The organism is Methanosarcina mazei S-6, assembly GCF_000970205.1.
Taxonomy (GTDB): domain Archaea; phylum Halobacteriota; class Methanosarcinia; order Methanosarcinales; family Methanosarcinaceae; genus Methanosarcina; species Methanosarcina mazei.
Genome location: NZ_CP009512.1, coordinates 4,034,539 through 4,142,816, shown reverse-complemented (window position 1 = coordinate 4,142,816; position 108,278 = coordinate 4,034,539). Strand labels below are relative to the sequence as shown.

77 protein-coding genes, 1 tRNA gene and 3 pseudogenes are annotated in these 108,278 nt (G+C 40.9%); 40 read left to right on the top strand and 41 right to left on the bottom strand.

The features are described from left to right. Positions 1–966 precede the first annotated feature (966 nt). From putP to MSMAS_RS17770, 4 genes and pseudogenes are all read left to right on the top strand, one after another. Positions 967–2,472: pseudogene (gene putP, locus MSMAS_RS17785) on the top strand (sodium/proline symporter PutP). 1,120 nt (positions 2,473–3,592) lie between these two features. Beyond that, positions 3,593–4,789: a tyrosine decarboxylase MfnA gene (mfnA, locus tag MSMAS_RS17780; RefSeq protein ID WP_011033263.1), complete on the top strand. Its 1,197-nt coding sequence runs from the start codon at positions 3,593–3,595 to the stop codon at positions 4,787–4,789. Positions 4,790–5,547: 758 nt separating this feature from the next. Next, positions 5,548–6,642 carry a CBS domain-containing protein gene (locus MSMAS_RS17775; RefSeq protein WP_011033264.1) on the top strand — a complete coding sequence of 365 codons (1,095 nt, stop codon included), beginning with the start codon at positions 5,548–5,550 and terminating at the stop codon, positions 6,640–6,642. 615 nt (positions 6,643–7,257) lie between these two features. Further along, positions 7,258–8,796, top strand: coding sequence for a TraB/GumN family protein (locus MSMAS_RS17770; protein WP_015411736.1), 1,539 nt, complete (start codon positions 7,258–7,260; stop codon positions 8,794–8,796). A gap of 291 nt (positions 8,797–9,087) precedes the next feature. Here MSMAS_RS17770 and MSMAS_RS17765 read toward each other — a convergent pair whose 3' ends face one another. The 8 genes from MSMAS_RS17765 to MSMAS_RS17730 all read right to left on the bottom strand — a co-directional run bounded on the left by MSMAS_RS17765 (position 9,088) and on the right by MSMAS_RS17730 (position 17,957). Continuing rightward, on the bottom strand, positions 9,088–9,414 hold the full coding sequence (locus MSMAS_RS17765) for a DUF4405 domain-containing protein (RefSeq protein ID WP_080503105.1): 327 nt from the start codon (positions 9,412–9,414) through the stop codon (positions 9,088–9,090). 247 nt (positions 9,415–9,661) lie between these two features. After that, positions 9,662–10,555: a formylmethanofuran--tetrahydromethanopterin N-formyltransferase gene (gene fhcD, locus MSMAS_RS17760; RefSeq protein ID WP_011033267.1), complete on the bottom strand. Its 894-nt coding sequence runs from the start codon at positions 10,553–10,555 to the stop codon at positions 9,662–9,664. A 780-nt stretch (positions 10,556–11,335) separates the two neighbouring features. Next, complete coding sequence (locus MSMAS_RS17755) at positions 11,336–11,815, bottom strand: chemotaxis protein CheD (protein WP_048046888.1); 480 nt, start codon at positions 11,813–11,815, stop codon at positions 11,336–11,338. Positions 11,816–12,107: 292 nt separating this feature from the next. Continuing rightward, positions 12,108–12,746 carry a chemotaxis protein CheC gene (locus tag MSMAS_RS17750; RefSeq protein ID WP_011033269.1) on the bottom strand — a complete coding sequence of 213 codons (639 nt, stop codon included), beginning with the start codon at positions 12,744–12,746 and terminating at the stop codon, positions 12,108–12,110. Between the two features lie 214 nt (positions 12,747–12,960). Beyond that, positions 12,961–13,863: a CheR family methyltransferase gene (locus MSMAS_RS17745; protein ID WP_011033270.1), complete on the bottom strand. Its 903-nt coding sequence runs from the start codon at positions 13,861–13,863 to the stop codon at positions 12,961–12,963. Between the two features lie 49 nt (positions 13,864–13,912). After that, positions 13,913–15,928 (bottom strand): chemotaxis protein CheA, encoded by a 2,016-nt coding sequence (locus MSMAS_RS17740; RefSeq protein WP_011033271.1) that lies wholly within the window; start codon positions 15,926–15,928, stop codon positions 13,913–13,915. Positions 15,929–16,339: 411 nt separating this feature from the next. Beyond that, positions 16,340–17,410 carry a protein-glutamate methylesterase/protein-glutamine glutaminase gene (locus tag MSMAS_RS17735; RefSeq protein WP_048037751.1) on the bottom strand — a complete coding sequence of 357 codons (1,071 nt, stop codon included), beginning with the start codon at positions 17,408–17,410 and terminating at the stop codon, positions 16,340–16,342. A gap of 181 nt (positions 17,411–17,591) precedes the next feature. After that, positions 17,592–17,957: a response regulator gene (locus MSMAS_RS17730; protein ID WP_015411741.1), complete on the bottom strand. Its 366-nt coding sequence runs from the start codon at positions 17,955–17,957 to the stop codon at positions 17,592–17,594. A 1,426-nt stretch (positions 17,958–19,383) separates the two neighbouring features. Between MSMAS_RS17730 and MSMAS_RS17725 the strand changes: the two genes are divergently transcribed. From MSMAS_RS17725 to MSMAS_RS17680, 9 genes are all read left to right on the top strand, one after another. After that, positions 19,384–19,764 (top strand): response regulator, encoded by a 381-nt coding sequence (locus MSMAS_RS17725; protein ID WP_048046886.1) that lies wholly within the window; start codon positions 19,384–19,386, stop codon positions 19,762–19,764. A gap of 274 nt (positions 19,765–20,038) precedes the next feature. Continuing rightward, positions 20,039–22,108, top strand: coding sequence for a methyl-accepting chemotaxis protein (locus tag MSMAS_RS17720; protein WP_048046883.1), 2,070 nt, complete (start codon positions 20,039–20,041; stop codon positions 22,106–22,108). A gap of 185 nt (positions 22,109–22,293) precedes the next feature. Beyond that, entirely contained in the window at positions 22,294–22,923 is a 630-nt protein-coding gene (locus MSMAS_RS17715; protein ID WP_015411743.1) for a chemotaxis protein CheW, read from the top strand. A gap of 72 nt (positions 22,924–22,995) precedes the next feature. After that, positions 22,996–24,336 carry a GntP family permease gene (locus MSMAS_RS17710; protein WP_226987709.1) on the top strand — a complete coding sequence of 447 codons (1,341 nt, stop codon included), beginning with the start codon at positions 22,996–22,998 and terminating at the stop codon, positions 24,334–24,336. Positions 24,337–24,636: 300 nt separating this feature from the next. After that, on the top strand, positions 24,637–25,086 hold the full coding sequence (locus tag MSMAS_RS17705; RefSeq protein WP_011033278.1) for a metal-dependent transcriptional regulator: 450 nt from the start codon (positions 24,637–24,639) through the stop codon (positions 25,084–25,086). A gap of 199 nt (positions 25,087–25,285) precedes the next feature. Continuing rightward, the gene (locus MSMAS_RS17700) at positions 25,286–26,272 is read left to right on the top strand and encodes a metal ABC transporter solute-binding protein, Zn/Mn family (protein WP_011033279.1); all 987 of its coding nucleotides are present in this window, start codon (positions 25,286–25,288) and stop codon (positions 26,270–26,272) included. 117 nt (positions 26,273–26,389) lie between these two features. Next, entirely contained in the window at positions 26,390–27,154 is a 765-nt protein-coding gene (locus tag MSMAS_RS17695; protein ID WP_011033280.1) for a metal ABC transporter ATP-binding protein, read from the top strand. Positions 27,155–27,202: 48 nt separating this feature from the next. Next, positions 27,203–28,027, top strand: coding sequence for a metal ABC transporter permease (locus MSMAS_RS17690; protein WP_011033281.1), 825 nt, complete (start codon positions 27,203–27,205; stop codon positions 28,025–28,027). 634 nt (positions 28,028–28,661) lie between these two features. Next, positions 28,662–29,117, top strand: coding sequence for a hypothetical protein (locus MSMAS_RS17680; RefSeq protein ID WP_011033282.1), 456 nt, complete (start codon positions 28,662–28,664; stop codon positions 29,115–29,117). Between the two features lie 962 nt (positions 29,118–30,079). Here MSMAS_RS17680 and MSMAS_RS17675 read toward each other — a convergent pair. From MSMAS_RS17675 to MSMAS_RS17645, 7 genes are all read right to left on the bottom strand, one after another. Continuing rightward, positions 30,080–30,817, bottom strand: coding sequence for a DUF7507 domain-containing protein (locus tag MSMAS_RS17675; protein ID WP_048046881.1), 738 nt, complete (start codon positions 30,815–30,817; stop codon positions 30,080–30,082). Between the two features lie 282 nt (positions 30,818–31,099). Continuing rightward, on the bottom strand, positions 31,100–31,990 hold the full coding sequence (gene porB, locus MSMAS_RS17670; RefSeq protein ID WP_011033285.1) for a pyruvate synthase subunit PorB: 891 nt from the start codon (positions 31,988–31,990) through the stop codon (positions 31,100–31,102). After that, positions 31,987–33,195: a pyruvate synthase subunit PorA gene (gene porA / locus MSMAS_RS17665; RefSeq protein WP_011033286.1), complete on the bottom strand. Its 1,209-nt coding sequence runs from the start codon at positions 33,193–33,195 to the stop codon at positions 31,987–31,989. Before porA ends, porB begins: the two co-directional genes overlap by 4 nt. After that, a complete protein-coding gene (gene porD, locus MSMAS_RS17660; protein WP_011033287.1) occupies positions 33,195–33,527 on the bottom strand; it encodes a pyruvate synthase subunit PorD in 333 nt (110 codons plus the stop codon). Before porD ends, porA begins: the two co-directional genes overlap by 1 nt. Beyond that, positions 33,524–34,072: a pyruvate ferredoxin oxidoreductase subunit gamma gene (locus MSMAS_RS17655; RefSeq protein WP_011033288.1), complete on the bottom strand. Its 549-nt coding sequence runs from the start codon at positions 34,070–34,072 to the stop codon at positions 33,524–33,526. Before MSMAS_RS17655 ends, porD begins: the two co-directional genes overlap by 4 nt. A gap of 570 nt (positions 34,073–34,642) precedes the next feature. Beyond that, positions 34,643–35,614 (bottom strand): tRNA dihydrouridine synthase DusB, encoded by a 972-nt coding sequence (gene dusB, locus MSMAS_RS17650; RefSeq protein ID WP_011033289.1) that lies wholly within the window; start codon positions 35,612–35,614, stop codon positions 34,643–34,645. Positions 35,615–35,974: 360 nt separating this feature from the next. Then, entirely contained in the window at positions 35,975–36,532 is a 558-nt protein-coding gene (locus MSMAS_RS17645; RefSeq protein WP_011033290.1) for a S26 family signal peptidase, read from the bottom strand. A 1,273-nt stretch (positions 36,533–37,805) separates the two neighbouring features. Between MSMAS_RS17645 and MSMAS_RS17640 the strand changes: the two genes are divergently transcribed. The 5 genes from MSMAS_RS17640 (at position 37,806) to MSMAS_RS17620 (ending at position 45,901) form a co-directional block, all read left to right on the top strand. Further along, positions 37,806–39,749 (top strand): DNA-directed DNA polymerase II small subunit, encoded by a 1,944-nt coding sequence (locus MSMAS_RS17640; RefSeq protein WP_011033291.1) that lies wholly within the window; start codon positions 37,806–37,808, stop codon positions 39,747–39,749. Positions 39,750–39,885: 136 nt separating this feature from the next. Next, on the top strand, positions 39,886–40,911 hold the full coding sequence (twy1, locus tag MSMAS_RS17635) for a 4-demethylwyosine synthase TYW1 (RefSeq protein WP_048041259.1): 1,026 nt from the start codon (positions 39,886–39,888) through the stop codon (positions 40,909–40,911). Between the two features lie 841 nt (positions 40,912–41,752). Continuing rightward, complete coding sequence (gene prf1, locus MSMAS_RS17630) at positions 41,753–43,000, top strand: peptide chain release factor aRF-1 (protein ID WP_011033293.1); 1,248 nt, start codon at positions 41,753–41,755, stop codon at positions 42,998–43,000. A 261-nt stretch (positions 43,001–43,261) separates the two neighbouring features. Continuing rightward, positions 43,262–44,971, top strand: a complete 1,710-nt coding sequence (gene argS / locus MSMAS_RS17625; RefSeq protein WP_011033294.1) for an arginine--tRNA ligase — start codon at positions 43,262–43,264, stop codon at positions 44,969–44,971. 519 nt (positions 44,972–45,490) lie between these two features. Beyond that, a complete protein-coding gene (locus MSMAS_RS17620; protein WP_011033295.1) occupies positions 45,491–45,901 on the top strand; it encodes a hypothetical protein in 411 nt (136 codons plus the stop codon). 61 nt (positions 45,902–45,962) lie between these two features. Here MSMAS_RS17620 and MSMAS_RS17615 read toward each other — a convergent pair. Next, a pseudogene (locus tag MSMAS_RS17615) lies at positions 45,963–47,395 on the bottom strand (IS66-like element ISMma14 family transposase). A gap of 541 nt (positions 47,396–47,936) precedes the next feature. Continuing rightward, positions 47,937–49,673: an asparagine synthase-related protein gene (locus tag MSMAS_RS17600; RefSeq protein WP_011033297.1), complete on the bottom strand. Its 1,737-nt coding sequence runs from the start codon at positions 49,671–49,673 to the stop codon at positions 47,937–47,939. Positions 49,674–49,987: 314 nt separating this feature from the next. Between MSMAS_RS17600 and MSMAS_RS17595 the strand changes: the two genes are divergently transcribed. Beyond that, positions 49,988–51,028 (top strand): methionine synthase, encoded by a 1,041-nt coding sequence (locus tag MSMAS_RS17595; RefSeq protein ID WP_011033298.1) that lies wholly within the window; start codon positions 49,988–49,990, stop codon positions 51,026–51,028. 240 nt (positions 51,029–51,268) lie between these two features. Next, a complete protein-coding gene (locus tag MSMAS_RS17590; RefSeq protein WP_011033299.1) occupies positions 51,269–52,303 on the top strand; it encodes a methionine synthase in 1,035 nt (344 codons plus the stop codon). Between the two features lie 261 nt (positions 52,304–52,564). On the opposite strand, the gene MSMAS_RS17585 is transcribed toward MSMAS_RS17590, so the two are convergent. Then, complete coding sequence (locus MSMAS_RS17585) at positions 52,565–52,735, bottom strand: ribbon-helix-helix domain-containing protein (RefSeq protein WP_011033300.1); 171 nt, start codon at positions 52,733–52,735, stop codon at positions 52,565–52,567. Positions 52,736–53,018: 283 nt separating this feature from the next. Further along, positions 53,019–53,092 (bottom strand) — tRNA-Lys (locus MSMAS_RS17580). 550 nt (positions 53,093–53,642) lie between these two features. Here MSMAS_RS17580 and MSMAS_RS17575 point away from each other — a divergent pair. The 5 genes from MSMAS_RS17575 (at position 53,643) to MSMAS_RS17555 (ending at position 55,436) form a co-directional block, all read left to right on the top strand. Next, positions 53,643–53,849 (top strand): TRAM domain-containing protein, encoded by a 207-nt coding sequence (locus tag MSMAS_RS17575; RefSeq protein ID WP_011033301.1) that lies wholly within the window; start codon positions 53,643–53,645, stop codon positions 53,847–53,849. A gap of 66 nt (positions 53,850–53,915) precedes the next feature. Then, positions 53,916–54,122 (top strand): TRAM domain-containing protein, encoded by a 207-nt coding sequence (locus MSMAS_RS17570; protein WP_011033302.1) that lies wholly within the window; start codon positions 53,916–53,918, stop codon positions 54,120–54,122. Between the two features lie 64 nt (positions 54,123–54,186). Further along, the gene (locus tag MSMAS_RS17565; protein WP_011033303.1) at positions 54,187–54,393 is read left to right on the top strand and encodes a TRAM domain-containing protein; all 207 of its coding nucleotides are present in this window, start codon (positions 54,187–54,189) and stop codon (positions 54,391–54,393) included. Positions 54,394–54,454: 61 nt separating this feature from the next. Beyond that, entirely contained in the window at positions 54,455–54,661 is a 207-nt protein-coding gene (locus MSMAS_RS17560) for a TRAM domain-containing protein (protein WP_011033304.1), read from the top strand. Between the two features lie 346 nt (positions 54,662–55,007). Further along, positions 55,008–55,436: a bactofilin family protein gene (locus MSMAS_RS17555; protein WP_011033305.1), complete on the top strand. Its 429-nt coding sequence runs from the start codon at positions 55,008–55,010 to the stop codon at positions 55,434–55,436. Between the two features lie 43 nt (positions 55,437–55,479). Here MSMAS_RS17555 and MSMAS_RS17550 read toward each other — a convergent pair whose 3' ends face one another. From MSMAS_RS17550 to MSMAS_RS17540, 3 genes are all read right to left on the bottom strand, one after another. Continuing rightward, positions 55,480–56,271, bottom strand: coding sequence for an ABC transporter ATP-binding protein (locus MSMAS_RS17550; RefSeq protein ID WP_011033306.1), 792 nt, complete (start codon positions 56,269–56,271; stop codon positions 55,480–55,482). After that, entirely contained in the window at positions 56,247–57,035 is a 789-nt protein-coding gene (locus tag MSMAS_RS17545) for an ABC transporter permease (protein ID WP_048046879.1), read from the bottom strand. The genes MSMAS_RS17550 and MSMAS_RS17545 overlap by 25 nt, the downstream gene beginning before the upstream one ends. Positions 57,036–57,200: 165 nt before the next feature. Next, positions 57,201–58,190, bottom strand: coding sequence for an ABC transporter substrate-binding protein (locus MSMAS_RS17540; RefSeq protein ID WP_011033308.1), 990 nt, complete (start codon positions 58,188–58,190; stop codon positions 57,201–57,203). Positions 58,191–58,574: 384 nt separating this feature from the next. On the opposite strand from MSMAS_RS17540, the gene MSMAS_RS17535 reads away from it, so the two are divergent. Beyond that, positions 58,575–59,096 (top strand): helix-turn-helix domain-containing protein, encoded by a 522-nt coding sequence (locus MSMAS_RS17535; RefSeq protein ID WP_048037712.1) that lies wholly within the window; start codon positions 58,575–58,577, stop codon positions 59,094–59,096. 112 nt (positions 59,097–59,208) lie between these two features. On the opposite strand, the gene MSMAS_RS17530 is transcribed toward MSMAS_RS17535, so the two are convergent. The 5 genes from MSMAS_RS17530 to MSMAS_RS17510 form a co-directional block, all read right to left on the bottom strand. Further along, positions 59,209–62,703, bottom strand: coding sequence for an S-layer protein domain-containing protein (locus tag MSMAS_RS17530; protein WP_048046877.1), 3,495 nt, complete (start codon positions 62,701–62,703; stop codon positions 59,209–59,211). Between the two features lie 173 nt (positions 62,704–62,876). After that, on the bottom strand, positions 62,877–63,890 hold the full coding sequence (gene thiL, locus MSMAS_RS17525; protein WP_048047041.1) for a thiamine-phosphate kinase: 1,014 nt from the start codon (positions 63,888–63,890) through the stop codon (positions 62,877–62,879). Between the two features lie 805 nt (positions 63,891–64,695). Next, a complete protein-coding gene (locus tag MSMAS_RS17520; RefSeq protein ID WP_230633314.1) occupies positions 64,696–65,475 on the bottom strand; it encodes an anaerobic ribonucleoside-triphosphate reductase activating protein in 780 nt (259 codons plus the stop codon). A gap of 55 nt (positions 65,476–65,530) precedes the next feature. Continuing rightward, entirely contained in the window at positions 65,531–67,915 is a 2,385-nt protein-coding gene (gene nrdD / locus MSMAS_RS17515) for an anaerobic ribonucleoside-triphosphate reductase (RefSeq protein WP_011033313.1), read from the bottom strand. Between the two features lie 79 nt (positions 67,916–67,994). Next, on the bottom strand, positions 67,995–68,249 hold the full coding sequence (locus tag MSMAS_RS17510; RefSeq protein ID WP_011033314.1) for a glutaredoxin family protein: 255 nt from the start codon (positions 68,247–68,249) through the stop codon (positions 67,995–67,997). A 650-nt stretch (positions 68,250–68,899) separates the two neighbouring features. Here MSMAS_RS17510 and radB point away from each other — a divergent pair. Next, entirely contained in the window at positions 68,900–69,667 is a 768-nt protein-coding gene (radB, locus tag MSMAS_RS17505; RefSeq protein ID WP_264357985.1) for a DNA repair and recombination protein RadB, read from the top strand. 105 nt (positions 69,668–69,772) lie between these two features. Here the strand turns inward: radB and MSMAS_RS17500 are convergent, their stop codons facing one another. Beyond that, positions 69,773–70,873 carry an inositol-3-phosphate synthase gene (locus MSMAS_RS17500; protein WP_011033316.1) on the bottom strand — a complete coding sequence of 367 codons (1,101 nt, stop codon included), beginning with the start codon at positions 70,871–70,873 and terminating at the stop codon, positions 69,773–69,775. A gap of 548 nt (positions 70,874–71,421) precedes the next feature. On the opposite strand from MSMAS_RS17500, the gene MSMAS_RS17495 reads away from it, so the two are divergent. The 6 genes from MSMAS_RS17495 to MSMAS_RS17470 all read left to right on the top strand — a co-directional run bounded on the left by MSMAS_RS17495 (position 71,422) and on the right by MSMAS_RS17470 (position 81,031). Then, positions 71,422–72,441, top strand: coding sequence for an S-methyl-5-thioribose-1-phosphate isomerase (locus tag MSMAS_RS17495; protein ID WP_048038240.1), 1,020 nt, complete (start codon positions 71,422–71,424; stop codon positions 72,439–72,441). Between the two features lie 396 nt (positions 72,442–72,837). Then, a complete protein-coding gene (locus MSMAS_RS17490) occupies positions 72,838–73,005 on the top strand; it encodes a preprotein translocase subunit Sec61beta (RefSeq protein WP_011033318.1) in 168 nt (55 codons plus the stop codon). A gap of 24 nt (positions 73,006–73,029) precedes the next feature. Next, complete coding sequence (locus MSMAS_RS17485) at positions 73,030–74,010, top strand: alpha/beta hydrolase family protein (RefSeq protein WP_226987711.1); 981 nt, start codon at positions 73,030–73,032, stop codon at positions 74,008–74,010. 59 nt (positions 74,011–74,069) lie between these two features. After that, positions 74,070–76,193 carry an endonuclease MutS2 gene (locus MSMAS_RS17480; RefSeq protein ID WP_015411773.1) on the top strand — a complete coding sequence of 708 codons (2,124 nt, stop codon included), beginning with the start codon at positions 74,070–74,072 and terminating at the stop codon, positions 76,191–76,193. A gap of 677 nt (positions 76,194–76,870) precedes the next feature. Then, positions 76,871–79,057 carry a polyphosphate kinase 1 gene (gene ppk1, locus MSMAS_RS17475; RefSeq protein WP_011033321.1) on the top strand — a complete coding sequence of 729 codons (2,187 nt, stop codon included), beginning with the start codon at positions 76,871–76,873 and terminating at the stop codon, positions 79,055–79,057. Positions 79,058–79,399: 342 nt separating this feature from the next. Next, a complete protein-coding gene (locus tag MSMAS_RS17470) occupies positions 79,400–81,031 on the top strand; it encodes a Ppx/GppA phosphatase family protein (RefSeq protein WP_011033322.1) in 1,632 nt (543 codons plus the stop codon). A gap of 111 nt (positions 81,032–81,142) precedes the next feature. Here the strand turns inward: MSMAS_RS17470 and MSMAS_RS17465 are convergent, their stop codons facing one another. Next, a complete protein-coding gene (locus MSMAS_RS17465) occupies positions 81,143–83,731 on the bottom strand; it encodes a CYTH and CHAD domain-containing protein (RefSeq protein WP_048046875.1) in 2,589 nt (862 codons plus the stop codon). A gap of 759 nt (positions 83,732–84,490) precedes the next feature. On the opposite strand from MSMAS_RS17465, the gene MSMAS_RS17460 reads away from it, so the two are divergent. After that, positions 84,491–85,612, top strand: coding sequence for an ORC1-type DNA replication protein (locus tag MSMAS_RS17460; RefSeq protein ID WP_048046874.1), 1,122 nt, complete (start codon positions 84,491–84,493; stop codon positions 85,610–85,612). Between the two features lie 165 nt (positions 85,613–85,777). Here the strand turns inward: MSMAS_RS17460 and thsB are convergent, their stop codons facing one another. Continuing rightward, positions 85,778–87,433 carry a thermosome subunit beta gene (gene thsB, locus MSMAS_RS17455; protein ID WP_048046872.1) on the bottom strand — a complete coding sequence of 552 codons (1,656 nt, stop codon included), beginning with the start codon at positions 87,431–87,433 and terminating at the stop codon, positions 85,778–85,780. A 915-nt stretch (positions 87,434–88,348) separates the two neighbouring features. Here thsB and dnaK point away from each other — a divergent pair. Both dnaK and MSMAS_RS17445 read left to right on the top strand, forming a co-directional pair. After that, positions 88,349–89,872, top strand: coding sequence for a molecular chaperone DnaK (gene dnaK, locus MSMAS_RS17450; protein ID WP_329957003.1), 1,524 nt, complete (start codon positions 88,349–88,351; stop codon positions 89,870–89,872). A gap of 161 nt (positions 89,873–90,033) precedes the next feature. Continuing rightward, entirely contained in the window at positions 90,034–90,750 is a 717-nt protein-coding gene (locus MSMAS_RS17445; protein ID WP_230633313.1) for a J domain-containing protein, read from the top strand. A gap of 52 nt (positions 90,751–90,802) precedes the next feature. On the opposite strand, the gene MSMAS_RS17440 is transcribed toward MSMAS_RS17445, so the two are convergent. From MSMAS_RS17440 to MSMAS_RS17425, 4 genes are all read right to left on the bottom strand, one after another. Then, positions 90,803–91,534 carry a DUF169 domain-containing protein gene (locus tag MSMAS_RS17440; protein WP_048046868.1) on the bottom strand — a complete coding sequence of 244 codons (732 nt, stop codon included), beginning with the start codon at positions 91,532–91,534 and terminating at the stop codon, positions 90,803–90,805. A 45-nt stretch (positions 91,535–91,579) separates the two neighbouring features. Further along, positions 91,580–93,199, bottom strand: coding sequence for an O-phosphoserine--tRNA ligase (gene sepS, locus MSMAS_RS17435; RefSeq protein ID WP_048046866.1), 1,620 nt, complete (start codon positions 93,197–93,199; stop codon positions 91,580–91,582). 363 nt (positions 93,200–93,562) lie between these two features. Continuing rightward, positions 93,563–94,195, bottom strand: a complete 633-nt coding sequence (locus MSMAS_RS17430; protein ID WP_048037453.1) for a translin family protein — start codon at positions 94,193–94,195, stop codon at positions 93,563–93,565. Between the two features lie 685 nt (positions 94,196–94,880). After that, positions 94,881–95,153 carry a UPF0147 family protein gene (locus MSMAS_RS17425; protein WP_048037451.1) on the bottom strand — a complete coding sequence of 91 codons (273 nt, stop codon included), beginning with the start codon at positions 95,151–95,153 and terminating at the stop codon, positions 94,881–94,883. Positions 95,154–95,398: 245 nt separating this feature from the next. Here MSMAS_RS17425 and MSMAS_RS17420 point away from each other — a divergent pair, with 245 nt between their 5' ends. Beyond that, entirely contained in the window at positions 95,399–96,013 is a 615-nt protein-coding gene (locus MSMAS_RS17420) for an Sjogren's syndrome/scleroderma autoantigen 1 family protein (protein ID WP_048046864.1), read from the top strand. 92 nt (positions 96,014–96,105) lie between these two features. Here MSMAS_RS17420 and MSMAS_RS17415 read toward each other — a convergent pair whose 3' ends face one another. The 4 genes from MSMAS_RS17415 to MSMAS_RS19840 all read right to left on the bottom strand — a co-directional run bounded on the left by MSMAS_RS17415 (position 96,106) and on the right by MSMAS_RS19840 (position 102,339). Beyond that, complete coding sequence (locus MSMAS_RS17415; protein ID WP_048046862.1) at positions 96,106–98,700, bottom strand: DEAD/DEAH box helicase; 2,595 nt, start codon at positions 98,698–98,700, stop codon at positions 96,106–96,108. Positions 98,701–98,868: 168 nt separating this feature from the next. Then, complete coding sequence (gene glyS / locus MSMAS_RS17410) at positions 98,869–100,737, bottom strand: glycine--tRNA ligase (RefSeq protein ID WP_015411788.1); 1,869 nt, start codon at positions 100,735–100,737, stop codon at positions 98,869–98,871. 384 nt (positions 100,738–101,121) lie between these two features. Further along, positions 101,122–101,946 carry a CPBP family intramembrane glutamic endopeptidase gene (locus tag MSMAS_RS17405; protein ID WP_011033335.1) on the bottom strand — a complete coding sequence of 275 codons (825 nt, stop codon included), beginning with the start codon at positions 101,944–101,946 and terminating at the stop codon, positions 101,122–101,124. 267 nt (positions 101,947–102,213) lie between these two features. Beyond that, entirely contained in the window at positions 102,214–102,339 is a 126-nt protein-coding gene (locus MSMAS_RS19840; protein WP_264357981.1) for a hypothetical protein, read from the bottom strand. 266 nt (positions 102,340–102,605) lie between these two features. Between MSMAS_RS19840 and MSMAS_RS17400 the strand changes: the two genes are divergently transcribed. After that, entirely contained in the window at positions 102,606–102,788 is a 183-nt protein-coding gene (locus MSMAS_RS17400) for a hypothetical protein (RefSeq protein WP_015411791.1), read from the top strand. A gap of 496 nt (positions 102,789–103,284) precedes the next feature. Here the strand turns inward: MSMAS_RS17400 and MSMAS_RS17395 are convergent, their stop codons facing one another. After that, positions 103,285–103,875 (bottom strand): acetate uptake transporter, encoded by a 591-nt coding sequence (locus MSMAS_RS17395; RefSeq protein ID WP_011033336.1) that lies wholly within the window; start codon positions 103,873–103,875, stop codon positions 103,285–103,287. Between the two features lie 341 nt (positions 103,876–104,216). Here MSMAS_RS17395 and surE point away from each other — a divergent pair, with 341 nt between their 5' ends. Continuing rightward, complete coding sequence (surE, locus tag MSMAS_RS17390) at positions 104,217–105,020, top strand: 5'/3'-nucleotidase SurE (protein ID WP_011033337.1); 804 nt, start codon at positions 104,217–104,219, stop codon at positions 105,018–105,020. Positions 105,021–105,225: 205 nt separating this feature from the next. Here surE and MSMAS_RS19325 read toward each other — a convergent pair whose 3' ends face one another. Then, positions 105,226–105,387, bottom strand: coding sequence for a hypothetical protein (locus MSMAS_RS19325; RefSeq protein ID WP_011033338.1), 162 nt, complete (start codon positions 105,385–105,387; stop codon positions 105,226–105,228). A 177-nt stretch (positions 105,388–105,564) separates the two neighbouring features. Between MSMAS_RS19325 and MSMAS_RS17380 the strand changes: the two are divergent. Beyond that, positions 105,565–106,998, top strand: a pseudogene (locus MSMAS_RS17380) (IS66-like element ISMma13 family transposase). Here MSMAS_RS17380 and moaA read toward each other — a convergent pair. Continuing rightward, complete coding sequence (moaA, locus tag MSMAS_RS17375) at positions 106,984–108,003, bottom strand: GTP 3',8-cyclase MoaA (RefSeq protein ID WP_048046860.1); 1,020 nt, start codon at positions 108,001–108,003, stop codon at positions 106,984–106,986. The pseudogene MSMAS_RS17380 and the gene moaA overlap by 15 nt on opposite strands. Positions 108,004–108,278: the final 275 nt, after the last annotated feature.

The window sequence follows — 108,278 nt, the reverse complement described above, 5'->3', positions numbered from 1 at the left end:
TTATACAAAAAATCAATATCAATAGAGCATGTGAAAATAAAATAAAAAATCAAAAATTTTGTAATTTTTGAAGTCAAGATTTAAATCCTCTTTTTCGCGTGGAGGAAGATAAAGGGTTTTCAAACCCCTTTATTTCCATTGAATGATAAAAAATATTTATAAATAAATAATAATTGAAGTAAACAGGTTCCTGAATCGAAACGAAAGTGGTTGTATTAAAAATGAAAACAGTCTTGATACGAATAACAATTAAGAAAAGAAAAAAATTAATAATAAATAAAAAACAGTTAGGAAGAAAAAAGCAATATAACCTGAAACTAAACATATATAAAAAGTATAAATAATCAAAAAAATTTATATGTATACGTATTAACTTATTAATTTTTATTTAAGACACTCTATTTTCAAGTATTTATTTTCCAAATATTTATTCTAAAAATAGATTTTTGAAGTTATTAACTCAGTAATTTGAAGTTAATAATTCAGTAATTTTTACTGTAGTCTTTAATGTTATATTTCATCAGAGAAATTATTCAAAAGAATGAATTGAATAATAATCTTAAAATAACTTATTTAATTTCCGAAGTAAAACGAACTGCTTTTAATCCCTGATGACAAGACAGTATTATAAAACTGTAGAGATACTGATCTACAGCTATAGTATAAATGTGCATGAAGATGCAATACATGAGAAGCGATACACGAGAAGCGATAAATGAAAAGCGATAAATGAGAAGCGATACACGAGAAGCGATAAATGAGAAGCGATAAATGAGAATGTGACTCATAAAACGCAATTTATGAAACGCAATTCATAAGACATAATGTTTGATTGAAAACGAGTTTAATTAAAAATATGTTTGATTGAAAACGAGTTTAATTAAAAATATGTTTGGTTAAGAACGAGTTTAATTAAAAACGAAATTGATTAAAAAATAGGCTTTTGCTAAAAAATGGAGTTAAATCATGGTACCGGATAACATTAATATCGTAGTTATTTTTGCAGCATATCTGCTCTTTATGATATCTATTGGAGTTCTGTATTATAAGAAAACAGAAAATCTTTCAGATTACATTTTAGGAGGTAGAAAGTTAAACAGCTGGGTTACTGCGCTGAGTGCCCAGGCATCGGATATGAGCGGCTGGCTATTGCTGGGGCTACCATGATATGCTTACCTTTCAGGGATGGAATCCGTGTGGCTGGGTATAGGGCTGGCTGCAGGAACATATCTGAACTGGAAATTTGTCGCGAAAAAATTACGTCAATATACTCAGGTTGCAGGGGATTCAATTACAATACCTGTGTACTTTGAAAACAGGTTCAGGGATAAAAGCCACAGTTTAAGAATTATCTCATCTATCCTGATTCTGGTCTTTTTCTTGCTTTACACTTCCTCAGGCCTTGTTGCGGGAGGAAAGCTTTTCAACACTGTTTTTGAAATTCCTTATCAGCAAGCTCTTCTAATCGGTGCATTAGTAATTATCACCTATACTTTCCTCGGAGGCTTTATGGCCGTCTGCTGGACTGATTTTTTCCAGGGAACGCTGATGGTCTGTGCCATTGCTCTTGTGCCGCTTGCAGCTATGAAAGGAATAGGTGGTTATGACTCGACAGTGAGTATTATTGAAAGTATAGATCCGCAGCTGCTCAATCCCTGGACTGCCCTTGCCGGAGGTGCAATTCCTCTGATCTCCAATCTTGCCTGGGGTCTGGGATACTTCGGGATGCCACATATACTGGTCCGTTTTATGGCTATAGAATCACCTGAAAAAATAAAGCAGGCCAGGATTATTGCAATGGTCTGGGTCATTATTTCCCTGATTTTTGCTGTAGTAGTTGGAATTGTCGGAAGAGCCTACCTCTATCCCGAGTTTCTGGGAGAAGCAGGCAGTGAGACTATCTTTATGGTAATGATAAATAATATGTTCACACCCATTATCGCTGGAATACTGCTTGCAGCTATCCTTGCGGCTATCATGAGTACTGCTGATTCCCAGCTCCTTGTAGCTGCATCTGCCTTCACTGAAGATATTTACAGGATAATCATGAGGAAAAACGCAGGTGAAAAAGAACTTGTCTGGATGGGCAGGTTTGCAGTTATCATAATTTCAGCAATTGCGTACCTGATAGCTAGAGATCCGAACAATTCAGTAATGGGCCTGGTATCATATGCGTGGGCAGGATTTGGAGCTGCCTTTGGACCTGTTATCCTGTTCTCCCTTTTCTGGAGGAATACAACCAGAAATGGAGCGCTGGGAGGAATGATTGTGGGCGGATTAACAGTTATTATCTGGAAACAACTCTCAGGAGGGATTTTTGATCTATACGAGATAGTTCCTGGATTCCTGCTCTCATGTATCACAATCTATGCAATCAGTATTCTGGATAAAGAAGGCCCTGCAGAAGAAATCCTTAGAGAATTCGACCATTTAAAACAGATAACTCTCGGAGGAAAAAATACTCATAAATAAAATATGGGATCTTCAGAAACCTGACCCGAGCAAATTTTCTGCAAAATATTTTTTGGGCACTGAAAGGAACCGAGAAGAACCTAAAGGAACCGAGAAGGAACTGAAAAGAACTGGAAATTCCTTTCCAGGTAAGAAAAGTAAACAGTGCTCATTCTTTCTATTTTTTTATATTAATAAACAGGTATTCCCTGACAAGGTGGCATTTTAAAGAGCTTATCCTAATTATATAGATAACTTCTGGAAGAATTAGACTAAAAAAAGCCGTGAATTGAACTAAAGATAGCTGTAAATTAAACAAAAGATATTATGAGTTATGTTCTGGAAGGATTAAATTAAAGATAACTCTGAATTAAACGAGAGATATTATGAATTTGTCACAACCCCCCTTTATTTCCACTGGAAAGCTTAAATAACCCGGGGACCCCATGATTTCGCTTGAAAGGTTTCGGGAGGGTTGAGGAACAAAATAAAAATTGATTTTATTTTGTATTGGAACAAAATAATAGTGTTGTGTTATAACGTTTATTCTATATATATGTTGTTATTAATCTGAAGGAAATTTCTAGAAATATTGATAAAAATATAAGTAATTTTAGATTTTGACTTAAATAATATTTGTTTTATATTTTTATTTTTTTTATTGAACACCAATCCTTTACTCCAACTACCATAACTTCTTTCCAGTAGAAACAAAGGGGTCTCCCTCAAATAAAATAAACATTCTGATTACTATATAATTTGATATTTTAAAATTAGTATTTTTTAATTATCAAAATGTTCTTGAAATTTATCTTAATGATACGTATAAACTGTGTTTAAATTTTAGGATTCTTATGAATTTAGTAGAACTTCTGGCTCTTTTTTCTTTTATTCTTTTTCCTTCTTTTTATATTGCAATGCTTTTTCTCTTGCTTTTGATTTTTCAAATTATTCCACTTTTTCTATTTTCTTCCAATCACAGTTCTTTTTATCTAATCTTTATTCTAATTTATCTTCGAGAAATGGATAATTAACGCTATTCTGGTCTGTTATGATCCCGAAGAAGTCAGTTTTTCTAGAGTCAGTTTTTCTAGTTTGATTCCATAAGTCTTTTAAATAAAACTGGTTTTACTTTACCTATATGAATGAGCAGGGTCTTTCGGAAAGAGAGATATTTTCCTATCTGGAAAATGCAAAGTCAGAAGATACGGATTATTATCGGGTTTTTAGTTCAATGTGTACCCGCCCTCATAAGATCGCAATCGAGGCTAACAGGCTCTTTATTGAAGCTAACCTGGGCGATCTGGGGCTTTTTGCCGGAGCCCACAAACTAGAGCAGGAGGTTGTCAGAATGCTTGGCAACCTTCTTCACGCCTCTTCAATTGACGTTCCTTCAGGCGGTTTATGTCAGAGCTCTGTTTGCGGTTACCTGACCACAGGAGGTACGGAATCCAACATTCAGGCTGTAAGAGGAATGAAAAACCTGGTAACAGCAGGAAAAAAAGAATTTAAGGGAACTCCAAACATTGTAATTCCCGCATCGGCTCATTTTTCTTTTGATAAAGTTGCCGACATGATGGGCATAGAAGTCAGAAGGGCTTCTCTTGATTCGGAGTTCAGGGTGGATATGGCTTCAGTTGAAAAACTCATAAATGAAAACACGATAGGTCTCGTAGGAATTGCAGGGAATACTGAATTTGGCCAGATAGATCCGATCGATAAACTCTCGGAAGTAGCTCTTGAAAATGAGCTTTTCCTGCACGTTGATGCGGCTTTCGGAGGTTTTGTTATTCCTTTCCTGGAAAAGCCCCAGCCTTTTGACTTCAAAGTGCCGGGAGTGACTTCAATTGCCATAGACCCCCATAAGATGGGTCTTTCCACAATTCCTTCAGGCGCTTTACTTTTCAGGTCCCCTTCTTTCCTGGATTCTCTCAAAGTAAGTACCCCATATCTTACAACAAAATCCCAGTTCACACTTACAGGCACCCGGAGTGGAGCCTCAGCTGCTGCTACCTGCGCAGTCATGAAGTATCTCGGATATGAAGGTTACAGAAAAAATGTGCAGTACTGCATGGAGCTTACTTCAAAAATTGTAGAAGAAGCAAGAAAACTTGGTTTCGAGCCATTGATTGAGCCGGTCATGAACGTCGTTGCTCTTAAAGTCCCGAATCCTGACCTTGTCAGAGAACGGCTTCTTAAAAAATTCGGCTGGAATGTCTCAATTACCCGCACTCCAAGGGCTCTCCGTCTTGTCCTTATGCCTCATAACAGTCCCGAAGATATCGAACTATTTTTAGAAGACCTTAAGAAAGTGACAGCAGAAATTAAAAGCCCCTAATTATATTTTTTAATTTCAGGCTTTAATTTCAGATTTTTAATTTCAAACTTCTATTGCAGGGTTCTAACTTAAACCCCCAGTTCAAATCTTCTCATTCAAATATTTCAATTTGAAACTCCAATTCAGAAATTTCCATTCAAATATTTTAACTTAAAACTCCAGTTTAAAGCTTCCAATCTAAAGCTTCTAACTTAAAGCTTTAATTCAAAGCTTCTAACTTAAAGCTCCAATTCAAAGCTTCTCTATCAGATTAGTTATCTTCTTTATCAGATCAGCTATTTTCCTTTATCCATTTTTATCCATTTTATATAACAGCTTGATCCTTACCTGGATGTTTATAGGCATTAATAGAAATTAGGATTATATTTTAAATCAAGATTATAAAACAAATATTGTAGAATAATTCTTGTGAAATAGATTTGTTAAATGGCTTTGTAAAGTGATCAACCCGAGATACTCGGCGTAGAACAATCATTGTCGAAGAAGGATCGTTGTCGAAGAAAGATCCTTATCGAAGAAAGATCATTATCGACTTGTCTTGATGGAGTAGTCAATTAAATACATTAGACTAAATACATTAGCTGGTAGGGTTTATAAAAATATCATTCATTTACTGAGATTTAATGCAAAAATAATTATGCTATTTAAAATAATATAATATATGTTCTAACTTTTATGATTCCTGGCTCTTAAGTAGATTAATTGGTATAGTTATCAAGTATTTATATTTACGAAAACTAAAAGGGGGTAATTACTTCTTGAAATCTTCACTGAAAATCGGAAGCGTTCTGGGCATACCTATCAAGCTGCATATCACTTTTCTTTTAATCCTTCCTGTTTTTGCATATATATTTGCAATTAATCCATACCCTTATGGCTTTCAGGAAGTTGAGCCTGCTTCGACAAAATACATGCTTTCATCCCTGACTGCAATTTTACTTTTCGCCTCAATCCTTTTACACGAGCTTGCACACTCATACCTTGCAAAACAATACGGGGTTAATATTGAGAGTATTACGCTCTTCCTTTTTGGAGGAGTATCTTCAATGGAAGAGATACCAAGAGACCCCGGACAGGAAGCAAAGATGGCTTTTGCAGGACCTTTTACGAGCCTGGTAATAGGTTCTATCTGTCTTCTGTTATACAGGTATATAATTCTGTCAAATCCTGCGCTATCTGAAAATCCTGTTTATCTGACAATCTGGATTCTCGGGGCAATGAACCTGGTGCTTGGAATCTTCAATCTGCTGCCTGCATTTCCAATGGATGGAGGGAGAGTACTGCGTTCTTTCTATGCTAGGAGGATGTCCTATGTCAAAGCTACCAAGAGCGCAGCTGCCGTAGGAAAATTTTTCGCCATTCTGATGGCTATTTTTGGAATCCTTATTGGAAACCTCTGGTTCCCACTTATTGCTCTCTTCATTTACGCTGGCGCTTCCGAGGAAGAGCGTTCTACTCAAGCATCCGTAAGTCTGGAAAATATTCTGGTAAAAGACATAATGACAAAAGAAGTAGTTTCAGTTCCCCCTTCCATGAATGTTGAAGATCTAATTCAGTTTATGTTTGAGAAAAAACATATGGGCTATCCTGTGGTAGAAAGCGGCAACCTGAAAGGAATCGTAACTTTTACAGATATCCAGCGCGTTCCCACCATTGACCGCCCTGTGATGCGGGTCTCAGATATCATGACAAGAGATATAATATCTGTTCCTTCTGATGCACAGGCAAGTGATGTCCTCAAACTGGTTACATCCAAAAATATCGGAAGGGTTCTGGTAATTGATAATGGATCTCTTGTAGGGGTGCTCTCCAGAACAGATCTGGTCAGGATACTCAAACTCAGATCAGAATAACAAACATAATAAAATTAAAATTTAGATCTGAATAATGAATCTGATGGAATTAAAATTCAGATTAGAATAGTAATCTGATAGAATAGTGAATCGGATCGAATAGTGAACTCGAAAGAGTGATAAATCAAAAGATTTTTTCTGGAAATATAATTTTCCAGAAATACAAATTCTTTGGAAAATATAAATTTTCCAGAAATACAAATTCTTTGGAATATATAAATTTTCCAGAAATATAAATTTAATTCTATCCGGATTTACCATTGCAAACTGGCATCTGAGGGTCAATTATTTAACATATATAACTTATTTAACATGTATAGTTTAATTATGTATAGCTTAATTTACCATGCATTAAATTACTTATACGCTAAACCATTCACCTGATAACTTCAAATTCGCTGCAATAAATGTTTAAATCCGGAAGCATAACGCTAATGTAGAACATTCTGGCAATGAAATGAAAGCGGAATAACGCACACCGAACAAGAAGTACACAGCAATACAAATGAGATGCTATATTAATACATATTTATCCAATACATGTTTATCCAATACATATTTATCTAATACATATTTATCCGGCACTGCTAATCTGCTGTAACAAAGAGACTGATTATGAATAAATATGAAATCACAGATTCTCAGGAAATGGATCCTGAACGAAATTCTTACAGTTCATCTCAGGAGTCAATACACTCTATGGACAAACCTATAGAATCTAAGGAAGGCAATGTTTCTGTTGGGAAGTTTAAACTTTCTGACTCTTCAATCAACAATCCAGAAGAAATCATTTCTGTGCCGTCATCTACAACAGAAATCGAAAAGGTCGAAATGAAGCCCGGTAGGGGGGAAGGACTTAACCCCGAGCTTCTTCCTGCTTCAGTTTCGGAACTGTTAATTCCTTCTCCTTTCCAGCCTCAAATCCCGGACGGAAACAATTCATCTGTTGAGTTTCACCCTTCAAAAGTTGTGCTTATAGGCACGGCACACGTTTCCGAAAAGAGTGTGAATGAGGTAAGAAGCGCAATCAGAAATCTTAAACCCGATATCGTAGCTGTTGAGCTTTGCAGGGCACGTTACGATTCTCTTAAAGGAAATGTTCCGGAAACAAATCAGGTTCCAATAAAGGAAATTCTCACCGAAGGAAAAGTGTATTACTACCTTGTCCACTGGCTGCTTGCTTATGTGCAGAAAAAGATCGGTGAAGACATGGGTGTAAAGCCCGGTTCCGAGATGATTTCCGCAATTGAAGAAGCAGAAGCCTCAGGAGCTAAAATAGCTCTAATTGACAGGGATATTCAGGTGACTCTCCAGCGTTTCTGGGGCCGCATGAAATTTACTGAGAAAATAAAGATGCTGGGTTCTCTTATAGGCGGCCTGATAGGAATAGGAAAAGGAGCAGAAATCGACATAGACCAGATAACTCAACAGGATGTTGTCACAGCCCTCGTTAGCGAGCTCAGAGAATTTGCCCCAACTGCAGCTGAAACTCTCATAGATGAAAGGGACGCATACCTTGCAGGGAGCATTCTCAGGACGGCTGCTGGTGGAAACAAAACCATTGTTGCGGTAATCGGAGCAGGACATAAACCAGGTGTAATTAACTACCTGGAGAACCCAAAGAGCCTTCCTCCTCTTAATTCTCTTATGCAGATTCCGAAGAAACGATTTGGAATTGGCAAAATTATCGGTTTTGCCTTTGTAGGTCTTATTATCGGGTTTTTTTTGCTGCTCCTGCTTTCGGGCGTTCCACTGAAACTCCTTTTGATAGCTTTCGGATGGTGGTTCATTATCACAGGAACCCTGAGTGCAATCGGCACTCTGCTCGCAGGCGGCCATCCTTACTCAGTCCTGACCGCCTTTTCGGTTGCCTGGCTGACCACTCTTCACCCTTTAATTGCTGCGGGCTGGTTTGCTGGAATTGTAGAAGCAAGACAGCGAAACCCTACCGCCGCAGATATAAAAGCCCTTGCAGGGATAGAAACTTTCAGGGAAATGTTCAAAAACAGGTTTATGCGAGTCCTCCTTGTCGCTAGCTTTGCTAACATAGGGAGTATGACAGGTACTTTCCTCGGAGCCTATGTTATGATACGGGTTACCGGCCTTGATCCAAGAGATATTCTACTTTCCGGGTTCAACGCTCTAGGACTCTAAAATAGGACTCTAAAATAATCCTATGGATAAAAGCAGATCTGAGAGTCAGATTTTCTGCTTTCATAACTTTTATCCTTTTGCAATTTTGAAGCGATTTTTAACTTCTTAAGTTTTTTATATCTTTTTATAATTTTTTATATCTTTTTATAATTTTTTATATCTTTTTATAATTTTTTATATCTTTTTATAATTTTTTATATCTTTTTATAATTTTTTATATCTTTTTATAATTTTTTATATCTTTTTATAATATCTGTGTTTTTTATAATTTTTCTACTTTTTAATCCTTTTTTAATATTTTTCTATTTTGTCTTCTATTTTTTTGTCTTCATTCTCTTCCAATTCGCCTTTTTCTTTTCCGAAGAAATTTCTGGTAGTACGTACAATCCAGTTCCAGTGCAGGATAAGATGAATGATTACAAGAATTATTATCAGGATTCCAGCTCTATTATGTAGCCAGATCCACGTGGCTTTCGTTAGCCCCATGTATACAACGTATCTGCCTCTCTGGATTCCCGAAGGGATGAAAAAATACATGAAAAAACCCGTAAATGCGACTACGAAAAATAGGGCGGTCAGGACAAGATCCACCAGATAATTGATTCTTTGTTTATTCACGTTTTCATACCTCACTTTTCTCTGAAAAGTAATTAGGTCTGGAAAATAAAAAGGTGTTTGCGAGGTATAGGAAAAGCTTTCTCGTTAAAATTAAATTACAGGTAAAACAGAGAATAATAATTATTTAAAAAATAACAAATGACTAAAAAAATATTAATTATGTAAAAAATAATAATTATTTAATAAAAATAGTATGTGACTAAAAAAGAGAATTTTGAGCTCATCAGAGCTCATAGAACCTGAATTCTTAGAAGAGTTCGTGAAGTTTGAATTGATACTTACCAAGTTTGCCGCCGTAGTTCCCTGCGGAAATCTTTTTGATTCCGGGGACAGTTACCGCAGCTTCTATTCCGGCTTTCATTGCTGCTTTTATACTTGCTTCATCGAGCCCGTTGATAACGATTTCATAAACAGCATTGACATCGGCAGGAATTTCAGTGTTCTCTACTTTATCCTTTATGGAGGGGCAGAACTTTTCGTTTGCAGTAGCTTTCAGGAATTTATACTTGTTTGCTCCGGACTTGGACCCACTTGCAACAATGCCGCCAGGGAAGGGGGTAATTGTGCCTTCAAGTTCTGCAATTGCATCTACAGCGGCTTCGGCTGCAGTCAGGGCACTCATCTGGGAGTCTCCGAAGATAAAGAAGTTTCCGCCTGCAATTCCGGCTATAGCTCCGATGTTGTCTTCAGTCACGAAGTCTCCTTCCATGATCGGGACCTTGAATACTTTGCGCCCGGCAATCTGAGCTTCGGACTCCATACCGTCTCCAAAGAATTTGAGTTTAAAGCCGACATTGAACTGTTTCTCAGAATCGGGCAGGCCGTTAAAGACTGCAGTTGTAGGAGCAGTAAGTACGCACTGTCCAATCCTCTCGAGCAGCTGTTCTTCAAGGGCTTCATATTTGAAAGTACAGATCTGAATATAAGCTCCAGGTCTCCCGTCAGGAGTCTCGCTGGGGCTTGCGAACCTTTCAATTCCAGCTTCTGCAGGGCACATTATAACTGATGTCCCGAAGCCGGTAGCTTCAGTAGCTGCTACCTGAGCCCAGCGCTTTGTTACTGCTGTTATGAGCACTCGTGCAATCTTGATCGGAAACGCTTCTGCATATGTGTCTTCAATTTCTACTCCGTTGATTTCCATGAAATTCCCCTAGTTTACTTTTCGTTATTTAATTAATAAGCTACAGGTTTGATGTCTGCTATAACAGCATTTTTTAGTCAGTTTAGCGTGCTTAGGTATGTTTCAACAATTGTTACTTTACAATTATTGTTACTTTACAATTGCACATCCATTCTAATGTTTCATTTCAGCATGTTTCGGTGCAGTACATTCAATCCTTTATTTTTGATTCAGCCTTTTTAGATATCCTTGAACTATTTATATTGTTTTAAATTTATGCTGTTTTTAATTGGTCGTCCCATGCTGATCGCCAATGCTCTGCTCTATTTCTTATGCCGTATAGAAAAAGTCACATAATTCGGCGTACTTAATCCCAGGCATACACTTAGAGTTTTATGGTATTTTATTTTCTCTGTTAATCAATCGATTTTAAGCATAGCTTTTCTGCCTGCAATCGATTAGATAATGAATGTCTATTATAATATTTATATCAAATATATAATTTTTTAAAGAAAAGAAATTCAAAATACTCTGGAGCGAATAAACGAATAATACCCTGGATCGAATAACGGATAAAAAATCGACAATAAAGGGCAAACTGGATAATAAAACACAAAATGGATGATAAGATGCAAATGAGCAAACTGATGTTTAACAATAAAAACCGATGGTAAAAATAAATACTGATTGTAAAATAAAAACTGGATAACAAGATAAGAAACTGAAATATGGTATAAAATGGGTAATTAAATGCAATTAAGTACAAAACTAGATATTAATATTAAACTAGATAATAAATTCTTAAATTAATTTATCCCCTTTTAGAATTGTCTTTATAAGAAGATCTCCAGTAAGAGTATCGAATATTACTGTACGTCCGTAGTTTTTCCCCACGTCCTCAGCTATAATAGACACTTCCAGTTTTTTCATTGTTTCTCTGGCACTTTTAATGTTTCTCTCACCTATATTCAGGCGTGAATTTTCAAACATTCCCGCTCCCCCTACAACTTTTGCTTCAAGTTTATCTATGGAACCTCCTCTTCTGATCATCTCGTCTACAAGATACTCTATTCCCGCATCTGTAAATTTGGCAGGATTATCTTTTAGTTTTGCATCTTTTATGTTTGGAAGCATGGTATGGAGAAGGCCACCTATCTTTTTCTGTCTATCATAGAGGGTTATTCCAAGGCAGGAACCCAGTCCGGAGGTTTTAATTTTCATGGGGCTTCTAGCTATTGCACAATCTCCTATCCCCACCGTGATTATGTCCGAATTGACCAATCTGTAAAACCTCCTTATAAGTCTATTTTCATAACACCGGTTAGTTCAAAATTCACCTGTTTGAATTTTTATCGGTTTAAGTTATTGATTTTAAGTTATTGGTTTGAATTTTTATCGGTTTAAGTTATTGATTTTAAGTTATTGGTTTGAATTTTTATTGGTTTAAGTCATCGGTTTAAGTTATTGGTTTAAAGTTATCGGTTTGATATTTACTGGTTTGAAAACTGATTATTATTTTGTGATTATCTGTTCCTTTTATATGGTTTCTGTCCTGTTAATTTTAATGTAATAATCAAGCATTTTGATTAATCATCGAATTGATTCTTTCCAGCAAACAGCTAAGAGATTTCGGATCAAGTAAAGTCAGTACGTTCCCTTTAATCCTCTTTTCTTTTATCAGAAATTCTGCATCAAGTACGAAAGCAAAATCTGCTATATAGCCCATTTCTGTAATCACCGAATTAAAAATTGAGTCAGACATATCATATGTTGCATAAGGTATTGAAATTGAAAGATTAAGTTTCAAAAACTTCGCGAGAGAAGTTACATAGGTTCCTGCCAGGATATGGCTAACTTCCTCAATTAAAGATATTTTTAAAGACCTTTTTACCGGATCTGTAAGATTTTTTTCGATTTCCTCGCCTGAAAGGCTTATATAGAGGCTCTCTGCACTTGTTTCTGGGAAAAAAACAAGGATATATCCATTGAGGTCCTCTTTTATACGTATCAATGTGCCCATAACCGGGGATTCTGAAAAACCTGCTATTTTCGGTATGTCTTCGATTAATCCCAATTCCGTATCTATAACCTTTGTACATACAAGACTGTTTACGAGCCTCGAAAGAGAAACTGCCGAATTTCCTATACCTATATTTCCTATTTCTTTCAGCGCTCCATACTCGAATTCGCTTAAACTTGTTATCTCTTCCATAAAATTCCCCATAGTTTTCTTCGGTTTTTCAGATCTCTTTCATACGTATTTCTTTCGTTATGAATTTCTTTCGTTATGTACTTCTTCCATTATGGATTTCTTTCGTTATGTACTTCTTCCATTATGGATTTTTTTCGTTATGGATTTCTTTCAATCTGGTTCCTTCCAATATGGATTTCTATTGATCTCTTCTATATGGATTTCTTTCCACATTTTAGTTTTCTTTTAAGTACAGGCGCTCTCTCGCATTGTAAGGCTTAAAGCGATTTGAAGCTGTTCCCAGCAGTGTTTCGGCTTTTCCTATCACAAAGAAACCTTTTTTATTTAATGCCCTGTGAAAGTTAAGCTGCAATTGTTCTTGAATTTCCTTTTTAAAGTATATCATAACGTTTCGGCAGATTATGAGGTCAAAATGGTCTATACAGGATTCTGATATCATATCATGCCGTTTAAAACGAATAATACTCCTTAAATTGTCGAGAACCTGATAGGTCTCACCTTTTTTCACAAAATATTTTTCTCTTGTACTGGCGTCTATATTTTTAAGTACATTTTCAGGGTAAATTCCTTTTCGGGCTTTTTCAAGGCTTATAGTGTCAATGTCAGTGCCTATAATGCTTATTCTATACTTATCCAGGTCTTTTCCAAGAGCTCTATGGAACAAAATAGCAAGAGAATAGACCTCTTCTCCTGTTGCACAGCCTGCGCTCCAGATACGGATCGATTTTACAAGCGAGTCTGATCTGGACTTTATTAAAAAAGGAACAACTTCTTTTTCAATTACCTCAAAGGTTTCCGGATTTCGGAAAAATTCGCTGACGTTTATCGTAAGGGCTTTAATAAGATATTCATGCTCAATTGAACTCTTTCTCAGCAACCTGAGATATTCTTCATAACTTTCTGACCCGGTAGCCCTGACCCGGACATTAACTCTGCGCCTGAAATGGGCTTCCTTATACTGCTCACAGTTAAATCCGGTACTTTCCGTAATCACTCTTTTTAATAATTCAAATCCCGAGTCTTCCTCAAAATCTCTTTCTGTTTTTATTTTCTCTCGTTCTCTTTCTGTTTTTATTTTCTCTGCGTCTGTCTCCAGTCTATATTTATCCGGTTTCATTCACTTTCGTTTCACCTGCATGCGTTCATTTTTCTCTTCAGTCGAGATTTCAGGTTATAGAGTTAATATCAAGGATTAAAATAACACTCCCGTCTCCCATGACGGTTGCTCCCGCAAATCCCCGGGTTTTTTCCAGCAACCTGCTTTTGAAGGTTTTTATAATTATTTCCTGTTTTCCAAGCAGTGAGTCCACCACAAGCCCTATGTACTGTCCGGCTTTTTCGACTATAACTATATCCAGGTTTTCTTCATTCTCTATCGCAGGCAATTGGAACAACTTACGTAATCTCAACAGTGGAAGTGTTTTTTCATTTATCAAAATAACTTCTTCGCTCCTTATATGCCGGACGTCCTTTTTCCTGACTGAAATGCTTTTTATTATATTGGTAAAAGGTATTGCGTACCTTTCCATTCCCACTTTTACAAGCATAGACTGGCAAAGAGCAATAGTTATTGGTAACCTCAATTCGAACCTTGAACCGGTTCCAGGTTTTGAGTCCACCTTTATGGAACCTCCAAGGTGTTCAATTCGGTTTTTTACAATATCCATCCCGACTCCTCTGCCTGAAAGGTCCGTAACCTCGCTGGCAGTACTGAGTCCTGGTGTGAAAATTAGCTGTATTAATTCTCTTTCAGAAAGCTGTTCGGCTTCGTCTCTAGAAATAAGTCTTCTTTGAAATGCGATTTTTCGGATTTCTTCTGCATCTATGCCTTTCCCATCATCCTCTATCCTGATAAGGACATAGTTTTGCTGTCTTGAAGCTGTAATTATTATCTTGCCAGTTTCCTCTTTCCCGAGTTCCACACGCTTTTCAGGAGTTTCTATTCCGTGGTCCACTGCATTTCTTAGCAGGTGCACAAGAGGATCCCCGATTTCTTCTATAATAGCTCTATCTATTTTGATTTCTTTTCCCCTTATTATGAAATCAATTTTTTTATTTTGTCCCCTCGCAAGATCTCTTATCATTCTGGGGAAAATATTGGTTATGTGGTCCAGAGGTATCATCCTTATCTCTAACACTTCTTCTTGAAGCTCCCTGGTTAGCTTCTGGTAGTCAGAAAGTGCAAAGTCCAGATCTTTTGATTTTAATTTCCCTGTGAGCTCTTTTACCCTGCTTCTGTTTATTACTAGCTCACCGACAAGGTTCATCAGCTTATCTAACTTCTCAGTACTGACCCTTGAACTATGTATTTTTGGGCTCTGGGTTTTTACTTCCTTACCACTTTGCCTTTCTTTTTCGTTTTTTTCTCTCCCTTCTGTTTCTTCTTCTTTTTCTTTCTCTACCGCTTTTTCCTTTTCCTCTTTTTCTGCATTTTTTCTTTCTCTTTCCTCATCTTCTTCTGTTTTTTCTCCTTTTTCTCTCTCTTCTATTTTTTCTCCTTTTTCTCTCTCTTCTATTTTTTCTCCTTTTTCTCTCTCTTCTATTTTTTCTCCCTCTTTTGTTTTTTGTGTTTCTTCTTTTTCTCTTCCTTCTGTTTTTTCTGTTTCTTCTTCTTTTTCTCCTTTTTCTTTCTCTTCCGCTTTCTCTTCCGTTTTCTCTCCTGTTTTTTCCTTTACTTCTTGTCTTTTCCCTTTTTCCTCTATTCCTTTATCTAAAGAAAAAGTACAAAATTCATTTTTTTGAAGAATGTATTCCTCTGAGGGATTATTTATCGTCCTCAGAGTTTCTAAAATCTTTTCTGCATCTGGGCCGGAGTTACTACCTTCGCTTCTATCGCCTTCTCTCCCGACGATTTTGTTTTCCATGCCTGCACAGACTTCCTCAACAAGCCTCTCCAGAGTATCCAGGCATTCGAAAAGGATATCGATTAAATAAGAATCAAGGGTTAGCTTTCCTGTACGGGATCTATCAATCAGGCTTTCCATCTCATGTGTCAGTTCAACAATCTGTTTGAACCCCATGGTTGCAGCCATGCCCTTAAAAGTATGAGCTGAACGAAATAATATATTCATCTGCTCCGCATTTTCAGGATTCTGTTCAAGTGCTAGCAGGGAGTCGCTCATCTCCTGAATGTTTTTTTCAGATTCGGACCTGAAAATGCCTATATACTTCGACATGTCCATGATTTTGCCTGCCTTCTGTAAACATTTTATAATCCTGAAAGCTACCGGAATTTTCTATAAGTAAAAATTATTAATTATGTTACTTTTAAGAATTATGTTATTTTAAAAGAATATGTTACTTAAAGAATATGTTACTTTAAAGAATATGTTACTTTAAAGAATATGTTACTTTAAAATTCGTCTAACCCTTTGACCTAACCAGCTGAGCCAACAATTAATCTGAGTAATTAATCTTACAGACTGATCTAAGCAATTAATCTGAGTAATTAATCTTACAGGCTGATCTAAGCAATCAATCTGAGTAACCAATCTGAGTAACCAATCTGAGTAACCAATCTGGCAATCAATCTGAACAATTAATTTAACCAGATTTGATCTAAAAAATTAATTTAATAATTGATCTACCCAGGGTCATCTGACTATTTTGACAATTTCATCAGCCATTTTATCCAGAGGAAGCACAAAGTCTGCCAGGTTTCGCCTTACAATCTCTCCAGGCATTCCGTATATCACACATGAGCTTTGGTCTTCTGCGATCACTTTACCGCCCATTTTTTTAATCTCTTCAGCTCCATCCGCTCCATCGCAGTTCATTCCTGTAAGTACAAGGGAAATAACTCTGGGACCGTAAATCCTGGCAACTGATCTGAACAGGACATTTACTGAGGGCCTGGACCCCAGCTCTTTAGGTCCGCAGGATAGATGCACTGTATCTTCTCCAAAGCCGTTTACTTTATTCCGTACAATTTCCATATGATAATCTCCAGGGGCTATAAACACAGTTCCTTCTTCCATTATGTCTCCTTCCTGTGCTTCTTTTACCCTGAGGGCTGATTTTGCATCAAGCCTTTTAGAGAGGGATGCTGTAAAACCCGGAGGCATGTGCTGTACTATAAGAACCGCAGCTGGAATTTCAGCGGGAAACGAGCCTATAAGTTTTTCCAGAGCTCTTGGCCCTCCTGTAGATGCGCCTATAGCCAGCACATTTCTAACAGAGGTTTTCTCCCGGAGGCTATTCTTTTTTTTCCTGTGGTTTTCAGGTATCTGGTGTTCTAAATCCCGGATGCACCCAAGGTTATTAAGATCGGCTTTTGAAACTGCTCTGACTTTTGCACAAATTTCTTCTGCCATCTCGTGCATACTTTGACTGAGAATACCCGAAGGCTTTTCGATTACGTCCACTGCTCCATACTCCAGAGCTGTGAGGGTAATCTCCTCAGCCTTTTCCCCCAGAGCTGACACTATAACCACAGGAGTCGGAAATTCTTCCATGATATGGGAAAGAGTCTTAAGCCCATCAAGAACAGGCATTATATTATCAAGAAGAACTACATCGGGCTTAAGTTTTCTGACTTTTTCAAGGCCGTCCTCTCCATTGATTGCAGTTCCGATAACAGCGATTTTAGGATCCTGATTAAGAATATCGGAAAGGACTTTGCGAATCAAAGCAGAATCATCCACTATGAGCGCACGAATAACCATTTCAAGCACTTTCTTCGGATGTTGGTTTGACAAAATTATCTGGTTTAGAAGGTAGATCTGGTTAGACCTGATTAATCCTGTCTGGCAAAATTATCTTATCTGGTAAAGTTATTTTATTTGGCAGGGTAAATCTGGTTTTTCAATGTAACCTGGTTCTGCAAGGTTAAGTTAGTCTGGCAGGTTAATTTGGTTCGGCTATTTTTCTAATTACATCAAGCATGCTTTCCGGCTCAAAAGGTTTCACTATAAAACCCATAGCTCCTATTTTCATAGATTCGGTTATCAGAGCCTGCTGCCCAAGAGAAGAACACATTACCACTTTTGCGGCAGGATCTATTAAAAGAAGTTTTTGTAGCGCTTCCTTGCCATCCATATCAGGCATTATTATGTCCATTAACACAAGATCAGGTTTTACTTCCAGATACGTCTGAACTGCTTCTTCTCCATCACTTACCTCGGCAACCACCTCGTGTCCGTGCTTCAGGAGGATATCTCTAATTACCATTCGCATAAATTCGGCATCGTCCACGATCATTACCCTTGCCATTCTAAACCTTCCTATTTTTGCTAAGTAAGTGACAGTTTTTGTGTGCGTATTACTTTTCACTTCTATGTTAAATATTATTTTTTATTTAAATCCAGTGATTTTTGAAGTTCCCTGACCGTATTTCATTTTAAAAATACTTTCGAATTCAGTATAAACATGCCGATTTATAATCGCGTTTTTATTTTTCAAACCTGTTATTAACAGAGAACGATCTCGAAAATAACAATTTAGAATTTCAGTAACTTGGAATTTAATAGTTCAGAATTTAAATAGTTCAGAATTTAAATAGTTCAGAATTAAATGCTTAGAATTTCAACAACTTGGAATCTTTATTAACGTTGAATCTCTAAGATGATTACTGAAAATTTGTGTTAAACAGTAACTGAAAGTTTTTAGCTGGAATGAAATCAGAGAATTTTTAAGAAGATGCATACATGCTAACATATACAGTTAACACAAGTTTTTCTGATTATCAATTCTTTTTTCTTAATATGAAAAAGTATATACGAAAACAGCTATATTAAACTTTTTTAATTATCTTCGTCAATTTTTTTTGTTTTTGTCTGCTTCTATTCTGGCTTTTTGTGTGTTAATAAATTTTAGTAAAATTTTATTATTCTTTGTCTATATTTATTCAAAGCCGTCTGTCTCGGTTGCATAGAACCGGTGGAAGATTTGAAAGAGCTCTTTTTATAAAATATAGAGCTGGCTCTGCCTTAGCATATATGTGAATAAGAATCATGTAAGTAAGGATTATCTAAATCTAAGTAAAGATTGTTAAAATCTAAGTAAGGATTACCTAAATAAAATTATCTAAAATCTAAGTAAGGATTGCCTAAATAAAAATTATCTAACCAAGCATCAACTATCCTATTTTCAATCTTTATATTAAAATAATGTTATATATCTTAATAAATAACTTTATATTCTACGGGGATTTATATTGTTTTTATAAGTTGGGGAATTGACTCTCACGTAATATTTCCATACAAAGAATCAACATTATTTCCATACAAAGAATCACACTGGAACTAAATGACTTGTTTTTGCACTGAATTCCTTTACTTAGTGTTAAAATTTAGTTGCAGGTGTTTGTACTTAGGCTTTTAAATCCCAACCCATTTACATTTAAATCTTAAAATTTATGCTTAAAATTTATGCTTAAATTTTATATCCAGAAGGGTAGTACGGAACACATCCGCTTTCCATAGAAAGCTGTAAGAATATTTAATGGAATTTTATCAGATTAATCGGATATTTATTCCCTATAGTTAAGAAGTTAGATAATTGAGAAGTTTATCCCCTACTAATTGCGAAACTAGATTCAGAAAAATACCCTCTTTAGAATAAAAATTTCTTTAAAATAAGTACCTCTGTATGAAGGACCCAATCAGAGAATTCTTCAAGCAGATACAGGAGTGATTAAATGCCTGAAATCCTGATTGTTGAGGATAACTTGCTTAATCTTGTTGTTGAATCCGACCTTCTGAAGTCCTGCGGATATGACCCGATAAAGGCAAAAAACGGCTTTGAAGCACTGGAAGTCCTCAGCAAGGTTAAAGTTGATCTCATACTGATGGATATGGAACTCCCAAAAATGCATGGACTTGAATTGCTTCAGCGGATAAAATGCAATCCTGATACAGAAAGTATAAAGGTGGTCGCTGTCACAGGGAATTGTGATCCTGAAAGTAGGCAGGAATTTCTTAAAGCCGGATGTCATGCAGTTCTTTCCAAACCTATTAATTTTGATAGATTTGGATCGCAGGTCAAGGAGTTTCTTACAGTAATGAATTCTCCCCATTAAGTTATCCTGAGTATACTTCAGAAGTAACACTTCTGATGAAACTGGTTATTCGGTTCCCCCATTATTTGAGGTTTTTACCCTTTAAGTTTCTTACTCTTTTAAAGGATCATAATATTTATGAATTCTTAAATACTCTATATTGAGCAGTTGTTGGGAAATCTGGATAAAAGCCTTCTGAAGATGTGTGTCTCTGTCTTTTACAGGTATTATCTGTATCCGGTTTTAGGCAGATAGACTACAGAAGTTAAGATGCTGGAAGCACGGGTGAAAAAAGATGTATAAAAGTACAAAAATAGGGCATGTAGTGATAGGGTTTGCCCTACTCCTGATTTTGATCTTTTTTGTAGGTTATACAGGTTATCAGGGCATGAACGAAGTTGATAAGAAGAGCCGGGCTATCCAGAATATGACTTTTATCATGAATAATATGCAGGACGCCCTGCAAGCTGAAGAAAGCTATGTTATTCACGGCGATCCTGCCTACAAAAAAGAAGTTTATCATTATCTCAGTTTTGTGCCCACACAGGCAGAGATATCCAAAGTGATATACATAGGCTACCTTGACCCTGAGAACCGTGACAGAATGGATCTTGTCCTTGAAGCTTCCAGGGAATTCAATGAAACTTTTAACAGATATGTTGAAGCAGAAGACGAACAGGCTAAGGTAAGGAGTAAACTTGTTAATGATAGTGAAATTCTAATCATAAACGCAGATAAGCTTTCTAAAAATCAGATGGTCCAGTACAGAGAGGAATTTGAGGCCGGGTACTCAAATGAGACCCTCGAGAAAAAATTTTCCAATGCCGAGAGCGCTCAAAGGATAATTGTACTGACAATGAAAGCTCAAAATGAGTATCAAAATTATGCTATGAGCCCCGACCAGCAATATGCAGATAATTTCAATGTGTTTATGGAAGAAATTATTGAACTTTCTACAGACTTAAACAGGAGGATGGATAGGCCGGAAAATATTGCTGCAGGGAATGAGATACTTAGAAGTGCCGAAGATTTCCAGGCAGATTTCGAGCAATTTAAGGTTCTGGAAGAAAGAAAAACGCTCGAAGAGAAAAATATGATGTCTATAGCCACAAGAGTTGGAGAAGTGGCTGAAGCCGCCAGTGCTGACCAGAAAGAAAAACTGGATGTGCTAATTACAAATTCCGTAAACAAAATTTTTCTGGTAACTTTCCTTTCATTGCTTATCGGCGGTTTACTTGTTTTTGTAATTATGAATATTTACAGAAAGCCCATCAACGAACTGCTTGAGGCTTCTGATATGGTTTCTGAAGGAAACCTTGACGTTGATATTAAAGGTTCCTCCAGAAGCGAGATCTTTCAGCTCTCGGAGGCTTTTAAAACGATGGTTGAAAACCTGTGCAGCTTGATTAAAGAAATTCAGGAAGGATCACTGCATCTTGCCACACTTTCGGAAGAAATGTCTGCCTCTTCCGAAGAAGTAGCATCTGCATCAAGGAGAATTTCAGAAACAGCAGCCGAGATATCTAACGGGGCAGAAGTACAGAGCACGAAAATTATTGATATAACTCATGCGATGCAGGATATGACCCATAATATTCAGGAAATTGCGGATAATACGCAGAAAGTTTCTAAAAGCACAAATCTGTTAAATGATACCGTTTATAATATTGGAAATGTCTCCAGGGATGTCCTGTTAAAAATGGACCTTATAAGTTCTTCTGTCGATGAAACTGAAATTGTTATAAAGGACCTTGACTCAAAATCTCAACAAATAAATGAAATTATAACTCTGATTACAAGGATTGCAGACCAGACCAATATGCTTGCATTGAATGCCGCAATTGAAGCTGCACGTGCAGGGGAACACGGCAGAGGATTTTCCGTGGTGGCTGATGAAGTCCGCAAACTTGCTGAAGAGTCCGGAACCGCAGCTAAGGATATTTCCAGATTGATCGATGAAATCAGGGAAAGCATCAGTGATACGGTTGAAAGCATAGATGCAAGTAAGAAGAATGTAAAGAATGGTTCATTATCAGTCAGCGAAGAGGTCGAGATGGTTACAGGGATCGTTTCCACAATCAACGAGATCACCAATATGATAGAGGATGTTGCAGCCGCCACAGAAGAGCAGTCCGCGTCCATTGAAGAAATCACCTCTACACTGGAGGATATATCTTCCATATCCGAACAATCCGCTGCAGGGACTCAGGAAACTGCCGCGGCCCTGGAAGAGCAGAGCGCCTCAATGGCTGAGCTTGCCAGCATGGCTAACGACCTCTCTTTGCTTGGCGAGAAGATGAAAAAAGTCACTGAAAAGTTCAGGCTCGGAAATTCGAAAGGTGAGTCAGAAAATATTTCTGACTAAATGTTTCAGCCCACCGAACTGGTTAAATAAGGCTGGCTAAAACGAATCAGTTAAATATTTCAGGCTAAAAAACTTGTCAAATAAGGTCTACTGAGACGGGTTGTCTAACAACTGATTAAATGATTCTGGATAAAACGGATTGGGCCAGTAAGCCGCTTAAAATCTGAAGCCCCCGGGGAATTGAAATGTTTGAGGATACGATAGAAAAGGAAAGTTCATCATCCTCTGAAGAATCACTTCAGCTGGTGAGTTTTGAACTTTCAGGAGAAGAATTCGGAGTTGATATCATGCAGGTCTCCGAAATCATTCCGATTTCGAAAATCACCCGGATTCCTCAGGCTCCGGAATGTGTAAAAGGGCTTATTAACCTGAGGGGAAAAATTGTCGTGGTAATAGACCTCAACCGGCGCCTTGGTTTCAGCCCCAGAGAAAGTGACAGCCTTTCTAAAATTATTATAGTTAAAGTTAAAGATACGACAATAGGAATGCTTGTGAATTCCGTGAACGGTATATTAAAATTGCCCCTTTCCTCTATCGAGTCCACTCCGGATATGATTAAATCAAAAATTAATTCGGAATATTTGACCGGAGTTGGAAAAGCAGGGAACAGGCTTCTTATTCTCCTTAACCTTGCAAGGGTTCTTGGAGAAGAAGAGGTTGATGAACTGAACCAGCTTTCTTCTTCCAGTTCTTCTTCCTCTTCTCCTTCTTCTCCTTCTTCTCCTTCCCTCTCCTCTTCTTCCTCTCCGTCCAGTTCTTACTCATCATCATCTCCCTCTTCATCTTTCAAGGAATCTCCGGAGGAGAACACTTAAGAGTCTATAAGTAAGATATACCGGGATTCATTTCCCATTATCAGCAATTTATAATTCCATAAGAGCCGGAATATGATGCATCCTGTCCTCATTTTCCTTTTCGCACTTATAGCCATACTGCTTTTTACGGCAAAATTCAGGCTTCACCCTTTCCTTAGTCTTGTTCTTGTATCTCTTCTAACAGGGATTCTTGCAGGAGAGCCCATACGCACTATCGAAGCAGTTACTGAAGGACTGGGAAGCGTTTTTTCCCGTTTTGCCATTATTATTACGAGTGGGAGCATCATCGGACTTCTGCTCCAGAAAACCGGGGGAATGTCTTTAATAGCTTCTGACATTACGCGCTTTTTCAAAAATCCCCTGCTTGCCCTGAGCTTTCTTGGATTTCTTTTTTCCGTGCCAACAATGTGCTATATCCTTGCTTACGTTATCTTTATCCCGATAGCAAAAGAACTGTCTTCCAGGTTCAATTACCCCCCGATTTCCACTGCAACTGCACTTGCATTGGGAGCCGTTGCTTCATTTAATCTGGTTTATCCTTCCCCTGTGATCATTTCGGCAGCAGAAGAACTTTCAGCAAACAGGGATATGCTTATTCTACTGGGATTTCTTACCGCTGTTCCCACTTCTTTTTCAGGATATCTTTATGCGAGGAGTCTTGGAAAGGCTGAAGTTTCCGGAATGAATGAGGGTGGGGTAATACGGGAAAAAACCATTGTAAAGGAGAAAAAAGACCTGTCACAGGAAAATGGTGCGTTGCAAAGGACAGAAAATAGAAAACCAGGAAGGTTTGAAGCTTATGCTCCGATTTTTATTCCTCTATTTCTCATCCTTTTCGAGGCTGTATTAAATAATCCTAATACTCTATTCACCTTTCTGGGAAATCCGAATGTTGCATTACTTATTGGGGTCCTTCTTTCTATTTTTTCCGGGAGAGTGCTGGGACTTCCAATGATAAGGGTCCAGGTCGAAAAAGCCATAAAAAGAAGCGGTGTTGTCCTGCTCGACCTTTGTGGGGGTGGAGCTCTTGGTGCAACTCTTGCCATGACAGGAGCAGGGGAAGCCCTTGGAAAGTTTTTCCTGCAGTTCAACCTGCCTCATATTCTTGTGCCTTTTCTTGTTGCAGCAGCCCTCCAAACAGTGCAGGGCTCAAGAGTTGTAACGATGCTCGTCGCTCCGTCCCTTTTACTCCCCCTTGTCCCTGAGCTTGGACTCCCTCCGGAAATTTTGATCCTTTCAATGGCTTCAGGCACTTTTATGATTTCACACGTTAATGACCCGTTTTTCTGGATTTTCGGAGAACTCGCAGAACTGACACCCTCTGAGGTTTTCAGGTCAAATACACTTGGAAACGCCCTTATGGGAGTAGTAAGCTTTCTGATCGTCTCCGGAATATATTTTTTCTTTTACTGATATTTTTTAAAGAATTTTATATCTTATTTGTAGTATTAGATATTTTTTAATAATTAATTTTTATGCTATGTGTTTTCTTTTACATTATATTTTCATTTATTCTGTAGTTTTTTATATTTTTCATCCTGTTTTCATTTATATTTAGTATTTATATTTTATATTTTGTATTCTGTATTTATATTCTGTATTTTGTTTTAGCCCGGAGTCCGTGGATTCTCTCAAATTTTGATATAGTAAAAGTTTTAGCTTTTAATTTGGTGTATGATAAACAATAAATACCAGTTTTTTATATTTCTCTATATGAATGAGCAGAATTATCCAGAGTTTACAGGCCTTGAGCTCTCTCCAAGGAAGGTAGATTACCTCAAATTTATTTTTGAAAAAAGAGGCACTGTAAAGACTACAGAAATTTCCTCCTGCCTGCAGGTCGACCCTTCAACAACAAGCAAAACTTTAAATGAACTTGCAACTGCTGGCTATCTGAACCATGTTCCATACAGGGGTGTGGACCTGACTGACATGGGAAAGGCATATGCAGAATTTCTTGTTCGGAGGCACAGGATTTTGAGCCTTCTCTTTACTCATTACGGTCTTTCTACAGAGGAAGCATGTGCTGAAGTTTCTCGTTTTGAAGCTTTTGTTTCCAGGAATTCGGTAAACAAAATTTGCAGTTCAATGGGCCATCCGATGGTTGGCGTCTGCGGAGAAATAAGCCACGAGAAATGTTTTCCTGAGGAGCATCACCATTAATGATTCCCAGTCTGGATCAGATCTGGATGACGACTTTTACCCGGTCCTGATATAAGTTTGGTGTTATGCCAAAATATGCCTCGAATAAATCAAATTTTTGGGTGCTATCAAATTTATCTTTTATATGTCAGTTCCATCTGATCTTCAAAAAAATTAACTGCGCCAAAGAAAAAAATTGAAATTATAAAGGAGTTTAACAATGAAATTAAAAATCATACCTCTGCTGGTAATTCTGATTGTTGGTCTGAGTATTTTCGTAAGTGGATGTACGGATGCCGGAGATTCAGGGAATAATAGGAGTACAGGACAGGGAGCTGAAATTTCAGGAAACGAAGAACCCATAATAGTTGCCGTAAGCGTTGTCCCTCAAGCTGAGTTCGTAGAAAAAGTCGGAGGAGACAGGGTAAAAACAGTTGTTATAGTTCCTTCCGGGGCAGATCCTCATACTTATGAACCTTCTCCAAAGGAAGTCAAGGAAATCAGCAAAGCCAGCATGTTATTAACAGTAGGGGTTGGGATGCCTTTTGAAGAAGTCTGGATTGACAGGTTCGAGTCTATGAATAGCGATACTCTCATTATAAACTGCTCTGAAGGAATCGAACTGAAAAAGCTTGAAGGATATCACCATCATGAAGGGGAAGAAGGACATGATGAGGAGCTGGAAACCGGGCATGAAAACAAAAGTGAGGGGAATCATGAAGAACTGGACCCTCATATATGGACATCCCCTTCAAATGCAAAGATAATGGTCGAAGAGATTTATGAAGGGCTTGTAGAGCTCGATCCTGAAAATGAAGCTTATTATGCCCAGAATAGAGATGCTTATCTTGAAGAGCTGGATGCTCTGGATACGAGGATCCGGGAAAAACTTGAAGGAAAAGAAGAAAAAAATTTCATGGTTTATCATCCTTCCTGGGGCTATTTTGCTGCAGATTATGGGCTTAACATGATCTCCGTCGAAATTGAAGGAAAAGAGCCGAGTGCACAGGATCTTACTGAACTTGTGGACCTTGCAAAAGAAAAGGATGTCAAAGTTATTTTTGTCCAGGCTCAGTTCAGCACGAGGAGCGCGGAAGTTTTAGCTCAGGAAATCGGAGGAGAAGTTGTAGCTGTTGATCCTCTGGCAAAGAATTATATTGAGAATATGGACAGCGTCTCTGATATCTTTGCCAGAAACCTGGTGTAATATCGTGAACAGGCTTTCACTTAAATTATTGATAAAATCGTCGTTCAGGTTCTACATCTAAATATAAAAAGAACATAATTCGGGATAAGATAAAAACGATAATCTGAAGGAAGGTTAATGGAGAAGGTTATAGAGCTGGAGGATGTCTGGGTTCGCTATGGAAACCAGATAATCCTTGAAGCCGTGAATCTGGAATTGAAAGAGCCCAATGGGCTGCTCGGGATAATTGGACCTAACGGAGGAGGAAAGACCACACTCCTCAAAGTGCTCCTCGGGCTCCTGAAGCCTTATAAAGGCAATGTGAAGATCTTTGGGAAGCCTCCCGAAAAAAGCAGAGATCTTGTAGGATATGTCCCTCAGTACAGACGCTTTGACTTTGATTTTCCGATCAGCGTATGGGAAGTAGTCCTGACAGGAAGGATGAGCCATACGGGTTTTCTGAAAAAGTACAGTGAGGAAGACAAAAAAGCTGCTGAAGAAGCTCTGAAAACCGTGGAGATGTTTAATCTTAAAGACAGGCAGATAGGGCAGCTCTCAGGTGGGCAGCGGCAGAGGGTTTTTATTGCCCGTGCACTTGCCACAAAACCCAAACTCCTGCTTCTGGACGAGCCTAACTCCGGGCTTGACCCCCATATGCAGGACGAACTCTACAGGCTCCTGAACAGGCTCAAGCAGGAAATGGCGATCATTATGGTCACACATGACCTCAGCGCAGTTTCTGTTTATGTGGACAGGATAGCCTGCCTGAACCGTACTCTTCATTACCATAATTCAAAAGAGATCCCGGTTGAAGACCTGGAAGCTACCTACCAGTGTCCTGTAGAACTTATTGCTCACGGAGTGCCCCACAGAGTGCTTGAGAGGCATAAAGAGAGTCCCTGAAGATCAAGGATCAGGTTCGAAAAACAGTCTCTAAAGGAGAAATGAAAAATGTTTGATCTTCTTCAATATACTTTCATCCAGAACGCCCTTATAGCCGCAGTCCTTGCAAGTGTTGCCTGCGGAATAATAGGCTCATATGTTGTTGTTAAAAAGATTGTCTTTATCAGCGGGGGAATTGCCCATGCTTCATTCGGAGGAGTGGGACTTGGATATTACCTTGGTATCAATCCAATGTATGGAGTCCTCCCTTTCAGCCTTCTGTCAGCTCTCGTTATGGGTACCGTAAGCAAGAAGTCAAAAATCCCTGAGGACAGTGCAATAGGTATACTCTGGTCTCTTGGAATGGCTCTGGGAGTTATTTTTGTCTATCTCACTCCAGGATATGCTCCGGATCTGATGACCTACCTTTTCGGAAACATCCTTACAGTCCCCCGCCTGGATCTGTATCTTATGCTGGCTCTTGATATCATCATAGTAGGTGCAGTCTATCTATTTTATAAGGAGTTCCTTGCTTTATGTTTTGACGAGGAGTTTACAACTGTGCAGGGCGTTCCCACTGACAAACTTTACCTTTTCCTGCTCTGTATTATTGCCCTTACAATTGTGGTTCTTATCAAAGTTGTGGGAATCATCCTTGTAATAGCTCTTCTAACAATTCCTGCCACTATTAGCCGCAAGTTTACTCATAACCTGAAGAAAATGATGCTCATATCTACCGCTTTTGGGGCTGTTATCAGTGTCGCAGGAATAGGTCTATCCTATATTCTGGACGTTCCGTCAGGAGCCACTATTATTCTGGTGTTAAGTTTTGTTTATGGGTTTGTAGCTGTAGGGACGGAAATGTTCAAAGACAAAAATGCTTTTAAAAGCTGAAAAATTCTAAAATTAATTTTTTAGGGTTCTCAATCAGGACGGGTTGGAATATAAAAGCTCAAATATTTATTCCAGCATATATCAGTATTAATATATTTGAACATATTTTCTGGCAGAGCCGTATACAGATTTCTATAAAATTATATTTGGTCAGTTTTATTAAGACATAATTTTATATATGGTAAAATGCAAGAAGCCTAATCGTTAAATCAATTTTAAATTATACGACTTCAGGACCAGCTTTAAAACCGGCATCTCTGGAGTAATTAAGTGATGTAAATAAGTAATGTAAAAACGGTTTCCCAAAAGGAATTAAAAATGGAATTCAAAAATGAAATCCAAAAACGGAGTCCAACGCTCCATGTGAAATCCCTCAAAGCCGCTTCAAGTGGGGAAGCGATATGCTTGCAGAGGTTAAGGCAACCTGCGCAGAGCAGATCACTTGGATACACTTCAACCGATATATTTGCGCCTCCTATATACAGGTCCAGTAGGTGTATCCGGAAAAGCCACCTTAAAAAGGTAAATACCTGTTCCGTAAATACCTGTTCCGTCTGGCATTAAATCGTGACTGCCTGAACTAAAAAACTAATTATAAAATCTAAACTATAAAACGCCATACCAGGGTGATAAAATGGACCGCGAAACAACCCGGGATCAAAATATAGAAGAGAACGAAATTTTTGACGGTGAAAACCTCAACCTTCCGGATATTCCTCTTCCGGAAACAGACAATGTGCTGTACTCGATACTTAACTCCCTCAACCAGAATATCGCAGACTTTTACACGTTTGTGAAGTTCAACAGTTACCTCTCGGAAGACCACCTTAACGTTGAGTTGCTTAAAAGAAGTATGGGCATCCACAGGGACTTTGCGGCCCTTTTCCTGCATACTAAAGAGGAACTTATATTTACATATCCGGAATTCATCGAAAAGATTGAAAAACTGCTGTTTAAGGGGGAAGTGGGTACAGACTGTATAAAATATACACAAAAAATTTGCAGATCAATAAGTGATTATAAGATCGCTCTGCACAGAGAAGGTTATCTGCCAGACCTCAGAAGACAGCTGCCTCTTGTTGATATTTAATTTCCAGGCAACTTTAATTTCCAGGCAACTTTAATTTCCAGGCAACTTTCTTTTTTTCTATTTTTTTCACTTTTTTTCTGCCTTCCCTTATTCTTTTTCTACTTCTCTTAGTTCTTTTTGTTCCTTTCTACTCTTTTTCTACCTTTTCTTATCCTTTTTCTACTCTTCATTATTCATTTTCTATCCTTTTTCTATCAGTTTATTGAACTTTTTGTCTTTACAATTTAAGTTTCATTTATTACTCTTTCAATAATTTACAGTACCTCTAAAAGTTTATATTTGATTTTCAGTACATCCGTATCTTTATATTTATACAAAGACATTGGCGTGCAAGGCATCTGTGAAAAACGGCAGCCTAAAAAACGGTAATTTAAAAAACGGTAATTTAAAAACGGTAATTTAAAAACGGTAATTTAAAAAACGGTAATTTAAAAACGGTAATTTAAAAAACGGTAATTTAAAAACGGTAATTTAAAAACGGTAATTTAAAAAACGGTAATTTAAAAACGGTAATTTAAAAAACGGTAATTTAAAAAACGGTAATTTAAAAACGGCATTATAAAACAGATGCCTACCATCAATCAACATATCGATTTTAATTTTGCTCACAATGGTTATTTCTCTTCTTAGCTTTTAATTGTAAAATTTTCCAGCAACATGAAATTTTTTCCGGTAATTCTGAAGTTGAATATTTTGTTTCGATAAGCTTGTGAAAGTTCTTAATTTCATTGTAAAGCCTGTCAGAATAAATTTCGGAAAAATACCTTTACCCAATTCTCGAATGCTTAAATCTTTCACTCGAATTTACCCAAATCCAGAAAAGATATCATTTCCTCAATTTAATTTAGACCCTGAATAAAAATTAGTAAATTAGATGAAGGAATTATGCTTTCAGGAATTATGCCTTCATCCAGTTATTTTCTAAATCAAACCCGTTTTAATTTTTTTATCTGATGCTATTTTTATTTTCTTTTATACAGGTTTACAAGCAGGAATATTGCAAGTAGCCCGATTATGCCATAGATTAAAAACTCAGGTATACCTGTGTTTTCTTTCTTTTCTGGCTCCTTTTCAATACCTGCCTCTACATATCCGTCTTTTTGCTCAAAGCTTTTAATATCAGGTTCAAGCTCTATATTGCCAGTTTCTTTCTCTGTGTTTCCGTTCACATCGTCTGGTCTGGTGGAAGTTCTGGGGATGACACGGGCGCTATCACCGTTTCCACCCTTTTTAGTGTCATCTTTACTGTCATTGTCTCCACCGTTTCCTTTGTTTTCATCGCTTCCACCATTATCCTCCTGGTTTGAAGAGAGTTTGATCATCTGCTTCACACTGCTGCTCTCTTCTGGAAGCTCATTACAGGTTACGGTTGCCTTATTCTCTATGAACCCGTCTCCTCCACCATTAGTATTAATATCCTCGCTGGTTACCGTATAGTTTCCGAGGAATTTCCAGGCTTCACCCGGGTTTAACACTCCAGGATCAACATCGTCTCCTATCGGGCCTGCCAGTGTAATCATCGGGTCGCTTACCGAAACTCCTGTCAGGTTCGCATTGCCTTCATTCTTTACAAGTATCTGATATTCTATTATGTCTCCAGCTTTGTTGATTACACAATCTCCGGCTTCATCGGCTCCGATTATTGATTTATATATACAGTAATCGTGTTTCTTTTCTATCGGGTTTAGTCTGAGGTTCATAGTTGTCTGCTGTTGGAGTGTCGTCTACTGTTACAAGTGCAAAAAAAGTGACGATGTTTCCACAGGAAAAGTCTCCACTCTGTAATGATTCTACGACATTTTTACCCACACTAATGGTTCGATTATCGTAGGCTCCGCCACCAGTCAGGTGGTTGTAAGATTCGGGTGCTGAAGCTATGAAGTCGATCGAAAAATTAAAAACCGAAGAGAAAAACTGAAAGGAAATATAAGAAAACAAAAAGAAAGAAAATAAAATAAATCAAAAAAGTAGAACTTCAGTTTTTACTGAAGTCCGTAGTGTTTTATGTTCCAATCTGCCATAGCCTGGATTTTCTTGATTTCTTCTTCACCGCCTTCCATTGTGAAGAGGTGTTTGAAGCGCTTCTGAACTCTCAGATAATCCTCGACTGGCTTCGGGTCTTTGACCTTTCTGACCTGTGTGATTTCTCCGTTTTCCATTTCGTACATGGGCCAGAGACAGGTTTCCACTGCAAGCTTGGCAACTTCCAGGGTCTTAGACGTATCAAAACCCCAGCCTGTAGTACAGGGAGCATGGGCGTGGATATAAGTCGGGCCAACTATTTCTGTGGCTTTTTTGACTTTACGAATCATGTCTCTCGGGTAGCCGATTGAGGTTGTTGCAACATAAGGAGAGCCATGGGCTGCCATAATGGCAACCATATCCTTTTTTGGACGTGGATTTCCGAAAGAGAATTTTCCTGGAGGGCTTGTCGTTGTACTGGCATCGAAAGGAGTTCCGCTGCTGCGCTGAATCCCTGTATTCATGTAAGCTTCGTTGTCCATGCACACATAGGTGAAATCATGGCCGCGCTCAAAGGCGCCTGAGAGAGACCTGATCCCTATGTCCATAGTAGAGCCGTCGCCACCTATTGATATGACCTTGGTATCATTCTTTTTGCCAAGGGCTATCAGGGCAGCTTCCACACCTGAAGCCACTGCACCTGCGTTTTCAAACAGGGAGTGGATCCATGGAACCTGCCAGGCAGAATTCGGGAAAGGAGTGGTCATTACTTCAAGGCAGCCTGTAGGGTTAACCACAATACAGTTTGGGCCTGCGCCCATGAGTGTGAACTTTGCGGCAAAGGCGTCACAGCATCCTGCACAGCCGCTGTGCCCGGAGGCAAGATATGTTTTAGGTGCAGCTTTACTCATAGCAACTCCTCCCTGAGATCCAGGAACTGGCTCTCGACCGTTATTCCGGATTTTGCAACTTTCTTGGTTTCTTCAATAATCTTGGCGATGCTTTCCGCACGAATGTCACGGCCCCCATGCCCCACAGTATAACCCACTACAGGGACGCGGATCTTGCTGTTATAGAGACAGGACTTTGTTTCGGTAAAGAGGGCTCCTTCATTTGTACCAATTGAAATGTTCTTGTCGAGCACAACTACTGCGTGGGCGTTCTTAATAGCCTCGCGAATCTGCTCTACCGGGAAAGGTCTGAAGGACCTGACCTTTAAGACACCGACCTTTTCTCCCCGTGTCCTGTACTGGTCAACAACATCCTTAACAGTCCCTAGAATAGAGCCCATAGACATGATTATTATTTCAGCATCATCGAGATGGTACCCGTCAATAAGCCCTCCATGGAACCTGCCGAAAATTTCTTCGAACTCCTTAGCAACAGATTCAATCTTCGGAAGAGCTTTCTGCATTGCCTGTTCCTGCAGGAACCTGAACTCCTCATAAGTATCCGGGGCTGCAAAGGCTCCGAAAGTCTGAGGATCTTCAGGGTCAAGAATGTTTTCGGGATGGAAAGGTGGAAGGAAATTATCTGTCAGTTCCTGCTCAAGCAGGACAACAGGCTCGTAGACGTGAGACAGGATAAAACCGTCCATGCAGACCATACCTGGCAGCATGATGTCACTGTCTTCTGCGATCTTGTAGATCTGAGGAAGGGTGTCAGCAGCTTCCTGAACATCTTCTACATAGAGCTGAAGCCAGCCTGTATCTCTCTGAGCAATTGAGTCCTGGTGGTCGTTCCAGATGTTAATTGGAGCACCAACTGCCCTGTTTGCCACTGTCATTATAATCGGGAGCCTCATTCCTGAAGCATTAAAAAGCACTTCATGCATGAGCAGAAGCCCCTGTGAGGTGGTGGCTGAATAGGTTCTTGCGCCTACTGCGGAGGCTCCTACCAGGGCAGAGATTGCCGAGAATTCTGATTCCACATTAATGTACTCACAATTGGGGACTTCTCCGTCTGCCATGAACTGAGACAGGTTTTCAACAATATGAGTCTGAGGAGTAATCGGGTAGGCTGAGATCACATTTGGGCGGCAGATTTTTGTAGCATGGGCCACAGCATAGGAGCCTTCTACAACAACCATTTTTCCCTTGTATGCCGGATTAATCATTATTTCTCCTCCAGAACCATTTCAATTGCGTCTGCAGGGCACTCATTTGCACAGACGCCGCAACCTTTACAGTAATCATAATCATATTCAAAAAAGCCATCTTCTCTAGGCTTTACAGACATGTCAGGGCACACCATCTCACAGATTCCGCACTTGGTACATTTTTCGTAAATATATACGGGACGGAAGTTTCTCCAGCCACCGGTTTTGTTTTTAAGTGTTGAACCGGGTTTGCATGTTCTGCAGCGCGAAATATTTAAACCGTTTTTTTCCAGATCTGTTTTTAGCACTTCTGGACGAATTTTGCGGTCCTGTTCTGTTTTAGAGCTCATTTTTCTTCCCCCCTGATCAGCTGATAGGCTTTCTGAATTGCTTTTGCATTCTTTTCTCCGATTTTTCCGGAAAAACGAGCCCTTATGGCTTTCTGGATTGACTCTACATTAATCTCTCCAGTTGCGCCCGCAAAAGCTCCGAGAAGGACAGTGTTTACGATAGGAATACCCATAACGTCCATTGCTACTTTTGTAGCGTCCACGGTCATTACCTTTGCTTTCGTATTAAGCTTGAGGCTCTCTGGCTTTTCTGTGGTGTTAACTATGATGATTCCGTCATCTTTTATTCCGCTTGCAACATCAACAGTTTCAAGCAGAGTGGCATCCTGGACAATAACATAATCCGGGGCGTAAATCTGACTTCTGAGCCTTATTGGACTGTCACTGATTCTTGTGAATGCCTGCACAGGGGCACCTCTTCGCTCTACCCCAAAAGCGGGGAAGGCCTGGCTGAACTTTCCATCTTCAAAAGCTGCAACAGAAAGCATTTCAGCAGCAGTAACAGAACCCTGGCCTCCTCGACCGTGTATTCTGATCTCCTTCATCTGGATTCTCCTTTATAATGCGTTTTTAAGGTTTAATTTAGGTTTTCTATCATTTGTTTGAAATTTTCACTGTTCTCGGCAGTCTGTTTGGCATACTTATGATTTAGTTGTCAGCACACTGCTGTTAACTGAGTTATTGTTAATTGAGTTAACCTGAAGTTAATTTCTATATATAATACTTGTCAGTTTAAGGGGGTTGACTTACCCCTATGTAATTCTTAACCGGATTTTGTCAGACACTATAAACACCCAGAGTGATCTTGCGCTAATCAAAACTCTGGGCGGCAAAATTGTGAACCTGAAAGTATTCATATTATTGGATCATAGTATTTTGAATTTAATATATTCTTAATTGTATCTTCACGCCGTTTGGTGCCTGATAGTTCATGGATAATAGTGTAGATTATTATTAGGTTTTCGGTGAAAGTCGTAAAATTACTTATAAATACTTCTAATCAGAAATTATTTTTTAGGTGTTTTATAATTATTGTTCTCAGGTTAACCTGCCGATTAACAACGTTTTTTTTCCTTGTTGCCGTAAACAAAGCTTTGCTCCAAAAAAGAGATATTTTAATATATTTCCTGGCAAAAACTTCTTATCAGTTCAGTTATGGCTTTTCCATCTTCCAAACCATTGATTTTTTCCCTGACATGCCGCGAGCCGCGAAGTCCTTTGGTAAACCAGTGTGCGTGCATTCTCAGGTTTATGGATGAAAGCAGGTTGTGTTCTTCAAGGAGTGAAATATAAGAGTTAAAATCCTCAAGCTGCCTGAAAGGCTTATCTGCTCCAAGCTTTTCGCCGGTTTCCAGGTAGTGCCTGATTTTTTTGAATATAAATGGGTTGCCCATTGCTGCACGCCCTATCATGAGTCCGTCGCAGCCTGTTAATTCTAACGTCCTTTCTGCAGATTCTTCATCTTTTACATCCCCGTTTGCGATGACCGGGATAGAAAGTTCATTTTTGACAGCTCTTATCCCCTCAAGATTCGAGTTACCTGAATACATCTGTGCTGCCGTCCTGCCGTGCACGGTCACAGCTGATGCCCCCGCCTTTTCTATCAGGCGGGCAATTTCAAGCGTTTTTTCCTCTCTTCCGAGGAGTCTGATTTTTGCGCTGACCGGAGTGTCAAGTGACTCTGTCAGCTCCAAGATTATTGAATATACAAGTTCCGGAGAGTTGAGAAGGGCAGAACCACAGCCAGCGCCTGTAATACATCTTGCGGGGCAGCCCATGTTGACATCAATAATCTCGGGCCTGTACTCTTCTTCAATAAAGAGTGCAGCTCTTTTTAACTTATCAGGACACCCTCCTACGAGTTGAACTCCAAAAGGTCTGTCCTCCTCAGAGCTCAGCCCTTTAATGAAAGACTTTCTGCTTTCATTGAGCAAAGCATCTACATTTATCATTTCGGTATATGTAAGGTCAGCTCCATACCTCCTGCAAAGCAGCCTGAAAGCCAGATTTGTTACATCTGCCATAGGTGCGAGAAGGAGGTTTCCAGAAAGCTCTGTCCTGCCAATTTTCAGTTTTTTAAGTTTCATGTTTCTTACGATTTTGAACTGGTTTTTATATTCTATCTTTGATTTTTATTTCAGGTTTCTCTTCATTCTGGAGACATTTATACTTACGGATTAATATTCACGGTCTACCCGGATTTGCTGAAGCTCAAAAAGATTTCGTAAGAATCCTGAAAAGGTCAAATAGACGCTGGGAAGGATAGCTTCTTAAAATTAAGTTAAAAATAAGTGAAGTTAAAGATGCTGGAGATAGATCAATTAAACTTCACAATTAAATCTCAAATGTAAATTATTGAAAATGAAGGAAAAACATCAATTATTGAATCTGAAAAAAATATAAATTATGGAATTTCTGTTTGCTGACGGTTGTGTGGTCCAAAGGGCTCATGAAAAGAGCAGCCTGATATGTCCAAGGTAAGGAATCCTGTATCTTGCAACTCCAATTATCCATTCATCCTTTACAGGCACGTAGTAGCTTATCTGTCCTTCCTGGTCATAGTGCCTGTTAGTTACAGGGTTATCTCCCTTGGTAATGTATCCCGCATATGGGGCAACAGGACCGTCTTCCCACATAGGCTCTCCGGCTTCCACTCTGTACATTGCTCTATGTATTATGGGAGTTATGCTGTCCTCCCCATAGGGTCGGTAGAGAATCACATCTCCATAGTCTCCGAAGGTCATATAGTCTGAATTTTTTCCTTCTTGATTGGTAACAAGATCGACCCTGTCAATATTTTTTATGAAAATAATGTCCCCTACCTGCATATGAGGTTCCATGCTTCCCGATTCCACTGCAACCATAGGGGTCCAGAGTCCGAATGCCAGTTTGGAAAGAACCATAAAGGCTATCAGGACAGCCGCAACCGACAGCAAATCCTTTCCAAAGGAAACCAGGAAACTTTCTTCTTCCTGGGTATTTTTTTGTGTATTATTTTTACTCATAGTAAGCCTTTATTCCCTTTGTCTTATTCTTCTGGTGCTGTATTATATTTATATCTCATTCGGTCTGTAACCTTTTCAGCACTTTATTAATCAGATCACCAATATTTTTTAATGTTTTGTATGAATCTGGTTATCGTATATTCTAGTATGAATCCGGTTATCGTATATTCTAGTATGAATCCGGTTATCGTATATTTAATCTAATTAACATATGATCCGATTTTTAAATATTTAATTGATTATAATTTATTTAACCCAATTGTTGGATATTTAATCTGACACATGTGTTTAATCTGATGTCGAGATTCTATCTGGTCATCGTGTATTTTCTGGTCATCGTGTATTTAATCCATATCCAGATTTTTTAACCAGGTTATTATGTATTTAGTCTAATTAATCTAATTATTATGCTTTTAATTTTACTGGACTTTTTGTTTAATCCAGGACTTTTCAGTATATTCGCTTTTATGATTTGTTTTTCTCCTATATTAAATTAAAATTTATCATCTGGATGTGTTATTTTTATGGATTTCTTTTTAATAAATAGACTGAAATTCCATAGGATTTGATACGTTGTTCAGAAATTTGTTTCTAGTATAATCCGAAAACAAAAAAAAATCTGGAATATAAAGAATCTGGAATACAAAGAATCTGGAATACAAAGAATCTGGAATACAAAGAATCTGGAATACAAAGAATCTGGAATACAAAGAATCTGGAATATAAAGAATCTGGAGTATAAATAATTCTTTGAGAGTATCATATTTTACTTAGTATCAGAGTAATACAGGCAGTTAAAAGAAGACACACATTTATTTATTCTAATGTAAAAAAGACAACTGGCAGGCAGACTCTTAAACAGTCCTCATGTAATATTATAAAAGTACCTAATATAATTCTTAGGACGTTATCAATGGTTATATCAAGATCGTTAGCAATTGTATGTTAATTATACTTCAATATACTGTACATATACTATCATTATTGCACATATACTGTACATGCACTATGCATTATTACACATATAATGTACATATACCGATATTATAGTACTAACAGAAGTTCTCAGATAATATTGAGAATAAAAATAATTTACCAGGACTATACAATATTATTCTGGTTGTATCGAATTATTTTTGTATGTGATTATTTTTTATATTTTAAATGGGTCTTTCCCTTAATTCTTTTGACTTCAAGTTGTTGGATATAATGGAGTAAGGGTCTATTAAATTCTGACAGTCAAGAGACCAGGTCGGGTAATCAGGTCGAAATTATGAATGAAATTGATATTGTAAGGGCAGTAACAGAAGAAGGGTATCAGATAAGCCCTTCAGCAGTAGAGCTAATTAAATCAAGTATTTCCCCTGAAAGCCTTCTAAAATACGTCCTTTCAACTATTGATGACTGTATTTTTGTTATTGAATCTGAACATATCGATCTGAAAGGTTTTGAAGCTTCGAAAAAGGCTTTTGACGCTTCTGAATCTCCCTCGCTAACACTTTCTCGAGCACAGTCAGGTAACATGTCCGCAGGAAATATGTCTTCAGGAAATAAACCTTCAGATGTCATTTCCTCCCCTTCCTCAGAACCCGTAAATTCTGATAGGTTAAATAATTCTGAAAAGGTAAAAACTCCTGGTTCTCTTTCAGACTCTCTCGAGGAAGAGGGATCAACTTTGAGTGTTGAAACGGAAGTGGTTTCAGGGTTTGATATCCCTCACAACAATCCAGTAACAGATTCCGACATCTCTTTTTCTCAGGAGCCTGCTTCTGATATTGCTGCCCACGGTTCTCTAGCCAGTACTGTTTATCCATCTTCTGGCGGGATAGAAAAACAGGTTTCTTCTTTTTTCGGAGAGGCCGGCTCTAAATCGTTTTCTGCTTTTAAAAGCGCTTCCAGAGCTGACTCCTTTTTCTCAAATGAAGGAGCTCTTTCTTCAAGTTCCAGAGCTGAAGGAGTCAGGCATATTTCTGGCCTTAACCCCATTACAGTGCTTTCCGACATCACCGGGCATTCAACCTGTGTCGGAGAGTATGTGCAGTTCGTGCAATACTTCAGAGATAGATACAGCAAGCTCTCTGAAATCCTCAGGGGCAGGATGAATGCACGCCCTATAGAAAGTTTGAAGAAGAGGAGTTTTAGGCGCGGATCAGACGGCGGTAATGAGGAGCTATCCATTATAGGGATTGTTTCGGATATCAGCAGCACCAATAATGGGCACAAAATTCTTTCTCTGGAGGACTCTACAGGCTCTTTTTCAGTCCTTATCCGGAACAGCGATAAAGAACTCTACGAACTGGCTTCGCGGCTTATTCTGGATGAGGTTATCGGAGTAACAGGCTCGGTTACAAATGACGGAAACCTTATGCTTGCTACAAAGATTCTTCAGCCTGATGTCCCGAACAGTATACAGCACAGGACAGGAAGCCACGGAAAAGTTGTGCTTATTTCGGATGTACATGTGGGAAGTTCCCAGTTTCTTGAAGACGCCTGGCTGGATTTTCTGGATTTTTTAAAAGGAGAGTCTGATTCTGAAGAGATGAGGGAGATCGCGTCCCAGGTCCGTTATCTGGTTGTTGCAGGAGACCTTGTGGATGGAATTGGGATCTATCCTGACCAGGAAATGGAACTCGATATTCTTGATGTTTATGAACAGTACAGGAAAGCGGCCGATTACTTTAAAGAAATTCCCAGACACATTCGTGTGATTATAAGTCCCGGAAACCATGATGCTGTACGCCAGGCAGAACCGCAGCCTGCCCTGCCTGAGAGGATCTGTGCGGACTTTCCTGAAAATGTCACATTCGTAGGCAACCCTGCTCTTGTGGACCTTGATGGAATCCGAATACTTATCTATCACGGAAGGTCGATTGATGATCTTGTGGCAAGTGTTCCGGGAGTTTCATATCATGAGCCTGCAGGTGCAGTCCTTGAAATGCTTAAGCGCAGGCATCTTGCTCCAACATACGGAAGCCGCGTTTCCATATCCCCGGAGAAAAAAGACTATTTTATAATTGATCCAGTTCCTGATATTATTCACACCGGGCACGTCCATACCCTGGGAGTCCAGCGCTATAAAAATGTCCTTCTGGTCAATTCCGGAACATGGCAGGCACAAACTGAGTTCCAGAAACGTGTAAATCTCGTTCCAGTGCCGGCTCGGGTTCCAGTTGTGGATCTTGCAGATTTTGATGTAAAGATCCTGGCATTCGATTAAATTAAGTTGACCGAATCTTTTTGATCAGGACAGGACTGAGAATTCTAATTGCTCTGCCATCTGTGTGCTCTACCTGCAGTTCTCTAAAATTATTTTCCGATCCTTATATATACCACAAAGAATTAATATCCGAAAAATGCCGCTTGAAGAAAAAAAGAAAGAACAGGAAAATTTCGGGGAAAACCTTCCTGAAGTCCAGGAAGAAAACACAGGTGAAGAGCAGACTTCTCTTCCCTTTGATATCCCTGATTTTGCTACCCTTCTTAAAAAGCAGGGCTATGCCCTGGCAGGCCGCCACTCGGCTGTAAAGACCTGTCTCTGGCTCCGGAAAGCCATGAACGACGAAGGCTTCTGCTACAAATCGAAATTTTACGGAGTTCAGTCCCACCGATGCCTTCAGATGACTCCAACTCTTATGTGCAACCAGCGCTGTCTTTTCTGCTGGCGTCCTACTGAGGTTCCTGTGCCCGCGCCCGGAGAATGGGACTTTCCTGAAAAGATAGTTGAGGAAAGCATTGCCTGCCAGCGCAAATTGATTACGGGTTTCGGTGGCTCTCCAAATGCACTCCGGGAACGCTGGCTTGAGGGCAATCAGCCCAATAATGTCGCAATCTCACTGTCCGGAGAGCCAACATTTTACCCTTACCTTCCGGAACTCATTGAGGAATACGAAAAAAGAGGATTTACTACCTTTCTGGTAACAAATGGAACTGTCCCCTCGATGCTCGCAAAAGTTAATCCTTCCCAATTATACATGAGCCTTGACGCCCCTGACCTTGAGACCTATCTCAGGATCTGCCAGCCAAAATCTCCTGCACTCTGGGACAGGATAAATGAGTCCCTGGACATCATGAAGGATAAATCCTCGCGGACAGTCATCAGAACCACTCTTGTTAAGGGTGAAAACATATTCAATCCGGAAGGTTACGCCGAAATGATTAAAAAAGCCTCACCGGATTTTGTTGAAATTAAAGCCTATATGCACCTTGGTTTCTCACGGCTTCGCCTTGAACGCTCTGCCATGCCGTCTCATGAAGAAGTGCTTGAATTTTCAAAAGAACTCGCAAAGCACCTGGGATATGAAATTGCAGACGAATCCGAAATCAGCCGGGTAGTTTTGCTTTCAAAGGACGGAAGAAAATCTCCTGTAAAAAAGAAGTAGTAAAAAGAAGTAGTAAAAAGAAGTAGTAAAAAGAAGCAGTAAAAAGAAGCAGTAAAAAGAAGCAGTAAAAAGAAGTAGTAAAAAGAAGTAGTAAAAAGAAGCAGTAAAAAGAAGCAGTAAAAAGAAGCAGTAAAAAGAAGCAGTAAAAAAGACTTCTTGTCCGGATTAAAATCTTGCTGTTTGACCTTCTTTTTTCATTCTCTTTTCTATTATTACCTACCTTTCCATTTTTATGTTTTCTGGTTCTTTCTATCTTTCAAGAAACTGGTTTTTTGGGAATCAGAAAACAGAAAAATTTTTATAGTTTCGTGAATATATAAAATAAGTTGGGGTATAGAAACAAATATAAACCTAAGTTTCAATTAGGGTATGATCCCGTCAGGGGATAATTTAATCTAAATTAAACAAACTTTTAACTATTACATACAGTCTGAGTAAGATTATGTCTCATATCTAGTGCGATCAAAAGGGTGCGAAATCTGTCAGGTTTGCATAGCATAAATGCAGGCTTTAGCGAATGGTTTCGCAGCTTGTCTGGATGCTGGCTTCTGAAAGATGTATTTTCCACTCTCAGGTTCTTCGCGTTTCAGGCGGTTTTTATACCCGGATTTCGGGTGAGACAGGAACTCACTGTGTGATTTATCCTTATCAAATCCTCCAGTTATCCGTTGTATACAACCGATATGCTAAGCAAATATTTTACTTAATAACTATATTTACAATTACTGGATTTACTAAAGCTAAATTAATCTGGCTAACGAAACAATTTAAAGTTTCAATTCGCTAACAAAGTCACAATAATCACGAATCATACTTCTTTATTCATCGGGGAATTCTTAAAATGACTGAACAATCCGCACATGAAAAATACGAATTTAAAAAGAAGCTTGAGGGTCTCAGGGACAAGAAAGGAAGAAGCACTGAGCTTATATCTCTCTATATCCCTCCTGATAAGCAAATTTTCGATGTCACAAACCAGTTAAAAGACGAGCATGGGCAGGCTGCTAATATCAAGTCCAAGCTTACGAGGACAAATGTTCAGGGGGCAATCGAGTCTCTGCTTTCAAGGCTCAGATACTTGGACAAAGTGCCTGAGAACGGGATAGTATACTTTACGGGTGCTGTTGATATAGGAGCTAATAAGACGAGCATGGAAAGCGAGGTAATCGTTCCTCCTGACCCCATCACTGTCTATAAGTATCACTGTGATTCATCTTTCTATCTTGAGCCTCTTGAGGACATGCTTAAAGATAAGAACACTTACGGACTTCTGGTTCTTGACCGCAGGGAAGCAACCATAGGTCTTCTTGTGGGAAAAAGAATCCAGCCTTTCCGCAACCTGACATCAACAGTTCCGGGAAAGCAGAGGAAAGGAGGTCAGAGTGCCCACCGTTTCCAGCAGCTCAGGCTTATCGCAATCCATGACTTTTACAAGAGGATAGGAGATGCTGCAAGTGAAGTCTTCATGGCTGTTGACCACAAAGACCTCAAGGGTGTGCTTATTGGAGGTCCCTCTCCGACAAAAGAAGAGTTTCATGCAGGGGAGTTTTTGCACCATGAACTCATGAAGAAAATCCTTGGACTCTTTGATACGGCATACACCGATGAATCCGGGCTTTCCGAGCTTGTTAATGCTGCAGGTGAAAAGCTTCAGGACCTTGAACTCATGGGCCAGAAAAATGCTGTCAGAGACTTTTTCAAGGAACTGATCGCCGATTCGGGTAAGGTAGCCTACGGTGAATCTCAGGTAAGGGCAAACCTTGAGATTAATTCTGTGGACGTGCTCCTGCTTTCCGAAGATCTGCGTGCAGAAAGAGTAACTACAAAATGCAGTGTCTGCGGATATGAAAACAAGTGGACAAGGCGCTGGAAACCCGGAGAACCCGCACCTGCAGCAGGGAACTGTCCCAAGTGTGGCTCTTCTCTTGAGGTTACGGATGTTACTGATATTGTTGACGAATTCTCTGAGCTTGCCGACAAAAGTAATGCAAAAGTGGTCTTCGTATCCACAGACTTTGATGAAGGTTCTCAGCTCATGAACGCCTTTGGAGGCATAGCTGCAATCCTGAGATACAATACCGGAGTCTGATCTCATTCAGGGGCAAAGTCCCCTCCTCCTATCCGGTAATTTTTTACCCAATACTTTTTTAATTCAATTGTCCTTTAGATCAGTGGATCAGGAGTTGTAAATTAAAAATATTATACCAGTCAAATCCTGGGTCAATATTAATCGATAGGTCAATATTAATCGATAATAGATCAGATCACAATTTGACAGATTAAATCTATCATACAAGGATTTATTAAGTAATTTCAGTTTTTTACAGGTAATTTATACAGGTGATTAATCTTGTTCCTGGAACTCAAAGCTCAGGCTACATCAATCTTAAAAGAAGCTATTCGAAAAGCAGGGTTTGAGGTTGAGGATTCCGAACTTCAATTCGAAACCTCTCCTCATGCTGACCTTGCAAGCAGAGCCGCATTCAGGCTTGCGGGCATTCACAGGCAAAACCCAAAAGATCTGGCGTCACGCATCGTTTCTGCAGTTGAAATTCCTGAAGGCTCATTTATAGGAAAAGTGAGTGCCGCAGGTCCTTATATTAACTTCTTTGCAGGAAAGCACTACCTTAATGGAACGGTGAATGCTGTCCTTAAAGAGAAAGAGAAGTTTGGCTGCGGGGCTCCAAAGGACAGAATTCTCCTTGAACACACCTCGGCAAACCCAAACGGTCCCCTTCATGTAGGGCATATCCGTAACTCAATTATAGGGGATACTCTTGCCCGCATCCTCAGACGCGCAGGATACGACGTGGAGGTCCAGTATTATGTTAATGATATGGGCAGACAGATTGCTGTAGTATCATGGGCGTGTGAACGCTTTGAGCTTGACCTCTCCAGAAAGTCCGATTCCGCAATTGCTGACGTATATATTAAAGCCAATGTTGAGCTGGACAAAAACCCTGGGTATATAAAGGAAATTGATGCCCTCATGGAAAAGGTGGAAGCCGGAGATGTCAGGACTATCGAGCATTTTGATAAGGCAGTTTCTCTGGCTGTTGCAGGTATCAAGGAGACTCTGCTCCGTTTAAATGTGGCTCACGATAAGTTCGTAAGTGAGTCCACTTTCCTTAAGTCCGGTGCAGTCCATGATATTGTTGAACGCATCAAGGCTACAGGCAGGACAAAAACGGACAAAGGAGCTCTTGTTGTTGACCTTTCGGATTACGGGTTTGAAAAGACTCTTGTTATCCAGCGTTCAAACGGCACTTCTCTCTACACAACCCGCGACCTTGCTTACCACGAATGGAAAGCCGGGCAGGCAGACCGCATAATTGATGTTTTCGGAGCCGACCACAAGCTTATTTCCGGCCAGCTCAGGGCTACTCTGAATGCGATCGGAGTCAAAGAGCCTGAGGTTGTAATCTTTGAGTTTGTCTCTCTGCCTGAAGGCTCCATGAGCACCCGCCGCGGGCAGTTTATAAGCGCGGACGATCTTTTTGATAGGGTCACTGGAGCTGCTTTTGAACAGGTCGAAACCCGCCGCCCTGAAACATCATATGAATTCAAAAAGCAGGTTGCAGAAGCAGTAGGACTTGGTGCGGTCCGCTACGATATAGTCAGGGTTTCTCCCGAAAAATCCACAGTCTTCAACTGGAAAGAAGCTCTTGATTTTGAGAAGCAGGGAGCTCCTTACATCCAGTATTCCCATGCGCGTGCCTGCAGCATCCTTGAGAAAGCAAAAGAGGAAGCAGCCTGGAATCCTGATAAAGAGATTGACCCCTCTCTCCTTGTCGAAGACAGCGAGATCGATCTTATTAAGAAGATGGCGATGTTTGACAGCGTCATCGACCTTGGAGCTCGTGAACTCAAGCCCCACGTTCTAGCTATTTATGCCCGCGAACTTGCCGATGCCTTCAACCAGTTCTACCGTTTCGTTCCGGTTATTGCAGCCGAGGATGAAAATGTCAGGGCTGCAAGGCTGGCTCTTGTGGACTGTGCCAGGGTCGTCCTTGCAAATTCTCTTGATACTCTTGGAATTATTGCCCCTGAATCAATGTAAAAAAGCAAAATAAACGAAAGGAATCGAAAGAGAGAATAGCAGATAAAAGAAAAAAAATCTAAAAGAAAAAATCTAAAAGAAAAAATCTAAAAGAAAAATCTAAAATTAAAGATCTAAAATGAAATATCTAAACGGAAATATCTAAACAGAAAGATCTAAAAAGAAAAAGCAGGAACATTTTTTCTTCTTTCTCTATTTTCTATTTTCTATTTTCTTTTTTTCTAATTTCTTATTTTTAACTTGTTACCTGATTTAATATCTCCATTTTCTATGTTTTCAATTTATCATCCTTGTTCAGTATCTTAACTCCTTATTTCTAATTTATTATCCCGGCTTAGTATCCTAATTTCTTATTTTTAATTTATTATCTTGATTTGTATGATCCGCTATTTTGATTTTTCTTAGAAAACAGATATATAGTAGCAGTAGCAGAATTTTGTATAAAGCGCCTTCTAGAAAAATATAAGATCTCGTATAACGAACTGATATTACTCTACAAATTGCATTGCAGAGATAAATATGATCACAATAAACGAAGCTTTCCGGAAATTCTTAAGCGAACAGGAAGCCTCTTTAAAGCCTGACGCCTTCCTGGATTGTGAGGATGTGATTCTTCTTTATGAAGAATTCCTTGAGCTCAATGCTGAGGACTATCTGTCAGAAGAAGACAAGGCTCTCTGTGCTACCCCGTCTGAACTCGAAAATAGAAATTACTTTGATGTTTGTAGCCCCGAACAAATCAGTTCTGAAGGGATCCATGATTTCCTTGACGACTATGTGATTGAAGTGGGAGGAGGCAAAAAATTCGTCGGGACAGCTGCAAGGGTTCTCCAGTCCTTTTTTGAATGGGCGCTGGAAAAGGGTTACATTGAGGAGAAAGCTTTTGAGGCAAACAGAGAAATTCTTGCAAGGTATAAGAAAAGGCATTGAGTACCCAGATGCGGGAATTTACACAATTTATATTATTTTTTTCTTTTTCCTTTGTAACTGCTCAGAGTATAGTTAACGGCGCTCCTATGAGCGCCGCACGAATACCCTCTAAAACAGGTAAACCGTTCTTTTTTCCTGTAGAAATGTACGCCCTAATTCTGCAGAAAGCTTGCGCTCCCATTGCTTTTCTGAAAGTTCCCGATATTTTCTGCTGTAGTTTCATCATCCTGATATCTCTTTCTGCCTGATTATTATCAAATGGAACTTTCAAATCTGTCAGGAATCTCAGAATCTTTTCTTTGTGTTCTATAAACCTATCCAGCAGATTCCTTGATTTTGTTTTTGGATTTTTACCGCGTTTTCCCTGTTTTTCAGGATTTAGAGAATGCGGATTTTCTTCAAGCGCTCTAATGATAATTGCATCAAACCTTTCTTCCAATGCTTTAATTTGCTCAAAATCAGGTTCTCTTAATTGCTCTTTACACTCATCAGTGTATTTCTTCATCTCAGTGAGCAGTTCATTCATCTCTTTAGCCCATGTCTGTTTATAGTTCTCTTCAATTCCTGTAAGTTCTCTCTGTAAATGAGCGTTACACAGAGCATGATCACAATCATAAACGTTGTAAGGTTTCCATCCATCATGAACTGCTACTCCCTTAAACTTCGGAAGAATTCCCATAGCATCTATTGCTTCTGCTCCTCTTTTTGTATGAGCAAAATAACATGTGTATTTTTCATTAGAAGCTACATGAAGCCAGTGTCTTTTTCCTTCAATCTTCATACCAGTTTCATCAAAATTGATTACAGGCGAGGCTAATAACTTCTCTCTAATAACGTTTTCAAATTCCTCTAAATTCTGGAAACATTCTCTTTCTGCTCTAATTATCGTAGCGGACAGATTTTTATTCCCATAATGTCTTCAAATAACTCAGAAATTCTATCATAAGGAACAAACTGGTAATTTTTACAGTAAATAGCTGAAGCTAAAATATTAGGGCCATACTGAACCGGATATTTCACTGATTCGGGAAAAACGGCTTTATTCAACTTTCCACAACAAGGACAGGTTTTAATCTGACTTTTATGTTCTGTAACAATTAGATTTACGGGAGGAATGTCAAAGACCTGTCTTCTCTCATAAGCTTCAACTTCAACATTCTCAAGGGTAGATCCGCATTCTTTGCAGCAGGTCAAAGAATGTTCTATTACCTACTCAGGATGATCAACCATATCAAGAGTCGTGCCTGGATGACCTTCCTGACCTCCAGGTTTCTTCCCGCTTGGTTTACGCAGACTCTTGGGATTAGGTTTCTCTTTGACAAAATAATCAGTAGAAGGAGGTCGACTGCTGTTACGACTGTTTTGATTTAAACGAGATTCTAAGGCTACAAGTCTTTCAGTGAGTTCTTTAACTTGAGATTCTAAACTCTCAATGTAAGCTACAATAATTTCAGGATTTGAAGCACAGTAAGAAAGAATCTCATCACGTTTCATAAAGCTAAAAAGGAATCATTTTATATCCAATTTTTCCTCGGAACGAGGAAAAATGTGTAGCCTCGTTAAGGCTACCTGAATAGTTACTTTCCTTTTTTACTGAATAATAGTATTTTTTGCCGTGATGAAGTCTCTGATTGGATATAAGTCTCCACTCGGATATAAATCTCCACTCGGATATAAGTCTCAGCTTTACGGTATAAGGGCAGAACAGATTTTGCTTGAGCCTTTAAATTCCAGAAGGCATATGATTTTTTTTCTGCATCTGGAACCGGAGAATAAAACTTTTAAATATGCGATACCGGGAGGTGCACCTGCTCACCTTCTCGAATTCAATTACGCAAAATCCTCCTGAAAACATAAGAGACCGAATTTTTCAGAATATGGGATCGAATTATACAGAAGAACATTTTTTCTATCAAATACAATGTTTATGCTCCAGCAGGAGCTCATCGATCCCAGGAATTCTCTTAATCTCTATTTTAAAGTTTTTTAGCCATAGTTTTCCTCTTTTCATGTCAGCTATTTAAAAATCAGCTAATTAAAGAGGCCTTTTTACCGGAGAGCCAGCTGGCTTAATAACTTTCTTGCTCCTGGAAGCATAAGTTTCTCCTTTAATGCCTGAAAGGTATTCAAGGGAACTCATTCCATTCACTGTCAGAGGATATTTTTCTTCGTTTCTGTATTCCAGGATTGATTTTAGTAGTGGGTAGTCATCAATATTTTCGTTTTCATATCTTGAAACTTTAATTAGAAGTCTCGAAATAAGAGGATTTTCAAAGTACCTTCCCCATACAGGGTTATTCACTTTTTGATCATAGTAACTGTGAGCGAATGTCCTGTAATGAAGGACCTTTTCATATATTGATCTCTTTTTCAGAGCCTTGAGGTTCAGGAAATCGGTGGTACAGTCAATTTTTTGAAGCATCTCCAGTTCTCCTGAAAACAGGCAGTTTCTGGCATATTTTTTGTAGAGGTTACAGTTTATCCTGTATTCAATCGGTACCCTTAAAAAGAATTCAATCAATTCGGAGTCGCATAATGGAATCCTCCATTCGTATCCAAAAAACTCATAAACTCTGACTGAATTGAGGATAAATTTTGCCTGCCTTTCATTGGAATCAAAATATTCGAGTGCATTTGCAAATGTTTCGTTGTCTTTAATTTCAAGTCCTGATATTAATTTGCTTACCCTCTGCTTGAAGACCTTTTCGGGCTCCTGTCCATATGGCCACAGGTTGTAATGTTTTTTCAGAGAGGCTTCCAGGTAAGCTTCTAAATCGAAACTCGCTGAATCGGGAATATAAGTGCCGTATCCCGTATGTCCGGGAACGAATACTGAATTTTCCGGTATTTTCCCCTGGAGCTTTAACTCTTTTACAGTAGGAAAGTCCTGCATGTGCGGGAGAGATGTCAGGTTTGCAGCCCAAATCCGGAACAGGTCCGCTTCTTTTGAATTATAATTTTCACGCCATTTTTTTGCTGTAGATTCTACGAAAATCCACTCATACCCGAGAGCTTCTGCCACATTTTTGCTTATTTCTGACTCCCGGCAACCTTTTCTCCCGTAACTTACACATATGACATCATTAGCTCCAAGCCTCTTCAGCATTGCAACAATGATGCGAGAATCAAGCCCGCCGCTTAGCGGAACAACCAGCGTTTTTCCCTGTTGACTGGTGCTTTTTACAAGCCTTGAGAAAGCATTTACAAGTGTCCGGTCAAAAATCTCAAGCAATGCATTTTCAGGCAGTTCGTAATAATTCCCGTGTAAAAATTTGAAGTAGCAACAGGACTTCAGAAGCCCGTCATTTTTTTGATAAATTAAAAATTCTGCATTTCTTACCTGTTTTATATCATCAAATAAGGTCTCATTGCCTGTTACATAACCTGCAACCATAAACTCTGCAGCATTTTCCTCATTCAGATGCGGGTTAATTTTATCTTTTAAATAATGGGCACTGTCTGATACAATAAAACTATTTTTTGTTTTTACATAAAACAGAGGAGTGCTTCTTGTTTTATCAACAACACAAAAAATAATATCTTTAGTTTCGGCAACAAGTGCAAATACCCCGTTTAATTTCTTAAGGAAATTTCTCGTTTCCTTTTCCTGTTCCTCTTTACAGATTAATGAAGATATTAACTCAGCAAGCCTTTCCGTACTCAGAAATTCATTCTCCAGAAATACATTTCCTTTTAGATAGCATCTGGCTCCCTTGAGTTTTATTTCTTGCCAGGGATAATACTCATTCAGTAATTTTATTTCAGTTTTCATAACCCAAACCCCCCAAAAACCTGACATCTTAAACAATGTGGTAATTTTAAACTTCTCTGCAGCTCCTGAATTATTTTAACAATTTAAGAGAAAGACCGAAATGTTAAATTTCGAATATGCCTGTTCCGGGCAAAGCTCTTAAAACTCCCTTAAACTCTATACTCTTTGTTACTTTAAATTTATTTTTATATTTATACTGTTAAATATTTTTATATATTATTCTTTTAAAAGTTTTATTTTATTATCTGTTCCTTAAGTTTATTATTCGGAGTAATTCCAATACTTATAATACTCGATCAATCTTACATACAAATATGCAGGAGATCATTTTTATCGATGGAGGCAGTCTCCCAACACCTGAAGGTTTTACGAGGGAATGGGTGAAAGCTGCAGCCGAGAGCCGAACTGAGGACCAAAAACTCTTTTCTCTGGTAAGTGACGCTTTTCAGAGAAAAATAGACGCTGGAGTTCATGTTCCCACTTATCCGCAGTTTAGAGATATGATAGGACAGTTTCTTGACATTATCAGAGATGAGAAAAACTGTTATGAGCCCTACGTCTTAAAAGAAGAGAACGCAAAAATCCTTGAGCTGGAGATAATTGATGAGGTTGCAAAACAGTACAGAGAAAGGACAGGCAAGACTCTGGAGGTTAGAGTTTGTGTTGCCGGTCCAACTGACCTTTACCTTCAGGCTTTCGGGGCAACGGCTTTCTCAGATGCATACCATATCATGGCTCTGAATATTGAGAACTTCATAAAGCAGGCGTTTAAAGCTGCGAAAAACTTCAAAATTAAGGTTATCGCCCTGGATGAACCAAGCCTTGGAATGAACGATAAAATTCAGTTTTCTGACTTAGATATTGTTTCTGCCCTTACTCTGGCTTCCACTTACGCGCGGAAACAGGGGGCTGATGTGGAGATCCACCTGCACTCTCCTTTAAAGTACAAACTCATTTGCGAGACCCCTATCAACGTTATGGGGTTTGAATACGCTGCAACTCCTTCTTATATAGACCTTATGGACAAAAAAATTCTGGAAGATTCGAATACTTATATAAGGCTCGGGGTCTCACGGACTGATATTTCAAGCCTCATAGGCATGGTTAACGAGACCTATGGAGTTAACGCCTGGAAAGAAAAAGAATATATGCAAAAAATCGTCACGGAACTTGAAACTCCTGATATAATACAAAAAAGGCTTGAAAAAGCCTGCTCTATTCTTGGGGACCGTATAAAATACGCAAGTCCTGACTGCGGGCTAGCATTCTGGCCGGACCAGGAGCTTGCTTTCAGATTGCTTGAAAATACGGCAAAAGGCATCAATGCATTTAATGCAGAGATGAAAGACCTCTAATAGCTCCGGAAAGTTACAATCCAGGTAAATGAACAACTCCGGAAAATGGACAATTCAGGCAAATTAACAGCCCGGGTAGATGAATAACTCCGGAAGGGGGGGCAACTCGAAAAAAATCAACGGATAAACAGATGAATTGTTCTCCTTTGAGAAGATATTCTCATAGTATTTCTCATCTGTTATTTTATAATTTTACTGTCTTTCCAATAATAATAAATTCTTACAGGTATACTAGAGAGCATGAAAGAAATCATCTTTGATGATATAGGAAGCTATCCACTCCCTGAAGGAGTTAGCAGGGAATGGGTGCAGAATGCCTTTAAAACGAGAGCAGAAGATGAGAAACTTTTTACTGTAATCAATGATGCTTTTCAGCAGAAAATCGATGCAGGCGTAGAAGTTCCTACCTATCCCCAGTATCAGGACATGAACGAGCAGTTCCTGAAGGTTATCCGGGATTCTAACTGTACAGACAGTCCCTTTGAGGTAAAACTGGAATGCGCAAGGATTGAAGAGCTTGAGGCTATAGAGACGGTAGCAAAAGCTTATAAAGAAAAATTCGGGGAGACCTTAAAGGTCCGTATCTGTGTGACCGGCCCAACCGAACTTTACCTGAAAGAGTTCGGAGGCACCAGGTATACGGATATATACACTCTTTTTGCAAAGAGCATAAACAGGTTTGTCCGGAACTCGATGAAATCTGCAAAACACTTTAAGATCGCAACGGTTTCAATTGACGAGCCAAGCATAGGACTCAATCCTGAACTTGCCTTTGATGAAAACGATGTTATCTCCGCCCTTACAGAAGCTTCTAAGGCTGCAAGCAAATGGGGAGCTGACGTGGAGATCCATCTTCATTCCCCTCTTTATTACAATTATGCCTGTGAGACCACCACAATCAATGTAATAGGCGTTGAGTCTGCAGGCACTCCTTCTTACCTTGAGCTTATTGACAAAAAGATGCTTGAAGACACCGATTCTTTCCTGAGGATTGGAATTGCAAGAACGGATATTTTTTCCCTTGCTGGAATTCTCAATGAGAAATACTGTACCAACATCTGGAAAGATCAGCAATATATCCCTGAAATCGTTTCGCAGCTGGAAACTCCGGAAGTTATTGAAAAAAGGTTGAAGCTGGCATACAGGCGTTTTGGCAGTCTGATCAAATATGTGGGTCCTGACTGCGGCCTGGGTTCATGGCCTAACCAGAGAATAGCTTTTATCCTGCTTTCAAACGTCGCACAGGGTATCAAAAATTTCAGGGAAAATCTTTAACCCTGAAAACCTTTCTTTTTAGGTCCTCTTTCTTTTTAAGTCTGAAGATTTTTCTTTCAATAACCCGCCGAAAAATCAGAAACTTCTCTGATTATATTATAGTCAACCCTCATTTTTTCCAGAAGAAAATCTGCTACTCCCTGTAAATCTCATAAAATTAGTCTACTGATCCCAGAACACAGTAGAAATAAAGGGGTGGTATTTTTGTAGTTTTTAGTTTAATAAGATTTTTTGTCGGATAGAGTTTCATATGCCAGGGATTCACTCATTAAGCCTACCATGTCTCCTATCAATCTCGTCCATCATATCAAGCATTTTACGAATAGAGGTTCGGATAGCATCCGATTGACTTACAAACTTCTTGTTGTCTCCTACGTGCTTGTTAAGGTCATCAAGGAGTTCCTGAGGGATCTCCACGCTTACTTTTGGCATCAGGGTTGCACTCCATCTTTTCTTCTTTTTATTTTTAATTTGGCATGAAAGTGCTTTCAAGTACTTTCATTTTATGGGCATGTTATTCGAAGAATATCATGTGCGTTTTTATCTTTCCTGATTGATAACTCTTCCTTCATTTCAGGTTTATCTCTCAGGTGATCGAAAAGTAAGAATTCATCGAATAGTGGAAATTCACCGAAAGTGGAAATAATCGAGCATTAAAAGAAAGCATAGAAAAGAGGTATAAAGATAAAAATTGCCAGAAAAAGTTTGAGATCAGCGGGCCCGAAGGGATTTGAACCCCCGGCCTATGGATTAAGAGTCCATCGCTCTGCCTGACTAAGCTACGGGCCCACGCATTATTGTTCTCATTTAATGAGCGACTCTCAGAATGTATTTTCAAATATTTATAGATTGCGCCTATGCAGGCAATTTCCATATTTCTTCATAACCAGAAATCAGGATTTTTTTCTGTATTCATCAGAATCTCAAGAAAATTTTACTTTTATGTTAAGGAATCATTTTTTATTGTAATATACAATTTTATTCAGATTAGTTTTATTTTTTATATTAATTATTAATAATTTCTCATTACTTATCCTGTTTTTGAAGTAAGATTCCTGAACTCCGGAAATCAGATTCGGGGTAGTTTCCTAACTTCTCTATTTTTCTTTTTTTGATGAATTAAAGCAAAACGTTATATACAAGCGAATATGAGTATGACCAATTAATTGACTTATCCGAAGCTCTATTGGGGCTTAGTCACTGTAATAGATTAAGTAGAATGTGTACTTCCTGAATTTGGTTCTTCAAGTTTGGCCTGTAAAGTACTGTTTTTACTCTTTTCTGTTCTGTCCATGGAGCTTTAATAAGCTGATTAATAGAAGTCAAAGGAATGAATCTAATGTTTAGAGATGAACGTATTTCTGTGCCCGTTGAAGAGGGTGAAACTTACGACGTAACTATTCAGGATATTGCTCGCCAGGGAGACGGCATTGCCCGTATCGAAGGCTTTGTGGTTTTTGTCCCGAATACCAGTGTAGGCGACGAAGTCCAGATTAAAGTCGAAAGGGTACTTCCGAAATTTGCATTTGCAAGCGTTGTTGAGTAAGTTTGGGTTGAGAGAATAATTACGCAGTATTTTAAATTTTGTTAGTAAATTAAAGGAATGGTTTTCATGTTCAGAGAAGAAAGTCGCCCGGTCCCTGTCGAAGAGGGTGAAGTTTACGATGTTACAATTCAGGACATCGCCCGTCAGGGAGACGGCATTGCTCGTATTGAGGGTTTTGTAGTCTTTGTCCCTAACACCAGTGTTGGTGACGAAGTCCAGATTAAGGTCGAAAGAGTTCTTCCCAAGTTTGCATTTGCAAGTGTTGTCGAGTAACTCAATAAGGGGTATTAAATTAACACTAAAGATTTAACTAAAGTAAATTAAAGGAATGGTTTTCATGTTCAGAGAAGAAAGTCGCTCAGTCCCTGTCGAAGAGGGCGAAGTCTACGATGTTACAATTCAGGATATTGCTCGCCAGGGAGATGGCATTGCTCGCATAGAAGGGTTTGTAATCTTTGTCCCGGGCACTAAAGTAGGCGATGAAGTTCGCATTAAAGTCGAAAGAGTACTTCCCAAGTTTGCATTTGCAAGCGTTGTCGAGTAAGTTTGGGTTGAGAAAACACCTGGTTATACCAAGTTTTAACCTGATTAAAGGAATGGTTTTCATGTTCAGAGAAGAAAGTGGCTCTGTTCCTGTTGAAGAAGGCGAAGTTTACGACGTTACAATTCAGGACCTCGCTCGCCAGGGAGACGGCATTGCCCGCATAGAGGGTTTTGTAATCTTTGTCCCGGGCACCAAAGTAGGCGACGAAGTAAGGATCAAAATCGAAAGGGTACTCCCCAAATACGGTTTTGCCAGCCTTGTTGAATAAACAGGACAATTTAAAAAAGAAAGCAGGCTGAAAAATATTTACTTATAATTTTTCAGTCTTTTTTACTCTTAATTTCAAAATCACACTAATTTCCGGCTTTGAGTATCGCGGAATCACTTTTTCTAGCCGGTCTTTTTTTTCAATTTGATTTTTCTTAGTCCGTACACTATTATTTTGCCGGTTTCTTATTGAGGCTTCTGTTAGTGAACATACGATGATATTATATAATAGATGTTCAATCATACTTTGAAATCCAATTGGCAAAGTTTTTACATAGCCATAAAAGCAAATTGTTTACGGCTTTCTTCAATCGATAGCTGGGGACAGTAACCCGGAGTAATTTCCAATGACGCGCTTTATTAAGTACCACCCCCGGTCCAACACTTACGTGATTGAAAAAAGGGCTTTTCTGGAAGAAGACCTTACACTGGACGGCAACGTTATTGTCGGACCGGAAGTAAAGTTCTGGAAAAATCTCACCGTATCAGGCAGACTTGAACTCGGGAAAGGTTCTATTGTTCAGGGCAACGTGAAAGCTGGAAGTGCCATTATCTGTGCAGCAGCAAAAGTTCTGGGTAATATAGAAACAGTATCCGAACTTGTTCTTCTTGACAGGGCAAGGATAAATATTGCAGTCTGTGGAGGAGATATTCGTGTGAGGCCTGGCTGTTCTCTTGGTTCAGTAAAAGCGGGAGGAACTCTTGAGCTTGTTGGAAAAGTTGCTGTAAAAAGAGTGGAGCCGTTAACAAAAGTAATTATTAGGGCCGAAAAATAATTTTCGGCTCGTTCAAAACTCGTTTTTCATTTTTTCCAGTAACTTACCTGGTAAACCTTTCTTCTTCCAGAAGTTTGAGGATGTGATCCCTCAGGCGGTTTACTTCCGGACTGGTTCGGCTTCTAGGGCGGGGTATTTCCACTTTTACGATTTCCTTTATCCTTCCCGGCCTTGAAGTCATAACTATTATTCTGTCAGAGAGGACTACAGCTTCGTCCACGCTGTGAGTTACAAAAAGGAATGTTACATGTTTTTGTTCCCATATCTTCAGGAGCTCGTCCTGAAGTACGTTCCGGGTCTGAGCGTCAAGAGCTCCAAAGGGTTCGTCCATGAGGAGCACCTCAGGCTCGTTAGCAAGGGCTCTTGCAATGGCAGCTCTCTGCTGCATGCCTCCTGACAGCTCATGAGGATAGCTGTTTTTAAACTGCTCCAGGCCTACAAGTTCCAGGTATTTTTCAACCTGTTTTCGAGCTCTGGTCTTATCAATTCCCTGCATTTCCAGACCAAAAGTAATATTGTCTATAACGGTTCTCCAGGGAAACAGAGAGTATTGCTGGAAAACCATACCTCTTTTTGGGTCAGGACCTGTTATGGGAACTCCATTGAGTGTGATTTCTCCTGAGGTAAGGGTCTCAAGACCTGCAGTTATTCTAAGCAGTGTTGTCTTCCCGCAGCCTGAAGGCCCGAGGAGGCAGATAAACTCTCCATCCTGCACATCAAAACTTATATTATGCAGAGCTTCGGTTCCGGACCCATCTTCTTTTTTGGTGAAGATGCGTGAAACGTTTTTTACACTTACTCTACCCATTTTTACATCACAGTCCCTGACTTCCATCTGAGAAGCTTTTCATCTACATAGTATCTGAAGAAACGGTCTATGAAAAGACCTATGAACCCCAGCAGGAGCATATATACAAGCACGAAATCCATTCTGTGCAGGTAATAATTGTGCCATATCTGGTAACCAAGCCCTCTATTGCTTACTCCAAACATCTCTGCTGCTACAAGGCACATCCAGCCTACACCCATTGCAATCCTTATCCCTGCAGCAATCGAAGGCATAGCTGAAGGGATCGCAATATAGCGGATGAGGTCTATATTACGTGTACAGCCAAGAACCTTTGCTGCCTCAATATAGACTCGTGGAACGTTCTTAAAACCAGTGTAGGTATTAATAATTATTGGGAAGATCATCCCTGCAAACACAACGAAACCTGCTGCCTGATGTGTGAGCCCGAACCATACTATTGCAAAAGGGATCCAGGCAAGAGGAGGGATCGGACGCAGGATTTCTATTATAGGGTCGATTGCCCTGTTTGCCGTTTTAAACCACCCCATGATTATTCCAAGAGGAATACCAAGTATAAAAGCAGCTGCAATACCAATTGAGAAATGGAGTAAACTTGTCAGGGTATCCGTATAAATTAGTCCATTTTTAACAATCACGGTAAAAGAGTTTACCACATCATAAAAACTTGGCAGAAGCAGTTTGTTCTGTACAATTCTATCCGCTACAAGCTGCCATATGGCAACCGCGATTACAAGAGATAATGCTTCAATGCCTTTTTCTTCGATTGTTTTTATGAAATTAATTTTCATGTCTTATTAAAAGGATTCTTAGTTTTTTATCTTTCCGGCAGTTTTCTGTTTTCAGGATGGTTAAAGTTCAAAACTGCCCCTTTTATATTTGGGGCAGCTTAACATATTCAATAATTTATTTAATTGTTCCTTTTACTTTTCACTTTATCTGTTCTATTTCTTCTTTTATTCTTCATTTTCTGCTTTTTCGTAGAAACTTGTGTCAAATATTTCTTCTTCTGTCAGAGGCTTCTGGGTGTAATTAAGTTCATACTGGATATTTGCATATTCGACAGTTGAATTTTTAATCAGTTCAGGGTCTGTTATCCAGGCTCCATCCCATTCCTCAAGAGATTTCTTTATAACTTCTACATTCTCTGTGGTTTTGTTTGAGTAGATCTGGGCAGCTTCATCCTGATTTTCTTGATTATATTCGGTTGCCTTAATGTGGGTCTTTACAATCTGTTCCACGACATCAGGGTGATCTCTGATAAGTTTTCCGCTAATAAGAAGCACACAGCAGGCATGGTTCGGACTCATCTCTCCAGATTGTACAACCGTACGCCCATTGCCTTCAGCTTCGATTACAGAAGGTGAGGGATGTGGCAGGAAGACAGCATCGACCTGTTTGGCTGAAATAGCGGTGACAGCATCTCCCGGAGCCATCCCAAGAATTTTTACATCTGTCTCAGGATTAAGCCCGTTATCCTTAAGCCAGTCTCTGATCAGGGTGTCCTGGATTGTTCCTGGCGGGAAGGTAGCAATACTGAGCCCTTTCAGGTCTTCAGGGCTTTCATACTCGTGCTCAGGCCTGAGAACAATGCTTGAACCATTTATCTGTACAGGTGCAACAATCTTTGCATCGAGACCCTGGCTGAGGGCTGTAATAGCAGGGGCTGCTCCAACATAAGCTACATCCAGGTTTCCAGCCATCATAGCCTGCATTTCCGGAGCGCCTGTAGGAAACTGATATTCATTTATTTTTGTGATCCCGTAAGGTGCAAGATCTTCCTGCCACCACCCTTTCTCATAGGCAGTCATATATGCAATCTGATGCGTACTCGGCTGGTAGCCGATGTTCAGTTCAGTAATTTCATCTTCATTATCAGCACAGCCAGATACGAAGATAGATGCGATCAGCAGTAAAGCAAGTATAAGTATGCTTGATTTTCTCAAAACTTCACCTCAATAATTGCCTCTTCTTACACTATAGATCTACCTGCTAAATAAGATCTACTGGGATAGGGTTCTCTTCAGGAAAATCTTGCAGATTTTTCACTCCCTTTTTGCTGGCTTTTTTTACATTTATTCAAAAAGCCATCCCCCTCCCATCCTTTCATTTTCTCATTGAAAGAAGAATCACCGTGAAAATAGAGATTAACCTCTTACGTGTTAATATTGTCTGAAATTTGCTATATATACTTTCTCAAATGCGTTTCTATTATAACCCAAATGTATTAATACTTCTGGATATATTTCTCATTTAGGAATAAAAACTCCTGTAAAACGTAAATTCTCAATATTTGTCAAAATCTTTTACAGGATCAGAGGTTGAATTTAATGAATGTTGCAGACAAGGTCATCAAATCCGCATTTGAGTCCGACGAAGTGTTTCAGAAAACACTTTCCGCTGTTATTAAGGAAGACCTTAACCTGACTGCAGTGGATTTTGCGAAAAAGGCGAACATCCCCCCGAGCACCCTCTATAAGATCCTATCGGGTAACCGGGACCCTAACATAAAAACCCTTCGTCAGATTGTAAAAACTATCCGTGATATTAAGGAATCAGATAGTGGAGAATTTATCGCTGTAATTGCAGCCAGATCCGTACTTGACAATATCGTGGAAACAAAGAAAAAGATCGGTGGCAGGCTTGTCACCATCAGGGAATACTCGGCAACATCTATGGAAGATGCAATTATCTCTGCTGTAAATGCCGAAAGGGACGGGGCAAAAGCCCTGGTCTGCGCTCCTATCGTAGGTCCTACAGTGGAAAAAATCCTTAACATCCCGGTTACAACCATAGCTCCGAAGAACAGTCTGATAGATGCTATTGAGCGCGCGCTCAAGAAAATGGAATAAAAAGAGCGATTTTAAACAGTGCTTTTAAAAATAGAAAAGAAACCCGCGTTTTTATTTAACGCGGGAAATTTAAACTTTTTTTTATCTGGACTTTTCTCTGCTTTTTATCGTTTCATTTTTTCAGGTTTGCTGATTTAACGAGTTCGTCTACCTTGGCCTGGAGAGTTGCCACAGTCCAGCCTCCCTTGGTAAACATGTATGCTATCCCGCCGACCAGTAGCAGGATAATACCTAGCAGGACGTAAAGCAGAGCAGAAGACTTTTCTTTTACCGTATAGGTAGTTTCCTGATCCGCTATTTTTACGCTATACTCGCCTGGAGTTTCTTCGCTGTGTTCGAAGGTTAATGTTATGCTTTCTCCCACATCAAGAGCAATCTGCTGGGAATCAACCGAGGTGTCGTTAACAAACAATTCCACATTATATTCCCCTGCAGCATTACCCTCGTTTGTGGCGTCAACAGTTATCTTTGCCTCCTTTCCGGCTCTGACCTCTATCGGGTCAACTACCAGGTTGGAGAACTTGAAGATAGCTTCATAGTCTTTTACGTCAACATCAACGCTTTTTTCAAGGAAGCCCTCTGCGGTAGCACTTATCTTGATTTTACCGACTTCTTCTGTGGCATATGTGAACTTTCCGTCAGAGCCGGTCTTTCCAGCAGCAGTGCCGTCTATAGAGATATTTACATTCTCAATCGGGTTTCCTCCTACTGTCTTTAAGGCCTCTATTGTGATTGTGTCTCCCACATATACCGTTTCAGGAGTAATATTGAGGCTCATTTTCTCTTTCGGAGGAATAACTTTCATGTTCTTGTTTGCTGTAGTATACCCATCTTTCTCTGCGGTGATCTTGAAGGTTCCTTCTTCTTCAGCTGTGTACTCGACAATTCCATCTGCATTTGTCTTGCCCAGGCTGGTTGTATTGACCTTTACTGTAATGCCTTCAATTGGATTATCAGCTGCAGTTACTTCGATATTGATGGTATCGCCTATTATGACTTCACCAGGCAGGTTGATCTTAAGTTCTCTGCTGGAGTTACTTTCAGTCTCAACCTCAACGAAGGGGTAGAACCTGAGAGTTTTGTCGTCAGCTGTCTTGAACTTGACATCACCCATAACATCGACTGTTTCGTCTTCACCAAGCCCGATGCTATCTTCATTCTTCATTGTGATGCTGTCTGACGAGACACTGGTGATCTCCATCTCATCGAAGGTGTCTCCACTGTTAATTTCGATGTACTCATCCGAGATCTGGAAGATTCCCTCTATGAAGACAGCAGAGGTCTCTGTGCCTGCAAAAACCGTGCCGAAATGGACAATGATTACGGGTATATCTTCTGCTTCTCCCAGTTCAGTTTCGTAGACGTAGTCAGCTCCTGAAGTGATGAAATCGTCATCTACTACATCTCCATCCTTTTCAAGCTGGACCCAGACGCTATTTCCATTAATGTCCACTTCCAGGATGTTCAGTGAATAGCCTTCTTCAAGTTCAAAGGAGTCTCCTGAGTACATGGACCGTTTATCATCGCTGTCTGTAAGGACTTCTGAAAGGACACTGTCCGAAAGAAGGCTCACGTCGTCAATTTTACCTCCAACGGCACCCTCGGGGTATCCTGCAAAGTATTTCTTTGCCATGAAACCTACAACTGTGAAATTGCCCCAGGATTTGTGTTCAAATTGAACGGGCTGAGGTCTGGATGTGTAGACCAGTGCTCCGTCTGGAATGGTCCTGTCCTTCAACTCTTTAATTTCCAGCTGTTCGGTTCCTATTCCCTCATCTATGCTGTAGTAAAAGCCTTCAAAGTTAAGGGGTGTCCAGGTTGGAAGGGAGTCTCCATCGACATCCTTATCATAAACAGTCCCGCGCAGTTCATAAATTCCTTCTTCAGAGGTGTCAAGTATTGGGGCAAAGCGCAATGTGCTGTCGTCAGCTACCTGAATCTGTATCTTGCCCATAAGGTCGATTGTGTCACCTTTGTCAAGGCTTATATCGTCCTCATTTTTCATTTTTATTTCATTGCTGCTGAGGGAGGTAACTTCCATTTCCCCGAAGGAATCTCCACTTGCAAGCTCCACATAAGTGTCAGATACCTGGAAGATACCCTGTATGAAGACAGCAGAGGTCTCTGTGCCTGCGAAAACCGTGCCGAAATGGATTATGATTATTGGTACGTCTTCTGCCTCTCCGACTTCGGTTTCATAAACATAGTCCTGACCGGAGGAAATGAAATTGTCATCTACCACATCTCCATCCTTTTCAAGCTGGACCCAGACACTATTACCATTAACATCGACTTCAACAATGTTCAGTGCATATCCATCTTCAAGTTCAAAGGAATCTCCTGAATATGCGGACGCTTTGTCATCGCTGTCAATCAGGATCTTGGCAAGTACACCATCTGATATCAGGCTTACATCGTCCACACTTTCAATTGTAGTGTTATCATTGTAGCCTGCAAAGTATTTCTCTGCCATGAACCCTATTATCTGGTATGAACCCCAGCCTTTGTACTCAAAGTCGGTTTCAGTAGGCCTTGTAATGTACTCGATGTTTCCGGAATCTATATTTCTGCCTATATCCTTGATGGTCATCTCTTCAGAAGACACTCCGGAATCAAGGTCGTAATAGAAGCCCGAATAACTCTGGGCATTCCAGGTATATGTTCTGGATAACCCAAGGCCTTCATCCCAGATCCTGTTCCCGCTTGAATAATATTTGGACTGGACTGTTACGTTCCATGTCTTTGTCACTGCATCATAATTGCCGCTGGGATCAGTGACTACTGCTTTAAGCGTATAAGAACCTGAATTGCTCTCCTTGAATTCATATAGCGATGAGGTCACACCGTCTTGAGTTTTCCTGGACGATGTTTCATCATTGACAAACCATTCCACTTTTATGTTCTGGCTGTTTGTGGAATTAACATAGAAATTCCTGGTCTCTCCCTGTGATACTTCAACTTTTCCTTCTGCAGGATTGACCTCTACAGGAATCCCATTTGTTGAAGAACCTACTGTCCATGTCCAGGATTTTGGTTCTGCAGCTCCATTAGAGTTCTGTGCTCTTACTTCAAGTGTGTATGTGCCTGCTACTGCAGAACTGTTTGTATATGAAGACTCAACAACAGACGCATTTGTGTAAAGGAAATTTCCATTAAGGTACCATGACATATCGGCTGCCGGCTCTACAGTCGCAGTGAATGTTCTTGATTCTCCTACATTACCGCTGACACTTGACGACGAAGGGTTAGATAAAGTGATAACCGGTACTCCTGGTGTACTTTCAACATTCCAGGATGATATTTGCCCTGCACCGTCTATGGAAGCTGTCACCGGGTACGAGCCAGTCTGGATAACATGATTGAGAGTTGCGATGTTGCCGTCACCAGTGGGTATTGTTGTGGACGTGCCATTTTCAGTCCATATAACGCTGGCTGTTTCGTTTAAAGGAATGGTGAATGTTTGAGTTGCTCCCACCGTCCCTGTAACAGTAGAATTCTGTGAGGGGGTAATCTCTCCTATTACAATCGGAACTGCGCCTGCAGTCCCACAGAATAATAGTCCCAGCACCAGAATTGCTGTAAATATTTGTAGACCATCTTTTTTCATATTCTATCCTTCTGAACCTTGTGCATAAATTATATAATTATTAATCAGTCAATTCAGCCTGAAGTTCTGTCTATTTTTATGGTAGTATAAGCCTTCCAGTCTTTATTTCTTAATTTTTTCTTTCATTTCAGGCTTTTAATATATGGGGGATTAACGTCAGTTATTCAGGAAAGCTAATCAGCCGTTTCGGCTTTTAGCTGCTGGTATCCCAGCTGTTTTATAGCTGTCAGCCTGCATTCCGGGGATTCAAGCATGATACCAGTTTCATACTCTGTGCATTCTCCTATGATAGTCAAGTTACATATATTTTGTACTTTTTTTAGGCGTTCCGGATCAATTGTAAAAATAAGTTCGAAGTCTCCGCCTGTATAAAGTGCAAATTCCAGAAGTTCTTCTGGACCTGAGGCAAACTTCCTGACTTCCGGGAGAATTGGAAGGGCATTTTCCCGGATTTTAAATCCTGTTTTACTCTGCCTGGAAAGGTCGTAAAGAGACATAGCAAGTCCGTCACTCGTGTCCATCATGGACGTGACCGCACCCGACTCAGCAAGCTGTTTAGCTTCCCTTGTACGTGGGATCGGTTCAAAAAGAGCTTTCAGGACGTTTTTACTCACCGGTTTTTTTAACTGGACCGCTTTAAGGGCAGCTCCGGCTGATCCTGCATATCCCGTAACACAGACAAGGTCTCCGGGTTTTGCCCCTTTTCGAAGGAGGAGCTGACTTTTTTTAACTCTTCCCAGGGCTGTCCCTGTAATTGTCAGCTCGGCATGGGTATCAAGGTCGCCTCCTATAACAGAAGTCCCGCAGAACGCGGCACATGCCTGTATTCCTTTTGCAAGCTCTTCGACAAAAGCGATTTCGGTATCCGAAGGCATGCCTATTGCCATTAGCAGCCCTGTGGGCTCTGCACCCATGGCAGCTATATCGCTCAGGTTTACGGCTGCAGACATCCAGCCCATCTGCCAGGGGGTCATCCCTTCAGGAAAATCTGTGGTCATGTGAAGCATATCAGTCGTAACAACCAGGTAGTCTTCACCTTTCAGGTCAAGGACAGCACAGTCATCAGAACCGGCACCTATCAGGACTTCTTCCTGTCTTCTTTCCTCTCCATCAGGGGCATTGAAAATCTCAGATAAGCGCGAGATTAAAGCACGCTCTCCGATTGAAGACACTTTTGTTTCTTTCATGGTCATTTTTTAGAAGCGATTACTTCCTATTTCTTTTTTGTAGATGTTTTCCCTTTTTTGGGCTAAGATTGACTGAGTCAATCTCCTTTATTTAATTTTTGTAACCCTGAAAGTTACACAAAAATTTTGTGGCAACTGTAAAGGACTTTTCGATATCTATCGGATATACAGCAAGAACATATCGGATACACAGCAAGAATATTAATGAATGTACTCTGGAAAACGCTCCAGGATATCAGTCTTTTCTCTCTTCGGAACCCGGATATAAGCAGGGGTTTACAGGGGTTGAATCAATTTCTTTTTATTTTCCACATGTATAAGACTTTTGTAAACTTCAAATCAATTTGAACCTATAACCTGTTTTTCCTGACTTTCTTCCTGGACAATTTTTCCTGTAAAAAAAGTGTAATAAAACTGTACAAAAGATAAAATTGATCATTTTTAAATAAATTCAAAAAAGTGTAATAAAACTGTACAAAAGATAAAATTTATCATTTTTAAACAAATTCCTGAAAATGAAACTAAATAATTAAAAAGTGCCAGCAGAATGCTAATAAAAATGCCGGTGTTATCTTTTCGGCAGGATTCAATAGTAAATTCTGCTAAAGCAATCAATTTCCGGTAAACTCTGCTAAAGTAGTCAATTACCGGTAAACTCTCCAAAAGTAGTCAATTTCGGGTAAATTTTGTAAAATTATTCAGTAAATTTTGCTAAAGTAGCCAGTTATCGTTATAAATCTGATGGTTTGGCCCGGAATGTTGTTTAATAATAGCCTGAATAAAACTGCTTGATGGTTTCGACAAATCAAACAACTTCTTCGCCTTCTTCTTTTGTTCTTATTCTTACTTTTTTCAGGTGGCTCTTTGCTATTTTTCCAAGCTCAAAAAGTTCTTCCCTTCCCAGAACTCTGATATCTCTTAGATTTTCCTGAAGGCTATGTTCCGGGATACCCTGCTGCAAAACATAGGTAACGTCTTTATTTTTCACGTTTTCCGAGATCCAGGTCACAATTCGGGAAATTTCCTCTTCGCCTCCTATAAAGTCTCTGAAGACGGTTGTTCTGAGTTCAAACTCCAGCCCGCTGGCATCTGCAGTCTTAATAGTTTTTGCGACGGCTGCAGTAATCTTCTCAGGCGTCCTTGAAGGGGAAATGTTCGTTTCTCCACTTTCATATCCTGCAACCTTTCCATAGAGCTCGGGATCGTCGAGAGGAGCTTTTACATCAATAAAAAACTTATCAACAAGTTTTCTTTCGATCATTTCGGCTGCCCTTTCAGGGTAGCAGCCGTTTGTGTGAATCCCCACGGAAAGCCCGAGATTCTTTGCAAACTCAGCAAGGTCCACGATACCTGCCTGCATAAGAGGTTCCCCTCCCGAAAAAACAACCGCGCTTACAAAAGGCTTCGAGCTTTTAATTTTTTCTTCCACAAATTCAAGTTCTACAAGCCCGGTCCCCTCAAGATACGGATGGTTCTGGCAATAAGGGCAGCGTAGAGGGCATCCTCGGAAAAAGATAGTGAATGCAGACTTTCCTGTCCAGTCAAGGGTTGAAAGAGGGACGACACCTGCGTAATTTACTCTCATAGCAGTTCCCATTTTTATATTCCAGCTTATTTGTGTAAAAAAGAGCTAGGGGAACTCATCTGAGCTCCCTTGTACCGTATCTTTTCCTGTCCCTGAGTTCCTGGCGTTTGCCCCTGTTCCAGCCTTCTACGGACTGGAGGTATCCAGTAATCCTTGAGAGGTGCTGAACATTTTCGGACCCGCATTTAGGGCATCTGTCCAGCAGACCGGCTGCTACATACCCTTCATCAGTGCACACGGTCATGTCCCTTGTGAAGGCAAAGTAACCTGTTTGTGTGTTCTTTGCTATATGCATGGCAAGCTCCTGCAGACCGTCGGGATCGGGCTTTCCCTCTCCAAGCCAGATATGCATAATATTTCCTCCGTCAACTATCGGGAAGAAAGTATGCTCATACTTTATCCTTTCAGGCAGGGAGACATCAGCCCCTGGCGGTATATGGGTACCATTGGTATAGTAAATCGGCAGGTCGCGAGTCTCGTTAAACTCCTTCATTGCGGTTTTCAGGTCGCCTTTAATCGTGAGCTTTGCTTTATCAGCATATTCCCTGTGCAGGAGGTCAGACACTGCAAAGCGCTGGGCTGTAGTTTCTGCCGGAGTCCTTGCAAGGGCAATTTCCATGCTATTTTCTTTCGAAAGCTTCTGGGCATGCATCTTCATTTCGAACATAGCCCTGATAGCAAGCTTGTACGCAACAGGAGACTCATGTATCTGGTAGCCTGTATGGTACTGGACCATCTCATTGATTCCCACAACCCCTATTGTATATACAAGGCTGTCAAAGTCCACAGCCATTGCTCCTTTTTCCCCGGTATTCGGGTCTTTGGGGCACTGAGCTGCAAAGGGAATTCTGTTTTTCTTTATCAGGCTGTTCATCCATTTTCTCTTGATTTTGAAGACTTCCACACCTCTGTTCATCAGATTCTTGAGTTCTGTGAACAGCTTCTCATCATCATATTCAGCCCTGTATGCGGCCCTCGGGCAGTTTAAAGACAGGACCATCCACGAGCCCATTGAAAAGTGCTTTCCATCCCTGAAGTGCAGTTTGTCATCAAATTCTTTATCATCTGTGGGGTTTGCAGAGAACTGGTAAGCACAGCACTGGTAACATGAAATTCCTTCTCCTGCGCCTCTGTACTCGGGAAGCTGGTTATCAAAGTAAGGGGTCCCGAATTTGGCAGCCAGTTCAAAGGTCAGCCTGTAAAGTTCTTTATAAGTCGGAAGTTCGGGGTGAGCCCTGTTGAAATCTTCGTCTTCTTCCATGAAGTCGGGTTCGAGAGAAATCTCAGGCTTGGGGAAACTGAAAGGCTTGCCCCAGGCGTCTCCTTCAAGCATAACGTCCATAAGAGCCTTAAATCCGAGGCGAACTTCTGTTTCGAATTCGCCGTATGTCCTGAGAGGTGCCTGCTTTCCGTCCCAGACCATGCCCATGGCAACAACCGGGATATTTTTCCAGAGCTTCGGGACACCGGGGGAAAGCTGGACTGAGGAGAAAACAGTCTGTCCGCCTCTTGCACACATCATCTGCATCATTTCATAAACGAACATCTGCATAAGCTGTTTGATCTCATTCCCGGATTTGCCTTCCAGATAGGGTGCAATAAAAGTCAGGAAATTGTAAAATCCCTGCCCGCCTGCAAAGTTAGTCTGAGCTGAGCCCATTGCCTTAACAGCATGAAGGAAAGCTACCTCTGCATTCTTTGCGGGTTTTGCAACACTTGACTGTGTGCCCACTCCATCAGGCATGAGCCCATAGTAGAAGAAGTATCGAAGGTCCCAGTCCTGGCAGAAAGGCCTTGTGCCCATGTATTCAAGGTCATGGATATGGAAGTCGCCGTTTAAGTGCAGGTCTGAAAGCTCTTTTGGCATCAGGAGGAGGTTTTGCTCTTTGGACATTTTGTCGGCTTTTCTCTTGTGGGACGTCTCGGCATTGTTCAGCTGGTTTGCATTGTCGTTTGCCCCGAAGCCGTATCCTGAGTCGATTTCATAAGCATCGTAGACGGATGCCCCGACTCTTGTCATAATGTTTCTCCATTCCACATGCCCCCTGTCAAGCAGAATATTGTTTACTATTTCCCGTATAAGAGGGCCTGATAGGAACTTGATATTCATTTTTCGGATGATTTTTTCAGCTTCTTTTGCAATGTCAATGGCTTCTTCTTTTGTGATTGCGGGCTTGCTGTAAAAGATCTCGCTCAATTTTGTTTCTTTCAGAAGCTGGCTTACAATGATATTCCTGTCCCAGTTGAGAATGAAACCTTCTGTTGTCCTGACTTTGGGGAGGGGAGAGACAGACAGCCCATCAAGTGTCTTCTGCACGGGCTGGTTGTCAGATAACTTGTCATTTTTAGGGAGGGAAGAGATAGAAAGCCCGGTAAGTGCCTTTCGCACTGGCTGGCTGTCAGACAATTCGTCATCGGTTAAGAAAATCTCGCCTGTCATTTTCTCATCTTCGGTAATCGGTTAATGATAGGATGGAATCTGCAAAGTTTTTATTTGTTTTTAAATTTTCAGATACCTGTTATACAATTCCAAGGAGTTTTTCCGAGTCCACTTCGTCTCCACGGAAGAGCTCGTCATGAGTCAGGAAAGTGTCATTATTAATCTGTAAAACAGGCGCTGTCACTGTAAAGACCCCGTTGAAACGCAGCTCGGTCAGTGCCTCAGGTGTAGACATATCTGCTACTTCGAAAGGTACTGCATTTGCTTCCAGAAATTTCTTCAATTTATTGCATTTAGGACAACGTTCTGTTGTGTAAACTATTACTTTTGCCATACTTTGCGCCCCTACTTATTTTATGGTACAATTTTCTTATTTTTGCTTAATATTTAACATGCCTCTGGCATGCATCTTTCTTACATTACACTTTTATTTCTGGTGTGCAGAGGAGGATTGTGCTGGCGCAGAGCGCATCAAAGCAACAAAACAAAACCCTGCACGGGTACCATTCCTTAGCCAACCCACTAATTGTATAATAACCCTTCCAGACCAGTCAGCAATATCGGAACAGGGCATGCAGTTTCTAAAGAGTGCCCCTTTAGATATCATTTTTTACTCTACTGAGTAAAGTTAATCTTTATTTCCAGGTAATTATTCTAAATGCCCGATCTTACTTATAACGGTTTTTCAACCCATCTCTGGATACAATAACCGTCTCACTTTGTATACAAAGACACAGGTTTGTTATCAAATCTGATAACAAATCTAGTCGAATCTGTTTTTTAAAAAATGCTTAATTTATGAGAATATTTTCACGTGTAGAAGACTTTATCTAACCTGAAAGGCACTTTAATGCTTGCAGGTAAGGAGAGCAAATACCTGGTTTTATTCCCTGAATACATTATAATATATTGATAAATGACTTCGTATTTCTCTTCTATTTTTCTCTTTCATTTCTTTCTGCTTCTTTTTACTTTTTTCATACTCTGGAGCTCTCTTTTCAGAAAATGACAAAAAATTACAAAAAAAACATTATATCATTGGTCTTTCATACCTCTCTCAAGTGTAAAAAGAGGTGTCACGTCATAGAGAAACTATTATCTTCCGGTTGTAAACCCCTTGATGAGCTTCTGGGGGGAGGTTTCGAGAGAGGAATCGTAACCCAGGTTTTCGGAGCAGCAGGAACCGGAAAAACAAATATTTGTATCCAGCTTGCAGTGGAATGTGTAAAGCAGGGACAGAAAGTCATTTTCATCGATACTGAAGGGCTTTCTCCTGTTCGTTTCAAGCAGATCGCAGGAGAAAATGCAAAGGAAATAGCCAGGAGCATAATTATCTATGAGCCTCTCAGCTTCGAAGAGCAATATTCATCCGTAAGAGAGGTCGAAAGGATAGCAGGCGAAAATGTCGGGCTCGTAGTCCTGGACTCCGCAACTTCGTATTACAGGTATGAGCTGGAGGATGACGAGACCGGAATAAAAAGCCGGAGAGAGCTTGCTAACCAGATAGGGTTCTTACATGCTCTTGCCCGAAAACATGGTTTTGCCGCACTTATAACAAATCAGGTATATTCGGATGTTGTCGGAGGAGGAGTGCGCCCGCTGGGAGGAAGTTCCCTTGAGCATATCTCAAAAACGATTATCCGGCTGGAAAAAACAGGCGAGGGTACAAGGCGTGCCGTTCTTTACAAACACCGCTCCCGACCTGAAGGCTCAAGTGCGGAATTTACAATTACAGCAGAAGGGATTCGTTAAAAAAATATCTCATAACAGAAAAACGTAAAGCTCCCGGAAAAATCCGGGATTCTGGCATCACTGTTTTTGCAGTAACTTCTCTCCTTAAGGGTTTTTCCCGCCGGGTTAACGTTCTCTGGTGCCGGCTATAAACTCTTCAGTCCTGAGATACGCCACATCATCAGGGTACTGGATAGCCGGATGTTTCATGAAGTAGGAAGACGGGGAGTACAGTACTCCTCCTATCCCGCGGTCAAGGGCAAGCTTGCAGCAGCGGATAGCGTCAATAACTACACCTGCGGAGTTAGGCGAATCTTCCACTGAAAGCCTGAGTTCAAGGTTCATGGGCACATCCCCGAAGAGTTTGCCCTCCATCCTGAGGAAACAAACCTTGTTATCTTTCTGCCAGGCAACATAGTCGCTTGGGCCTATATGGATGTTTTCGTCTTCGAGTTTATGTGAAAGGACAGACTGGACAGCTTCGGTCTTTGATTCACGTTTGGAAGCAAGCCTGCTCCTGTTAAGCATATTTAGGAAATCAGTGTTTCCTCCGGTATTCAGCTGATAAGTCCTTTCGAGCTTTACACCGCGTTTTTCAAACAGGTCTGCAAGAACCCTGTGAGTGATGGTCGCTCCAAGCTGGGCTTTTATATCATCGCCTATAATGGGGATATTCTTTTCTTCAAACCGTTTCGCCCATTCAGGATTGCTTGCAATAAAAACAGGCATATTATTGATAAAAGCCACCCCTGCTTCAAGTGCACACTCGGCATAAAAACGTACAGCTTCTTCGGAGCCGACAGGGAGGTAATTGAGGAGCATATCTGCGCCCGAATCCTTCAGTTCCTTAACAATATCTGTTTTTGTGGCTTCAGGCTCCTTGCTGACAATAAATGTATAATTCTCCCCGTAGTTCTTCATATGGTCAGAGACTCCGTCAAGTGCCCTGCCCATTTTTACTTTCACACCTGTGAGGGGGACATCAGGACAAAAAACCGCTGTGCAGTTCGGGGGGGCAAATATCGCCTCTGATACATCCTTTCCCACCTTCCTGGCATCAATGTCAAAGGCGGCAACAACTTTGATATCGCCGGGCCTGTACCCTCCGAGTTCCCGATGCATTAGCCCTATGGGATCTTTATCTTCGGTTTTATAGTACTCGATGCCCTGTATCAAAGAGCTTGCACAGTTCCCGATTCCTGCAATTGCTATTTTTATTTTTGTCATAAGCGCTTACTCTCCGATGAATACCCTGACTCTCATAAACCATAAATTGAATGTAAAGACAGATTTTTAAACTCCCAGAATGTATATTCAGAGATTTACGGATTCAAGGTCTCTGAAATTATGAAATATAATTCCTGAAATTACAAATCTTCCTGTATCTCAGCTATAAATTTAAAATCTTCCCTTATTTGTACTGTTACTTTATAAATCTATTATATCTAACTTTGCTCTTTGTGAATGAATTATTATGCTTATTTATATATATCTAAATCGTACTTCAAAATTTGCCTAGCTTAAATTAAAATAAAAAATATTAATCTTATCTCAGGCTTTCAAACTATCGATTATTTATTCTTTTTATATGGGGGCAGATGTCCTTTAATTTGAACCTTTTATTTTGGCTTTTGAACTGGCTAGCAGATAAATTTCTGGAAAAAACTCTCGCCTGAAAAAGGACGCCGAATAAGTTTTTATCTGATGGGTGGCTTGAAAAGAAAGTCGGTAAATTCTCCGGCAGAAGCTGGTGTTTACATCGGAAAGTGATTTTAATGAGGACAATCGACTGGAATGAAGAGTCCAATTCTGTGGTTCTGGTAGACCAGACCTTACTCCCGCAAGAATATAAAGTAATAGAATGCAAAACCCTGAGTTCTTTATGTGAGGCTATACAGTCTCTCAGGATCAGGGGCGCACCAGCGCTGGGTGCTGCAGGAGGTTTCGGAATTGCCCTGGCAGCTTACCTGAGTGGGGCAAAAGATATCGAATCCATGACAAAAGACCTTAAGGTTGCGGCAAAAGCCCTTAAATCCACTCGCCCTACAGCCGTGAACCTGGCATGGGGTGTGGACAGAGTTTTAAATGCAATTTCTGATGCATTTGATTTCCGGGGCATACGCGATATTGCTCTTCAGGAAGCCAGGGATATTGCAGAAGAAGATATCGAAACAAATAAGCTGATAGGTAAATACGGAGCAAAACTTCTGAAAGACGGGGATACCGTACTTACACACTGCAATGCTGGGAGGCTTGCCTGCGTTGATTGGGGCACAGCCCTCGGAGTGGTGCGTTCGGCTATTGCTGACGGTAAAGAGATTAAAGTCCTTGCCTGTGAAACAAGACCTCTGAACCAGGGAAGCAGGATCACTACCTGGGAGCTCATGCAGGACAAAATCCCCGTAACCCTTATTGCGGATTCCATGGCTGGCTGGGCAATGCGCCAGGGGCTTGTAAACAGTGTGCTTGTTGGGGCTGACCGGATAACCCAGGATGTTGTGTTTAACAAGATAGGCACTTACACGCATTCTATCCTTGCGAGAGAACATGAAATCCCCTTTTATGTGGCAGCTCCTGTCTCTACTTTTGATTTTGAAGGCTGGGAAGGGAGCATAAAGATCGAAATGCGAAATCCTGACGAACTGCGGTTTGCAGGTTGCCAGCAGCTTGCCCCTGAAGACGTTCCTGTTTATAACCCTGCTTTTGATGCAACCCCCATGGAAAATGTAACCGCATTGATCACAGAAAGAGGTGTATTTTATCCGCCTATCCTGCTGGATGAGGTTCTCGTCTGAGAGTCCTCAGGTCTCTGTTTCTGGTATCTGATTTTGATATCCTGAAATCGGAGGCTTGCTTTTATAATATACAGAACTATCCCGGAAACGGGCACGATCTTGCTCTGCATGATTTATATATGAGAACTGTAAATTATATGAAAACTATAAATTCTCTGGTACTATCTGGTACTATCTGAATAAGCAGTTCAAAATTTACTATCTAAATGAGCAGTTCAAAATTATTACAGTGAGGATGCTTAAAAATTACAGAGAATCCAGATAAAGCGAATATGATATTAATATTAATATTAATATTAATATATGGAGTTAAATCTCCAGTAAGCTAAATCTTCCAATTAAAACGTAACAATTAACTAATTAGCATTACATTGCATTCATACAGGTGTCTTACTCATGGCTAAAAAATCAGGTTCCGGACTTCAGTCTTCCGCAGGGCTCATGCGCTACTACGAAGCTGACAAAAATGCAATTCACATCCAGCCCAAAACAGTGCTGATCGCAGGTGCTCTTGTGGGCATAGCAGTAATATTCTTAAGTGCTGTAAACGGCTTCTGGCCGTAATTGCTTTTTTCTGGCAGGGTACTCTTGAGCAAGAATGGTTCTGGAAAAAAAGTAATTGGAAAAACGAAAAGATCGTCTTCTGGCGCCAGAACTTTTAAACCCGCAATTTTTCTTCTGGGTTTTCTCATGATAGTTGTGGGTGTCTTCGGGGTACTTTATAATCCTTCCAATTCCACATATGGGAATCTTCCCTGGGAGCTTTCAGAAGCAGGAATTTTATCTTTTTCAGAAAGAGGAGAACCTGTATTTACACTTCAGGAAATTAAAGACTTTTATTCGCCTGAAAGTCCGGATATTTTGAAACTGGTCTCTTTTGAAAGCGGAGGCGATAAAGTCGAAGCTTTGCTCAGGATTCCTGCAGACACTTCTTCTCCTTCTCCGGGAATAATCCTGCTTCCGGGTGCAGGGGTCAGTAAAGAAGGGGAACAGGGACTGGCTTCAGAACTTTCAAGAATGGGGTATGCATCCCTTACTTTTGACCAGCGAAACCAGGGCGCAATAAATATAGAAAGAGACCTTGAACTTTTCAAAGTTGGTCTTGACCCTGTCGAATACCTTATGATCTATGATGTTCTCAAAGCCGCAGATGTGCTTTCTGCTCAGCCTGAAATCGACCCGGAAAGGCTTGCAGTCCTCGGGGAAAGTAACGGAGGCAGGTTTGCGATTATCGCCTGTGCCCTTGAGCCTTCCCTTAAAGGGGCTATAGGGATAAGCACATCGGGGGACGGCACAGAAGAGCTCGACCCTTCACAAATTGCTGACTCTGAAGCTTATCGGCTCTATTGTTCAATTGACCCGGAAACTTACCTCAGTGCGCTTCCGCCTTCAAAGCTTGTTATGATCCATTCCTTTAACGATACTGTAATATCTCATGAACAGGCACTCAGGACTTTTGCCCTCGCAGAAGAGCCAAAGGCAATGTACAATACTACTGATGAAACACACGGATATACGGCTTCCATGCAGCCCTATCTTGAAAAAGAACTTTCTCTTTTGTTTAAATAAAAAGATAAAAATAGGGTTTTACCCCTGAACTCAACTGATTCGTTTAAAGTGTTTTGAATATGGCAGCTTTTCAGCAACTCTCAGGTCTACGGGAACTTAACGGAATAGGTGAGCGAGTAGCCGGCAGGCTTGTCGAGCACTTCGGGAGCGAAGATGCAGCTCTCCAGGCAATCCTTGAAGGTGATATAGCTTCGCTTTCCGAGGTAAATGGTGTCAGCCATACATTTGCTCTTTCCCTGGCCAGGGATGCCAGAGGCAGGGCTGAAGGGTGTGCAATTTCCGATTTTCTGAAGACAAAAGAAGCCCTTGACCTGTACTCCCGCCTTCTTGAGCTCATAAAAACTTTTGCTCATACCTCACATGCCAGGGACAGGATGGACCTCTTTTATCCATTTCCTGCGTCCCGTATGGACCTTATTGAAGAGAGGCGGGCTTTTGTTGCAGATTATCTGAAAATCGCAGACGTCCTTTCTGCAGATAAGGAGTTTATCGCTCTCCTTTTAAGGGTGAAGAAACTGAAGCCTGTGCCTGGAAACCTGAGGGCGAGGGACAGGATAATTCTTTCAGGAGACCGGAAAATTCTGGATGCAGCCAGGGAAAGGTTTCAGGCATTCTTGACTGTTCAGGCGGTAGAGAGTTTTTCCGAGTTTGTGGACCTTGCAAGAGGATACTCCAGTGTTATTGTATTTGATGATAATTTTCTCAGCTTTGACCTTCCTGAAGGGCTTGAGCCAGAGCTTTTCCAGGACCCCTCAAAAGCCGAGTTCTGGCAGATCCTGCCTGAGGTAGAGCTGGCTTTTTTTGCCAGAAACCTGGACTGCGTCCTTGCCTGTTTGAATATAGTATCCACTCTCAGGATTGCGGGTTTCAGCTTTTTTGAAGATCTCTCAGACGCCGAGCTCGAAGACCTCAAAACTGCCCTTCTGAAGGTTGGAGAGGATGGAAAGCCCGTTGAAGGGCTTGACCCCGAACTTGACAGGCTTGAAACCGCACTGAAAAACCTTGATCCCATACTCACCTCTACCTTAAACGAGGCAAACCAGCGCATGAACCGGACGCTGGAAGCAAGCTCTCTCACCCTGAGCGGGCAGGAACTCATCAAGCTTGTGAGTGGAGGGATGGAGATCAAAGACCTGCTGGCAAAAGAGCTGCAGAGAGTCTATACAGGTGAAATCGAAGCACTAAAAGAGGAACTTTCGGAAAAGCTCGATTTCCAGAAGCAGGAAAAGCTGATGCTTGATTCCCTCTTTTCCGATGAAATATCCTATCCTCTCAGGGCAGAACAGGCTCAACTGCAGCTTTTCAGGCAAAAACTGAGCATGTCCCTTGAAAAAACAAGGCTTTCCCGCAAAAGGGAGCTTGCAAAAACCCTCTCAGTTTTCCGCCAGCCTGTAGAAAAGCTTGTAAAGGAGATTTTAGACTTTGACCTGGGGTTTTCAATAGCATGTTTTGCCTCACAGTTCCGGCTGAAGATGCCGGTAATCGTTCCTGAAGCCGGAATAGGCTTTGAAGCCGGGGAAAATCTCTTTTTAAAAGCCAGATACGGAGAAATTGATCCTGTAAGCTATTCCGTTGGAAAAACGAGCTTTTCTCCTGTGGATATGGAAAACCGGGTCGTACTTTTAAGCGGGGTGAACTCAGGAGGAAAAACCTCCCTGCTCGAACTCCTTGCTCAGTGTGTGGTTCTCGGTCACATGGGCTTTCCTGTCCCGGCAATGAAGCTTGAACTCGGACCTGTGGAGGAATTCTATTATTTCGGAAAATCAAAAGGGACTCTTGATGCAGGAGCTTTTGAAACCACCCTTAAACAGTTCTCAGTGCTTTCCGAAGCTTCCGGGAAACTTGTGCTCGCCGATGAACTGGAATCAATTACCGAACCCGGAGCCTCAGCCCGGATTATAGCGGGGATACTTGAATATCTTGCCCGGAGTGAAGAGAGCCTCGGGATTTTTGTTTCCCACCTCTCCGAGCTTATCCTTGAAAACACAGAGACAGAAATCAGGGTAGACGGGATCGAAGCCGAAGGGCTGGATTCCAGCCTGGAACTTATAGTAAATAGAAATCCTATATACAATCGTGTTGCAAGGAGTACTCCCGAACTGATTGTGGAAAGGTTGCTGAGGAAGACAACAGGAAAAGAGCAGGAGTTTTATGCTCATTTAAAGAATAAATTTAAAAATTGAAAACTCATTGGCTCTGGAGAAATTAAAAACTATTGAATTTTTCCAATCTTTTTCTACTTCCGGGTTTCTTTTAAAATATTTTCATTTCGCTTACATGCCACATCTCACACATATACCGCATCTCACGTACATATTATATTTTGAGTACATGCTACATTTTTCTGGCTTTTTTGATAGTCTTACTGTAATCATATCCCGTTATTTTCTTTTTCGCAGGTCTTAAACATTTTTCTTTTGTTTATTTTTTTTATTTTCTAAGAGATAGTGTTATAAATCTTTAGTACTATATATTAATAAATAGTAGTGAGTTTATTAGGAGTTCGAATAGCTTTTACGTTTCTATTAACCCAAAAGTCTATATACGTCCTATTGTCAATGCATCTCCGATAACTTTATATGAAGATGCACCTCGTCTCAGACAGGAATCTGAAAACCTTAGCAGGTGGAACGGTTATTAATGGGTTGATACGCAATTAGGTTCAGTTTATCCTGAACCTGAATATTTTGATTGCTAAACGGATTCAGGTCACCTTTCCTTCAGCCCTGCTAATTATACTGAACAAACATACGGTAATTATGTCAAATTATAAAACAGGCAAAAATCTTATGTCCAGATCTTCTGATATTTTTGGGGACAGGTCTGAAAAGATACAAAACCCAGGTCATGCGTGATAGGAATGGAACGGAACTTCCCAATTCAGTGCGCAGATTTTGATAGATTGGTTACGGATAGTGTTGAAGGAACCCGGGTTGAAGTATCAGGCATGCCTGACCTGAGTGACCCGTGCTTTTATGCGGATAGGGAATACAGCTGGCTCCAGTTCAATGCCAGAGTGCTTGAAGAGGCTCTGGATGAACGCAATCCTCTGCTTGAAAGAGTCAAATTTCTTTCTATCTTCGGGAGTAACCTTGATGAATTTTTTATGGTCAGAGTCTCCGGGGTTCAGAAACGTATTACGGAAGGGATAAAGGAAGACTGCATAGACGAAGTGGCCCAGGAACAGCTTCGAGTTATCCGGGAAGAACTTTTAAGGCAGCTCCCTATCAATGATAGCTGCTGGAATGAAATACTTGAACCCGCCCTCAGGGAAAATGGGATTGAAGTCCTTAATTACTTTGAACTTTCCGGAGAAGATAGGGAGAAACTCAGAGATTATTTTGAAAGAAATATTTTTCCTCTGCTAACTCCTCTCGGGTTCGACTCAGGTCATCCTTTCCCGCACATCTCAAACCTCAGTCTTAACCTTGCAGTACTTATTGATGACCCGGAATATGGCGAGCGTTTTGCGAGGGTCAAGATCCCTCCGATGTTCTCAAGGCTCATTGTTGTGCCTGAAGGAAAACAGGAAAAAATAATTTCCAGTTTTGAAGAACTGAAGACGGGACGCTTTGTGTGGCTTGAACAGCTAATTGCTGCAAATCTCGACCTTCTCTTTCCAGGCCAGCGAATCCTCGGAGCTTACCCTTTCAGGATCACAAGAGATGCAGATCTCGGGTTTGATGAAGACGGGGATAAAGACCTCCTTACTGCTGTAAAGCAAAGGGTAGGAAGAAATTACTTCGGGCCCGCTGTCCGGCTTGAAACCGATTACACTATGCCTGAGAAGGTTTCTGATATCCTCCTCAAGAATCTGGATCTTACACGCCCACTTATGTTCAGGTCGGCTGCGCCTCTGGGGCTTTCAAGCCTTATGAAGCTTGCCCAGATTGACCGCCCTGAGCTTAAATACGAGCCTTTCGAGCAGAAAAAACATCCCCGAATGGCTGATAGAGAAAATATTTTTGCAGCCTTAAAAAAGAATGATATCCTTCTCCATCACCCTTATGACAGTTTTGAATCTGTAATCGACCTGGTAGAAGAAGCCGTTGACGACCCTGATGTCCTGGCAATTAAAATGACGCTATACAGGGTAGACGATAACTCCAGGATCATCCAGGCTCTCATGAAAGCTGCAGACCGTAGCAAGCAGGTTGCAGTCCTTGTTGAGCTCAAAGCCCGTTTTGACGAAGAAAACAACATTGGCTGGGCAAAAGAGCTTGAACGTAAAGGGGTACATGTAGCCTATGGTTTCCCTGGCCGCAAAACCCATGCCAAGATGTGCCTGATAGTAAGGGCTGAAAAAGAAGGCGGCATCAGGTATTATGTGCATATGAGCACTGGAAACTACAATGCTGTTACAGGAAAGATCTATACTGACTGCGGCTATCTGACAAGCGATTCCTTCATAGGAAAAGATATTTCCGACCTTTTCAATGCCCTTACAGGCTATTCAAGGAAAGACCATTATATTAAACTCCTGGTAGCTCCCCAGACAATGAGACATCAGATTCTTGAACGTATCAGGCGCGAAATTGATGTGCACGAGAAGTTCGGAAACGGTCATCTGATCTTCAAGATGAATTCCCTTGTGGACTACCAGTGCATCCGTGAGCTTTACAGGGCTTCACGGGCCGGAGTAAAGATAGACCTTATTGTCAGGGGTATCTGCTGCCTCAGACCCGGCATCTACGGGCTGAGCGAAAATATCAGAGTAACTTCGATAGTCGGGCGTTTTCTTGAGCACTCAAGAATATATTATTTCAGGAATGGCGGAAAAGAGGAAATCTTCCTGGGAAGCGCCGACCTTATGCCCCGCAACCTTGACAACAGGGTCGAAGTCCTCTTCCCGGTGTCCCAGGACTATATACCTGTCATGCGCGACATCATTCTCGGTATCCATCTGAAAGATAATGTAAAAGCCCGACTCCTGCTTCCAAACGGACGGACTGAAAGGATTTATCCGCAGCCCGAAGAAGAAGAGCTGGATTCCCAGGTCTGGATGCTTGAGAATAGGGGCAGCTGGGATATTAAAACAGAACGCTGAAAAAAATTTGAGGAAATCTAAATTTTTCTTTTTTCTTCTTTTTTTCACCTGTATTCGTCTTTTTTTCCTTTTATTCTACTATTCTTTTTTCCTTTCTGCTTTCTTTTTGCTAATTTTCTGTTTTTCCTTTTCAATATAGAACCTTTATATAAATTTCAAGAGATTCACATGGGCAGGGTTTTTGAACTTACAATTTTACATATATAGAAAGATACAAATAAGGAAAATAAAAGACCAAAACAAGTCTCAAATAGAATAAAAATGTGAACGAATATTGTGAAGCTTATGAAGCTCTCGAATCCTTCAAGAAAAACGAAAGGCAGGGCTTTCAGGTGGTCGTAAATGGAACCCGAGAAAATTTCAGAAGGCAGGGTTGTTGCGTTTATTGATATAGGGACCAACTCGGTCCGGCTTCTTCTGGTCCGGATCAATCCTAATGGGTCTTACCAGCCCCTGACCAAACAGAAGGAAACGGTGAGGCTTGGAGAAAAGGAGTTTATAGACAGGATCCTCCAGCCAGAAGCTATGGAGCGGGCAGCCTTTGTCTGTAAGAAGTTTATGGAGCTTTCAAGGGCTTACAGGGTAGAAGAGATTATAGCCGTGGCTACCTCTGCGACCCGGGACGCAAGCAATAAAGTCCAGCTCCTTGAAATGATTAAAAAGGAAGCAAACCTCGAGGTCTGCACGATTTCAGGTTCGGAAGAAGCCCGTCTGATTTATCTGGGGGTTTCGAGCGGGCTCAGACTCGGAAACTCAAAAGCCATTTTTATCGACATCGGGGGCGGAAGCACTGAAGTGTCTGTAGGTGACCAGAACCAGTATTATTTTCTTCACTCCCTTAACCTTGGGTCAATTCGCCTGACAAATATGTTCCTTCCGGATGAAACCGGCCCTGTCTCTGAGGAACGTTATGAACAGATCAAGGCGTACATCCGGCGCAAGAGTGCGGACATAATTAAAGAGCTTTCCAGATATACGGTAAATTTTGTAATTGGAAGTTCGGGAACTATTGAAAACCTTGCCAAAATCGCCTTTGTTTACCTGCATAAGACAGCTCATGAAAGCTTTGAGAAACTTGAGTATGAAGACCTGAAGAAGATTGTCAGGGCAATGTGTGCCCTTTCGCTTGAAGAAAGACGTAAATTCCCCGGAATAAACTCACAGAGAGCAGACATAATCCTTGCAGGGGCTGCAATTATAGAGACTTTTATGGAAGAACTCGGACTTTCCGAGATTACGGTCAGTAAGCGCGGGTTAAGGGAAGGCCTTCTCGTAGACTATATCTCGAAGAGTGAGTTCTCGTATTTGGTCACTCAGATGTCGGTAAGGAAGCGCAGCATTATGCAGCTCGGCCTTGCCTGCAATTTTGATGAGGAACATGCCCATACAGTTTCAAGGCTCGCTCTTGAACTCTTTGACAGTATTCAGGCTCTCGGCATCTATGAGTTTGAGGAGAGTGAGAGAGAGCTTCTCGAATACGGTGCAACCCTGCACGACATAGGAACATTCCTCTCATACGATACTCATCAGGCACATGCCTATCACCTTATAAGAGAGAGCAACCTGCCTGGTTTCCAGCCTGAAGAAATCGAAATCATTGCAAATCTTGCCTATTTCCACAGAAAAAACACTCCTAAAAAGAAACACCCCAACCTTGAAGGGTTGAGCAAAGAATCTGTAAAAAGTATAAGGGCGCTCAGTGCCCTGCTCCGTATTGCCGAAGGGCTTGACCGCTCCCATACCGGCATAGTGTCCCATGTCCGTTTCTATATAGCCTCCACAGAGAGCCTTGTGCTTGAGATGCATGCTCAGAAGGAATGTCAGCTCGAAATCTGGGAAGTCGAGAAACATAAAAAGTACTTTAAGAAAATTTTCGGATATTCTCTCCAGTCCAAGGCAATTATAGAACAGACTGCGGGAACCCCATTAATTTTCAAAGGAAATGTTGAAATTGAGGAAATGCCAAGGGACTGAAACTTATTCGTGAACGGGACTCTTCCAGAAATGGAACCTTTTCAAAACTGGAACCTTTTCAAAACTGGTTTTTTCGGTTTAAAGTTGTTTCAAAAATAAACTGGGAATCTGTCATGGGCTCTCATACAGGCTTCTGATCGCACCCTCAATTTTTTTTCTGAATTCGCCTGTCCGGACTTTTTCCCAGGATTCCGGAAAGGTGTCAAGCAAAGTTAAAAGTTCTGCTTCCCTGTATGCAAGATAAGCTTCAATTCCTTCAGAGGTTTCGGGAACCTGCTTTTTATCTGATACCTTTTCAATTTCTGTAAGTTTCCAGGCGCCTGTCTTTATGTAAGTCCCCAGCATTTCAGCTGCGACGGCTGCATCATGAAGGTCTCCAAGGTGGTCCTGAAGGGCTTTAAAGTCCTTAATCAGGCTTTCAACCTCTTTTCCGAGCACGTTTTCAAAGAACTCAAGTGTATAACGCAATCCTTTGGCAGCAATCCTGAGCCTGTGCAGCCTCTCAACCGAAACATAGGGACCTTCAACCCATTCGGAATAGGCGCTTATATTCGCCAGACGGGCGTAAAGGATCGAGGGAAGAACGTCCTTTACCCTGTGCGGAAGAGAATCATGTTTTTCCGTAGTTGTCGGAAGAACCCAGCTTTCAGGAAAGTCCAGAAACTCCGAAAAGTCTTTTTTAAAACGGCTGTATTTTTCACTGTCAAGGTAGTCAAGCATTTCTTCTCTGGCTTTCTCCCTTTCCTCTGAAAGTATAAGAAAAAGAGGGTCAAGGTCATGTTCACGCCCTGGAGGCAGGGTTTTCAGATAATCTTCCGCCTTTTCCCGGAAAACATCCAGGTCCCGGACTCCTCCCAGGGCTCCGAGAGTTCTCTTAAGACCCTTAATGTGAGGTTCAACTTTTTCAGATTCAATATATTCATCAAAAACTATTGCTGCTGCCCTCATCCTGCGGACCGCAACGCGCATGTCATGCAGGTCTTCTATATCTTCTCCTTTTCTTGTCCCTTTTTCGTGTGCAAGCATCTGGGAAAACTGATATGCAAAGATCCTGTGAGCAACAAAAGCCATGGGGTCTTCCGGACTGACCGTGTATTTTTGTGTCTCTTTTCTTTTCCTCTTTTCAGCTCTTTTTTCTGCTTTTTCCCGGGTTTCTTCTGACTTTTTCTCTGATTTTTTGGCTTCAAACGGCTCTTTTGCCTGAATAAACCGCAAATTCGTGCTGAAAAGGCATTCCCACAGCTCGCTTCTTTTTTCCGCTCTTTTTGCAGTTTTTTCAGCGTTAGCTCCCATAAGTTCTATTTCAACTGTCCCTTCAAGCTGTCTGAACCCGCAGGGCAAATACATATGATTTTCGGTTTCTAAAGCGTTAGCTATTTGCAGAAAAGCCGCAAGGGTGAGGGATTTGTTCTGGAAAGCAGGAGAGAGGTCGATATTTATCTCTTCAAGAGCCAGACATGGATTTTTCTCACTTATTGAAGGTTCCTGGAGTTCCACAATCAAAGCCAGTATCTTTAACTCATGAAGCTTCAGGCCTTTAAGGGGGTGAGTAAGGATAATCTCCCTGCTAATAGGGGATTCTTCTTCCTTACGTGCCGTACTTCCAATATTTTGCAGAAGGGATGCAAGCCTCAGCAGCTCCCTTTCTTCTTTTCCAAGGCCGTGATAGGCGGAAAACCCATCAAAAAGGGCAAGAGCTCCTGAAGTTATATTTTCTGCTTTCTCTATGCTGATTCCGTAGAATTTTAAGAGGGCTTCGGGAGTCCATTCTTCGTAACCAATTTCTGTCCATCCGTTTTCTGGACTCCCTTTTCCGGATTGAAAATAAAACATCAGTTTTTTTTCCAGGGTTTTCTTTTTGGCTCCTGTAAACGGAAAGATAGAAAGCCTTTCTTTTTCAAACCGCGAGACCAGGGCTTCAATTTCAGGTTCCGGAATTTTGAGTAAAAGGCTGAGTTCTGCTTGAGTACTTCCACTGTCAAGTAAAAGCAGAATTTTAGCCTGTTTGCCGTATATGTTTTTGTAGTTAGCCACCTGTGTACAGACGGCTCTTTCCCTCAGGTCAAGCAGGGTTTTTTCCGGGAGATTTTCCCTGAACATATAGGCTCTTTCAAATTTTGAAAAAGGATTTTCCACAAGGTTGTAATGGCTCAGCAGGAAATCCCGGATAGTTTCAAGGTCTTCAGCAGTCCCTCCGCTTTTGAGTTCGACTTCAAACTCGCTGTATATTTTTTTCCTGCTCTCGCTTTTGAGGTTCACTTTATCCAGATACAGGTCAGCTATCGGTTTTCCTTCAAGCTTTAACTGGCGAATCATCCTTTTCTGTTTGAGGGTGATTAAAGGAAACAGGTCAAGCCCTGAAGTAAATTCGAAAATCATATTCCTGATTCTAAGGTCGGGGCATTCGAGCACAGACAGCCCTTCAGGCAGAAAGCTGACGTATTCTTCCCTCCTGTGGGTTCCGGCTTTAAAACCTCCCAGGCTTTTGATAGTAATCCATTTCCCTTTTTCTCCTGAGGATTTTCTCACTCTCAGGTAATACCCTGAAGCCATTATGTCTTTATTTTCAGTATCAAGAAAAGAGTCCTCATTCAGCTGGGCCTTAACTTCAGAAATTGTATAAGAAGCAAGCCTGGAGAGATTTTCAAGTTCTTTAAAATCTTTCTCTTCAGGCACCAAAAATTTAGATTCTATTTCCATATTTTCTCCCCGCTCCTCTATGAATACCTGGCACTAATGGTCCTGTTTTTCAAATGTTTCTGTTTTTCGGATATGAAATTATTTTTTAATAAAGGCTCAGTAATATTTTCACGTTTATTTTTGGCTAATTTTAACAATATTTGTTTCTTTACTGCTTTCTATTTACTTTTTAGCTGTTTCTATTTTAATTCTTCTTTTATCCGTTTTTTCCTTCAGTTAATAAATATCCTTTTTACAAATTAGATTTAAATACATTTATCAGCGTAAATTATAGATTTCTCTCTTTATCAGAGCCAGGTTATTGATGTACCTGATTATCAGCTTTCTTGACAGTCTGCCAGAACTACGGGATGCCTGTTCAGAAGCAGCTCATTATTTGTGATAATTCAAAAGCTCATTATTCGTAATAATTCAAAAAAGCTAAAACGTAATAGAACATATTTATGAAAAATTTAAACAGAGAAATAGCTATATCTACAAAAATTCAACCCGTTTATATTAAAATCAGAGATTTGACTTCTTAAATCCTGTGTTAAAAACTGTGGAATTAGAAACTTTAATTTCACTGAATTCTCTGTCTGATTAGACTGCGTTATTAGAATTGGTCAGATCCTATCAGTCAGGCATAAGCAATCAGATACTTTTACAGTCCAGCACTCAAAATCAGTATCCTGTAATCACAGGAAATCCACTGATAAAAATTGGGCGATAAAAATGCCGCATTAAAATACACATCCAATTAAAAAGGAGCAGGTTTCCTTGACAGGTAACGATATACTACTCTGGGACGAAACCCTATTTAAGGACCTTTCGGTACTTGAGCCGGATTATCTCCCGGAATACTTTCCCCACAGGGATTCGCAGTTAAACGCGCTCAGGTTTGCACTTAAACCGGCTCTGCGCGGTATGCGTCCTTTAAATTGTTTGCTGGTCGGGCCTCCAGGTACAGGAAAAACAAGTGCAATCATGAAAACATTCAGAGAAGTTGAAGCTCATGCTCCAAATGTTGTTACTGTAAAGGTCAACTGCCAGATTGATTCTACACGTTTTGCCGTGATGTCAAGGATTTACAGGCAACTTTTCGGGATCTCTCCACCTAATTCCGGGATTGCTTTTAGGAAGCTCTTTGAAACCGTTGTAAATTTCCTGGTTTCCTCGGAGAAAGTCCTGATTATAGCGCTGGACGACCTTAATTATCTCTGCTGCGAAGGCCATGCCAATGAAGTAATGTATTCTTTGCTAAGGGCTCATGAGCAGTATCCAGGGGCAAAGATCGGGGTTATAGGGATCGTAAATGACGCATCTGACCTTTACTGCCTGGATTCAAGAGTTAACTCTGTTTTTCTGCCTGAAGAAGTATCTTTCCCAAGATATGAGGAAGGAGAGATTCTGGATATCCTGAAGGACAGAGTCAGGTACGGTTTTTATCCGAAAGTAATTTCTGATGAAGTTCTGAAACTTGTTGTCTCTTATGTGGAAAAGACAGGAGACTTGAGGGTTGGAATTGACCTTCTCAGACGTTCGGGCTTTAATGCCGAACGCAAAGGAAGACGCATGATTTTATTTGAGGACGTTGAAAAAGCATATGAGGCATCCAAACTGCTCCACCTTTGCAGGGGAATAAGCCTCCTTTCGGATCCTGAAAAACAGCTGCTTGAACTGATAGCAAAGAAAGATGAAATTAAAGCTGGAGAGCTCTATAAATCCTTTCATGAGCTTACACAGTTAGGATACACCCGCTTTTACGGAATGGTCAACAGGCTTCAGACCCTTAACTATGTTGATGCCGATTTTACAGGCAAAGGCAAGAGAGGCAGGACACGGATAATAAAAACAAAATATGAAGCTGAAGACATCCTTAATTGCCTTAAAAAAGCCTGAAAGAGAAAAAAGAACGTAGATTCACATGGATTTTCCGTTGAGAGTTCGGAAAACTTCTTTCAGACCTGGAGCATTTTCTGACTGAATTTTAAAAAAGGAGCAGTAAAGATACTGCACCTTTTCTGGATTCAATCAGTTTTCGGTTTTTCTCATTTTTTCAGGAATTTACATCATTCCTGGTGGCATTCCGCCCATTCCCGGCATTCCACCCATTCCTGGCATTCCACCCATTTCTTCAGGGCTTGGGCCTGCTGCACGGGTAGAAGCAATGATGTCGTCGATCCTGAGGATCATGACTGCAGACTCTGTGGCTGCATTGATTACCTGGGTCTTGACTCTGAGGGGTTCGACTACGAAGTTCTCCCACATGTCAACGACCTTGCCTTCGTAAACGTTGAGACCTGCAGTCTTCATGCCTTTCTCGTGCTGGGAGCGGAGCTCCATGAGCATGTCTATCGGGTCGAGACCTGCGTTCTCTGCAAGAGTCCTGGGGATAACTTCAAGAGCTTCGGAGTAAGCTTTTACTGCAAGCTGTTCCCTGCCTTCGAGGGTTGCTGCGTATTCCTGTAGCCTGAGAGCAACCTCAACTTCAGGTGAGCCGCCGCCTGCAACGAGCTTTTCGTCTTCGATTGCAACTCCTACTACGCGGAGGGCGTCTTCAAGAGCGCTGTCGATGCTGTCAACCACATGTTCTGTGCCACCGCGCAGAAGAATGGTAACAGCCTTCGGGTTGTCGCAGCCTGTGACAAAGGTCATGCTGTCGCCGCCAACCTTCTTCTCTTCAACGAGTTTGGCAAAGCCAAGGTCTTCGGGGACGATCTCGTCAAGGTTGGTGATGAGTTTGCCGCCAGTTGCTCTTGCGAGTTTTTCCATATCGCTCTTCTTGACTCTGCGGACTGCGAAGATACCTGCTTTTGCAAGGTAGTGCTGGGCGAGGTCTTCGACACCCTTCTGGCAGAATACTACATTTGCGCCGCTGTTGATAACTTTCTGGACGATCTTCTTGAGCATCTGCTCTTCCTGGTCAAGGAAGGACTGAAGCTGGTCAGGAGAGGTGATTGAGATTTCTGCGTCCACTTCGGTGTCTTTAAGTTCGATTGCGGTGTTCAGGAGGGCGATCTTTGCATCCTTTACTTTCTCAGGCATATTTGTGTGGACTCTTTCCTTGTCAATGATCATGCCTGGGATGAGCTCGGAATCTTCGGTTTTGCCGCCGACTTTCTTGACAACGCTGATGTTTTCCTTGTCAACTGACATCTTACCGTTTGTGTCGACAACGCTTGTAACGGCATCCACGGCAATTTCAGCAAGAAGCTTTTTGGAGGACTCCGCACCTTTTCCGGTCATGGCAGTTTCGGCAATGCTGAGCAGAAGGTTCCTGTTACCCATGTCTACACTCATTGCCAGGGAGTTAAGAACCTCAATAGCTTTCTCGGCTGCCAGTCTGTATCCGGATGCAATAATTGTCGGGTGAATTTCCTGTTCGATCAGGTCCTCGGCTTTGTTTAAGAGTTCACCTGCGACAACAGCTGCACTGGTGGTTCCGTCTCCTACTTCATCGTCCTGGGTCTTGGATACTTCTACCACCATCTTTGCTGCAGGGTGCTCGATGTCCATCTCTTTGAGAATGGTTGCTCCATCGTTTGTAATGACCACGTCGCCCATCGAGTCCACAAGCATCTTGTCCATACCTTTGGGACCAAGGGTGGTCCTGACTGCTTCTGCTACTGCTTTTGCAGCCATAATGTTGTTGCTCTGGGCATCCCTGCCTCTTGTTCTCTTACTTCCTTCTTTTAAAATGAATATTGGCTGTCCTGCCATTATTTAATCCTCCTTATTAGTGTGAGTTTGGAATTGCTCTGGAATTAAAATCGCATTTTACATGTTTGTACTTCTATATAAACTCATCCCATCAACCTCTACAGGATAAGTGTGCTCTGACCTTTTAGTTATTCAAGAAATAGCCCAATATAGTCCCTTCTTATACTGAATCTCTCTCATAGAAAAGACAGGATTAAAAACCGGGTGTATATGGATACATACTTTCGGTTCCGGGTTTCTTTCAGAATAAAAGGGGCAAATAACTCAGCAATACAGAACATATGGAAATAAGGTGCTAAAACAAAAGATAAGAACAAAAAACTCAGTGATAAAATCTAAAAAACTCAAGGATGAAATCTAAAAAACTCAAGGATGAAATCTAAAAACTCAAAGATGAAATCTAAAAACTCAAGGACGAAATCTAAAAAACTCAATGATAAAATCTAAAAAACTCAAGGACGAAATCTAAAAAAACTCAAAAATAAAAACAAAAATTAAATAATAAAATATAAAATAGCCCAAGGTTAAAAATAAAAAAAATTAAGGATAAGAACAAAAAATCTCTTAAAAATTCTATAATATACTTACTAGAATTTTGTAAAATATTATCTCTTTTTATTGTTAATATTTTATCTGAAGTTTTGTTCTTTCGTTTTTCTCTTATTTACTCTTTTATTATCTGCTATGCTGTATATAAATCCAGTATTGACATGCAAAGATTTAATTTTGTTTGAGATAAGTTGAAGTTTTGATTCCGTTTATCCTTTCTGGCGAAAAGTTTTTTTAATCTTATCTCTTTGTATTACTAAAAAAATCTAGGGAGAATATTTAATATCTGAGTAAATATTATACTATCTATTTGTCTGATCACTATACTTTAATTCTAAATTTGTATGCTCTAACTATAGTAGAAAAATTAATATCTCTTCACGACATTATAAAAATCTTGGGGGTGCGCCAACGGCAAATATCAGAGGAAAAGTACTGGGCATCGACCTGGGAACCACCAATTCTTGTATGGCGATAATTGAACTTGGTGAACCCAAGGTCATCACCAATTCCGAAGGGAAGAGGCTTACGCCTTCTGTTGTAGGTTTTTCAAAAAAGAACGAGTTACTTGTAGGGGACCTTGCCAAAAGGCAGATGGTATCCAATCCTGAGAATACCGTTCATTCTATCAAGAGGCATATGGGGAAACCCGATTACAGGGTGACACTGAACAATGAAAAATTCACTCCTCACGGAATTTCCGCAAAGATCCTTCAAAAATTAAAACATGATGCTGAGAAATACCTGGGGGACGCCGTTGAAAAAGCGGTAATAACTGTCCCCGCTTATTTTAACGATTCTCAACGCTTTGCAACAAAAAAGGCAGGCGAACTTGCAGGGCTCGAAGTGCTTAGAGTTATAAATGAACCTACTGCAGCTGCGCTCGCTTATGGTCTGAGGGACGGGATTAATAACCGGAAAATTATGGTTTATGACTTTGGGGGCGGGACTTTTGATGTCTCCATTCTTAAAATTAAAGACGGGATTTTTGAAGTCCTTGCCACAAGCGGGGATACAGAGCTCGGCGGCGACGATTTCGATACGCGGATTGTTGAACACTTACTTGCCAGGTTCCAGGAAGCCGAGGGGAAAAACCTCTCAGATATACCTCAGGCGATGCAGCGCATTAGAGAGGCTGCGGAACGCTGTAAGATCGACCTATCAACTCTCGAAACCGCAAATGTTAACCTGCCGTATATTTTCGAAAATAAAAACCTGGACATAGATATAACAAGAGAGCAGTTCAATAAAATGACTGAAGACCTTGTTAAGAAAACCATTTCAATTATAGAAAAAACCCTGCAGGATGCAAGGCTTTCACCCTCGGAAATTGATGAAGTTATTTTTGTTGGAGGGTCCACCAGGATACCTGCTGTGGTGAAAGCTGTGGAAGGGTTCATGGGAAAAAAGGCTCTTCAGAACATCAACCCTGATGAAGTGGTAGCAATGGGGGCTTCCGTCCAGGCTGGAATTCTTGGAAATGATTACCTCAAATCTCCAAGGGAAGAAGTTGATTCGGGCAACCTTGTGCTTCTTGATGTTACCTCTCTTACCCTCGGGTTTGAAACCGTGGGAGATCTGATGGCTCCGATAATTCCAAAGAATACGACAATTCCCACAAGAAATAGTAAAACCTTTACCACACATTATGATAACCAGAGGGTTGTCAGGGGTAAAATCCTTCAGGGAGAAGAAAGGGCTGCATCGAAAAACGTTACTTTAGGAACGCTTGTCCTCGATAATATCCCGCCTTCTCCAAAGGGAATTCCAAGGATAGAGGTTACTTTTGACATTGATGCTAACGGAATAATAAATGCTACAGCCAAAGATCTTGGGACGGGAATTATGAGGAGTGTCACTATAGAAAGGCCCCAGGGTCTCAATGACTGATAATGTGATACACCAGTATCCAGAAGCGCTGAATTTCAACAAATTCACGTCTCAAATAAAGGTTCAATAGATCAACGATCAATATATCAACAGACCATTGGATCAAAGGGTCAATATTGGATCAACGGGTCAATAATAGAATGGTTCAGGGGAGGAAAGCAGTGGACTATTATCAATTATTCGATATTCCCAGAAGCGCATGTCTTGAGGAAATCGAAGATAAGTATCATTATTTTGCAAAAAAATATCATCCGGATAGAGCCAGGTCTCCTGATGCCCATGAAAAATTCATAAAAATCAAAGAGGCTTACGAAACCCTCAAAGACCCTCAAAAAAGAAAAGCATATGATATGTCCCTGCCTCCGGAAGAGAAGGTGACTGAACTCTCCTCTGCCCCTGAAAGCCAAAGCAATAGCCAGGGGACTGACCAGAACCCGCAGGTTCCAGAAATTCCCGATCTCCCCTCAGGTTCTAAATCTCCTTTCAGAACAACCACTATTTCCTATGTATCCTTCAAATCCGGAAGCGACCCGCTGAGTGCCGGTCAATCAACCTCATCTTCCGAATCTGATACCGTTGACTGGTCCAAATATGTTTATTCCGGAAAGAGCCAGGACACGGAAAATGAAGGCTCCTCAGGCAAGTCAGGCAGCAATGCCGATTGGTCAAGTGTTAAGGTCAGGTATGAAGGGCTTGTGGAAGAGGTTGATGGTACCAGACGCAAAAAACACTCTTCAATGAGTTCTTTTTTATTGAAGACCTTTGTCTTCGCACTCGTTATGATCTGTCTTCTGGCAACCGTTGCAGTTGTTTCTCCGGGACAACTGGAGGCTATCGGGCTGGAAAGCGTGGTGAACTTCTTCGATAAATTATTCTAAAAAGCCAAGAGATGTAATTCACCCTGCGCTACTACATTACTGTTCAGCATCTTTACTCTGTTGTTTCGGGGATCTTTGAAAGCCCTTCTTCAATTTCCTTTATTTTTTCAAAAGCAATTCCCAGGGGAACTTCAAAATCTTTATATCCAGTGTGTTTTCTTGACCCTTTACACCCGAAAGATAAACTTATGCCCTGTTCAAGAGCAAATACGGTACAGTCTCCACAGATTGAGGCTGCACCCATTGTATCCATTACTGTCCTTTTCCCTCCGGAATAGGCATTTGCCTGGACAACTCTCATGGCTCTCTCAGGTTTAAGAAAGAGAATAAGCACATCAAAAATACCTCTATTAACTGATAAGGGTTCTATCACAATGGAATGAAATTTTCTCTTTAATCTCGGAAGGGATAGAGCTGCTTTTTCTGCATCCTGTTTATTACTGTACCTGCCGGACCTGAGATAATATTCAGCAGGGCTCTTTTCGGAAAGCCCAAGGACATAATCTCCGGGAGAACAGCTCTGTCCTGAAATTCTGAACTTTTCTCCCATGCGGGTTTTTTGCACAAGTTCACAAAAAAGGAAGCCGGATTTCCCGGGGAGTTCATTCCTTTCTTCTCCGGATGTTTTTTCTTCAGGAACTGATTTCTGGAAGGGCATTGTTCCATGAAGCCTTTTTTTCACATCCCCTTCCTCTGTTTCAAAGGTTATGCACACAGGCTCTCCAGTTTCCATCAGTCTCCTGATTTCTGAATATCCTGGTGACGGGACACCTTCATTTTGCATACAGCCCTTCCGTTCTGCATTATTATTTCTGTTTGCCGGCTTATTTTACTCGAATTCCGCTTTTACCGAGGTGAAGACCGGGCCTCTGATATCTATCTTTTTATTTTTGCCTGTGATATATCTCTGGGCAGTAGTTCCCATCTTCAGGTTGACTTCCGAGGGGACCTTGACAATCCGAATCCTGACAATATGCTCATCTGCTCCGGACATTGCAGCCTCTTCGATTTCTCTGGCAGCCTGGGCTGCAAAAGCCTCTATAAAGCGTATGCCTGCCCTTGCAGAGTGGTTTTCAAAAGCTTTCTGCCATTTCTTGTTGTTTGGAATTCCCAGAATGTCTCCCTGATAGGCAACTACTTCATTGAACGCGGCAGGCCCGCAGAGCTTTGTATTTTCTTCAGGCTCGATTACGGAAACCTTAACCTTTCTTCCGCAAACCTCGCCTTCCCAGGCAGGGAACTCACAGGGGCTTGGCTCTTCTCCGTGCAGTTCACACTGGGCAACCACTGCAGATGCAATTTCCTGCCCTTCAGGGGTTTCAGGCATTCTATCTACAAAAACTTGCTTTGCAAGTCCGCTGTCAGGCATTTCCCACTCACTGTACAGCGGGATCTGAGGGTAGGTCAAAGAGCGGACATCGGGCGCATCGTGCAGGATCATGGCAAGCCTTTCCACTCCGAGCCCGAGGTTCATTACGGGATACGGAATATCGTATTCAGCAAGGGCTGTAGGAGAATATATGCCGAAAGTTGCGACTTCGATCCAGCCATCAGAGTATTTTGAGTTAGAACCTACCAGTTTCGGATGGAAAGCGAAGACCTCGGTCTGGGTGTCAGGGACATAATATTTGCTGCGCTTCTCGTCCGGCCTGAAAAGGAACTTTTCGAAACCGAACTGTGAGAGAAGCCCTTCTGACACTGCTTTACCATGGTCTACAGTCACATCTTCATCCATTATCACACAGGAAGCGGAATAATAGGTCATAAGCCTTGAAGCGTCTTCCTGCTGTTCGCGCCTGAAACAGCGGTCTATTGAGAAGAAGTGGAAAGGAGGCTCTTCCCTCTCAAGCAGGGCTCCCAGGGAAATGAACCAGCCGCTTGTCATATGACTGCGCAGGGTTTTTGTGCTTGCCTGGGGGATAAGTTCTTTAAACTCAGGGAAAACCCTGTCAATCATGTCAGCTACAAGGGCATCCGAAACTTCGAGGGCTGCAGAGATTTCGGGAACCAGGTCGTCTCCTTCAATCTTTCCTTTCTTATAAGCGTGAAGTTCTTTCCTGATTTTGTCTATGCCTTCTTCTCCTATATCACCCAGGATTTCGGTTATCTGTGCGATGCGTTCGTCAGAAATCCCCACATTGGGGCGGGGCAGACCTGCAAGATAAAAACAGCGGTCAAGTACTGCGAGTGCCTCGCTTCCGAACTGCTTGTGGACCTCTTTTTCATCAACTATAAGAGGGTTCATCATCTCTTCAAAACCCATACGCATATAGGCTTCTCTCAGTTTCTGGATTGTATCGTAAACAGGGTGAGCCTTCCCGTATCTCAGGGTTGTCCTCGGGTAGCGCTCGTTAAGTGTAGGCATTTTGACCATTTTTTTGCCTTCGTTCCAGGCATGGTCAAAATTTTCCTTTGCATCTTTTTTTATTTTTTCTGGATCAAATTTCATATATATCCTCTTGTAACTGATTACTGGAATTCGGATCTATCAGACCCTTAGGGTTTTATCATTTATATGTATATGTTGAGCTGTTTGAATGCCGGTACGGTAAGCCGGATAAGGGGTTTCAGGTAACGGGGTGTCGAATTGTAATGTAACTTCACTAAACAATAAAATTATATGTAACTCCAGAAATAACAAATGGCTCTGGAGTTATTGTGAAGATTATCCTGCTCTTCCTCTCAGCCTGATTCTACTTATAGCCTGCAGTTCTGTAAGGCACTGAAGGAGAGAATTATTTTTAAACCTTATTTTTATTTGATTATTTTAACTCAGGTTTTGCATCCAGGTTATCTCTTCTTTTTCATCTTTTTACAGCCTGGTCTCTAGGCTTTTCATAGCAACTTCAAGTTTTTTCTGTTGAATTGAGTTTACGACATCGCCGCGTGTTTTTTCTATCAGGGAGCGGGACACATCAGTCTTTCGTCTGAGCCCCCCTGTGATTGCATCGGGATAGTCAAATTCCATAAGGGTTGCATGGATATTTTCCATGATACCTAAAAACACTTCGGCTTTTTCAAAGGCTTCCGCCCTTATAAGGTCAAGAATATGCCTTCTGAGCTCTCCCACCACATCCCCAAGCCCATTAAGGTATGCAGCATATTCAACCCCCAGTTCATCAGGAGAAGGAAAGTCCTGTGTTTTTCCTTCGTCTTTAAGCAGGCTGTAGAGGACTGCAACTTCCGAATACTCCTGCTGTGCATGTTCTACAAATCCTGCGTGGTAAATGTCAGCATGCCCTTCAAACCGGGCTACAAGCTTTTTTAAAGAGTTTCCGGCTGCTTCTATACTTTTACCCGCTTTCTCAAAGTCTTTCCCATGCAGGGCAAAACTTGCTGTCCTGCACTCTCTTACAATTTCCCTTGAAATTTTCAGTCCATCTTCCCTGATCCTGTCTTTAACCTCAAGATTTTCCCTTATATGGCTAGAAATTTCTTCCAGCATTGATTTCTTCCCCCAGATTCAATTTTTTATTTTTTTCAGGTTTTTATAGTTTTATTTCAAAAATTTCAGAATGTGTTTTGACCTTAATTCATGTCTTTACGCTGGTTCAGCATTGCAATGTGCTATTTTTATTTCCCTCTCTTTATCGCCTCGCCAATATTCTCAATTTTTTGATATTGTAAAATCCCATTTTGAGATCTTTTATTTCTCTAATTCTCTTTTTATGTTCTTTTTTATGTATCAACTTATCTATATTAATTATTCTGTCGGCAGCAAAATTTAATTTGAATTTAAAGTCCGATTCAGTAAAACGGATAAAAATAGAGAATAAAATAGAGACTAAAGATAGAAGATAAAATACAGGAAAAGGGAAGAATATCTAAAAAAATAAAAAAAGAGAAAAAAGATAGAAAAAAGATAGAAAAGAGGTTTATTTCTGGCTTTTATCTTATCGGTATCCTTTACCTCTGGTTTAATTCCAAAATCAGATGGACGTGACTATCAAACTTGCCAGGTCACTTCCTTTATATTTCTTTTTTTAGAATAAGGTTAAGTTCAGGATTTTTTTACAGAATCGTCTCAAGAAACGAATCTGAGCTTTTTCTTTCCGGAGAGGATTTTCTTTTAAAATGCTCTCTGGAGAATTTTTTACGGAATAGAAAAATTCTTCTGTTTTTCTCTGGCTTTACTCATCTACCGGAATGGTTTCGAGCTGGCTTGAAAGGTTCCAGATCAAAGTCCTCGTGTGCAGAGGAAGGTTCGGGTCATTGCTTATATCTTCTAGAATGGAAATGCTCGATGCTGCTCTAAGGAAGAGAGGTTCGGATTCGTTGTTCAGGATATCCATAATTTCATTCACAGAACGCCTGATATTTCGTGGAACTGAAGAGTCGCTGGTTATACTTTCTAGGACTTGAAGACATTGTCTGATAACTTCTGATGAATCATTTGATGACATTTGAATCACCTTCGCAGTCAGTTATGATATAAAAATTAGAGCTAATAAATTAGTGTAAGACAGGCTTGTTATATAAAATATTATCGGTGACCCACGAGCCTGATAGCTTCAGTGTCTCAGCCTTACGATTTTATGTACAGGTCTTTTCTTCTTTATGTTTTATAAAGGTAACTTCATATAGAGGGAGTTACAGGAAAAACCTTACAAAATGATCTGAAAACTATGTAAAAAGGAAGGTAAGGCGTATGGATTCTGATAAAGACATGAAAGTAAAAAGAATAGCCCGTTTTCTGGAACTTGGCGGCACGATGCTCGCTGAACATTGCAAAATATGCGGAGCCCCCAAGTTTCGTTATCAGGGAACAGTAATCTGCCCTATATGTGATGTTCGGGAAGAAGGGGGAGAAACTGCGGCTCCCGAACCTGCGGCAGAAGTCCAGGCTCCAGAAGCCAGACCTTCCAGTGAAAGGGAAAGGCCCTCTTTTGAGCCCAGAAAGAAAGTGCAGGTACGCAGACAGAAAACCCGGTTCGGACAAAGGGCATCGGAAATTGAAGAGGAAGAAGAGAAAACTCTCCCGTCTGAGGAAGAAGAATTCACTGAGACCCTTTATGAAACCGAAGAAACGGAAAGTATAGTCCCTGAAATTCAGGCTAAACCTGAAGTCCGGGCAAGAAGTACTGAATCGTCCGGCATTTCTGCAACTGATGGAGACTGTAAGGCACTGGAAAACCTTCTCTTTAAAAAGATGGTAAACATTGCAGCTTCCCTGCAAAATGAAAAGAACCCGCGCAGCATTGCCGAACATCTGGAACTGATAGATAAAAGCATCGGGCTGGTAGAGAGGCTAAGAAAGATATAAAAGACCTGTTAAATGCCTATAAAGACTTGGCCGCAAAAGCCCTGTCACTGAAAATAAAATTGCTGCTGGAAAAGAGAAAAGAAACCTGCAGCTTATCCTTTATATGGGCTTTCAAGAACTTCCCGGATTCTGGCCGCCGTTTTTGGGCCTATTTGCTTTACTTTCTTCAGCTCCTCGATATCAGCCCTCATAACAGCCTCTACCGAGCCGAAATACGAGAGAAGGTTTCTGGCTGCTTTAGGCCCGATGTTCGAGATTGAAGAGATGAGGTATTCCTGCTGTTCTGCAAGAGTGCTGGCAGACTTTTTCCCGTGAGGGTTGATTTCACGTTTATTTTCTGTCTGCTCCCTCTTTGCAAGTATTTTCAAAATAGATGCGGTTTCCTCTTCGTCGCGGGAATAGAGGATGGATACCCCAAAATCTATTGCAATGGATGCAAGGGAACCATAAATAGCATTCGGGTTAATCTGCCTTGAAGTGAAAAGGTCTTCCCCTTCAATTATCAGAACAGGTTTTTCATAAACTCTTGCCAGGTCAGAGAGCTGGGCAAAAAGGTTGCGTTTTCCGTCAATCAGGGAACATGCAAAGTCATCTGTACGTTTCCTTTCCACTGCAAGGCGGTCGCTCACGATATAGTCTCCGATTTCAAGAGCCATAAATCTGAGTTCCATGCCGAGTCTGTCCAGAGTTTTCGCAACCCCGCTTTTTGTTTCTCTGTGGTCGATTATAATTTTAAGGAGGCTGTCTGAGCTTTCTCCTGATGCGGTTCCGAAATCAACAAGGGTTTTTTGCTTTTCTTTTATGTTTGCATAATCTTTCTCGTTTTCTTCTTTCTTTCCAATCTCATCTGAATTTTTTTGCAGTTTTATGTCCTTCGTGTGTGAAATTATCTCGCTATCTTTTCCGTTTTTTCCCTCAGTTTTTCCGGGATCCCCAAAATCAGTTATAGGGAAGTCTTCAGTATTTTCCAGGCTCCCACTTTCGATTTTATCCATACTTTCGCTTTCAATTCCTTGAAATTCTGGGTAAGAGTCCAGTTTTATGTTTTGTTTTGATTCCGGTTTTGAGTCTGAAATAAAAGACACACTGTCAAAATCGGAAAGCTCAGAGCTTTTTTTGACATTTTTCGGGCCCAGGACAGCTTCAAGTCCGTGCATACTGTTCAGCATTCTTTTTTCCTTGTTTTTGCTGCTCCAGTAATAAGCCTCGTCTCTTGTGCCTTTTGTCACGAGAACGGTCACTCTGCCTTTGTGCTGCCTGCCTGTCCTGCCTTTGCGCTGGATGCTCCTTATCTCAGAAGGGACAGGCTCGTAAAACAGAACAAGGTCTGTGGCGGGAATGTCAAGACCTTCTTCAGCAACCGACGTGGCTACCAGGGCATTATATTCCCCGGCCCTGAACCTTTCAAGGATTTCAACCTGCTGTTTTTGCGTGAGCCCTTTATCCTTATGGCGAGAGCCCTGCCCCACAAAACGGACAGGATTAACTCCGGAAACTCTGGAAAGAGCGTTAACCACCATTTCAGCGCTGTCTCTGTAGTTTGTAAAAACAATTACTCGCGAGTCCGGGTTACCTTCTAGTTGCTCGCATACGATTCTCCGCGCAAGCTCCAGTTTTGGATGTTCAACCTCGCATTCTTTTGCCCGGTAAAGGGTCTTCCGCATATAGAGATCGTCCATTAACCTTTTTGCAGCCTTGCTCGCTTTGCTCGAAGAAGCTTCAGCGTCGAGTTTTTCCAGATATTTTCTGAGGGCTTCTATCCCCTGGGTTTCCACCATTTCCACTGCATGGTTCACCTTCATCATCTCTGCGACCACGGACATGGCAGAAAAGACTGCAGGGTCTCCTCCTACCCTGATTTCTCCCTGAAGCTTTTTCTGGAGGAGCAGCAGGTCTTTTTTGGAGACATATTTCCCGCTGCCTGCAGAAAAGCCCAGGTTCCTGATAATTGCAAGCCTGTCGTCGAAAATTTTCTCAAGATAGCTCCGGATTTCTGCCATCTCTGCGGGAAGATTAACCTGAAGCCATTCGATTTCTTTTTCCTGCACATATGGGCGGACATCCCTATCTTTTTCCGTTTTCACGGCTACATTCTGGACATGCAGGGCTTCACAGACCTCTGATATCTTCTCATCCGAACTTCCCGGGCTTGCTGTAATTCCGAGCACATGCGGATTTTTCGCACTCTCAAAATACTTCTCCGCAATAAAGGTATAGGCATAGTTTCCGACTGCCCTGTGGGCTTCGTCAAAAGTGATATGGCTAACGTTCTCAAGGCTGATCCGCCTTGTAAGGATGTCGTTTTCAATTACCTGCGGGGTTGATACTATCAGTTTTCCCTGTTCCCATAGCCTTTCTCTCTCTGCGGGGGGAATGCTGCCAGTAAAAGCCAGAACCTCTTCTTCGGGAAGAGCCATCACCTTTTTGAAAAAAGCTGCGTGCTGCTCAACAAGGGGTTTCGTAGGAGAGAGAATAAGGGCTTTTCCTCCGAAACGCTGGAGTCTGGAGGCAATTACAAAAAGAGCTATTATGGTTTTTCCAAGTCCCGTAGGAAGTACAACAAGGCTTGAACCCTTAAGGGCTTCTCCTGCAAGGTTGAGCTGGTAAAGCCTCTGCTCCACTGTGTCGGGCTTTATCAATGGATGCTTCATGCATTCCGGTTTCTCAGGAAAAAGACTTTCTTTCATTTTGATTCAGGATCGCTTATTTTTTCAGGTTTATTTATTTCAGGGCTTTATTTCAATTATAAAAAAGTAATAAAAAATTAAATATTTTGCTGTAGGCTTCTCAGCCCGCAGCTCAGGAATTTACAGGTTATAATTATTCCCTTAATTCATTCTTCAATTAATTCTAATTTAGAAATTAAAGGGTTTACCTGCAGATTCGAAATTTCTGCCCCTGTAGATCAGTTCGTAGAGCACGTTTTCGATTCCACTGATTGGAGCCCTTATCTGGCGCATGGAGTCTCTGTCCCTGATTGTGACGGTCCCGTCCTGAAGGGTATCATAATCAACAGTAACCGAGTATGGAGTCCCGATTTCATCATTTCTCCTGTAGCGGCGCCCGATGGTCCCGGAGTCGTCGTAATTGACGAGCAGGTTCTTTTCCCTGAGTTTTGCAACGATCTCTTTTGCAGGGTCTGCAAGCTCTTTCCTGGTAAGAAGCGGGAGGACCGCTACCTGAACAGGGGCTACTGAACTTGAGAAGTGCATCACAAGGCGGGTTTCTTCTTCACCTTCTCCCTCAGTTTCATCCTTTGTTGCTTCCGGTCCTTTTTCTGCCTTTTCTGCTTTCTCTGCACCTTCTGTTTTCTCTGCACCTTCTGCTTCTTCTGCACCTTTGAGACCGGATTCTGCTGCTTTCTTAGCAACATTTTCTTCGTCAAAGGCGTGTTCCATGGTACCGTAGAAGATCCTGTCTATACCATAAGAAGGCTCAATGACGTGAGGAATGACGTTTTCTCCGCTGACCTTTACGGTCTCTTCGGCAAAATCCACTACATCCGAACTTACAGACAGTTCTTCTCCGTCTACTGTAACTGTGATCTGGTCCTTTGAGAGCTCTTCTTCCGAAAGCTGTTTTAAGGCGTCTGCAACGGCTTTTGCTTTGCCCTTGAAGAGGGGGCCGAGTTTGCCCATATTCGGTTTCACAACAAAACGGGTCACCATTTTGGGCTCGTCATACTCTACGTAAACGTAAAGATCTGTCTTGCTGACCCTTGCGTGGGCTTTAAGGTCATAATCAGTCCTGTCTGCAATGCCCACAATTTCAACCCAGCCGAAGCGGTCTGTTTCGATTTCGGCATCCCAGCAGTCGATTGCGTAGTGTGCCATCTCGTCTTTCAGGTGCTGCCTGAACCTGAGCTTTGCAGGTTCGATCCCTACTTTTGTCAGAAACTCGTTTGTAAGAGCGATGTTGTAACCTAGGACTTCGTGGGCGATAACGCCGGTTTCTACAGCTTCGCGAACTGTCATCCTGATCGGTTCACCTGTTTGCTGGGCTGCCTGTGAGTAAAGAACAAGTTCTTTTTCCGCGAAGCGCTCGAAATTGGAGTGCTTCTTGTTCCTCGGGTCAACAAAGAGTTCACATTCAGCCTGAGTGAATTCCCTGAGCCTTATAACACCCTGCCTTGGTGCAATTTCGTTCCTGTAAGATTTGCCTATCTGCACAGCCCCAAAAGGCAGCTTGTCTCTATAGAATCGGGAAAGCCTCTGGAAGTCAACAAACATCCCCTGCGCTGTTTCCGGCCTGAGGTAACCCTGCCTTCCGGTTCCGGGCCCGATTGTGGTCTTGAACATCAGGTTAAATTCATAAGCGTCGTTGAGCTCTCCGCCACACTCGGGACAGGTGATCCCCTTTTCCTTTATGACTTCTGTGAGCTGTTCTGCGCTCAGGGTCCCTGCCGCATCCATGACGTTTTCCACCAGGTGGTCTGCCCGGAAAGCCTCTCCACATTTCTTGCATTCGCACAGGGGGTCAGAAAAGCCTCCAACGTGCCCTGATGCGACAAAAACATCCTCGATACCTATGGTCGGGCACTCGATTTCCATATGCCCTTCCTGAATTACGTAAAACTCTCTCCAGATCTGCTCTATGCGCCTTTTCAGCGTGCTCCCTAAAGGCCCGTAATCATAAAACCCGCGGCTTCCGCCATACAGCTCAAATGAATTCCATAAAAAGCCGCGGCGTTTTGCCAGCTCGAATACTTTTTCGTATTTGTCCATTTTATAAGTCCTCTTAATATTGATTGGGGGATACAGGGTAATCGTGAATTTTTGATTTGTTAGAAATAATAGATGGATAAAGGGAATCATTATATTAAATTTGCACTGCTCTGAGACGAGGGGTTGAGGAGATAGAAAACGATATTTGATGGTAAAGGTTTAGCTTCATCGATCAAGTTTTCCATAGTGACATTCTTCAGACTTAATCACAGCGTAGAAATCTTCTTAAAACTCCTTAAAGCCTGACTCAAAGTCAATAATGGACTTTATTAAAAGAAAAAATAGATGATCTTAATATACCCTACACTGTTGATATTGTAGATCTTTCCAGAGGTTTGACAGGTTTTAGAGATAAGGCTCTTAGAGATGTGTCATACGGAAAAACTAAAGATTAGGATGGAATCCGCAAAAAAGGCTTTCGTTAGCTCTTTTTTTCCATTTTGCTTTCCATAATAGTGCAATTCCTAAAATAGTAAGAATGAGCATTTGCCAGTTTTGTGAAAGCGGACCTAAACCAATCGTCCCTTCAATGGAATCACGAACCTCATCAAACGCGGCATGGTAAACGGTCGATACGGCTAAACTTTGCGTGCTTGACCAGATGTAAGCAAATACAACTGCGTGCATAATCGTCGGTACTAAACTGACAAGCATAACAAGCGGCACTGAAACAAGAGGATTGCCGGCTATCTGCGTTCCCATCACAACCACAACTGGCAGGTGCCAGACCCAGGTGACAAAGCCGTGCAGAAGCAGTGCTTTGCGGGCCGTATATCGGGCGAATAAGCGGGGCAGCAAATATCCACGCCAACCTAACTCTTCACTAAAAGCTGGAATGAGTGTGATTGTGAAGCTAAGTAAAAACTCAATTAGAATTGTCCTGGCGCTTATATCCTGAGGGGCTTCATAAATTCCCAATAGCTGTTCAACAACTCTCGGGAAAGCCCACAAAAACAATGCAAGTCCAAAAGCGTATGCATAATGCCTGGGTTTGCCCCATTGCCAGCCAGCGTTTTCAAACCCGTCCCTGAACACAAACTTGCCGGCAATATAAGTGCCGACAGCGACCATAATCATTGATAATAAAAGAAGCGGCTTAAAAGCTTCCCCTAAAAATGGGTAGGCGATCTGAAAAGGCCATGAAAGCACAATGATGATTAGCAAATAAACTTTCAGTGAAAATGAACGATCAGGGTCTTCGTTTTTCATGAAAATAATAATTTAAATTGTGATATATACTTTTTTAAAACTTATCTCTGCGCCAGTTGATATCATCTTTCAGGGTATTCATTTTTAGATATTTGCGTTTCGATCATTCTTTTAATTTCTTTGGGTTTTATCCCCTGTTTACTTTTCGAGACAAATCTGAAGGATATTATTATGAAGAAAGTTATGTATGCCTGAGAGATTTGCGCTCAGGTCTCATTTCACATAATAAATTCGGGTCGGAATAAACGTTTGTTAATTGTTTTTTTTTCAATCCAGGACTTCTAAGGTCTTTTCTGTTTTCTTTGCTTCTTTTGCTATCAATACCCATCCTCTTTTTCCAATTTCATGATTAAAAAGTTCAGTGAAGAGCCTGTAAATTATTAAGGTCTTCATATAAAATTCTCTTATACAAGCTCAACAAGTTTTAATATGACGAGCTTCTAAAGCTAGAGTCGGTGGGGTAAAGTATGGCATTTTCGACATGGAGATGCCTCTTCAAGACTACGTCGGATAGTGTATGCTATGCAGGAAGTCTTCAAACAGAAGACTTCTTTTGAGACAATGTTGGATAAAAGAATATCTCGTACAGGGCATTTTCAAACAGGAAATGCTTTGAGGTAACGTCTAATAGAATACATTATCAGTGGGGTTAAGATAAAATGTTAGGAAAAAATTTACAGGAAATCGTAAAAACCGTAATAGAACAGAGAAGTGTACAACCGGAAACGATTATGGAGATAGGGGAATGGCTTCATAGTCTGGAGTTTCTGACGATGAAGGTGATAATGTTCTCTTTAAGTGTTTATCACCTGTATGAATATACAGTTAAAAACGTGTTCTAAAAATGTTTTTTAAAATCAAAAGTACACTTTAATACTTAACTTCTTTAAAGTTTAACTTTAAAATACGGCTAATGTGACTTTGAAGTTCCGTCTCTTTCCGTATTTGAACCAAAAATGCCTCCTGTTAAAACAGAAAAGTTCAGGGATAAACCAGGGGAATCCCGATAAAAAAGAACACTGGTCAGCGGGCAGCTAAAGCAGGGCGCCTGCTGATCGGATATTGCAGGGCGGCCAAGCCACCCTCTTTAATGCCCCACCTGCTTAAAAAATCTCATGTTAAAAATGAGAACCGGTGTCGAAACAACCGGTAATAACATCGGAATAGAAGACATTTTCAAATCAAAAAAACCAGGGCTCAATATATTTAAAACAAACAGCCCTGTATTTTATCTTTGCTTCGGCATTTTTGCCGTTAAATTTTTTGTTTTCGCTTTATGTGTTATTTGGTACTGCTTTTTATTTGATAATTTCTTTGACGCTTTCATTTTTTCTATCTTCAAATTGGGACAATTGTTCTGCCATATGCGTCATTAAGCACTTCCCCAAGGCCAGTGTACAGGGCTGCAAGACCCATAATAAGCCCTACATAACCGGCTATGACAAGCAGGCCTGTGTTTCCTGTACCGTTTATGATAGCCAGCAGCATGAACAGCAGGAAAAGGGTCACAAATATAAATATTATAGCTTTACTACCCAGCTTCAAAGTTGCTATCAGCATAACGAATGTATATACTCCCCAGAGGAAGAGATACGCTGCAAGTGCCAGTGGTTCAGGGCCCTCAATCCAGCCAAGTGCAGGCATAAGTAGAAGTCCTGCAAAGGAAAACCAGAAAAGCCCGAATGCACAGAATGCCGTGCCACCAAAAACACTCCCTTTTTTCCATGCCATAATACCTGCGAAGACCTGCGCAAAGCCTCCCAGGAATATTGCCATGGATACGATCATCGAATCCACAGGGTAAAGCCCTATATAACTCAGGCTTAAGAGAACTGCAGCAAGACCCAGACCAGTAAATCCTAATGGTGTGGGGTTTGCAGTCTTGTCTTTTATATTTACATGTGTTACTACTTCCTGTGCTTCTGCCATCAATACCACTCCCTAAATTTCTTCTGATTTTAACAGTTTATTGAAATCCTTTCCTCTTTCTCTCTATTTCTTTGCCTTTGATGGAAACGGGCTTGCTCTTAGTCTATAATTTGGAAAATGAAATCTAACTGGTCAGTTTCCACATAGCCTCCTGTTTCGAGATTTCAGGATTTATTCTCACCCTCGACAGACATTTTTCTATAATATATATTGGCCATAATATATTATTTTTATTTCTATAATTCTCCCTGAATGTAAATCTAATCTGGAAATCATCTGTCTGTACCATAGAAATAAAATCATCACAGCGTTTCCATAAATTTTAAATTATCCTGCAACTTATGGGAAAGCTGATGGTCCCAAAAATTCTTGTTACAAATGATGATGGTGTTTATTCGACAGGCCTGAAAGCCGCTTTTGACAGCGTTTCTGACCTCGGGGAAGTTACAATTTCGGCTCCTGCCGTCCAGCAGAGCGGAGTAGGACGCTCTATTTCTATCTTTGAGCCTCTCAGGATCACAAAAACAGACGTCGGAGGCATACCTGCCTATGCTGTGGGAGGCACTCCTACGGACTCTGTTATTCTCGGCGTTTTTACTATCCTGAAGGCAATGCCTGACCTGGTATTATCGGGTTTCAATATTGGAGAAAATATAAGCACGGATACTATCACCACTTCGGGAACAATTGGAGGAGCCCTTGAAGCTGCAAGCTATGGCGTTCCTGCAATTGCTGCCTCAATGCAGGTTCTTGATGAAGGGCAGAAATTCGATGATCCCAGGGACTATCAGAGGGAACGCTTCGAAGCCGGGATAAAGGTCGTTAACAGGATTGCCCGCAATGTGCTGAAGAGGGGAATGCCGGAAAATGTTGATCTGCTGAATATCAATATTCCCTTCCATGCGGAAGAAGATACTCCTATAGAGATTACCCGCCTTGCGAGGAAGATCTTTAAAACCGATGTCGAAGAGAGGCGTGACCCAAGGGGAAGGCCCTATTACTGGATTGCAGGAGACCTTATACGGGAAGAAGAGGAAGGGACTGATGTGCACGCCATCATGCAGAAAGGGCATGTCTCAATAACCCCCATCTCCCTGGACTCGACGGCAAGGATTGATTTTTCTGAAATCGAAAGATATCTCTGACAGCAGTTAACTGCTCCATAATTCAGACAGGATATGGTAGAATATACCTGTGGAACTGCCCCATAATTCAGATAAAACATATATGTGGAGCTCGATAATTCAGGCAAAATATACATGTCAGATAAAAAAGAGAACAGAATTGTACTGAACAAGTAATGTTTTTCTTTTTACTTCAAAAATACTTTTAAATAACTTTTCTTTTTTCTTATTTTGCTTCATCCTGCTCTATGTGTATTGAAATTTCCTTCCAATTGCCGTCGATTGTGTGAAGAGTCTCTACCATTGCTTTTATAACGTTGCCCACTATTGTCTGGACAAATTCATTCATCGGAATTTTTCTGCCGTCTACCAGAAGTTCGATTTTCATTTTATCTCTCCTTGAATATTTTTTCTCTTTTCTTCTTTCTTTAATTCTTTTTTTCTTTGATCCTTTTATTTATTCTTTCTTTTTCGTAACTATTCAGGCAGCCTTTTAAAGGCTACAATTTTTCCTCTTTTCGAGGAAAAATTGGATATAAATTGAATCCTATTTTGTTTCGTTATCATGCTTACACGTGAAGAGATTCTTGCTTTGTGTGCTTCAAACCCTGAAGTCATTGCTTACATTGTGAGTCTTGAAACTCAAATTAAAGAACTTACTGAAAGGTTGATAGCCTTAGAATCTCGTTTAAACCAAAACAGTCGTAACAGCAGTCGCCCTCCTTCTACTGATTTTTTTGTCAAGGAGAAACCTAATCCCAAGAGTCTCCGTAAAAAGAGCGGAAAGAAACCTGGAGGTCAAGATGGTCATCCTGGAACAACTCTTGAAATGGTTGATGATCCTGAGTAGGTAATAGAACATTCTTTGAGTTGCTGCAAAGAATGTGGCCATACTCTTGAGAATGTTGAAGTTGAAGCCTATGAGAAAAGACAGGTCTTTGATATTCCTCCTGTAAACCTGATTGTTACAGAACACAAAAGCCAGATTAAGACCTGTCCTCACTGTGGAAGAATAAATAAAGCTGTTTTTCCTGAATCAGTAAAATATCCAGTTCAGTATGGTCCAAATATTTTAGCTTCAGCTATTTACTGTAAAAATCACCATTTTATCCCCTATGAAAGAATTTCTGAGTTTTTTGAGGATATTATGGGAATAAAAATCTGTCCTGCTACGATAATTAGAGCAGAAAAAGAATGTTTCCAGAATTTAGAGTGTTTTGAAAACATTATTCGAGAGAAATTAATGACTTCTTATGTTGTCCATTTTGATGAAACTGGTATGAAAATCGAAGGAAAAAGACACTGGCTTCATGTAGCTTCTAATGACAAATACACCTGTTATTTACCTCACTCAAAAAGAGGAGCAGAAGCAATAGACGCTATGGGAATTCTTCCGGAGTTTAAGGGAGTAGCAGTTCACGACGGATGGAAACCTTACAACGTTTATGACTGTGATCATGCTCTCTGTAATGCTCATTTACAGAGAGAACTTACTGGAATTGAAGAGAACTATAAACAGCAGTGGGCTAAAGAAATGAATAAATTACTCACTGAGATGAAAAAGTATACTGATGAATGTAAGGAGCAAGTCAAAGAACTGGACTTTGAGCAAATTAAAGCATTGGAAGAAAGGTTTGATGCTATAATCATGAAAGGGATTGAGGAAAATCCACAATCTCTAAATCCTGAAAAACAAGGAAAACGTGGAAAGAATCCAAAGACAAAAGCAAGGAATCTGTTGGATAGGTTTATAGAACACAAAGAAAAGATCCTGAGATTCCTGAAAGATTTGAAAGTTCCGTTTGAGAATAATCAGGCAGAAAGAGATATCAGGATGATGAAACTACAGCAAAAGATATCAGGAACTTTCAGAACAACACAAGGAGCGCAAGCTTTCTGCAGAATGAGAGCTTACATCTCTACAATTAGAAAGAACGGATTACTTGTTTTGGAGGGTATTATAGCGGCGCTCAAGGGAGCGCCGTTAACTATAACCTGAATAGTTACTCTTTTTCTTTAATTTCTCAATTTTCATGATTGGAGTATAATAAGGCTTTCTCCGGCTTACTGCAAGCCTGAGCAGTTTTTCTATCTCTTCAGGACTATTTGCTCCTCCTATATCAACAAGATTATCGTGCACAAGCAGGCAGGGCCTGAGTTTCCCATCGGCTGTGACTCTAAGCCTGCTGCAGTGGGCGCAGAACTCAGAATTATCCATCGGGCGCACGAATTCCACCTCAACTCCATCGATCATGTATTTTTTTCTGTGGTGCAGGTGCCGGACCCTGACTTCGCTTGCTCTTTCTTCGAGGCTTTTTTCAAGGGTTTTTGAGTCGATAGTGTACTTTGAAAGCTCAGGGTCTATATTCATGAGCTCAATAAGCTGCAGGATGACTTTTCCTTTATAAGGGCGGATGAAATCCATCATTTCATCGATTTCGTTCTCGTTTATGCCCTTCAGGAGTACCATATTCAGTTTTACCGGAGTTAACCCTGCTTCAACTGCGCTGTTGATACCTCTGATGACCTTCTCAAGGGTTCCCGGAGGGGCTCCGGTAATCTTCCTGTATTTTTCGGGGTCAAGAGAGTCCAGGCTTACGTTTATCCTGTCGAGTCCGGCAGCTTTCAGGGTTTTTGCACGTTTTTCAAGCAGGATGCCGTTAGTGGTTGCCGAAACCTCTTTCAGAGGAGGCAGGCAGGCAAGGATATCTTCAAAATCCTTTCTGAAAAGAGGTTCTCCTCCTGAAAATTTTACTTTACGGACTCCAAATTTTGCTGCTTCTCTGATTATGCTGCAAATCAGTTCCGGACTCATTTCATTCCCTACAGGACCGCAGGTACAGCATTCTGCTCCTTCGTTATGGCAGTACATACAGGAAAGGTTACACCTGTCAGTAATCGATATCCTGAGCCCGGTTACTTTGCGCCCGTAAGGGTCAACCAGGACTTCTTCTTCGTTTTCTTCCCGAAACAGGGAATTTTTCCCTGAATTGTTGTCCTTCATATTTCCCTGACGTATTTATATTATAGAGATAATAATATTTTCTGGTAGAGTTATGGTCCGTTTAACCGGAGTAATTAAAAGCTCTGTAACTAAAAGAATATCTGGTAGCGATATGTTCCACTTACTATAATACCTGATTACAGCTAATATAAATCAATAACGCATGTTATTTCGAAATTCGCAGAAAAAATGTTGAATCAAAAAACATTGAAATAAAACATTGAAACTAAAAATTGTGAATTCTGGTTCTATTCTCTCTGTTTTTTAAGTTTGCT

Coding starts and splice junctions, on each gene's coding strand:
- sepS (WP_048046866.1), bottom strand. CDS start 93,199: ATGAAATTTGATCCAGAAAAAATAAAAAAAGATGCAAAGGAAAATTTT.
- nrdD (WP_011033313.1), bottom strand. CDS start 67,915: ATGACAGGCGAGATTTTCTTAACCGATGACGAATTGTCTGACAGCCAG.
- MSMAS_RS17575 (WP_011033301.1), top strand. CDS start 53,643: ATGTTTAGAGATGAACGTATTTCTGTGCCCGTTGAAGAGGGTGAAACT.
- MSMAS_RS17420 (WP_048046864.1), top strand. CDS start 95,399: ATGGATTCTGATAAAGACATGAAAGTAAAAAGAATAGCCCGTTTTCTG.
- MSMAS_RS17695 (WP_011033280.1), top strand. CDS start 26,390: ATGGAGAAGGTTATAGAGCTGGAGGATGTCTGGGTTCGCTATGGAAAC.
- MSMAS_RS17550 (WP_011033306.1), bottom strand. CDS start 56,271: ATGGAAGTCAGGGACTGTGATGTAAAAATGGGTAGAGTAAGTGTAAAA.
- MSMAS_RS17750 (WP_011033269.1), bottom strand. CDS start 12,746: ATGGAAGAGATAACAAGTTTAAGCGAATTCGAGTATGGAGCGCTGAAA.
- MSMAS_RS17675 (WP_048046881.1), bottom strand. CDS start 30,817: ATGAACCTCAGACTAAACCCGATAGAAAAGAAACACGATTACTGTATA.
- MSMAS_RS17535 (WP_048037712.1), top strand. CDS start 58,575: ATGAATGTTGCAGACAAGGTCATCAAATCCGCATTTGAGTCCGACGAA.
- MSMAS_RS17470 (WP_011033322.1), top strand. CDS start 79,400: ATGGAACCCGAGAAAATTTCAGAAGGCAGGGTTGTTGCGTTTATTGAT.
- twy1 (WP_048041259.1), top strand. CDS start 39,886: ATGCCGCTTGAAGAAAAAAAGAAAGAACAGGAAAATTTCGGGGAAAAC.
- MSMAS_RS17720 (WP_048046883.1), top strand. CDS start 20,039: ATGTATAAAAGTACAAAAATAGGGCATGTAGTGATAGGGTTTGCCCTA.
- MSMAS_RS17585 (WP_011033300.1), bottom strand. CDS start 52,735: ATGCCAAAAGTAAGCGTGGAGATCCCTCAGGAACTCCTTGATGACCTT.
- MSMAS_RS17600 (WP_011033297.1), bottom strand. CDS start 49,673: ATGAAAACTGAAATAAAATTACTGAATGAGTATTATCCCTGGCAAGAA.
- porD (WP_011033287.1), bottom strand. CDS start 33,527: ATGAGCTCTAAAACAGAACAGGACCGCAAAATTCGTCCAGAAGTGCTA.
- MSMAS_RS17530 (WP_048046877.1), bottom strand. CDS start 62,703: ATGAAAAAAGATGGTCTACAAATATTTACAGCAATTCTGGTGCTGGGA.
- mfnA (WP_011033263.1), top strand. CDS start 3,593: ATGAATGAGCAGGGTCTTTCGGAAAGAGAGATATTTTCCTATCTGGAA.
- MSMAS_RS19840 (WP_264357981.1), bottom strand. CDS start 102,339: ATGAAGACCTTAATAATTTACAGGCTCTTCACTGAACTTTTTAATCAT.
- MSMAS_RS17735 (WP_048037751.1), bottom strand. CDS start 17,410: ATGGTTATTCGTGCGCTCATAGTGGATGATTCTGCTTTGATTCGCAAA.
- MSMAS_RS17570 (WP_011033302.1), top strand. CDS start 53,916: ATGTTCAGAGAAGAAAGTCGCCCGGTCCCTGTCGAAGAGGGTGAAGTT.
- MSMAS_RS17710 (WP_226987709.1), top strand. CDS start 22,996: ATGATGCATCCTGTCCTCATTTTCCTTTTCGCACTTATAGCCATACTG.
- MSMAS_RS17465 (WP_048046875.1), bottom strand. CDS start 83,731: ATGGAAATAGAATCTAAATTTTTGGTGCCTGAAGAGAAAGATTTTAAA.
- MSMAS_RS17645 (WP_011033290.1), bottom strand. CDS start 36,532: ATGAGTAAAAATAATACACAAAAAAATACCCAGGAAGAAGAAAGTTTC.
- MSMAS_RS17495 (WP_048038240.1), top strand. CDS start 71,422: ATGAGGACAATCGACTGGAATGAAGAGTCCAATTCTGTGGTTCTGGTA.
- MSMAS_RS17395 (WP_011033336.1), bottom strand. CDS start 103,875: ATGGCAGAAGCACAGGAAGTAGTAACACATGTAAATATAAAAGACAAG.
- MSMAS_RS17690 (WP_011033281.1), top strand. CDS start 27,203: ATGTTTGATCTTCTTCAATATACTTTCATCCAGAACGCCCTTATAGCC.
- MSMAS_RS17590 (WP_011033299.1), top strand. CDS start 51,269: ATGAAAGAAATCATCTTTGATGATATAGGAAGCTATCCACTCCCTGAA.
- thsB (WP_048046872.1), bottom strand. CDS start 87,433: ATGGCAGGACAGCCAATATTCATTTTAAAAGAAGGAAGTAAGAGAACA.
- porB (WP_011033285.1), bottom strand. CDS start 31,990: ATGAGTAAAGCTGCACCTAAAACATATCTTGCCTCCGGGCACAGCGGC.
- MSMAS_RS17770 (WP_015411736.1), top strand. CDS start 7,258: ATGAATAAATATGAAATCACAGATTCTCAGGAAATGGATCCTGAACGA.
- MSMAS_RS17425 (WP_048037451.1), bottom strand. CDS start 95,153: ATGTCATCAAATGATTCATCAGAAGTTATCAGACAATGTCTTCAAGTC.
- MSMAS_RS17510 (WP_011033314.1), bottom strand. CDS start 68,249: ATGGCAAAAGTAATAGTTTACACAACAGAACGTTGTCCTAAATGCAAT.
- MSMAS_RS17430 (WP_048037453.1), bottom strand. CDS start 94,195: ATGCTGGAAGAAATTTCTAGCCATATAAGGGAAAATCTTGAGGTTAAA.
- MSMAS_RS17565 (WP_011033303.1), top strand. CDS start 54,187: ATGTTCAGAGAAGAAAGTCGCTCAGTCCCTGTCGAAGAGGGCGAAGTC.
- MSMAS_RS17655 (WP_011033288.1), bottom strand. CDS start 34,072: ATGAAGGAGATCAGAATACACGGTCGAGGAGGCCAGGGTTCTGTTACT.
- thiL (WP_048047041.1), bottom strand. CDS start 63,890: ATGAAAGAAACAAAAGTGTCTTCAATCGGAGAGCGTGCTTTAATCTCG.
- MSMAS_RS17520 (WP_230633314.1), bottom strand. CDS start 65,475: ATGAGAGTAAATTACGCAGGTGTCGTCCCTCTTTCAACCCTTGACTGG.
- MSMAS_RS17640 (WP_011033291.1), top strand. CDS start 37,806: ATGAATGAAATTGATATTGTAAGGGCAGTAACAGAAGAAGGGTATCAG.
- glyS (WP_015411788.1), bottom strand. CDS start 100,737: ATGGACAAATACGAAAAAGTATTCGAGCTGGCAAAACGCCGCGGCTTT.
- MSMAS_RS17595 (WP_011033298.1), top strand. CDS start 49,988: ATGCAGGAGATCATTTTTATCGATGGAGGCAGTCTCCCAACACCTGAA.
- ppk1 (WP_011033321.1), top strand. CDS start 76,871: ATGGAACGGAACTTCCCAATTCAGTGCGCAGATTTTGATAGATTGGTT.
- MSMAS_RS17740 (WP_011033271.1), bottom strand. CDS start 15,928: ATGGACATGTCGAAGTATATAGGCATTTTCAGGTCCGAATCTGAAAAA.
- fhcD (WP_011033267.1), bottom strand. CDS start 10,555: ATGGAAATCAACGGAGTAGAAATTGAAGACACATATGCAGAAGCGTTT.
- MSMAS_RS17480 (WP_015411773.1), top strand. CDS start 74,070: ATGGCAGCTTTTCAGCAACTCTCAGGTCTACGGGAACTTAACGGAATA.
- porA (WP_011033286.1), bottom strand. CDS start 33,195: ATGATTAATCCGGCATACAAGGGAAAAATGGTTGTTGTAGAAGGCTCC.
- MSMAS_RS17715 (WP_015411743.1), top strand. CDS start 22,294: ATGTTTGAGGATACGATAGAAAAGGAAAGTTCATCATCCTCTGAAGAA.
- MSMAS_RS17745 (WP_011033270.1), bottom strand. CDS start 13,863: ATGAAACCGGATAAATATAGACTGGAGACAGACGCAGAGAAAATAAAA.
- MSMAS_RS19325 (WP_011033338.1), bottom strand. CDS start 105,387: ATGAAAATCGAACTTCTGGTAGACGGCAGAAAAATTCCGATGAATGAA.
- dusB (WP_011033289.1), bottom strand. CDS start 35,614: ATGAAACTTAAAAAACTGAAAATTGGCAGGACAGAGCTTTCTGGAAAC.
- MSMAS_RS17705 (WP_011033278.1), top strand. CDS start 24,637: ATGAATGAGCAGAATTATCCAGAGTTTACAGGCCTTGAGCTCTCTCCA.
- MSMAS_RS17730 (WP_015411741.1), bottom strand. CDS start 17,957: ATGGCAAGGGTAATGATCGTGGACGATGCCGAATTTATGCGAATGGTA.
- MSMAS_RS17680 (WP_011033282.1), top strand. CDS start 28,662: ATGGACCGCGAAACAACCCGGGATCAAAATATAGAAGAGAACGAAATT.
- MSMAS_RS17560 (WP_011033304.1), top strand. CDS start 54,455: ATGTTCAGAGAAGAAAGTGGCTCTGTTCCTGTTGAAGAAGGCGAAGTT.
- MSMAS_RS17400 (WP_015411791.1), top strand. CDS start 102,606: ATGTTAGGAAAAAATTTACAGGAAATCGTAAAAACCGTAATAGAACAG.
- surE (WP_011033337.1), top strand. CDS start 104,217: ATGGGAAAGCTGATGGTCCCAAAAATTCTTGTTACAAATGATGATGGT.
- moaA (WP_048046860.1), bottom strand. CDS start 108,003: ATGAAGGACAACAATTCAGGGAAAAATTCCCTGTTTCGGGAAGAAAAC.
- MSMAS_RS17700 (WP_011033279.1), top strand. CDS start 25,286: ATGAAATTAAAAATCATACCTCTGCTGGTAATTCTGATTGTTGGTCTG.
- MSMAS_RS17545 (WP_048046879.1), bottom strand. CDS start 57,035: ATGAAAATTAATTTCATAAAAACAATCGAAGAAAAAGGCATTGAAGCA.
- MSMAS_RS17415 (WP_048046862.1), bottom strand. CDS start 98,700: ATGAAAGAAAGTCTTTTTCCTGAGAAACCGGAATGCATGAAGCATCCA.
- MSMAS_RS17500 (WP_011033316.1), bottom strand. CDS start 70,873: ATGACAAAAATAAAAATAGCAATTGCAGGAATCGGGAACTGTGCAAGC.
- MSMAS_RS17490 (WP_011033318.1), top strand. CDS start 72,838: ATGGCTAAAAAATCAGGTTCCGGACTTCAGTCTTCCGCAGGGCTCATG.
- prf1 (WP_011033293.1), top strand. CDS start 41,753: ATGACTGAACAATCCGCACATGAAAAATACGAATTTAAAAAGAAGCTT.
- MSMAS_RS17555 (WP_011033305.1), top strand. CDS start 55,008: ATGACGCGCTTTATTAAGTACCACCCCCGGTCCAACACTTACGTGATT.
- MSMAS_RS17620 (WP_011033295.1), top strand. CDS start 45,491: ATGATCACAATAAACGAAGCTTTCCGGAAATTCTTAAGCGAACAGGAA.
- MSMAS_RS17405 (WP_011033335.1), bottom strand. CDS start 101,946: ATGAAAAACGAAGACCCTGATCGTTCATTTTCACTGAAAGTTTATTTG.
- MSMAS_RS17725 (WP_048046886.1), top strand. CDS start 19,384: ATGCCTGAAATCCTGATTGTTGAGGATAACTTGCTTAATCTTGTTGTT.
- MSMAS_RS17440 (WP_048046868.1), bottom strand. CDS start 91,534: ATGCAAAATGAAGGTGTCCCGTCACCAGGATATTCAGAAATCAGGAGA.